The 115,343-nt window shown below is 51.7% G+C and carries 105 protein-coding genes and 2 tRNA genes (1 of these 107 running past the window's edge); 42 read left to right on the forward strand and 65 right to left on the reverse strand.

Translation table 11 applies throughout. The features are described 5' to 3' along the window. Nucleotides 1-189: 189 nt before the first annotated feature. Both R3196_RS03200 and R3196_RS03205 read right to left on the reverse strand, forming a co-directional pair. Nucleotides 190-981: a thioesterase family protein gene (locus R3196_RS03200; RefSeq protein ID WP_318935208.1), complete on the reverse strand. Its 792-nt coding sequence runs from the start codon at nt 979-981 to the stop codon at nt 190-192. 127 nt (nt 982-1,108) lie between these two features. Beyond that, a tRNA-Ser gene (locus R3196_RS03205) sits at nt 1,109-1,200 on the reverse strand. Between the two features lie 219 nt (nt 1,201-1,419). Between R3196_RS03205 and R3196_RS03210 the strand changes: the two genes are divergently transcribed. Genes R3196_RS03210 through R3196_RS03230 form a run of 5 tightly spaced genes read left to right on the forward strand, consistent with a single transcriptional unit; the run spans nt 1,420 to nt 3,452 of the window. Then, entirely contained in the window at nt 1,420-2,094 is a 675-nt protein-coding gene (locus tag R3196_RS03210; RefSeq protein ID WP_318935209.1) for a Bax inhibitor-1/YccA family protein, read from the forward strand. A gap of 12 nt (nt 2,095-2,106) precedes the next feature. Beyond that, nucleotides 2,107-2,463: a DsrE/DsrF/TusD sulfur relay family protein gene (locus R3196_RS03215; RefSeq protein WP_318935210.1), complete on the forward strand. Its 357-nt coding sequence runs from the start codon at nt 2,107-2,109 to the stop codon at nt 2,461-2,463. Next, nucleotides 2,463-2,810: a DsrE family protein gene (locus R3196_RS03220; protein WP_318935211.1), complete on the forward strand. Its 348-nt coding sequence runs from the start codon at nt 2,463-2,465 to the stop codon at nt 2,808-2,810. Before R3196_RS03215 ends, R3196_RS03220 begins: the two co-directional genes overlap by 1 nt. A gap of 5 nt (nt 2,811-2,815) precedes the next feature. Then, a complete protein-coding gene (locus R3196_RS03225; RefSeq protein WP_318935212.1) occupies nt 2,816-3,118 on the forward strand; it encodes a hypothetical protein in 303 nt (100 codons plus the stop codon). 4 nt (nt 3,119-3,122) lie between these two features. Beyond that, a complete protein-coding gene (locus R3196_RS03230) occupies nt 3,123-3,452 on the forward strand; it encodes a TusE/DsrC/DsvC family sulfur relay protein (protein ID WP_318935213.1) in 330 nt (109 codons plus the stop codon). Nucleotides 3,453-3,495: 43 nt separating this feature from the next. Here the strand turns inward: R3196_RS03230 and serS are convergent, their stop codons facing one another. From serS to lrp, 6 genes are all read right to left on the reverse strand, one after another. After that, complete coding sequence (gene serS, locus R3196_RS03235) at nt 3,496-4,797, reverse strand: serine--tRNA ligase (RefSeq protein WP_318935214.1); 1,302 nt, start codon at nt 4,795-4,797, stop codon at nt 3,496-3,498. 1 nt (nt 4,798) lies between these two features. Continuing rightward, entirely contained in the window at nt 4,799-5,185 is a 387-nt protein-coding gene (gene crcB / locus R3196_RS03240; RefSeq protein WP_318935315.1) for a fluoride efflux transporter CrcB, read from the reverse strand. Then, nucleotides 5,178-6,458: a replication-associated recombination protein A gene (locus R3196_RS03245; RefSeq protein ID WP_318935316.1), complete on the reverse strand. Its 1,281-nt coding sequence runs from the start codon at nt 6,456-6,458 to the stop codon at nt 5,178-5,180. The genes crcB and R3196_RS03245 overlap by 8 nt, the downstream gene beginning before the upstream one ends. 41 nt (nt 6,459-6,499) lie before the next feature. Further along, nucleotides 6,500-7,144: an outer membrane lipoprotein chaperone LolA gene (gene lolA / locus R3196_RS03250; protein ID WP_318935215.1), complete on the reverse strand. Its 645-nt coding sequence runs from the start codon at nt 7,142-7,144 to the stop codon at nt 6,500-6,502. Between the two features lie 15 nt (nt 7,145-7,159). After that, entirely contained in the window at nt 7,160-9,553 is a 2,394-nt protein-coding gene (locus R3196_RS03255; protein WP_318935216.1) for a DNA translocase FtsK, read from the reverse strand. A 90-nt stretch (nt 9,554-9,643) separates the two neighbouring features. Then, a complete protein-coding gene (gene lrp, locus R3196_RS03260) occupies nt 9,644-10,135 on the reverse strand; it encodes a leucine-responsive transcriptional regulator Lrp (protein ID WP_318935217.1) in 492 nt (163 codons plus the stop codon). Nucleotides 10,136-10,289: 154 nt separating this feature from the next. Between lrp and ald the strand changes: the two genes are divergently transcribed. The 4 genes from ald (at nt 10,290) to infA (ending at nt 13,494) form a co-directional block, all read left to right on the forward strand. After that, the gene (ald, locus tag R3196_RS03265) at nt 10,290-11,417 is read left to right on the forward strand and encodes an alanine dehydrogenase (RefSeq protein WP_318935218.1); all 1,128 of its coding nucleotides are present in this window, start codon (nt 10,290-10,292) and stop codon (nt 11,415-11,417) included. A gap of 54 nt (nt 11,418-11,471) precedes the next feature. After that, nucleotides 11,472-12,431 (forward strand): thioredoxin-disulfide reductase, encoded by a 960-nt coding sequence (gene trxB / locus R3196_RS03270; RefSeq protein WP_318935219.1) that lies wholly within the window; start codon nt 11,472-11,474, stop codon nt 12,429-12,431. Between the two features lie 28 nt (nt 12,432-12,459). Continuing rightward, nucleotides 12,460-13,167 carry a leucyl/phenylalanyl-tRNA--protein transferase gene (gene aat, locus R3196_RS03275; protein WP_318935220.1) on the forward strand — a complete coding sequence of 236 codons (708 nt, stop codon included), beginning with the start codon at nt 12,460-12,462 and terminating at the stop codon, nt 13,165-13,167. Between the two features lie 108 nt (nt 13,168-13,275). After that, nucleotides 13,276-13,494: a translation initiation factor IF-1 gene (infA, locus tag R3196_RS03280; RefSeq protein WP_008489926.1), complete on the forward strand. Its 219-nt coding sequence runs from the start codon at nt 13,276-13,278 to the stop codon at nt 13,492-13,494. A gap of 19 nt (nt 13,495-13,513) precedes the next feature. Here infA and clpA read toward each other — a convergent pair whose 3' ends face one another. Then, entirely contained in the window at nt 13,514-15,787 is a 2,274-nt protein-coding gene (gene clpA, locus R3196_RS03285) for an ATP-dependent Clp protease ATP-binding subunit ClpA (RefSeq protein ID WP_318935221.1), read from the reverse strand. A gap of 29 nt (nt 15,788-15,816) precedes the next feature. Continuing rightward, the gene (clpS, locus tag R3196_RS03290) at nt 15,817-16,134 is read right to left on the reverse strand and encodes an ATP-dependent Clp protease adapter ClpS (protein ID WP_318935222.1); all 318 of its coding nucleotides are present in this window, start codon (nt 16,132-16,134) and stop codon (nt 15,817-15,819) included. A gap of 227 nt (nt 16,135-16,361) precedes the next feature. On the opposite strand from clpS, the gene cspD reads away from it, so the two are divergent. Then, a complete protein-coding gene (gene cspD / locus R3196_RS03295) occupies nt 16,362-16,574 on the forward strand; it encodes a cold shock domain-containing protein CspD (RefSeq protein ID WP_318935223.1) in 213 nt (70 codons plus the stop codon). 64 nt (nt 16,575-16,638) lie between these two features. Here cspD and yejK read toward each other — a convergent pair whose 3' ends face one another. Further along, nucleotides 16,639-17,679, reverse strand: a complete 1,041-nt coding sequence (gene yejK / locus R3196_RS03300; protein WP_318935224.1) for a nucleoid-associated protein YejK — start codon at nt 17,677-17,679, stop codon at nt 16,639-16,641. A 54-nt stretch (nt 17,680-17,733) separates the two neighbouring features. Between yejK and R3196_RS03305 the strand changes: the two genes are divergently transcribed. The 3 genes from R3196_RS03305 (at nt 17,734) to R3196_RS03315 (ending at nt 19,754) form a co-directional block, all read left to right on the forward strand. After that, nucleotides 17,734-17,967, forward strand: coding sequence for a DUF1414 domain-containing protein (locus tag R3196_RS03305; RefSeq protein ID WP_318935225.1), 234 nt, complete (start codon nt 17,734-17,736; stop codon nt 17,965-17,967). 24 nt (nt 17,968-17,991) lie between these two features. Next, nucleotides 17,992-19,593: a DUF3413 domain-containing protein gene (locus R3196_RS03310; RefSeq protein WP_318935226.1), complete on the forward strand. Its 1,602-nt coding sequence runs from the start codon at nt 17,992-17,994 to the stop codon at nt 19,591-19,593. An 84-nt stretch (nt 19,594-19,677) separates the two neighbouring features. Then, a tRNA-Pro gene (locus tag R3196_RS03315) sits at nt 19,678-19,754 on the forward strand. Between the two features lie 67 nt (nt 19,755-19,821). Here R3196_RS03315 and R3196_RS03320 read toward each other — a convergent pair. Both R3196_RS03320 and R3196_RS03325 read right to left on the reverse strand, forming a co-directional pair. Beyond that, on the reverse strand, nt 19,822-21,894 hold the full coding sequence (locus R3196_RS03320) for a diguanylate cyclase (RefSeq protein WP_318935227.1): 2,073 nt from the start codon (nt 21,892-21,894) through the stop codon (nt 19,822-19,824). Beyond that, on the reverse strand, nt 21,894-22,490 hold the full coding sequence (locus R3196_RS03325) for a biliverdin-producing heme oxygenase (protein WP_318935228.1): 597 nt from the start codon (nt 22,488-22,490) through the stop codon (nt 21,894-21,896). The genes R3196_RS03320 and R3196_RS03325 overlap by 1 nt, the downstream gene beginning before the upstream one ends. Nucleotides 22,491-22,593: 103 nt before the next feature. On the opposite strand from R3196_RS03325, the gene R3196_RS03330 reads away from it, so the two are divergent. Then, nucleotides 22,594-23,931, forward strand: coding sequence for an MBL fold metallo-hydrolase (locus R3196_RS03330; protein ID WP_318935229.1), 1,338 nt, complete (start codon nt 22,594-22,596; stop codon nt 23,929-23,931). A gap of 21 nt (nt 23,932-23,952) precedes the next feature. Here the strand turns inward: R3196_RS03330 and R3196_RS03335 are convergent, their stop codons facing one another. Beyond that, nucleotides 23,953-24,462: a DUF1772 domain-containing protein gene (locus R3196_RS03335; RefSeq protein ID WP_318935230.1), complete on the reverse strand. Its 510-nt coding sequence runs from the start codon at nt 24,460-24,462 to the stop codon at nt 23,953-23,955. Nucleotides 24,463-24,637: 175 nt separating this feature from the next. On the opposite strand from R3196_RS03335, the gene dbpA reads away from it, so the two are divergent. Next, entirely contained in the window at nt 24,638-26,017 is a 1,380-nt protein-coding gene (gene dbpA / locus R3196_RS03340) for an ATP-dependent RNA helicase DbpA (protein WP_318935231.1), read from the forward strand. 29 nt (nt 26,018-26,046) lie between these two features. On the opposite strand, the gene R3196_RS03345 is transcribed toward dbpA, so the two are convergent. Beyond that, nucleotides 26,047-27,915 (reverse strand): DUF885 domain-containing protein, encoded by a 1,869-nt coding sequence (locus R3196_RS03345; protein WP_318935232.1) that lies wholly within the window; start codon nt 27,913-27,915, stop codon nt 26,047-26,049. A 104-nt stretch (nt 27,916-28,019) separates the two neighbouring features. On the opposite strand from R3196_RS03345, the gene R3196_RS03350 reads away from it, so the two are divergent. Continuing rightward, a complete protein-coding gene (locus R3196_RS03350; protein WP_318935233.1) occupies nt 28,020-28,568 on the forward strand; it encodes a YaeQ family protein in 549 nt (182 codons plus the stop codon). Here R3196_RS03350 and R3196_RS03355 read toward each other — a convergent pair. The 3 genes from R3196_RS03355 to R3196_RS03365 are packed head-to-tail and all read right to left on the reverse strand — an operon-like array spanning nt 28,559 to nt 33,216. Beyond that, complete coding sequence (locus R3196_RS03355; protein WP_318935234.1) at nt 28,559-29,971, reverse strand: DUF3482 domain-containing protein; 1,413 nt, start codon at nt 29,969-29,971, stop codon at nt 28,559-28,561. The two genes, R3196_RS03350 and R3196_RS03355, sit on opposite strands and share 10 nt — an antisense overlap. Next, complete coding sequence (locus tag R3196_RS03360; protein WP_318935235.1) at nt 29,968-31,368, reverse strand: DUF2868 domain-containing protein; 1,401 nt, start codon at nt 31,366-31,368, stop codon at nt 29,968-29,970. Before R3196_RS03360 ends, R3196_RS03355 begins: the two co-directional genes overlap by 4 nt. Before the next feature lie 21 nt (nt 31,369-31,389). Further along, the gene (locus R3196_RS03365; protein WP_318935236.1) at nt 31,390-33,216 is read right to left on the reverse strand and encodes an ABC transporter ATP-binding protein; all 1,827 of its coding nucleotides are present in this window, start codon (nt 33,214-33,216) and stop codon (nt 31,390-31,392) included. A 109-nt stretch (nt 33,217-33,325) separates the two neighbouring features. On the opposite strand from R3196_RS03365, the gene R3196_RS03370 reads away from it, so the two are divergent. The 3 genes from R3196_RS03370 to R3196_RS03380 are packed head-to-tail and all read left to right on the forward strand — an operon-like array spanning nt 33,326 to nt 36,298. Next, nucleotides 33,326-35,005, forward strand: coding sequence for a carbon starvation protein A (locus R3196_RS03370; RefSeq protein WP_318935237.1), 1,680 nt, complete (start codon nt 33,326-33,328; stop codon nt 35,003-35,005). Continuing rightward, entirely contained in the window at nt 35,002-35,274 is a 273-nt protein-coding gene (locus R3196_RS03375) for a cory-CC-star protein (RefSeq protein WP_318935238.1), read from the forward strand. The genes R3196_RS03370 and R3196_RS03375 overlap by 4 nt, the downstream gene beginning before the upstream one ends. A gap of 10 nt (nt 35,275-35,284) precedes the next feature. Further along, nucleotides 35,285-36,298, forward strand: a complete 1,014-nt coding sequence (locus tag R3196_RS03380) for an ArsA family ATPase (RefSeq protein WP_318935239.1) — start codon at nt 35,285-35,287, stop codon at nt 36,296-36,298. Here R3196_RS03380 and R3196_RS03385 read toward each other — a convergent pair. Both R3196_RS03385 and R3196_RS03390 read right to left on the reverse strand, forming a co-directional pair. Then, nucleotides 36,283-36,873, reverse strand: a complete 591-nt coding sequence (locus R3196_RS03385; RefSeq protein WP_318935240.1) for a YqaA family protein — start codon at nt 36,871-36,873, stop codon at nt 36,283-36,285. The genes R3196_RS03380 and R3196_RS03385 overlap by 16 nt on opposite strands. A gap of 24 nt (nt 36,874-36,897) precedes the next feature. Further along, nucleotides 36,898-38,256: a M28 family metallopeptidase gene (locus R3196_RS03390; protein WP_318935317.1), complete on the reverse strand. Its 1,359-nt coding sequence runs from the start codon at nt 38,254-38,256 to the stop codon at nt 36,898-36,900. Between the two features lie 116 nt (nt 38,257-38,372). On the opposite strand from R3196_RS03390, the gene R3196_RS03395 reads away from it, so the two are divergent. Next, nucleotides 38,373-39,389, forward strand: a complete 1,017-nt coding sequence (locus R3196_RS03395) for a zinc-binding alcohol dehydrogenase family protein (protein ID WP_318935241.1) — start codon at nt 38,373-38,375, stop codon at nt 39,387-39,389. A 14-nt stretch (nt 39,390-39,403) separates the two neighbouring features. Here R3196_RS03395 and R3196_RS03400 read toward each other — a convergent pair whose 3' ends face one another. Beyond that, nucleotides 39,404-39,847 (reverse strand): hypothetical protein, encoded by a 444-nt coding sequence (locus R3196_RS03400; RefSeq protein WP_318935242.1) that lies wholly within the window; start codon nt 39,845-39,847, stop codon nt 39,404-39,406. A 142-nt stretch (nt 39,848-39,989) separates the two neighbouring features. Between R3196_RS03400 and R3196_RS03405 the strand changes: the two genes are divergently transcribed. Genes R3196_RS03405 through R3196_RS03415 form a run of 3 tightly spaced genes read left to right on the forward strand, consistent with a single transcriptional unit; the run spans nt 39,990 to nt 44,822 of the window. Further along, entirely contained in the window at nt 39,990-41,135 is a 1,146-nt protein-coding gene (locus tag R3196_RS03405) for an efflux RND transporter periplasmic adaptor subunit (RefSeq protein WP_318935243.1), read from the forward strand. A 3-nt stretch (nt 41,136-41,138) separates the two neighbouring features. After that, entirely contained in the window at nt 41,139-44,246 is a 3,108-nt protein-coding gene (locus tag R3196_RS03410; RefSeq protein WP_318935244.1) for an efflux RND transporter permease subunit, read from the forward strand. 57 nt (nt 44,247-44,303) lie between these two features. Further along, on the forward strand, nt 44,304-44,822 hold the full coding sequence (locus R3196_RS03415; protein ID WP_318935245.1) for a DUF2937 family protein: 519 nt from the start codon (nt 44,304-44,306) through the stop codon (nt 44,820-44,822). On the opposite strand, the gene R3196_RS03420 is transcribed toward R3196_RS03415, so the two are convergent. From R3196_RS03420 to R3196_RS03445, 6 genes are all read right to left on the reverse strand, one after another. After that, nucleotides 44,819-45,157, reverse strand: coding sequence for a hypothetical protein (locus R3196_RS03420; RefSeq protein ID WP_318935246.1), 339 nt, complete (start codon nt 45,155-45,157; stop codon nt 44,819-44,821). The genes R3196_RS03415 and R3196_RS03420 overlap by 4 nt on opposite strands. A 55-nt stretch (nt 45,158-45,212) precedes the next feature. After that, nucleotides 45,213-45,773, reverse strand: a complete 561-nt coding sequence (locus tag R3196_RS03425; RefSeq protein WP_318935247.1) for a YgjV family protein — start codon at nt 45,771-45,773, stop codon at nt 45,213-45,215. An 83-nt stretch (nt 45,774-45,856) separates the two neighbouring features. Continuing rightward, complete coding sequence (locus R3196_RS03430; RefSeq protein ID WP_318935248.1) at nt 45,857-47,533, reverse strand: M28 family metallopeptidase; 1,677 nt, start codon at nt 47,531-47,533, stop codon at nt 45,857-45,859. Nucleotides 47,534-47,549: 16 nt separating this feature from the next. Further along, complete coding sequence (locus R3196_RS03435) at nt 47,550-48,110, reverse strand: DUF192 domain-containing protein (RefSeq protein WP_318935249.1); 561 nt, start codon at nt 48,108-48,110, stop codon at nt 47,550-47,552. Between the two features lie 52 nt (nt 48,111-48,162). Beyond that, the gene (locus R3196_RS03440) at nt 48,163-49,143 is read right to left on the reverse strand and encodes a DUF4382 domain-containing protein (RefSeq protein WP_318935250.1); all 981 of its coding nucleotides are present in this window, start codon (nt 49,141-49,143) and stop codon (nt 48,163-48,165) included. Between the two features lie 112 nt (nt 49,144-49,255). Continuing rightward, nucleotides 49,256-50,680, reverse strand: a complete 1,425-nt coding sequence (locus R3196_RS03445) for a protein adenylyltransferase SelO (RefSeq protein ID WP_318935251.1) — start codon at nt 50,678-50,680, stop codon at nt 49,256-49,258. 37 nt (nt 50,681-50,717) lie between these two features. On the opposite strand from R3196_RS03445, the gene yvcK reads away from it, so the two are divergent. Beyond that, entirely contained in the window at nt 50,718-51,695 is a 978-nt protein-coding gene (gene yvcK / locus R3196_RS03450; RefSeq protein ID WP_318935252.1) for a uridine diphosphate-N-acetylglucosamine-binding protein YvcK, read from the forward strand. A gap of 10 nt (nt 51,696-51,705) precedes the next feature. Further along, entirely contained in the window at nt 51,706-54,378 is a 2,673-nt protein-coding gene (locus R3196_RS03455) for a M14 family zinc carboxypeptidase (RefSeq protein ID WP_318935253.1), read from the forward strand. Nucleotides 54,379-54,401: 23 nt separating this feature from the next. Here the strand turns inward: R3196_RS03455 and dcd are convergent, their stop codons facing one another. Both dcd and apbC read right to left on the reverse strand, forming a co-directional pair. Beyond that, nucleotides 54,402-54,992 carry a dCTP deaminase gene (gene dcd / locus R3196_RS03460; protein ID WP_318935254.1) on the reverse strand — a complete coding sequence of 197 codons (591 nt, stop codon included), beginning with the start codon at nt 54,990-54,992 and terminating at the stop codon, nt 54,402-54,404. A gap of 24 nt (nt 54,993-55,016) precedes the next feature. Beyond that, the gene (apbC, locus tag R3196_RS03465; RefSeq protein WP_318935255.1) at nt 55,017-56,066 is read right to left on the reverse strand and encodes an iron-sulfur cluster carrier protein ApbC; all 1,050 of its coding nucleotides are present in this window, start codon (nt 56,064-56,066) and stop codon (nt 55,017-55,019) included. Nucleotides 56,067-56,186: 120 nt separating this feature from the next. Here apbC and metG point away from each other — a divergent pair, with 120 nt between their 5' ends. From metG to R3196_RS03485, 4 genes are all read left to right on the forward strand, one after another. After that, on the forward strand, nt 56,187-58,220 hold the full coding sequence (gene metG, locus R3196_RS03470; protein WP_318935256.1) for a methionine--tRNA ligase: 2,034 nt from the start codon (nt 56,187-56,189) through the stop codon (nt 58,218-58,220). Further along, entirely contained in the window at nt 58,221-59,411 is a 1,191-nt protein-coding gene (locus tag R3196_RS03475; RefSeq protein WP_318935257.1) for a class I SAM-dependent rRNA methyltransferase, read from the forward strand. A gap of 49 nt (nt 59,412-59,460) precedes the next feature. Next, a complete protein-coding gene (locus R3196_RS03480) occupies nt 59,461-59,832 on the forward strand; it encodes a histidine triad nucleotide-binding protein (RefSeq protein WP_318935258.1) in 372 nt (123 codons plus the stop codon). 66 nt (nt 59,833-59,898) lie between these two features. Next, nucleotides 59,899-60,645 carry a sterol desaturase family protein gene (locus tag R3196_RS03485; RefSeq protein WP_318935259.1) on the forward strand — a complete coding sequence of 249 codons (747 nt, stop codon included), beginning with the start codon at nt 59,899-59,901 and terminating at the stop codon, nt 60,643-60,645. Here the strand turns inward: R3196_RS03485 and R3196_RS03490 are convergent. The 6 genes from R3196_RS03490 to R3196_RS03515 are packed head-to-tail and all read right to left on the reverse strand — an operon-like array spanning nt 60,614 to nt 69,172. Continuing rightward, the gene (locus R3196_RS03490) at nt 60,614-61,249 is read right to left on the reverse strand and encodes a CDP-alcohol phosphatidyltransferase family protein (protein WP_318935260.1); all 636 of its coding nucleotides are present in this window, start codon (nt 61,247-61,249) and stop codon (nt 60,614-60,616) included. The two genes, R3196_RS03485 and R3196_RS03490, sit on opposite strands and share 32 nt — an antisense overlap. Next, nucleotides 61,242-61,898, reverse strand: a complete 657-nt coding sequence (locus R3196_RS03495; RefSeq protein WP_318935261.1) for an ATP-binding cassette domain-containing protein — start codon at nt 61,896-61,898, stop codon at nt 61,242-61,244. The genes R3196_RS03490 and R3196_RS03495 overlap by 8 nt, the downstream gene beginning before the upstream one ends. Beyond that, nucleotides 61,899-63,503 carry a hypothetical protein gene (locus R3196_RS03500; protein ID WP_318935262.1) on the reverse strand — a complete coding sequence of 535 codons (1,605 nt, stop codon included), beginning with the start codon at nt 63,501-63,503 and terminating at the stop codon, nt 61,899-61,901. After that, nucleotides 63,500-64,567 carry an ABC transporter substrate-binding protein gene (locus tag R3196_RS03505; RefSeq protein ID WP_318935263.1) on the reverse strand — a complete coding sequence of 356 codons (1,068 nt, stop codon included), beginning with the start codon at nt 64,565-64,567 and terminating at the stop codon, nt 63,500-63,502. The genes R3196_RS03500 and R3196_RS03505 overlap by 4 nt, the downstream gene beginning before the upstream one ends. 38 nt (nt 64,568-64,605) lie before the next feature. After that, nucleotides 64,606-66,771 carry an FAD-dependent oxidoreductase gene (locus R3196_RS03510; RefSeq protein ID WP_318935264.1) on the reverse strand — a complete coding sequence of 722 codons (2,166 nt, stop codon included), beginning with the start codon at nt 66,769-66,771 and terminating at the stop codon, nt 64,606-64,608. A 22-nt stretch (nt 66,772-66,793) separates the two neighbouring features. Continuing rightward, the gene (locus R3196_RS03515) at nt 66,794-69,172 is read right to left on the reverse strand and encodes a TonB-dependent receptor (protein ID WP_318935265.1); all 2,379 of its coding nucleotides are present in this window, start codon (nt 69,170-69,172) and stop codon (nt 66,794-66,796) included. A gap of 150 nt (nt 69,173-69,322) precedes the next feature. Between R3196_RS03515 and R3196_RS03520 the strand changes: the two genes are divergently transcribed. Together R3196_RS03520 and msrB are read left to right on the forward strand one after the other, a co-directional pair. Next, a complete protein-coding gene (locus R3196_RS03520) occupies nt 69,323-70,045 on the forward strand; it encodes a DUF1499 domain-containing protein (RefSeq protein WP_318935266.1) in 723 nt (240 codons plus the stop codon). Nucleotides 70,046-70,063: 18 nt separating this feature from the next. Then, the gene (gene msrB / locus R3196_RS03525) at nt 70,064-71,266 is read left to right on the forward strand and encodes a peptide-methionine (R)-S-oxide reductase MsrB (RefSeq protein WP_318935267.1); all 1,203 of its coding nucleotides are present in this window, start codon (nt 70,064-70,066) and stop codon (nt 71,264-71,266) included. A gap of 8 nt (nt 71,267-71,274) precedes the next feature. On the opposite strand, the gene ggt is transcribed toward msrB, so the two are convergent. Beyond that, nucleotides 71,275-73,020 (reverse strand): gamma-glutamyltransferase, encoded by a 1,746-nt coding sequence (gene ggt / locus R3196_RS03530; RefSeq protein WP_318935268.1) that lies wholly within the window; start codon nt 73,018-73,020, stop codon nt 71,275-71,277. 125 nt (nt 73,021-73,145) lie between these two features. Here ggt and rrtA point away from each other — a divergent pair, with 125 nt between their 5' ends. Continuing rightward, nucleotides 73,146-73,745 carry a rhombosortase gene (rrtA, locus tag R3196_RS03535; RefSeq protein WP_318935269.1) on the forward strand — a complete coding sequence of 200 codons (600 nt, stop codon included), beginning with the start codon at nt 73,146-73,148 and terminating at the stop codon, nt 73,743-73,745. A 42-nt stretch (nt 73,746-73,787) separates the two neighbouring features. On the opposite strand, the gene R3196_RS03540 is transcribed toward rrtA, so the two are convergent. The 11 genes from R3196_RS03540 to gyrA form a co-directional block, all read right to left on the reverse strand. After that, on the reverse strand, nt 73,788-74,090 hold the full coding sequence (locus R3196_RS03540; protein ID WP_318935270.1) for a ComEA family DNA-binding protein: 303 nt from the start codon (nt 74,088-74,090) through the stop codon (nt 73,788-73,790). 88 nt (nt 74,091-74,178) lie between these two features. Beyond that, nucleotides 74,179-74,874, reverse strand: a complete 696-nt coding sequence (gene pyrF, locus R3196_RS03545; RefSeq protein ID WP_318935271.1) for an orotidine-5'-phosphate decarboxylase — start codon at nt 74,872-74,874, stop codon at nt 74,179-74,181. Next, nucleotides 74,875-76,032 carry a lipopolysaccharide assembly protein LapB gene (gene lapB / locus R3196_RS03550; protein ID WP_318935272.1) on the reverse strand — a complete coding sequence of 386 codons (1,158 nt, stop codon included), beginning with the start codon at nt 76,030-76,032 and terminating at the stop codon, nt 74,875-74,877. It lies immediately after the preceding gene. Beyond that, nucleotides 76,032-76,289 carry a LapA family protein gene (locus R3196_RS03555; RefSeq protein ID WP_318935273.1) on the reverse strand — a complete coding sequence of 86 codons (258 nt, stop codon included), beginning with the start codon at nt 76,287-76,289 and terminating at the stop codon, nt 76,032-76,034. Before R3196_RS03555 ends, lapB begins: the two co-directional genes overlap by 1 nt. A gap of 72 nt (nt 76,290-76,361) precedes the next feature. After that, complete coding sequence (locus R3196_RS03560; protein ID WP_318935274.1) at nt 76,362-76,643, reverse strand: integration host factor subunit beta; 282 nt, start codon at nt 76,641-76,643, stop codon at nt 76,362-76,364. Nucleotides 76,644-76,710: 67 nt separating this feature from the next. Next, nucleotides 76,711-78,390: a 30S ribosomal protein S1 gene (rpsA, locus tag R3196_RS03565; RefSeq protein WP_318935275.1), complete on the reverse strand. Its 1,680-nt coding sequence runs from the start codon at nt 78,388-78,390 to the stop codon at nt 76,711-76,713. Nucleotides 78,391-78,498: 108 nt separating this feature from the next. Continuing rightward, the gene (cmk, locus tag R3196_RS03570; protein ID WP_318935276.1) at nt 78,499-79,203 is read right to left on the reverse strand and encodes a (d)CMP kinase; all 705 of its coding nucleotides are present in this window, start codon (nt 79,201-79,203) and stop codon (nt 78,499-78,501) included. A 115-nt stretch (nt 79,204-79,318) separates the two neighbouring features. Then, nucleotides 79,319-80,611, reverse strand: a complete 1,293-nt coding sequence (gene aroA, locus R3196_RS03575; protein ID WP_318935277.1) for a 3-phosphoshikimate 1-carboxyvinyltransferase — start codon at nt 80,609-80,611, stop codon at nt 79,319-79,321. 2 nt (nt 80,612-80,613) lie between these two features. Continuing rightward, complete coding sequence (gene hisC / locus R3196_RS03580; protein ID WP_318935278.1) at nt 80,614-81,729, reverse strand: histidinol-phosphate transaminase; 1,116 nt, start codon at nt 81,727-81,729, stop codon at nt 80,614-80,616. A gap of 53 nt (nt 81,730-81,782) precedes the next feature. Next, nucleotides 81,783-82,871, reverse strand: coding sequence for a 3-phosphoserine/phosphohydroxythreonine transaminase (serC, locus tag R3196_RS03585; RefSeq protein ID WP_318935279.1), 1,089 nt, complete (start codon nt 82,869-82,871; stop codon nt 81,783-81,785). 6 nt (nt 82,872-82,877) lie between these two features. Continuing rightward, nucleotides 82,878-85,508 carry a DNA topoisomerase (ATP-hydrolyzing) subunit A gene (gene gyrA / locus R3196_RS03590; protein WP_318935280.1) on the reverse strand — a complete coding sequence of 877 codons (2,631 nt, stop codon included), beginning with the start codon at nt 85,506-85,508 and terminating at the stop codon, nt 82,878-82,880. Nucleotides 85,509-85,662: 154 nt separating this feature from the next. On the opposite strand from gyrA, the gene ubiG reads away from it, so the two are divergent. From ubiG to R3196_RS03620, 6 genes are all read left to right on the forward strand, one after another. After that, the gene (gene ubiG / locus R3196_RS03595) at nt 85,663-86,376 is read left to right on the forward strand and encodes a bifunctional 2-polyprenyl-6-hydroxyphenol methylase/3-demethylubiquinol 3-O-methyltransferase UbiG (protein WP_318935281.1); all 714 of its coding nucleotides are present in this window, start codon (nt 85,663-85,665) and stop codon (nt 86,374-86,376) included. Next, nucleotides 86,370-87,035 (forward strand): HAD-IA family hydrolase, encoded by a 666-nt coding sequence (locus R3196_RS03600; RefSeq protein WP_318935282.1) that lies wholly within the window; start codon nt 86,370-86,372, stop codon nt 87,033-87,035. Before ubiG ends, R3196_RS03600 begins: the two co-directional genes overlap by 7 nt. Before the next feature lie 323 nt (nt 87,036-87,358). Beyond that, nucleotides 87,359-89,701 (forward strand): class 1a ribonucleoside-diphosphate reductase subunit alpha, encoded by a 2,343-nt coding sequence (gene nrdA / locus R3196_RS03605; RefSeq protein WP_318935283.1) that lies wholly within the window; start codon nt 87,359-87,361, stop codon nt 89,699-89,701. Between the two features lie 17 nt (nt 89,702-89,718). After that, nucleotides 89,719-90,849, forward strand: coding sequence for a class Ia ribonucleoside-diphosphate reductase subunit beta (gene nrdB / locus R3196_RS03610; RefSeq protein WP_318935284.1), 1,131 nt, complete (start codon nt 89,719-89,721; stop codon nt 90,847-90,849). Nucleotides 90,850-90,856: 7 nt separating this feature from the next. Next, complete coding sequence (yfaE, locus tag R3196_RS03615; RefSeq protein ID WP_318935285.1) at nt 90,857-91,117, forward strand: class I ribonucleotide reductase maintenance protein YfaE; 261 nt, start codon at nt 90,857-90,859, stop codon at nt 91,115-91,117. Nucleotides 91,118-91,223: 106 nt separating this feature from the next. Next, nucleotides 91,224-91,493, forward strand: coding sequence for a GrxA family glutaredoxin (locus tag R3196_RS03620; RefSeq protein ID WP_318935286.1), 270 nt, complete (start codon nt 91,224-91,226; stop codon nt 91,491-91,493). On the opposite strand, the gene hrpA is transcribed toward R3196_RS03620, so the two are convergent. The 3 genes from hrpA to R3196_RS03635 form a co-directional block, all read right to left on the reverse strand. Beyond that, nucleotides 91,483-95,205: an ATP-dependent RNA helicase HrpA gene (gene hrpA, locus R3196_RS03625; RefSeq protein WP_318935287.1), complete on the reverse strand. Its 3,723-nt coding sequence runs from the start codon at nt 95,203-95,205 to the stop codon at nt 91,483-91,485. The two genes, R3196_RS03620 and hrpA, sit on opposite strands and share 11 nt — an antisense overlap. Nucleotides 95,206-95,285: 80 nt before the next feature. Next, nucleotides 95,286-95,705, reverse strand: coding sequence for a CBS domain-containing protein (locus tag R3196_RS03630; protein WP_318935288.1), 420 nt, complete (start codon nt 95,703-95,705; stop codon nt 95,286-95,288). A gap of 54 nt (nt 95,706-95,759) precedes the next feature. Further along, the gene (locus R3196_RS03635) at nt 95,760-96,818 is read right to left on the reverse strand and encodes an isoaspartyl peptidase/L-asparaginase (RefSeq protein WP_318935289.1); all 1,059 of its coding nucleotides are present in this window, start codon (nt 96,816-96,818) and stop codon (nt 95,760-95,762) included. Nucleotides 96,819-96,985: 167 nt separating this feature from the next. On the opposite strand from R3196_RS03635, the gene sbcB reads away from it, so the two are divergent. Continuing rightward, complete coding sequence (sbcB, locus tag R3196_RS03640; protein WP_318935290.1) at nt 96,986-98,419, forward strand: exodeoxyribonuclease I; 1,434 nt, start codon at nt 96,986-96,988, stop codon at nt 98,417-98,419. A 2-nt stretch (nt 98,420-98,421) separates the two neighbouring features. Beyond that, complete coding sequence (locus tag R3196_RS03645; protein WP_318935291.1) at nt 98,422-100,032, forward strand: GMC family oxidoreductase; 1,611 nt, start codon at nt 98,422-98,424, stop codon at nt 100,030-100,032. An 11-nt stretch (nt 100,033-100,043) separates the two neighbouring features. On the opposite strand, the gene R3196_RS03650 is transcribed toward R3196_RS03645, so the two are convergent. Further along, nucleotides 100,044-102,380: an efflux RND transporter permease subunit gene (locus R3196_RS03650; RefSeq protein ID WP_318935292.1), complete on the reverse strand. Its 2,337-nt coding sequence runs from the start codon at nt 102,378-102,380 to the stop codon at nt 100,044-100,046. 19 nt (nt 102,381-102,399) lie between these two features. After that, nucleotides 102,400-103,530: a YCF48-related protein gene (locus R3196_RS03655; RefSeq protein WP_318935293.1), complete on the reverse strand. Its 1,131-nt coding sequence runs from the start codon at nt 103,528-103,530 to the stop codon at nt 102,400-102,402. Nucleotides 103,531-103,759: 229 nt separating this feature from the next. Here R3196_RS03655 and R3196_RS03660 point away from each other — a divergent pair, with 229 nt between their 5' ends. Then, on the forward strand, nt 103,760-105,115 hold the full coding sequence (locus R3196_RS03660; RefSeq protein WP_318935294.1) for a DUF1329 domain-containing protein: 1,356 nt from the start codon (nt 103,760-103,762) through the stop codon (nt 105,113-105,115). A gap of 86 nt (nt 105,116-105,201) precedes the next feature. Here the strand turns inward: R3196_RS03660 and R3196_RS03665 are convergent, their stop codons facing one another. The 4 genes from R3196_RS03665 to R3196_RS03680 are packed head-to-tail and all read right to left on the reverse strand — an operon-like array spanning nt 105,202 to nt 108,497. Beyond that, entirely contained in the window at nt 105,202-106,074 is an 873-nt protein-coding gene (locus tag R3196_RS03665) for an NAD(P)-dependent oxidoreductase (protein ID WP_318935295.1), read from the reverse strand. Nucleotides 106,075-106,109: 35 nt separating this feature from the next. Continuing rightward, nucleotides 106,110-106,976, reverse strand: coding sequence for a diacylglycerol/lipid kinase family protein (locus R3196_RS03670; RefSeq protein ID WP_318935296.1), 867 nt, complete (start codon nt 106,974-106,976; stop codon nt 106,110-106,112). Then, complete coding sequence (locus R3196_RS03675) at nt 106,969-107,745, reverse strand: methyltransferase domain-containing protein (RefSeq protein ID WP_318935297.1); 777 nt, start codon at nt 107,743-107,745, stop codon at nt 106,969-106,971. The genes R3196_RS03670 and R3196_RS03675 overlap by 8 nt, the downstream gene beginning before the upstream one ends. After that, nucleotides 107,742-108,497, reverse strand: a complete 756-nt coding sequence (locus tag R3196_RS03680) for a Nif3-like dinuclear metal center hexameric protein (RefSeq protein ID WP_318935298.1) — start codon at nt 108,495-108,497, stop codon at nt 107,742-107,744. Before R3196_RS03680 ends, R3196_RS03675 begins: the two co-directional genes overlap by 4 nt. Before the next feature lie 98 nt (nt 108,498-108,595). Here R3196_RS03680 and R3196_RS03685 point away from each other — a divergent pair, with 98 nt between their 5' ends. After that, complete coding sequence (locus R3196_RS03685) at nt 108,596-108,955, forward strand: hypothetical protein (protein WP_318935299.1); 360 nt, start codon at nt 108,596-108,598, stop codon at nt 108,953-108,955. A gap of 44 nt (nt 108,956-108,999) precedes the next feature. Here the strand turns inward: R3196_RS03685 and R3196_RS03690 are convergent, their stop codons facing one another. The 9 genes in view from R3196_RS03690 to R3196_RS03730 are tightly spaced (at most 28 nt apart) and all read right to left on the reverse strand, a layout consistent with a single transcriptional unit that may run on beyond the window. After that, complete coding sequence (locus tag R3196_RS03690; protein ID WP_318935300.1) at nt 109,000-109,521, reverse strand: DUF3833 domain-containing protein; 522 nt, start codon at nt 109,519-109,521, stop codon at nt 109,000-109,002. Continuing rightward, nucleotides 109,521-110,054: a chalcone isomerase family protein gene (locus R3196_RS03695; RefSeq protein WP_318935301.1), complete on the reverse strand. Its 534-nt coding sequence runs from the start codon at nt 110,052-110,054 to the stop codon at nt 109,521-109,523. Before R3196_RS03695 ends, R3196_RS03690 begins: the two co-directional genes overlap by 1 nt. Then, a complete protein-coding gene (locus tag R3196_RS03700) occupies nt 110,020-110,571 on the reverse strand; it encodes a DUF2878 domain-containing protein (protein WP_318935302.1) in 552 nt (183 codons plus the stop codon). Before R3196_RS03700 ends, R3196_RS03695 begins: the two co-directional genes overlap by 35 nt. Next, a complete protein-coding gene (locus R3196_RS03705) occupies nt 110,559-111,800 on the reverse strand; it encodes a cyclopropane-fatty-acyl-phospholipid synthase family protein (RefSeq protein ID WP_318935303.1) in 1,242 nt (413 codons plus the stop codon). Before R3196_RS03705 ends, R3196_RS03700 begins: the two co-directional genes overlap by 13 nt. Nucleotides 111,801-111,826: 26 nt before the next feature. Further along, nucleotides 111,827-112,576, reverse strand: a complete 750-nt coding sequence (locus R3196_RS03710; RefSeq protein WP_318935304.1) for a DUF1365 domain-containing protein — start codon at nt 112,574-112,576, stop codon at nt 111,827-111,829. Further along, entirely contained in the window at nt 112,566-113,846 is a 1,281-nt protein-coding gene (locus tag R3196_RS03715; RefSeq protein WP_318935305.1) for an NAD(P)/FAD-dependent oxidoreductase, read from the reverse strand. The genes R3196_RS03710 and R3196_RS03715 overlap by 11 nt, the downstream gene beginning before the upstream one ends. 12 nt (nt 113,847-113,858) lie before the next feature. Beyond that, the gene (locus R3196_RS03720) at nt 113,859-114,575 is read right to left on the reverse strand and encodes an SDR family NAD(P)-dependent oxidoreductase (RefSeq protein ID WP_318935306.1); all 717 of its coding nucleotides are present in this window, start codon (nt 114,573-114,575) and stop codon (nt 113,859-113,861) included. After that, nucleotides 114,572-115,057, reverse strand: coding sequence for a nuclear transport factor 2 family protein (locus R3196_RS03725; RefSeq protein WP_318935307.1), 486 nt, complete (start codon nt 115,055-115,057; stop codon nt 114,572-114,574). The genes R3196_RS03720 and R3196_RS03725 overlap by 4 nt, the downstream gene beginning before the upstream one ends. A 28-nt stretch (nt 115,058-115,085) precedes the next feature. Beyond that, nucleotides 115,086-115,343, reverse strand: partial view of a cryptochrome/photolyase family protein gene (locus tag R3196_RS03730; RefSeq protein ID WP_318935308.1) — the end only. 1,152 nt of this gene lie beyond the right edge of the window; only the last 258 of its 1,410 coding nucleotides appear in the window; its start codon lies beyond the right edge, outside the window; the stop codon is at nt 115,086-115,088.

Consider the following 115,343-nt stretch of genomic DNA (forward strand, 5'->3'; position numbering starts at 1 on the left):
AGCAACAATAAAGTCTGTCATATCCACGTATCCAATGTGAATTTCATGCTCTGAAACCATTTCAGAGAACAACAGATATCAATAATTTTTCGCCGTTTGGCAAGATCAAATTGATAAATTATGTTGAATTGGGATATGTCCACCCTCTTTTGTGTCATTTGACAGGTAAAAACTGTGCGTGTGACAGGGCTAGCCAAACACCGTGACCGTTTGTCGGCTGATAGCAACGAGTTGACCGCGGTCATCCCATATATAGGCATGCGTATGGCCGTATCCATTTGCGGCATGGTCAATGGTGGCCAGATATTGCCACCAATCACTGCTGCGTTTGTTCTGCGGCAGGTTATCGGGAAATTCGATGGTCCAGGTCAGCGAGCTGGCGGGGGCCGGGCTTGATAAATGGGGTAGCAGAGCCGGTGGCCAGGCATCGACCAGCCCTAGCAACAAGCCTATGTCGATGGGTTTGTCTTCGTCGCGATAACGCATCCAGCCACCAAGTTCCCGCAACTTATTACCGGTAAATGGCAGGTTTCCGACACAGATGCGGTAATCATAGTAGTGCGTAAACTCGGGCAGTATATCGACCGGCGGAAAGCTGATCCCCTGCTGCGGCCCGGGCATTCCCCGGGGAGCCTCTGCTGGGACCTCGATCGACGAGCTGCGGCTGCGACCATAGCTGGCAAGGGCTGATAATACGACCTGTTCATTCTGGATAATTTCCACCGCGATCTGGGTGACATTTTTCCCTTCCCGCAGGATGCGCCGTTTTAGCCTTGCAACACCGGGCTGTACCGGCCCCACGAAAGAAACGGTAAAGGCGCGCAGCTGTTGTTCGCTGCTAGCACCGTAATGAGCATGTTGCCATGCAATAGCAGCAGTGATTCCGCCAAACAAGGCGCGGCCCTGGCCCCAACCTTCCGGTAATTGTATCGCCTGTTCGGCAGGCGGGGTAATTTGCGCCAGAATTTCTGAAAACTGCATATTGGTCTCAGTGTTGTACTTTCCTGTGGGTCTGATATCGTCAATTATACACAGGTACGACCAGATGCACAGGCTGCCGGAAAGGCAAAAAAAAGCCCGCTGATTTGTCAGCGGGCTTTCTGGAATGTGGCGGAGAGAGAGGGATTCGAACCCCCGGTGGGCGCAAACCCACGCCTGATTTCAAGTCAGGTGCATTAAACCGAGCTCTGCCATCTCTCCGCGGTCATTAAGCTCAATGCCTTAAGACGATGCGAATGATAAAGAGCGGAAACCGGCTTGTAAAGGAAAAATTCACACTGCTGATACTGTTTGCTGTGATTTTAAGCAATTCGTCGTATATTTCGCTCTGAAGGCTCTTGAAATCATTGCCTGTTCCCCCCCATTTTAGGTTAGACTAGATGCAAGATAACTTTGCAGTACCACAATACGGAGATAGCGATGAGTAACCAAGCTCACATTTCGACTACACAGCGCAGCGAATCAGCTCTGCAGACCAATAAAGTTTTACGCAACACTTATATGTTGCTTGGTCTGACGCTGGCCTTCAGCGCGTTTACCGCATTTCTTTCGGCCAGTATGAATCTGCCCCATCCGGGCCTGATCGTTACCCTGGTTGGTTTTTATGGCCTGTTGTTTCTGGTACATAAAACGTCGAACAGCGCGACCGGCCTGCTGGCGGTATTCGCACTGACCGGATTTATGGGTTACACCCTGGGACCGATCCTCGGCATGGTGAATGCAATTGGTCCACGCGGTAGTGAAATCATTATGATGGCACTGGGTGGAACGGCGCTGATTTTCTTTGCCTTGTCCGCTTATGTGCTGACCACTAAGAAGGACATGTCGTTCTTAGGCGGTATGATGATGGCCGGCTTTGTCGCCATTATTGTTATGTTTGTCGCTAACCTGTTCCTGAATATTCCGGCATTGGGCCTGGCCCTGTCGGCAATGTTCATCCTGTTCTCAGCAGGTGCGATTCTGATGCAAACCAGCGCCATTATTAACGGCGGCGAGCGGAACTATATTCTGGCAACCGTTACTCTGTTTGTGTCACTGTACAATATCTTCCTGAGCCTGATTCACCTGCTCACGGCGTTTGGCGGCGACGAGTAACAGGCGCCGCAATTGGCTCAGCTTGTGTTAGCGCTGCATTCTTTCGATGACAGCGCTTCATCCCCTTCTTACCGCAGCCTGCTGGCTTATCATTACGCCCAGGCAGCTGTAGCCAGTGGACACCGGATTGATATGGTGTTTTTTTATCAGTCTGCGGTGCGTTTTGGCGCTGACGACTGCACCCATCCGTTAACCGATAAATGGCTCGAATTATCTGCCAGTCATAATATCCCGCTGGTGCTCTGTACCACAGTTGCCGAAACCGAATACGGTCTGAATGAGACGCGTATCTGCAGCGGTTTCCATCATGGTGGCCTGACCGAGTTCGCTCAGGCCACAGCGCTGGCCGACCAGGTGGTGCAGTTCTGATGGCGATCGCGATCATCCAGAGCACCCTGCCCGATGATCCCAGCTGCTGGCATGGTCAGGACATGCTGCTGGCACTGGCCAGCGTTGATCTGAATCCACAGCTTATTCTCTATGGCCATGGCCTCAGCCTCTGGCATAAAAACTTTGATGTCGAACGGAATAACCGCTCATTACATAAACGCTACCGCCTGCTGGAGTTATATGACTGTCCTGCGCCCTGGGTGCTGGATACCGATCTGGCAGAACGGGCCTGGCAGCGCGATGACTTCATTGCGCCGATTGAGGTGATTGACCGGGTCGAACTGCAGGAACGTCTGCAGAACCTGCAAAAAGTGCTGAGGTATTAACGGCTATGACTACCCCACTGCACTTACTCCGTGACTGGCCTTCAGCTGACTGGCTGGCAAACTGGCAACATGACGAATGCGCTTTTGTGATCAGCGAAAAGGCGTTGGAACTTTGTTTGGTTGAGCCTGATCTTGCTGACTTGTTACCAGGCAGAAGCTATGTGCTTATTACTGAGCTTGCGTTATTGGCTGAGCGCGGCGCTGTAACCGAAGATCTGCCCCTGTCGCTGATTCAGATCAGTGATGCTCGCTGGGTAGATCTGACGCTGCAATGCGCGCCGGTAATTACCTGGGACAAAGCGGAGTAAGGCCATGTTCATCGTCGCTGATCGTGAATACCAGACGGACCAACATGAATACCTGGCCAACTTTTCAGAATGGTCGCCGGAACTCGCCCGCCATATCGCAGAGCTTGAGCAGATTGAGTTAACCGATGCGCACTGGGAAGTTATTCATTTTGTCCGGGATTTTTACCAGGAGTATGACACCAGCCCGGCCATGCGGGTGCTGGTGAAAGCCATTGGCAAACGGCTTGGCCCGGATAAAGCCAATAGTCGTTACCTGTACCGGTTATTTCCAAAAGGCCCGGCTAAACAGGCGACCCGTATTGCTGGTCTGCCAAAGCCCGCCAAATGCATATAGAAAAGCCCGCTGATGCGGGCTTTTTTGTGCTTACCAGCAAGATTTACTCGTAGGGTGACAAACTTGCTTTACCGCCAAGATATGGCTGTAGCGCTGCCGGAATCGTTACTGACCCATCCTGCTGCTGGAAATTCTCGAGAATGGCCACCAGAGTCCGCCCTACTGCAAGTCCGGAACCGTTCAGTGTATGCAGCAGTTCCGGCTTCTTCGCGCCCTGGCGACGAAAACGCGCCTGCATCCGCCGCGCCTGAAAGTCCACCATGTTTGAGCAGGAGCTGATCTCACGGTACTTCTGCTGAGACGGCAGCCATACTTCCAAATCATAGGTTTTGGCAGCACCAAAGCCCATGTCACCGGTACAAAGCAACATCTTGCGGTATGGCAGCTCGAGTAACTGCAAAACTTTCTCAGCATGGCCTGTGAGTGCCTCCAGTGCATCCATCGATTCCTCAGGCCGGGCCAGCCAGACGAGCTCAACTTTGTCGAACTGATGCTGCCGGATCAAGCCTCGGGTATCACGCCCGTGCGAACCGGCTTCGCTGCGAAAGCACGGCGTATGGGCCGCGTATTTAAGGGGTAACTGGCTTTCTTCCGCGATTTCATCACGCCACAGGTTGGTCAGCGGCACTTCCGCGGTAGGGATAAGTGATAAGGCCACCTCAGTTTCCGTCGCCCCTTTTACATGAAAGAGATCTTCACCAAACTTTGGTAACTGGCCGGTACCAAACAACGTGTCATGATTCACCAGGTAAGGCACATAGGCTTCGGTATAACCATGCTCGCTGGTATGCAAATCCAGCATAAATTGCGCCAGGGCGCGATGCAGGCGTGCAATCTGCCCCTGCAATACTACAAAGCGGGCACCAGCTAATTTAGCGCCCTGATCGAAGTTCATCCCATTGGTAAACTTATTAGCGACGTCGACGTGGTCTTTTGGCTCGAAATCAAAGTTGCGGCAATCGCCCCAGCGGCTGATTTCCTGGTTATCATCTTCATCAGCGCCAACCGGCACGGTTTCGTCAGGCAAATTTGGTACGCCGGAGATAATCGCGTGTAATTCATCCTGCACCTCAGCCAGTTCGCGCTTCGCCACATCCAGCTGCACATTCAGTTCATCAACCTCAGCCACCAACGGCCCGATATCTTCGCCTTTGGCTTTGGCCTGGCCAATTACTTTTGAACGGGCGTTGCGGTCAGCCTGCAGGGTTTCGGTTCGTACCTGAATGTCTTTGCGTTGTTGCTCCAGCAGCTCGAGCCGTTCCACATCCAATTGATAATTGCGGGTGTGCTTAAGGCGAGCGGCGGTATCACCGAGTTCACTACGAAATAACTTAGCGTCTAACATGTTAGTCCCAAATCCATGAATAATAGGGTTTTAGCCACAGCGCGATACTCACCGCAGCCAGGCAACATACAAGGTTCAAACCGGCGTGCAAGGCGGCCTTCAGGTAGGCTTCGGCTTGTGCCAGCAGGACTACTTCCAGTGAGAAAGTAGAAAACGTGGTGAAGGCTCCGAGCAGTCCTACTCCCAGAAACAACCATGCTTGCTGATTTGGCAATTGTTGCTGTTGCCAGACAAATAACACGGCCAGTAAGAACGACCCTGTTATGTTAACGATTAAGGTGGCGAAAGGGAATGCCTTGCCAGCTTCAGTGACAAGCCACAGGCCGACTCCGTAGCGGGCCATAGCGCCCAGTGCACCACCTGCTGCAACCCATAACAGATTACTCATCATCGCTGCGCTGCCAGTCACTGGTTTCATCCTGCTGCCGTAGCCAGTTAATTTTATCTGCTAACTGCTTCTCAAGACCTCGGTCGCTGGGCTGATAAAGCTGTATATCTTTGATTTCAACAGGCACATAACGCTCACCTGGCACCACCGCCCCAGGGTAATTATGAGCATAGCGATAGTCAGCGCCGTAGCCTTCCGCCTTATGCAGTTTAGTGGGCGCATTGCGCAGGTGTTTAGGCACCGGTAAATCCGGGTATTCTGCGGCCAGCTGCTTGGCTTGGTTGAAAGCCTTATATACTGCGTTACTCTTCGGCGCGCAGGCACAAAATATCAAAGCCTGGGCGATGGCGCGCTCGCCCTCCGCCGGACCGACCCGCGTATAGGTGTCCCAGGCGTTTAATGCGAGTTGCATCGCGCGCGGATCTGCATTGCCGATGTCTTCTGACGCGATCGCCAACAGCCGCCGCGCCACAATCAGGGGATCGCCGCCGCCGTTTAAGATGCGCGCATACCAGTAAAGCGCGCCTTCGGCACTGGAGCCTCTTACTGACTTATGCAGTGCCGACAGCAAATCAAAATACACATCACCTTGTTTATCAAAAGACGCCTGGCGTCCGCCAACGGCATTTTTTATGAGCTCCAGCGACAGCAGCTTATCGTCAGTAGCATCAGCACTGATCTCCAGATAGTTCAGCGCCCGACGCGCATCTCCCGCGGCTGCGTGCAACAGGTAATCCATTGCTTCATCTGATAACTGCAAGTCGCGCTCACCCAGCCCCCTCTCGGCATCATTCAGCGCCTGAGTTATAACTTCGCGGATGTCGTCATCGGTTAACGATTGGAGGCGGTAAATACGGGTACGTGAGAGCAAGGCATTATTGAGTTCAAAGGCCGGGTTCTCGGTAGTGGCACCAACAAATATAACAGTGCCATCTTCAATATAGGGCAAGAACGCATCCTGCTGACTCTTATTGAAGCGATGCACTTCATCAACGAAAAGCACGGTGCGTTTCTGACTCTGTATGGCCTGGGATTTTGCCTCTTCAATAGCGGCCCGGATATCTTTTACACCGGCAGTTACCGCGCTGATACGCGATAGTTCAGCGGCACCGCTGCTGGCCAGCAGTTCGGCCAGCGTGGTTTTTCCGGTACCCGGCGGTCCCCACAGGATCATTGAATGCAAATGGCCGCGGCTGATGGCTTCGCGTAGGGGTTTGCCTGAGCCGAGAATGTGACTCTGGCCGATATATTCGTTCAGGTTGCGCGGGCGCATGCGCGCCGCCAGCGGGCGAAAGTCAGGACTAAAATCGAGCACTAGTTTCGCTGATCATCAAGATCAACGCCTTCAGGTAGAGTAAACTCAAATAAATCGCGCTCAACAGGTTGATTCAACCGTGGGTTTTCCAGCTCAATTGTGCTGATCTGACCCTGGCCGTCATCAAGAATAATGCGTTGTAGCGCTGCATTATTCTGATCCTCCGCGAAGATAAGTTGCAGGCTCTGCTGAGTATCCGCGGACGGGCTCGGTTGCAGTGCAAAACTGTTGCCTTCCTGCTTAACAGTATAATGGCTCCAGGCCTGCGCATTAGCATCGAGCAATAACAATAACGGGCTTTGCTCCATTGCTTCAGCCTGCTCGTACACTGTGACTTGTTCGACAAAGGGATTGTAATACCAGAGATTACCGCCATCAGCGACCATCAGGGTTTCATCCGGCGCATCGGTTTGCCAGTAGAGGTAGCTGGGGCGCGCCAACGCCAACCGGCCATGCAGCTGCTGAACCAGTTCACCCGCGGGATCGGTAACTTGTTGACTAAACTCTGCCTGCAACGTTGCCAGCCCGGCCAGACGTTCAATCAGCGCGTCCTTGTCAGCAGTTGCTGCGTGGGCCTGGCTCAGGCTACTAACCATCAAGGTAAGTGCCAGGGTAAAACCAGATATAACGGCTTTTTTCATCATGAATTTATCTCTTGGTTAATCTTTTGGTGGCTTAGGGGCTATAACTTCGCGTTGCCCGTTATGCCCGGCATTACTAACGACACCGCTCATCTCCATTTGTTCCACAATACGGGCGGCGCGATTGTAACCAATTCTGAATTTACGCTGCACACTGGATATAGATACCCGGCGGGTTTCAGTAACAAAAGCCACGGCTTCGTCATAAAGCGGGTCGCTTTCGTCATCGCCCAAATCCAGTTGCTCTCCCGGCAGCAGGCTATCTTCACCGGCATCACCTTTGAGTATCTCGTCCAGATAGTTAGGCCGGCCACGTTTTTTCCAGTCTGCAACCACCGCATGCACCTCATGGTCATCGACAAAAGCACCGTGAACCCGGGTCGGTACCCCGCTGCCTGGCGGCAAGTAGAGCATATCGCCCTGCCCCAGCAACTGATCGGCGCCGGCCTGATCGAGAATGGTCCGCGAATCAATTTTCGACTGCACCTGAAATGCAATCCGGGTCGGGATATTGGCTTTAATCAGGCCCGTTATGACGTCCACCGATGGCCGCTGGGTTGCGAGGATCAGGTGGATCCCGGCAGCCCGGGCTTTCTGAGCAATTCGGGCAATCAGTTCCTCAACTTTTTTGCCAACAATCATCATCATGTCGGCGAACTCGTCTACGACCACCACGATACTGGGTAACTTTTCCAATAAAGGCGGTAATTCGTCCATCGAATCACCTGGCTTCCAGAGCGGATCGCGCAGCGGCTCGCCAGCTTCTTTCGCCTCCAGCACCTTGGTGTTGTAACCCTTCAGGTTACGCACTCCAAGTGAGGACATCAGCTTATAACGCCGCTCCATCTCCCCCACACACCAGCGCAAGGCATTGGCGGCATCCTTCATATCGGTCACGACTTCCGTAAGCAAGTGCGGAATGCCTTCATAAACCGAAAGCTCGAGCATCTTAGGGTCGATCATGATTAACCGCACATCTTCCGGTGAACTCTTATACAGCAAGCTGAGGATCATCGCGTTCACCCCGACCGACTTACCCGAGCCGGTGGTACCGGCCACCAGCAAATGCGGCATTTTTGCAAGGTCGACCACCACCGGTTGCCCAGAAATACCTTTACCAAGCACCATCGTCAGTGGTGAACTACTTTGCTGGAATGCGTCGCAGCTTACCACTTCACGGAAAAAGACGGTTTCGCGGCTCTTATTGGGAAGTTCGAGCCCCACATAGGATTTGCCCGGAATAACCTCGACGACCCGCACTGAGATTGCGGATAGCGAGCGGGCAATATCTTTATCCAGATTCGAGATTTTAGAAACTTTGACGCCCGCCGCCAGGTCCAGTTCGAACCGGGTGATAACCGGCCCCGGCTGAACGTTGGCGACTTTAACGTCTACGCCGAAATCTTTCAGTACGGCTTCCACGGTATCGCTGATTTGCTGGAGTTCTGCCGGAGTAAGCGGGTTACCCGTTTTATTGGGTCGATCCAGTAATTCTATTGATGGCAACGGATCCAGAGGCGCCTGTGACGCGCTGTCGGACTCCTCGTCAACATTGTCATTATCCGCCGCTGGTGCTGCTTTCGCCTTACGCGCTTCGCGGCTAAACCGGTTCGGCTTACTCGCTGGCTCCTCATCGTCGTCCGCGCTCGCGTCGACCGACGGCAGGTCAAAGTCGTCAACATCATCTGCCGGCAAGGTCAGTGCTGGCTCCCGTCGCGGCTCAGTCGCTTCGGCGGTTTTACGGCTGCTTTTGAGTTTCGCCTTCAGACCACTGGCTACTGCCGGTTCATTGTCGTCATCCGCTTCACGACGACTGTCCATAGCCCAGGTAACGATTCGCCGACTAACACCGACCAGCCATTGGGTTGCCCGGATAGTAATGGCGCCCAGGGAGTCCGCCAACCACACCCAGGAAACGCCTGTTACCAGCGTCAGGCCGGTACAGAGAAACGTCAGCAGCAACAGCGTGGTGCCGATCAAGTTAAAGTAAGGTAACAGTGAAGAACTGATCATGTCCCCCACTACCCCGCCGGCAGAGAACGAATAAATATCATTAAAATTCAGTGACGCCAGCGCCGAAGCGCCAACCAGTGTCAGCAGTAAGCCAATCACCCGCAGGCCAACGGCAAGATAATCCAGTTCCAGTAAGCGCCGCGGCTGACGGAACATCAGGTAACCAAGGCCAGCAAAACCAAAAGGAATCAGGTAGGCAACGAAGCCGAAAGCAAACAACAGGGCGTCAGCAAACCAGGCACCGATAGCACCGGCAGCGTTCTCAATAGTCCCCTCGTAACCGGTCTGCGACCAGCTTGGATCTGCCGGGCTGAAGCTTGCCAACGCCAGAAACAAAAAGACTGCAAACGCGCCGCACAGGATCAGGCCCACTTCAAGCATACGTTGTATACCGCTCATAAGGCACTTGGCTCCCTGTTGTTGTTATAATAATTTTCGCCCATTGTAGCCTGACTAAGCGGGTTATTCAGCAGTTTTGCCATTCTTTTCTTAACCTTTAATCAGAACCTTATTCTCATTTTTCACTTCTTCCATAACCACATAGGTACGCGACTCATTTACTCCCGGCATAGTCAGGATGGTTTCGCCCAGCAACTTCCGGTAAGCGGGCATGTCCGGCACGCGCGCCTTGATCAGAAAATCAAAATCGCCGGCCACCAGGTGGCATTCAAGTATCTCCGGAGTGTTGCGCACCGCCTCACTAAAATCAGCAAAGGCGTCGGGCGATGTCCGACTGAGGGTGATCTCGACAAATACCATGAGGTTAGCGCCCAGCTTGGCCGGATTAAGCCGCGCCTGATAACGTTCAATCACGCCTTCCCGTTCCAATTTGCGTACGCGCTCGTTACACGCGGTCGGGCTCAGCCCCACTTTGCGGGCCAGATTCACATTACTTAAGCGGCCGTCATCCTGCAGAATCCGGAGGATCTTACGGTCAATCCGATCAATAGTTATTTTCACCGGTTCTTCGGCATTAAACATTGAATTATCCAGTTTTAAGTAGTTATAACCTCTTTATACGCTATTTAAATGGATAAAAAAAGTACGAAAATAATCAGCTGAATTCGCTATAATGCCCGCCATCCGATTATCGACCTGAACGCACAGTTACAGCTTACTTTAAGGGGCAAAGTCCATGTTAATAGGTGTACCTAAAGAGATTAAAAACCACGAATACCGTATCGGTCTGACTCCGGCGGCGGTACGTGAGTATGTTGCGCACGGCCACAGCGTTATCGTTGAACACGATGGCGGCGCCGCTATTGGCTTTACCAACGAAGATTATGAAGCAGCAGGCGCGTCAATTGTCGCTGACCCCAAAGATATCTTCGCCCGTGCAGATATGATCGTTAAGGTCAAGGAACCACAGCCAGCAGAGTGTAAGCAACTCCGTGAAGGCCAAATTCTGTATACCTATCTGCACCTGGCGCCGGACCCGCAGCAAACCAAGTTACTGGCCGAAGCTGGCGTTACTGCTATTGCCTATGAAACCGTAACAGATCGCGCCGGTGGCCTGCCCTTGCTGGCCCCGATGAGCGAAGTCGCTGGCCGGATGTCCATTCAGGCTGGTGCGCACAATCTTGAAAAAGCCAATGGCGGCAGCGGCACCCTGTTAGGTGGTGTGCCGGGCGTAGAGCCAGCTAAAGTACTGATCATTGGTGGCGGTGTTGTGGGTACCCAGGCAGCCAAAATGGCTGTTGGCATGGGCGCTGAAGTGACTATTCTTGATCGTTCGCTGCCGCGTCTGCGCCAGTTGGATGATATTTTTGGTAGCCGCATCAAAACCATTTACTCAACTGTAGACGCGATTGATAAATTCTCCCGTGAAGCTGATCTGGTTATTGGCGCGGTACTTATTCCAGGTGCTGCGGCGCCCAAGTTGCTGACCCGCACCCATCTGAAAAACATGAAGCCAGGTTCAGTAGTGGTTGACGTTGCTATTGATCAGGGCGGCTGTTTTGAGACCTCTAAAGCAACCACGCATCAGGATCCTACCTACGTGGTTGAAGATGTTATTCATTACTGTGTTGCTAACATGCCAGGTGGTGTCGCCCGGACCTCAACAATTGCTTTAAATAATGCTACCTTGCCTTTTGGTCTGGCGTTAGCCAACAAAGGGCTGAAAGCGCTGGCAGATGACCCGCACCTGTTGAACGGTCTGAATATGCATAAAGGCAAGATTACTTATAAAGCTGTGCATGACGATTTAGGTAAGCAGCTGGATCTGGACTACATGGATCCGCTGGAAGCCATTAAAAGCTAAGCCTATTGTCAGAAGCAAAATGCAACTTTTAATGAATGATGGAGTATCAAACTAATGGCTGAAGCCAAACACTGCCGTTTACTTATTCTGGGCTCAGGCCCGGCTGGATATACCGCCGCTGTGTATGCGGCGCGCGCAAATCTCAACCCGGTTATGATCACCGGCATGCAACAAGGTGGTCAGCTGACCACCACCACGGACGTGGAAAACTGGCCTGGCGATCCTGAAGGGCTGACCGGCCCGGATTTGATGGTGCGGATGCAGAAGCATGCTGAGAAATTTAATACCGAAATTATTTTTGACCATATAAACCGGGTCGATTTCAGCGCCCGCCCGCTGCGCCTGTTTGGCGATAACGGCGAGTACACTGCCGATGCCCTGGTCATATCGACCGGCGCCTCGGCAAAATACCTTGGGCTTGAATCAGAAGAAGCCTTTATGGGTAAAGGTGTATCGGCCTGCGCTACTTGCGACGGCTTCTTTTACCGTAACCAGAAGGTCTGTGTAGTTGGCGGTGGCAATACCGCGGTAGAAGAAGCGCTTTACCTGGCGAACATCGCCAGCGAAGTGCATGTCATTCACCGTCGCGATAGCTTCCGCGCCGAGAAGATTCTGGTCGATCGGCTGATCGATAAGGCAACTAACGGCAACGTGACACTGCATCTGAATAAAACCCTGGACGAAGTACTGGGCGATGACACCGGTGTAACCGGCGTGCGTATTAAAGACACCCAAAACGGCGCGCTCGAAGAATTAGAGGTGATGGGCTGCTTTATTGCTATCGGACATCAGCCGAATACCAGTATCTTCGCCGGTCAGCTGGATATGGCCGACGGCTATATTCTGGTCAGCTCAGGCTTGCAGGGCAACGCCACTGCCACCAGCGTACCCGGCGTCTTTGCTGCCGGCGACGTGATGGATCACATTTATCGTCAGGCGATCACTTCTGCAGGTACCGGCTGTATGGCAGCCCTTGACGCAGAACGTTATCTGGATGGTTTAACCAAAGCCTGATACGGCTTTATTTGCCGGGGTAGTCAGAGTGCTGTTTCAGCTTAGCGAAAATAACCTCTACTTCCCCAATCCGGCGCTTGCTCTGACGGAGCCGGACGGTTTGCTGGCGTTTGGTGGTGACTTAAGCCCCGAACGCCTGCAAGCTGCCTATCGACAAGGAATCTTCCCCTGGTACGGGGCAGACGACCCCATCCTCTGGTGGAGCCCCGACCCACGCACTGTATTCACGCCAGGATCGCTGCATTGCAGTCGGTCAATGCGTCGTTTCATACGACAAACCGAATTAAAGGTTACGTTGAATCGCGACTTCCCCGCGGTGATCCGACACTGTGCCGATGCTCATAAGACGGCCGGCACCTGGATCCACCCGGAAATGATTTCAGCTTATATAGAACTGCATACGCTCGGCCAGGCTCACTCAATCGAAATATGGCACCAGCATCAACTGGTTGGTGGCATGTATGGCGTGGCTGTTGGGGGAATATTCTGTGGTGAGAGCATGTTTCATTACCGCACCAACGCCTCAAAGCTCGCGTTACTGGTTTTTTGCCAGAACTTTTTTGCTGCCGGAGGAGAGTTGCTTGATGCACAGGTCGATAATCCACACTTGCAGAGCCTGGGAGCTTGGTCATTGCCAAGGATTCAGTATTTGGCTTTGTTAAACCAGCAGAATGCTTCCCATAAGCCTAATTTAGCTGCAGATTTCTGGCAAAAACGGACCCTAACGGGTATTTGAAGTGGCAATCATGTTCGAAAACAGCTAAAATTCTGACCACTTTAGCGGCGCTGCTAATATTTTTAAGGGCGCTGGATTAATTATAATCAGTATATTCCGAGGATTTGAATGGCAAAAGAAGACAGTATTGAAATGCAAGGCACAGTGCTAGACACACTGCCTAATACGATGTTTCGCGTTGAACTGGAAAACGGTCACGTGGTGACTGCGCATATTTCCGGAAAAATGCGGAAACACTATATCCGCATTTTAACCGGTGACACCGTTACTGTTCAGTTAACTCCGTACGACCTGACCAAAGGTCGCATCGTGTTCCGCGCCCGCTAATACCCCCTACCGGATTCCTTTAGCCCGTGGTGGAACCACGGGCTACCCGTTCCTTGATATCCAGCTTGAGTTCGCCGTTAACCACGTGAACCTGCACTGAGCCGCCCTGAGCCAGTTGGCCAAACAAGATTTCATTGGCCAGTGGTTTCTTCAGATGCTCCTGAATGACCCGAGACATCGGCCGCGCGCCCATGGTTCTGTCATAGCCTTTAGCCGCCAACCATTCCGTGGCCTCATGATCAAGTTCAAGCGAAACCTGTTTACGATCAAGTTGCGCCTGCAGTTCACAGATAAACTTATCAACCACCTGCTCAATGATTTCAGGGCTAAGATGATTAAACCAGACAATACTATCCAGCCGGTTTCTGAACTCGGGAGAGAAAGTCCGGTTAATTTCGGCCAAGGCATCCGGCGCATGATCCTGCTGCCGGAAGCCAATCGACTGACGTAAGGTTTCCTGAACGCCAGCGTTGGTCGTCATCACCAGAATGACGTTGCGGAAATCAACTTTTCGTCCGCTGTTATCCGTCAACGTACCGTGATCCATTACCTGCAGGAGGATGTTGTAGATATCTGAATGCGCTTTTTCAATTTCATCAAGTAAGACCACGCTATGGGGATGCTTACTGACCGCATCAGTCAACAAGCCTCCCTGATCAAACCCCACGTAGCCCGGGGGGGCTCCAATCAGGCGGCTCACCGCATGACGTTCCATGTACTCAGACATATCAAAGCGCAAAAACTCTATGCCGAGGGCTTTGGCCAGTTGTTGGGTAATTTCCGTTTTACCCACACCGGTAGGCCCTGCAAACAAGAATGAACCAATGGGTTTGGCTTCGCTACCCAAGCCCGAGCGAGATAAACGGATCGCAGCGGTGAGCTGATCAATGGCCTGATCCTGGCCAAATACCACCAGTTTAAGATTACGATCCAGTTGCTGTAGTATCTGCTGATCCGAACGGGAAACTGATTGCTCCGGAATGCGCGCTATTTTCGCGATGATAGCCTCGATATCGCTAACGCCAACTGTCTTTTTGCGGCGCGATGGCGGCAACAAGCGCTGACTGGCACCCGCTTCATCCAGGACATCAATGGCCTTATCGGGCAAGTGCCGCTCATTAATGTAACGCGCAGACAACTCTGCTGCAGCGCGGATCGCTGGTTGCGTGTAACGGATACCATGATGCTGTTCATAGCGCTCTTTCAGACCCTGCAATATACGGGTGGTGTCATCCACTGATGGTTCCACCACGTCAATTTTCTGGAACCGGCGCACCAGTGCGCGATCTTTCTCAAATATATTCTTAAATTCAGTATAGGTAGTTGAGCCGATACACTTAAGCTCGCCATTGCTAAGCATCGGCTTCAGCAGATTTGACGCGTCCAGAACGCCACCACTGGCCGCTCCCGCCCCCACGATGGTGTGGATTTCATCGATGAATAAGATCGCGTCCGGTTGCTCGTTAATTTCTTTTAGTAACTGTTTAAAGCGTTTTTCGAAATCGCCCCGGTATTTGGTTCCGGCCAGTAATCCGCCCATATCCAACGAGTAGATAACGGAATCCGCGATAACCTCTGGCACGTCCTTATTTACAATTCGATACGCCAGCCCTTCGGCAATCGCCGTTTTGCCTACTCCGGCCTCACCAACCAGTAGCGGGTTATTCTTACGCCGCCGGCACAAGATCTGCACACAGCGCTCCAGCTCAAGTTCGCGTCCGATCAGAGGATCAATCCGGCCTTCCCGCGCTCTGGCATTTAAATTGGTACAAAATCGCTTGAGAAAGCTCGGCTGTTCTTCCGACTGTCCCTCGACGTTTGCGCTGTCAGAGTCATCCGGTCGAATGGCATCGTCGTCAATTTTGGACAAACCGTGGGACAGAAAGTGAACTACGTCGAGCCGGGTAACATCATGCTTATTCAACAGATAGACCGCTTGCGATTCCTGCTCACTGAAAATGGCCACCAGCACGTTGGCTCCCGACACTTCGCTGTTGCCCGACGACTGCACATGAAATACGGCACGCTGCAATACCCGCTGAAAGCCAAGCGTTGGCTGGGTATCACTATCTACGGTTTCGGCATCGAAACTCGGCGTACTGCGATCGACATAACTGATGAGCTCATTCTTCAGCTGCTCGAAATCAAGCCCGCAAGCGCGCAGAGCTTGGGCCGCCTCGGGATTTTCCAGTAAAGCCAGGAGGAGATGCTCAACAGTCATGAGCTCATGCCGGCGATCACGTGCTAACCGGAATGCGTCATTTAAGGTAATTTCTAACGCTTTATTTAACATACAGGCACCCCTCTTAAGAACCAGACCCCTTATGCCTTTTCCATGGAACACAGCAACGGGTGCTGGTGTTCCCTGGCATACTGGTTAACTTGTACTACTTTGGTTTCCGCAACTTCCGCAGAAAAAACCCCACATATGGCGCGACCTTTATAATGGATAGTGAGCATCGTATCCGTTGCCCGCTCCTCATCCATCCGAAAAAACTTCACTAAAACTTCGACCACAAAATCCATTGGCGTATAGTCATCATTGTTTAAAATCACCTTATACATCGGCGGCGGCTGCAGCGCTTGCTTCTTCTCCTGCTGCTGCGTGGCCCCCTGCTGGTGTTGGTTGGCTGCGCTCATGACATCCCTTTATTTATATATAGTCGTTATTGATGAAAATAGCTTAAGAAATTTGCTTAACCTGATGTTGTGGTCACAATTTAAACAAAATAGGCTTGACTATCGGTAGATCTGCCCTAGAGTAAAACATGGCGTCGACAATGCAGTTTTTCAAGCTGCGCACATTTTTACTGTGGTGCGATGTCATTCTAACAATAATTAAATCATAGAATAAAGGAAGTAGAAGTATGGCTACCGGCAAAGTGAAGTGGTTCAATAACTCAAAAGGCTTCGGCTTTATTGAGGCGGAAGATCGCGAAGGCGATATCTTTGCGCATTATTCAACCATAGCGATGGAAGGATATCGTACCCTTAAAGCGGGTCAGGATGTCGAATTCCAGCTCGAGGAAGGTCCAAAGGGGCTGCACGCCACCAACATTACTCCGGTGCAGACGAAGTAAAGCCCGCTGCGATACTGGACTTAACAGAACGACTAAAACGCCAGCTTTGCTGGCGTTTTTTATGTTAGCTATCGATACCAAAATAGCGCCGCAGCTGGTCCCGTAAGTTCGGTGGGGTACCATGAATAGTCAGCTTATCAGTGTTCGCGTCGTATTCGACTCGTTCGCCCAGCAGCGTATGATCAAAACCGACACTGAGGCCACCCCCCTGGCCCTGAAACTTAACCAACTTACGCAACGTCGTCCGGTCGGTAGGAAACTCGTCAGCCAGCCCACTATTCTGTGTCGCACTGAAGTCCGCAAAGCTGCGCTTGCTGGGCACCTGTGCCTGAAGCTGGTCAGACAAATCGCGAATACGAACCGGTTCGCCCTGCTGCCACTGATTGTCACAAATCTCATACACAGACTTCCGCACTACGCTTGCTTGTTCTGGTGCCAGCTCTTGCTCTTTCACATACTGCTGCACCGAATCAACCAATTGCTGCGACTGTCGCTTCGAATTAACGCCTTCTGCACAACCCAGAAAATCCAGGAAGAAGTCTGAAACTTTGCGGCCAGCGCGGCCTTTGATAAAAGAAATATAAGCGTTCGAATCGGGCTGCTCTTCAAGTTCAGTCAGGTTAATCATGGCTGCCAGCTGAACTTTATTGATATCAAGCTGCGAAGATCGGTCGACTGATAAGTCAGGCGCTATGGTCACGCCTTCTTTACTCGGCAGAAAGGCTACCACCAGATAGTCTTGCCCCAACTGAGTGTAGCCAGCGAATAACAGAAAGCCCGGCTCAAGAATGCCGTAATGTTGCAGCTGCGCATGCAATAACTTGGCTCCCTGCTGAGTAAACTCGATAAAATCAATTGCAGACTTACGCCAGGCTTGCAGATGCTCAGGAAACTCGCTTAGCTGTTGCTCATCGACATCATCTTCGGCGGTGATAAAACGTGCATAGCCTTTAGTCGGTTTGGCATTATAAACATCGGTCAGCTCGGTCAGCAGTAAACCTACTTCGTCATTGATAGCGAGAGTGGCGGGCGCTACACGCAGCCCGATCTGGCCGTCACTGGTGTAAAACTGGTGAATAATACTGTGCTTAACATCAGCTTGCATGGTTGTCTCTGTGTCCTGTCCGTTTCCCTGTGATAAGATGACGCGCATTCTACCATGCTGAGAAAGAAAACCATGCCGATTGTCTCAAAATACGACGTAAACACCCAGCAACACCTGCTCGAGGAAGTTCTTTCCGTGGTGCAGTCAGAGGACGTGCCAGCAGATCTGGCGCTGATGACTCTGGGTAACGCTGTGACCCACGTGATCCAGACACGCTATAAGCCAGAAGTGGCTCAGAAGATAGCTGAACAATTTGGTAAAGTACTGCTACAATCGTTAACAAAATAGTCAGCCCTTAACCACGAGCAAGCTATGAAACAACGCAAGCAACGCCGCGATAAAATTGCCCGCCTCATCAGCTGGGGGCACTGGTTTACGTTTTTCAATATTTTGCTCGTCCTTGCCATCGGCACCTTGTATATAGAAGCCGCGGAGCCGCCAGGTTCTGCACTCGGTGTTATCTACATGCTGATCAGCTGGCTCGGGCACTTTGCATTTCTGCCGTTCGTCGTTTTTATTATCCTGATATTCCCGTTTTGCCTGATTGTCCCTTATTCCCGGGTACTAAGGGGTATCGCGACGCTGGTTGCGTCAATCGGGCTAATCGCGCTGGTTGCTGATGCGCTCTTCTTCCGGCAATACGGCTATCACCTGAATACTTACTCCCTGTCGCAACTGGCCATTGATGCCGAAACCGTATTTGCTGGCGCCAGCTTCCTCTTATTAATCGGCATGTTGCTGATTTTTGTGGTGTTACTGATATTTGAACTGGCGCTCGCTAATATTGCCTGGAAGCGTCTGGATAAACTGCAGGAGAAACACTGGGGAGCGGCTTTTAGTTCAGTATTCGTGTTGTGCTTTCTGGCCAGCCACAGCGTTCATGTATGGGCCGATGCCGTGGTCTATACCCCGATTACCAAGCAGGATGATCTGTTCCCGGTGTCCTATCCGACTACAGCTAAAACGCTGATGAGCAAGCACGGGCTGTTAGTTGATCAGCGCACGGAAGCCGCGGGGCGGCTGCTGCGAGAAACCACCCACGTTAATCTGAATTATCCGTCTGCACCGCTAATGTGCGCCAGGGTGCCGCAAGCACCGACAACGCTCATCGTCGCATTCTCGTCGCTTAATGCCGCTGAGCAGGATCAGTTAAATGCATTATTCCCTGCACTAGAACAGTTTCAGGGCCCAGTGCTTGGCCAGCTTGATACCCAGAGCGGTGTGTTTGAGCTGGTTTACGGGCTGCCCGATTTGTATATGACGGCCATCGCGGAGCAGAATAAGGAGCCCGCCTACTTCGCACCACTGCAGGATTATCAGATTGAACTGGTTGCAGAGATTGCCAGCACCGCTGCCGGTTTACCCGACGCAATCGCTGATTTTCAACGGTTTGATATCACTTCGCCATCAGCCTATATAGGTTTGAGCCTGCGCGATTCCGTCGATGTGACTGCAATGGCGCAAATCCGCCGCGCTCTGCAGGACGGATACCAGGTGGTGATAACAGCACTTTCGCCAGTACCATCGGCACACCCGGCCTATTCTGTTGAGGCCATGCAGGTGCCGCTATGGACCAGTGCCAATCTGACGATTCAGGAACAACCGCTGACGTTACTGACGGATATTATCCCCACAGTTCTCAGCCAGTATATTTCGTGCGCTGATGGCACAGCAAATTATTCCGTTGGTATCGATCTGACGAATAAACAGCGGCAACTGCCATTGATGACCAGTTATGGCCGCGATTTGGTTATCTATGAAGAAACACGCACCACAATCATAGATTCCAATGCGGCCATCCGGGTTTTTTCCAACGAAGATCATGCTGAGTTAACGGGAGCGGTACCAGCAACCCCGGTACTGGTAGACGGATTGCGCAAACTAAAACGCTTCAGCCAGGCTAATGGCGAATAAAGCATCAGTTGCATAAGTTTTTCCAACTGAAACGGGCTTTCGCCTTGCGAATTCAGGATATTTCAGTAATATAGCGGGCTCGGTCGGCGTGTAGCGCAGCTTGGTAGCGCACTGTCATGGGGTGTCAGGGGTCGGAGGTTCAAATCCTCTCACGCCGACCAACAAATCGAATCAAAAAAGGGGTTCAGGCTACTGAACCCCTTTTTCTTTGTACCCTAATACAATGAATCAAGTGTTGCTGATCACCCGGTCACGGCCACTGTTCTTGGCCTCATAAAGGGCCTCGTCAGCACGTTTCACTAAGCTGGTGCGGGAATCGCTTTCCCGAAGCTCGGCCACACCAAAACTTGCCGTGATCTTTTCTACTTTGGGGAATTCTATCGACAGGAGCTTTTCCCGCAATCGCTCAGCCAGCCTGGTGGCGTTTTTCAGATCGGATTCAATTGCCACGACCAGAAATTCTTCCCCTCCCCAACGGCCAAAGATATCGCCTTCGCGCACCACATCTTCCAGTCCGCGCGCCAGATTCTTTAGCACCGAATCTCCGACATCGTGACCATAGGTATCATTCACCCCTTTAAAGTCATCAATATCGAAAATAATCACTGCCAGATCGCGGTTATACCGCTTTGCTGCCGATATTTGTTCATCAATACTCTGTTCCATATGGTAGCGATTCCAAATTTGTGTCAGCGCATCAGTATGAACCAGATGTTGCAGCCGTTTGTTGGCTTTCTTCAACTTCTCATTAAGCTGTTCGATTTGATACGCTGAGGCACCAATAGCAAGATCCTCCGCCAAAAATCGGGCTGCCTGTTTTTGTTCCCGCAGCCATTCTGATGATTTTCCATTGATAATCTCCTGCCAACTGGCAAAAGACTCTCTTGGCGACAGCACATCTTTGCCTTTGTAGCGTTCAACCTGCTTTTTCTCGGGATGACCGGCCCAGTTTTTTACTTCCAGAATTTCTTTTCTTAAAAACAGCAACCAAGCATCCTTAGACCGATCATAGGGTAAGGCAACGCCTAATAGTCCGCAAAATCCAGTTTCCGCAAATGCCGATCTCAACTCAGTTGACGCTATTTCTGAGGTGCTGAATAATCCTGTTGTTGAGTGTTTTTCGACTAGCCATTGTGTGGCTTCAGTAAGGACCTTCCGATCACATTTGCCCCCGATTATGGTCGTTTGACGCCCGTGTACCAAAGCTACCGTTTCGACATGAAAGAGCTTTAACCAGGCATGCCCTTCGGCGCTGAGCAGTTCGTCCGGTGCCATGATCTCTTTTTTGGGATCCAGTAAGGCTTTACGACTTTTTTCTGTCGCCGCATAGAACCGTTCTGCAGCATATTGGCGTTGCAATAACATCCGCTCATTCGCAACAGCCACCAGAGCTTTAACAGCCTGGCGCTGATATGGGTGCACCTGACTCTGGTTAAGGCCATGGCATGACAACAGGCCCCATAACTTACTGTCTTCAAAAATTGCGACCGAAAGCGCCCTTTTCACCTCCATATTGGCAAGATATTTAAGGTGTATCGGCGAGACTCCTCGCAGTACCCCGGCGGTGAGGTCAATATCCGGCGCTTGCGGTTTATCAGGATTAGCAATGATTTTCTCCGGCTCCGCTGTCGCATCAGTAATTTCACGCATTACGTTTTTCTGATAAAGCGCCCGCACCTGCGCCGGTATATCACTGGCAGGAAAATTATGATCCAGATAACTGTGAATATCATCCGTATCACGATGTTCCGCAATGACCTGGCCGTTCCAGTCATTATCAAACCGATAGACCAGAACCCGCTCGTAACCGGTCAACACCGCCACTGATTTCGTCAATTGTTCAAGGGTCTGTTGGATCGAACTGGTTTCACGAATACGTTCGAGCTGATAGGTGATTTCAGCGACGTAATCATCGGCTGGCCGATGCAAGACGGGCTCTATTTCAACCACCAGTACTGAATCTGACAGATAACAGGTACAGAAACACTCATTCAGTTCAGTTTTGGCCAGGCTGCAATCAAAGCTCCAGTTAGGGACCCCCGCTTTAAGCCGTTTTACAGCATTATTCATCGCTTCAAATAACGCCGCTGGTAACAAATCGGGTGGCGCGCAGCGAAAGATATCTGTCGCAGCTAGGTTAAATAAGCGCTGAACGCCTTCACTAATAGCCAATATTGTTTTGAGATCTTTAGAAAATACCAGCAGATAGCCGTGCGGCTGAATTGTACCCGGTATATGTACGGGCTCATTGGCACAGTTACGCAAGGCTTCTGCAAGCTGTTCTGCGCTAATATCACTCATCAGTGAACCCCGCTTTGTTGTCTGTTGGCCAATTCTTCTGCTAAATAGTGAAAGGCAGACTGCGCTCCTTTTACTACCTCATGATGTTGCACCGGGCTAAGTTCAGCTTGTTCCAACCAGTTCTTAAATTTATCCCAGCTACCCCGCTGGTAAAAGTGAAAGTAGCTAATACCGCAGGTACTGGTTAACTTCAGAGACGGCCCCAGAACGTTTTCAATCCGGCGCGCCAGAATCCTGCCCCCCATAGTAGAGCCCTCAATAACATAAGCCGCCCCGGCCAGCTCCCAATCCGAGTATAAAGCTGTGGTGTCTTGCTCTGTTTCAATCGCGGGCTGAGCGCCACCGATAGCTCTGATATCTGCGTACACGATGGATAGACGCGGAATATACTGATACTGATGTTGTTGGTCAAAAACCCGCAAAAGCGCGCCTTCATAGCGCGCAATCAGCGCTGCCAGCACTTGCAGTGCAGCAAGATACTGCTCTGCTGTCAAATCAGCCTGCAACAACCCTGACATAACCGGGCTTGCTTCAACCTGCCGGTGCAGGTCTGCGGTATGTATTCTCAGTTTTTGCAAGATTATAGCGTCACTCATCGATGGTGCTTTCACCTAACTAACTGATGGAGCCGGTTTTTCTTTTCTCAGCAAAGATTTCGCATTATTCTCGATACTTTACTTTTGCATAGGGAACAACGCAATGGAAATTCTGCATCACGGCGGTCGGTTTAGTGTAACTGGGTCGTGTCACGAGCTCCGGCTCGACGGAGAGCTATCAGTACTTATCGACTGCGGTTTATTACAAGGAACTGACGCCCCTTCAGCGAACGAGCAACAGCTTGACTTTGATACCCAACAAATCAAAGCCCTGTTGATCACTCACTGCCACCTTGACCATGTCGGCCGGTTGCCCTGGTTACTAGCTGCCGGATTCCGGGGCCCCATTTACTGCACTCAAGCTACAGCTACCCTATTGCCGCTGGTTATGGAAGATGCTGTTAAAGTGGGAATAACCCGTCAGGAACACATTATCGACGGCCTATTGTCCATTCTCCGGCGCCTGTTGCGGCCAGTCCCCTATGATTCATGGCAGGACGTTTTTGAGGGGCTGTCAGTACGCTTTCGCCAGGCCGGACACATTATTGGTTCAGCTTATATTGAATGTCAGCTTGCCAGCCGGCGAGTCGTATTCTCCGGTGATATCGGCTGTAAAAATACGTCACTGCTGCCCGACCCGACGCCGTTGGAATATGCTGATTTGCTGCTATTAGAAAGCACCTATGGTGATCGTCTGCATGAAAATCGCAGTGAGCGACAGACTCAACTTCGAATGATTATCGAACGCTGTGTCAGCGACCGTGGTGCAGTGTTGATCCCTGCCTTTAGCATCGGCAGAACTCAGGAACTCCTTTACGAACTTGAAGCCATCATTTATGACCTCAAACAACGCAACAGCGCCGCGCAATTTCCCCTGGTGGTGCTGGACTCGCCGTTGGCGGCGCGATTCACGGAAAAGTACCGTGATCTGAAAGCCCTCTGGGACGCCGAAGCAAAACAGCGACTGAGTGACGGCAGACATCCGTTAGCTTTTGATGAACTGCATGTAATTGAGCATCATAGCCAGCATGAGCAGCTGGTTCACCGACTGCAGTCGACCGCAGAGCCGGTGATTATCATTGCGGCGGGAGGGATGTGTGCCGGTGGGCGGATCACAAATTACCTGAAGGCTTTATTGCCCGATCCGCGCACTGACATCCTTTTTGTTGGCTATCAGGCGGCCGGAACTCCGGGCCGGGCTATTCAGCAGTATGGCCCCAACGGCGGATATGTGGAAATCGACCAACAGCGCATTACCATAAAAGCGCAGATTCACACGTTAAGTGGTTATTCCGCCCATGCTGATCAGGCCGGACTACTGGACTTCATCGGCAGTGCGGGCGGAGCTGTGGCTGCGGTTCGCCTTACTCATGGCGAAGCTGCAGCGCAGCGGGAGCTTCGCCGGAAGATCCGGGAACGTTTCGACATTCCGGTCGATTAGAGCGGCTCCCGTAATCTTGTATTACGCTGCGGATATCTCATGACTGATAGTAGTCGAGCTCATAATAGGATCAACGACGTCAGACTTAGGCAAGGCAGATACCACCTGCCAGGTAAATATAATCGCTGCGACCAGGCTTAAAATCGTCCGCAACGTATGGCGATACCCCCACTGGCTAAGCAATTCGCGGGTACGATCAGAACTTTTGTCGCGATCCGGATCCGTCAGACGATAGTTGATCGGTAATATTAATATTAACGACACCGGTATAACCAGTAACATAATGATGGTTCCAGTCGCCCACCAGGTGCCACCTAGGAGTAACCAGGTGGCTACCCCACCAGCGCTCGCAAACGCGGCCAGGACCGCTTGCAAAATAGTAGCCCGACGGTAACTTGGAGCCCACTCTTGTGCAGCCGGCTTGGTTTTTAAATTCATCCGGGCGGGGTGTTCTACCAGGTTAATATAGATTGCCACCCCGGCATAAAGCGTAGCAGCGAACACCGTAATAAACTGAATATAAGCAAGCATATGCGCTCCTCTTGTTGCGTTTTTTGTTGTGCTTTTTTTAATCTTTACTTAAAGATAGACAGGAATTCCGGTTTTTTCCTCTCCAAAATCAAACCATTACCCACAGAGATCGATTTGCTATACTAACGGCCATTAAAACCACAAATGCCGGCACCGGCAGGATATACCCTTGACTATGCTCACCAACGAATTTAATCAGCTTAAGCTTCCTGAAGAATTGCTCGTCAGCCTGACTGATCTGAACTATCAAGAGATGACTCCGGTACAGGCTGAGAGCCTGCCAGCTATACTTGCGGGCCGTGATGTGATCGTTCAGGCCAGAACAGGGTCCGGGAAAACTGCGGCGTTTGCATTAGGTTTACTAGCCAAACTAAAGGTTGAGCGCTTTCGCATTCAAAGCCTGGTGATCTGCCCCACCCGCGAGCTGGCGGAACAGGTCGCAGAAGAAATCCGCAAGCTTTGCCGCACTATGCATAACGTTAAAGTATTGACCTTGTGCGGTGGAGTGCCGGTTAAAGCACAGATTATTTCACTTGAGCATGGTGCCCATATACTGGTCGGTACCCCTGGACGACTACTGGATCATCTGCAGCAACAACGGCTGGATTTTTCAGAGCTCAGTACCCTGGTGCTGGACGAAGCCGATCGCATGCTCGAGATGGGCTTTCAGGAGCCGCTGGCGGCCCTCATCAATGCGACTCCTGCTGAGCGGCAGACGCTGTTATTCAGTGCCACCTATCCGGCCGGTATTGAACGCCTGGCTGCCAGTTTGATGCGCCAGCCATTGCGTATCACAGTAACCGATGACAGTGGTCAATCAGCTACCCTTCAGCGCTTTTTTCAGCTTAATGGCATCCCCCGTGATGAAGCCGCCATGCGCTTGCTACAGCACTATCGCCCCGAAAGTTGTCTGGTGTTCTGCAACACCAAACGTGAAACTCAGGAGCTCGCAGACAGCCTGAAGTACAACCAGTTTAGTGTGCTCGCGCTGCATGGCGATCTGGAACAAAAAGATCGTGATCAGACCTTGATCCAGTTCACCAACCAGAGCGCTTGTGTTCTGGTCGCAACAGACGTCGCCGCCAGAGGTCTGGATATCAGCGGTCTGGACTTGGTCATCAACCTGCAACCGGCCCATGACACCGATACCCATATCCACCGTATCGGCCGCACGGGCCGCGCCGGTGAGGCGGGCCTGGCACTGACTTTGGTTGGCCCGTCAGACGACTATAAGTTTCGCCTGATCGAGGATCGCCTCAATGAGAAAGTTGTGCTTCAGCCTCTGCCCGGCGCCGAATTGCTACAAAACCGGCCACTGCAGGCACCCATGGTTACTATCCAGATTCAGGGTGGCAAAAAGCATAAGTTGCGGCCGGGAGATATTGTCGGCGCGCTAACCAGCGATAAACAGTTAAACGTGGATGATATTGGTAAGATTCAGCTGCAACCCATGTGGAGTTATGTAGCGATAAAACGTGAAAAATTCCGGCAGGCGCTCGATATACTTAATAATGGCAAGATTAAAGGCCGCAGCTTCCGGGTCCGGGCAATTTAATTGCCCGACCCCGTCGCACTGTGTTGCCCTCATAGCCGTTGATCGTGGTTTTCTATCCAGCGGTCAATGCGCCGCTCGAGAATATGCAAAGGTAAAGCTCCGCCGTTTAAGATCGTGTCGTGGAAACCTTTAATATCAAAGTGCTCACCAAGCTTCTCCTCAGCTTTAGCTCGCAGATCTTCGATACGTTGCATACCAACTTTATAAGCCGTAGCCTGACCCGGCATAACCAGATAACGCTGAACCTCAGCGCGAATAGCTTCCTCAGCAATGGGCGTATGCTGTTTGAAGTAATCAACCGCTTCCTGTTCAGTCCAGCCTTTAGCGTGCAGGCCAGTATCTACTACCAGCCGTACGGCGCGCCAGAGTTCCGTGGTTAAGCGGCCAAAGTCTGAATAGTCGTTTTGGTAAGCGCCCATCTCTTTAGCCAGCTTTTCAGCGTACAGCGCCCAACCTTCTGAATACACCGTAAAGCGGGCTTGGGTGCGGAACCGTGGCAGCATTTCCAGTTCCTGGGCAATGGAGACCTGCATATGATGGCCCGGATTACCTTCATGGTAGGCAATTGCTTCCATTTCATTCTTGGGCACCGCGTTCATGTCTGACAAATGGACATAGTAAACACCTGGGCGCTGGCCATCCGGGGTTCCCGCTGAGTAATGCGCTGGAGCGCCATCCTGCTCGCGGAACGACTCAACGCGCTTAACCACTAAGCCAGCGCGTGGTAATACACCAAAGTAATCGGGTAAGCGCTCATTGATAAAGTCGAGATAATCGCGGGTCTGTTCCAGATAAGCTTCACGACCTGCGTCGGTATCCGGGTAGAAAAAACGCTCATCGGTACGAATAAACTCAAAGAATTCCTGTAAATCGCCATCAAACTTAACGCGCTTACGGATTTCGTTCATTTCTTCAGTAATCCGAGCCACTTCATCAAGACCTAGCTGATGAATTTCTTCAGGAGTCAAATCCGTTGTCGTTGATGCTTCCAGCCGCGTCTGATAATAGACGTTACCGTTTCTGAAACTATGCACGCCAGTGGCGATTTCCGGGGTGTTTTCGATATCACTTTCAAGCCAGCTGATGACGTCCTCATAGGCAGGTTTAAAGTATTCAGTTAAAGCGTTACTGGTGGCCTGACGCAGTTCATCAGCACGGGTTTCATTAATGGTTCCCTGCGCAACCAGCTGATCAATTTTCATCGTTGCGTCAGCCATCAGGGTCGACGCTTCTTCACCCTCCGTGAACGGGCGGCCTTCCAGCAGTTTTCGGGAAACCTTAATCACTTTCTCATAAGCAAATCGCGGTGGTCGGATCCCTTCTTCGGTCTGCTGTTTCGCACGTGCAAGGAACTGGCCCATGGCCCGGGCGATTCCCTCAATTCTCGAGTTATAGGCCTCCATATCTGACTCAGTTTCAACTTTATGAAAATTGATTAAAAACTGCGGCAGATAGGCGTGAGGACCACGCATCTGATCAAATACATAATCCATGTGCTGAAATTCATCGGCCTGTTTCTGCAATTTGTACTGGTAGACCCATATGTCATACGATTCGCGCGCTTCGGGAGTGAGCTCATCGTAATTGAACTGCTGTTTAAGTTCGTTTACCGAGGCTTCCATCATACTGAGCTCGCGTTGCTGCGCTTCGCGGCTGAAATCATCGATTTCACCATACTGGTCTTTACCGCCAAGGCGGGTAATGGTCATGGGGCTTAACTGCAACTGCCGCTGATACTGAATATCGAACCAGGCATTCAGGCGCTCGGATTCACTTTTATCCGGGTGCTCTACCACTGCGGTGGCCTGGCCGTCTTGTCGCTGCTGATCCACACCCGGATTCGGGCCGCAGCCCGCTAACAGGCCTAATACTGCAAGCGTAACCAGTGAATAACGCATAACAACCATCCTCATCTAAATGTGAATTTTTTGATTCAGTTATAAATGATACTAAACCAGCTTGTGGTAATATCAAGTTCCTCCCCTTTTTCTGAGCTTAATACATGGCCTTAAAATCCACAGTAATTAAAGTTGTTATGCAAATTGCTGATATGGATCGCAACTACTACCAGGATCATCAACTAACAATCGCCCAGCATCCATCCGAAACCGATGAGCGACTCATGATTCGCTTATTCGCTTTTGCGCTAAATAGTTCTTCCACTTTAGCATTTACCAAAGGCCTGAGTTCGGACGGCGATGAGGCTGAGCTCTGGGATCGTGATTACAGTGGTGTGATTAATCGCTGGATTGAATTTGGTCAGGTGGATGAAAAGTGGCTCCGCAAAGCCAGCGGCCGGGCCCGGCAAGTGCAGTTAGTCTGTTACGGCGGGCGTAGCGTGCCGGTGTGGTGGCAACAGAATCAGCAAAATCTGGCCCGTTATGACAACCTGCAGATCATTGAAATACCCGAGCCGTCAGTCAAAGCTATGGGGCAATTAGTCCGTCGGGCTATGACCCTGCAGTACACCATCAATGAAGGGCAGGTCTGGGTCTCTGATGGTAACGAGAGCCTGCTAATTGAACCGGTAATCCTGAAAGATTACAGCTGATCGGACCCAGCCATGAGTGCATTCTGTAACCGTCGGACCTGTTTCTCACGCTCGGACGATGGTTCAAAGGCATCGGGTGCCATGGCCGACCAGTCTCGATGTTTTCGTGCTTCGCGCAAAGGCGCAGGCTCGTTACCCGGCTGCCAGCAAACCGCTTCACTGGGCTGTTGATCAGGGGCCGCACCAATTATTAGTTGTCCGGATGTCGCGTGACCGCGCCGGGTAAGCTGCTCAATAAGATAGCGCTGCCGGGTTGCCAGCAAGGCAAGGATCGCATTTTCTACTATAAGTTCCTGGCCCCCGCTAAAACGCGCTTTAAGCCTTGAACCATAGTTCTGCCAGCCTTGGTAAACACCACCCACTAAAGCACCAATGGCAGTGGCCGCGCCCAGACTCAGGCCGCCGACCATAAGATCCAGTCCTGCGCCGGCCGCTGCACCAGTGCCAACCCCCAGCCCAGCCTTCAACCCAAAGTCTTTTAAGGTATGCACAGCAAAAAGATCGTCCTGCCAGTAACCGGCGTCGATATTCAGCTCATCCAATACTGCCGTATCAAGGCGGAAAGCAAATAAGGCAATAATTTCTGCCAGACAGCTCTGCTCACGTAGCTTCACCTCTCGCTGCATAGTAGCGATTGCGGTACTCAGAATCTTAGCATCAGCACTGGGCACCAGCTTCCGGTAGGACGTAACATCAATAAGTAACTCGGCCAACTGAAAATAGGCTTCGCGCCGGCGCTGCTCCCGGCTCTGAGCCCGGTCAGCGGCAACCGCGTCCAGTTCAGCCCGCGCCGATGGCAGCACAGCCACCAGGCTGGTAAAGAGTTCCTGTTCAGCTCCAGCAGGTGGGCTGAAGGTATCAAATTCAACCAGGGTATGCAGATTGACCCGTGCCAGCGCTGTTTTCCATTCAGCCGTATAGGCTTTAGACGCAGCAGTGAAGTTCAGAACCGCGACTAAGGGCTTGCCGCAGCGCATCAGAATGGTCAGCTCATCCTGAAATTTAGCCAGCACCGGATCTCTGACATCAATAACATAGAAGGCAGCATCACTGCGCATCAACTGACGTAAAACCTTGGCTTCCTGTTCAAATTCATTGCTGGCATATGAGCTATCCAGAAACGCCTCTACCTGAGCCGGCCCGTCGTGGCGATGGTCTGGCAAAAATCGCTGCGCAAACAAGTCGTAAAGATCAGTTCCAGCTTCCAGCCCGGGCGTATCGAAAAATTCCAGCACAGCATCGCCGCCGACACCAATACTGGCACTGATCACCTCGCGGGTGCTGCTGGGGCTGGCAGCGACCACGCCAAACTCTGTTTGCTGCAGTAGCGTTCGTAGTAGCGATGTTTTACCTACATTTGTATGGCCGACCACGGCAATTCTTATTGGCTTTTTCGGGTTCATGCTGGGTCACTCTTATTTTGCCCGACCTTGACCAGCCAATCGCTGATCACATCCTCTGCATCGGTTAACGGCACCTCAATAGCGGCCAGCGCATCTTGCCAATGCAACTGATGGTGTGCCTTCGAGTCCTTATCTTTAACCAGCCAGGCAAGCAGTTGCTGAGCGCCAGGTTTCAACTGCTCAATAAAACGTATGCTGCCGCGATCCGGTGATAGATTCGCATCTATTCTGATGATCGCCAGCGCCACCGGGCCAGCCCGAAGCTGCTCGATCACCTTTTGTTTTTCAGCGCCAGCCCCTATTACCCCCATATAATTCAGATCAGGATACGCACGGGCAAATTGCTTAGCACTGTCTGGATCAGGCTCAAAATCGAGACTGAGTAATACCCTGCCCTTGCCTTTTACCAGCGCCAGGGTTCGTTTGCGTACGCTGGTCAGCCAGCTGTCAGAGTCGGTATTATCGGGGTCCACCAGTCTTGCTGCGTGATCAGGCTCGGTAAGATTACGCAAAGCATAAGCCATCCCCGGCTTATTCAAATCCAGTTGCATGTGAAACCAGCGCCAGCTGAATACCAAGACGGCAACCAGCAGCAACACCAGCCGTAAGCCGATACCGTAGATTGCCAGGCAAACCAATAGCCAATTACCGGCTTGCTGGTAGAGTTCAGGCGACGGTTTATTCAGCAGGGATTCAACTGATGGCGCAGTATAGTTAAAAAAGCCGGGAAGCCAGTTCAGTACCTGTGCGATAGCTTTTACACTTTGGGTGTCCAGAATAGTGGTTGCCCAGGTAAACGCGTAAGTATTAACCGTCAGTTTCGTCAGCAAAGCTATCCAGGCGGCAATCAGTAGCGCTGCCCAAAAGCTGTGTGTAATCATTGCCATCAATGGCTTTAAGAGGCCCTGCGATCGGGCCACCTGCACCGCGGTGCGCAGGGTATGAGCGTGCTGCGAGCGGCGCCCGAGGCGTTGCCAGATGTTCAGCGCCAGGCCGCCAACCCCGGCCTTGTCATTGCCAGCTAATAACGACAGTAACCAAACCAGCAGCATGATGATATGCAGTCCTAAAAGCGTAATCAGCGCCTGTAACATTGATAACGGCTGCTCGCCGTGCAATGCCGCGCTTGCAACACCATAGCCACCGGCCAGAGCGAAAATTAAGAGTAAGCCAGCCAGCCATCGCCTGGCGCTACGCCAGAGCAAAAAGTCAGGTTTAGCAAGCGCTTTCGGTGCATCTTCCGCAAGCAGCCGGGCGCGCTTCAGCACCCGGTCACGCAGGGCGGTCTCCCGACGAGCTGAAGCTAAAACCCGATTATCATCCAGTGCGCCATGGGTTAATTCATATTGCCGCACTAATTCGGCTACCCATAACTTCTGAAAGCGCGAATACGCCATTAACTTGTTCCCTTTTTGCTGCTAGTCCTGCAGAAAGCCACCGGACTGCCGTTGCCAGAGTTGCGCATAAAGCCCTTTTCTGGCAAGCAGTTCCTCATGACTACCCTGCTCAATAATGCGACCCTCGTCCATCACAATCAGCCGGTCCATAGCGGCGATCGTGGATAGCCGGTGGGCAATGGCAATAACCGTTTTACCTTCCATCAGCCGATACAGATTCTCCTGAATCGCGGCTTCCACTTCAGAATCGAGCGCTGAAGTGGCTTCATCTAATATTAAAATGGGCGCATCCTTGAGCATCACCCGGGCGATAGCAATACGCTGACGCTGGCCACCCGATAATTTGACACCCCGCTCGCCTACATGCGTATCGTAGCCTTTGCGTCCTGTAGCGTCACTTAAATCACTGATAAAAGTATCGGCTTCAGCCCGGTGCGCGGCTTCCTCAATCATCTTCTGGGTCGCGTCCTCGCGGCCGTAGGCGATGTTACCCCGAACTGAGCGGTGCAATAGCGAAGTATCCTGGGTAACCATACCAATTTGCTTGCGCAGGCTATCCTGGGTTACCTCGGCGATATTCTGACCGTCAATGCGAATCGTCCCGCCCGATACTTCGTAAAAACGCAGCAACACATTAACCAGGGTTGATTTACCAGCGCCCGAACGCCCTACCAGACCAATTTTTTCACCCGCAGCAATCCTTAAATCAAAATCCCTCAATACCGGTTTATCGGCGCTGTAATGAAAGTCGACGTGATCGAAGTGCACTTCGCCCTCAGTTACAATTAAGGGTTTTGCGTTGGGAAGATCTTGAATTTGCTGAGGAACTGAAACCGTTTTTATCCCATCCTGCACGGTGCCAATATTTTCAAACAATGAAGAAATTTCCCACATAATCCATTGGCTCATGCCCCATAGCCGCAGTACCAGACTTAACGCGACAGCAATGGCGCCAACGGTGATTGCCGCGTCGAGCCAGAGTTTTATCGCCAGAAAACCGACGCTAAACAGCAGCAATGAATTGATCAGATACAGGCAGGTATAGAGTTTAGTAACCAGGCGCATCTGGCGGTGCACGGTGCCAAGGAAATCCGACATACCCTCTTTGGCAAAACGGCTCTCGCGCTTGGCGTGGGAAAATAATTTAACAGTCTGAATGTTGGTGTAGCTGTCGACAACGCGACCGGTCATAACCGAACGCGCATCCGCCTGTTGTTCTGCCACCACCCCCATGCGGGGCACAAAATAGCGCAGCAACAACACATAAAACACCAGCCACACCAATAACGGAATAGCCAGACGCCAATCCGCGGCGCCAACGATAACCACAGTGCCGATAAAATATACGGTGACGTAATTGAGTACATCAAACAGCTTAATCACGCACTCGCGCACAGCCAATGCAGTTTGCATTACTTTGGTGGCTATCCGGCCCGCAAACTCGTCCTGATAGAAGGTCACCGACTGATTCAGTAAATATTGATGTACCAGCCAGCGGATCCGCATGGGGTAGTTACCCAGGAGTGACTGAAAAGTTACCAGAGAATGCAAAATGACCAGTAATGGCAAGCCAACTAATACTACTGCCGCCATTCCGGTTAATGACCAGAACTCTTCCTCAAGGAAGGTTTCACGGCTTTGCGCCGCCAGCCAGTCGACAATATTTCCGATGAAACTGAATAACCAGACTTCAGTAATGGCGATCAGCATCATCAGCCCGCCAGCAGCGAAAATATAAGGCCAGGCGCCACGGCTATAATGCACACAGAACCGTATCAGGCTTTCTGGTGGTTGCTCGGGCGGGTCCTCAGGAAAGGGATTCAGGCGATTTTCAAACCAGCGAAACATATTAGTCCTTGTCCGGTGAGCCTAGACTTTGGTCGCATGTCAGGCTTTACTATTGATGCGGTACGATAACCAGCTAGATTACCCCAATAATAAACTAAAAGGGCATTCCATGAACGCTATTCTATTGATGCTGATGGGTTTAGGAGCGATGTTTCTCGGTTATGTGTTTTATTCAAAATTCATAGCGGAGAAAATATTTAAACTTGATCCCAATTTCCGTACTCCCGCCCATGAGTTTGAAGACGGCGTTGATTTTGTTCCCACAAATAAATTTGTGCTCTGGGGCCATCATTTTACTTCAGTGGCCGGTGCCGCTCCCATTATCGGGCCGGCAATAGCCGTTATCTGGGGCTGGGTGCCAGCATTTTTATGGGTCATCTTTGGTACCATCTTTTTTGCTGGCGTTCATGATGCCGGTGCCATCTGGGCCAGTAACCGCAATAAAGCCCGTTCCATTGGCGCGTTAACCGGCGATGTGGTTGGTAAAAAATCCCAGAGCCTCTTTATGATCGTTATTTTTCTGGTGTTGCTGATGGTGAACGCGGTTTTCGCCACGGCTATTTCAGGGTTGCTGATTAGCTTCCCGAGTTCAGTACTACCGGTGTGGGGAGCAATTTTTGTCGCACTGATCATCGGTCAGGTTATTTTCCGCAAGTGGATGAACCTGGGTACTATTTCGATTCTGGGTGTCATTGCGCTGTACGCCCTGATCTGGAGCGGTCCATCGATGCCTCTGACACTGCCCGAGTCATTTATGGGCGTCAGTGATAACGCTCAGTGGATCCTGGTGTTATTCGGTTATGCCTCTATAGCATCACTGCTACCGGTGTGGATGCTGTTACAGCCCCGTGATTATATTAACGGCTTACAACTTTTTATCGGCCTTATTCTGGTTTATGCCGCGGTGCTTATCAGTGGGCCCGAACTGGTTGCGCCAGCCTTTAATACCAATACCCCGGTCGGCACTCCCTCCATGATTCCGCTACTCTTTGTCACTATTGCCTGCGGCGCAATTTCCGGCTTTCATGGGCTGGTCGCTTCGGGCACCACCTCCAAACAGCTCGATAAAGAGCCTGACGCACGCTTTGTTGGGTACTTCGGCGCCATTGGCGAAGGCTCGCTGGCACTGGCAACCATCATCGCAGCTACCGCCGGCTTTGCTACCCTCGCCGACTGGCAGGCTGTTTATCATTCGTTTGGGCAAGGTGGGGTATCGGCCTTCGTGCAAGGTGGTGCGAATATTCTGCAAAATGGTATTGGCCTCGATGTCTCAATTTCCCAGACCCTGCTCACTGTAATGGCAGTACTCTTTGCCGGTACCACCATGGATACCGGCCTGCGGTTACAGCGCTACATATTTCAGGAATGGGCACAGATTTATAATATTAAATGGATGAGCAAGGCCGCACCGGCAACTTTGCTGGCGGTTGGTTCCTGCCTGATACTGGCATTCGGCGCTGGCGGCGCTGACGGCACCGGTGGCTTACTGATCTGGCCATTATTCGGTACTACGAACCAATTGCTGGCAGGCCTCACCTTACTCGTTATCACCACAATGCTGGTGAAATTGGGGCGGCCTATGTATTTCACCCTGATACCTCTGGTATTCCTGCTGGTCATGACGATTTACGCCCTGCTCATCCAACTGATGAGTTTTTATCAGAAGTCCGACTGGTTCCTGTTCGGTCTTGATTTGGTGGTGCTGATTGCCGCTATCTGGATTGCGCTGGAAGCATCGAGCACCCTGACCCGCTTACGTCGCGAGAACAAAGAACGGCAAAGCGCATGAAAATTTCAGCGATTCGACAATGGCTGAAACAGGCCAACCAGTATGCTACCGAGGTCTACAATGCGCCTTATCGCTCGGCGATAGCCCGCGCTAAACGCGAAGAAGACGATCTCTTTATGTTACTGGTATTCTCTGAAGCTATGGGAGTCCCCAATCCAGCGGCCTACTACACGCTTGAGTTACAGCCGTTGATGCTGGAACGTTTTCATGCCTGGCATCAGCGCATGGGCATGGAGCACTCGCCGCTGGATGGCTTTCGCTGCTGCTGACGGAGTAAAAATGGACAGCTTGTTTGCTAAGAAAATCATTTTCGTCGGCGGTAAAGGGGGCGTCGGTAAAACGACCATCGCTTCGGCCACGGCGCTTCAGGCTGCCGCCGAGGGCAAGAAAACGTTACTGGTATCAACTGATCCGGCGCATAGCCTCGCCGATGCTTTTGCCCGTCCTATTGGCGACAATATTACGCGGGTCGCGGAAAATCTGGATGCCCTGGAAATTGATCCAGAACGCGAAGCAACAGCGCATATTGAGCGTGTTATGGCTTCGATGAAACGCTTTACGCAGCCTGATATGTACCCCGAAATCGAGCGACAAATGCGCCTGACACAACAATCGCCCGGCACTCAGGAAGCGGCATTGCTGGAGCGGATTGCCGGTTTAATTGATCAGCCGGCCTCAGACTACGACTTACTGATATTCGATACCGCACCGACCGGTCATACCTTACGTTTACTCACCTTACCTGAAGCTATGGCCGCCTGGACCCAGGGCATGCTCCGGCAGACCGCGCGTTCAGAGCAGCTCGCCGGCGTTCTTGATCATCTGAGCCCGAAGGCGGGTAAAGATATCAACAACCCTATGGCTGATCCTGCCGATAATGCAGTAGCTGATATGGATGACCGTACTGCCGCGATCACCCGCAGCTTGCAACATCGTCAGCGGCTATTCCAACGGGTCCGTCGCATCCTTATCGACGCGGATCAGACTGCTATGTTGTTTGTACTGACACCGGAAAAATTACCCATTCTGGAAACCCAGCGCGCCATCAAGGCGTTGCAAGCCGAACAGCTACCGGTGGCAGGTCTTGTTATCAACCGTAACCTGCCCGCTACTGCTGATGGTGAATTCCTGGCACAGCGCCGCCAGCAAGAGTTGCGCTATCGAGATGAAATCAACAGTGTCTTTGCCGGACTGGATAAACTGTACCTGCCGTTATTCGCTGCTGATTTGGAAGGTATCGGCGGCTTACGTGCAATGGCTGCCGAATTAAGATGGGATCAAAGCCAGAGGTAAATTCCGTAAAGGATTGCTGCAATAACGAGGATCAGCCAGGCAACCCGACGATCATAACGCTCGAACCAGCGCAGCGCATAATCCCCAAACCAATGCACCAGCAGTGCCAGGCCATAGTAGCGAACGCCGCGCGCTATAGCGGCGGCAATCAAAAATAAATAAATTGGATAGCCAGCGCTACCCGCAGCCAACATGGCGGTCTGAAAAGGTACGGCTGATATACCGATAAATAATACGGTGGCGAAGCCATGCTCTTCAAATTGCCGGTTAAACTCAGCAAATCCGTTGTCATAACCCAGCCAGTTAAGCAGCATCTGCCCGAGATCATCGAAGAACAAGAAGCCAATGCCGTAGCCGATCATGGCGCCAACCAGACAGCCGGCAAGTGCCATTGAGGAAATAGCCCATAGCCGGTCCCTCTGGCTTAACAGGATTGGGATCAGAATAAGCTCCAACGGAATGGGGACGATCAGCGCTTCCAGCAGCGATGCGAGAAATACTAATGTCAACAAGTAGTTGGAATTGAGAATGCGCGCTACCAGGCGGTTAGCGCGCGTATTCTTGGTCTTCTTCACTTAATGGCTTAACCGCTCAGTTATTTACTCACCGAAAGCGCCGGCTGGTCCCGGAAATACGACCGGACTTTCAAAGCCGTCTTTGCTGACACTCGCCACGCCGAAAAAGTAGTTATCAATAACGATATTCTCCAGGGTATATTCAGTGACATCACCCACATAGCGACTGAATTCCCAGTTTGGTGCATCCGTATGACGCCAGTAAACCCGGTAACCGGCAACCAGCTCTTCTTCTGCCGGGCTGGTCGCGCCCCATGTCAGTGTTGTATCAGGCGATACCGCACCACTGATGCTAACGTCGGTTGGTGGGGCTGGTGCCCACGCCATGCTTGCCAGGGATACCGCATTCAGGGCCGTTAACTTAGCCGCATAATCAAAGTTGACACCATCGATGGTATCGCCGTATGCAATACCGTCCTCGACCCGCAAATCCTGGTGCTGGCGGTTATAGTTTTCATTGGTTTCCATAATCCGCACGCCCGGATAGCCAAGGTCGTTGAACGGCCGGTGATGGCCTCCACGGGCAAAGCGATCAAGCCGGTAAATGACCATGGTGTCAAGGTTGGTGATATAACGATCAGCCATCCAGTCAATATAACGGGCCAGGTTGCGGGTCGGTGAATCTACCTCGCCACCGGTGAAGCGGCGACGACGGGCGTCTTCCGGGGTTTCATCCATCCGCGTACCTTCGGCAAAAATACGGGCAGTAGTATTATTGATAACACCGTTAACGCCTTCGATATTGCCAATCATGTCGTTATTTAACACGGCTTTTATCCGCCAGCCGTCTTCTTTCGCTTGTTCGGCCATGATCTTACCGCCGAATAAGCCCTGCTCTTCGCCAGCTAAGGCGGCATAGACGATAGAGCCTGCGAATTTATACTTAGTCAGCACCCGGGCCGCTTCAAGGGTACCGGCAACGCCAGAGGCATTATCATTGGCGCCTGGCGACTCTGAGGTGTAATCCATCACATCGGATACCCGCGAATCAATATCACCCGACATAATGACATAACGACCCGGGTCAACTTCGCCCCGCTGGATGGCGATCACGCTAACCACTTCGGTCGGGTTCGGAATACGAGGTTCACCGGAAATAACTTTCGACTGGTAGTAGACTTCCAGACAGCCGCCACAGGCTTCTGAAATGGCATCAAATTCAGCTTTAATCCAGCGCCGGGCAGCGCCAATGCCATGGGTGTCTGACTCGGTCTCGGATAAGGTATGGCGGGTACCAAAACTCACGAGTTTCGTAATGTCGTGCTCAATCCGATCCGCCGAAACCGCCGCTGCAATATCATGCAATTTTTGCTGATCTTCATATTCGATGGCCGCAAGCGCCGATCCGGTTGCCAACACGGCACTGATCGTAAAGGGAAGCATAAATAATTTCATGAGTTATCCTTAAGATGAAAAGCATGGCAACTACTATAAGGTTTCCTGAGCGGCCAGGTCAAAATAACACGCTCAAAAGCCTGATTTAAACGAGGAGTGAAGAAATGCGAGCTGTAGGTTACAAAAAGTCACTACCCGCCAGCGATAACGAAGCTTTACTGGATATCAGCTTACCCGAGCCCGACGTGGGCCCAAGCGATGTGCTCGTCGCGGTAAAAGCCGTTGGGGTGAATCCGGTTGATACCAAGATTCGCATGCGTAAAGAACCCGCGCCTGGCGAAACCGCCATCCTGGGTTGGGATGCGGCTGGCATAGTGACTGCAGTCGGCAGCGATGTTACTGCCTTTCAATCAGGTGATGAAGTCTGGTATGCCGGAGCCATCGACCGGCCGGGTTGCAACGCTGAGCGGCATGCGGTTGACGCCCGCATCATCAGTCATAAGCCTGAATCACTGAGCTTTGCTGAAGCCGCGGCTATGCCGCTGACATTTCTTACCGCCTGGGAGTTACTCTTTGACCGATTGAAGCTCAGCGCAGAAGATGAGGATGCCATCATTTTCATTACAGGCGCCGCCGGCGGGGTCGGCTCGGCGATTATCCAGCTCGCTCAAGCCTTAACCCGGGCTACAATTGTCGGAACCGCCTCACGCGATGAATCCAGAGCCTGGACGAAAAAAATGGGCGCCGACCATGTAATCGACCATAGCAAATCACTTACCAGCGCGTACCGGAAACTGGGCTTATCAGCAGTTACCCATGTAGCCAGCCTGACCCACAGTGATCAGCATTTTGACGACCTGGTCGAACTATTACGACCACAGGGAAAACTTGCATTAATTGACGACCCTGCCACGCCACTGGACATCATGAAAATGAAACAGAAGAGCCTGTCGTTGCACTGGGAGTTTATGTATACCCGATCCCTGTTCCAGACTCCGGACATGAATCGTCAGGGTGAGATCCTCAAAAAAGTTGCAGCCATGATTGACGCTGACAGGATTAAATCCACCATGACCACCAACCTCGGTCCAGTAAACGCAGCTAACTTACGCGCGGCCCACCTTCAGCTTGAGTCTCATCATACCGTCGGCAAAATTGTACTCGCCGGGTTTGATCGTTAGTTGTGCCTGCCCTGCTATTCAATACAATCGGCGGGGGTGAAACGAAGCGTGAACAAAGAAGCATCGTTCATATCGAGATAGCGAAACTCAACGAAATCGGCGTGATTGCGATAAAATGCTAAGCTTTCACTGTTACAGAAATGATGCTGCATAGGGCCTTCAACCTGCGCCTGGATTCCGGCAACATCATTGCGGTATTTATCGATGCCAATTAACGAATACACAAAGCGCATGCCGTAGTTAGCCACTTCGGCGCGTTCAAACCGCGTATGTTCGTCCAGCAACTTCGGCAAATCCCGGTTCAGTACACCGGAGCGCTCAAGGAGCTCCTGATACAACTGGTTACGATTTTTTACTGCCGATCCTTGTTGCCACAACTGGAAAAGCCAGATCAATAAAAGCCCAATAACCAAAGCAGTTACAGCAGTTATAAGGCGTTTTTTTGCTGATATTCTCATAGAAATTCCCTGCTCGAAGTAACTAAAATTTATGGCAATGTCCTTACAAACATTCACGCATGTATGTATAATTAAGGGCATTGTTCAGTTCATTGCGCTCAGGCAGAGCCCGGGCGATTTATAAAAAACATGAGGTATTTTAATGCAACAACGCGCTCGTATATCGTTGTTTCTTCCCCTGTTGGTCAGTTTCTCGCTCGTACTGGCTGGTTGCAGCGATAGCGACGACAGCGTGGGGCATCAACAACAGCAAGCTGTTACTGTCGGTGTTGTTACTCTGAAACCCGAAACCGTGAATGTTTCAACAGAACTACCCGGGCGGGTTACTGCGTTTAAAGTAGCAGAAGTTCGCCCCCAGGTCAGCGGCATCTTGCAAGCGCAGCTGTTCAAAGAGGGCTCCCTAGTCGAAGCGGGTCAACAGCTCTATCAGATTGAACCCAGCTTATATAAAGCTGAGGTCGCCAGTGCCGAAGCGGCAGTCGCCCGTGCAGAGGCTTTGATCAAGTCAACTGAGGCCCGTTTTAATCGGTTCCGGCAGCTACTGGACGAAAAAGCCATCAGTCAGCAGGACTATGATGAAGCTGAAGCCGCCTATCTGCAGGCTGAAGCTGAGCTTAAAGTAGCCCAAGCCGACTTAAACCGCGCTCAGCTTAACCTTAGTTACACCCGGGTTGAAGCGCCGATAACCGGCCGCATAAGCCGCTCTGTCCTCACCGAAGGAGCTTTGGTGACGACCGGCCAGGCACAGGCGCTTACTTATATCCATCAGCTTGATCCTGTATATGTCGATATCGCCCAAAGTAGTGAGGAATACGCCGAGCTGCAGCGCGATATCCGTGCTGGCCGGATAACCACCGATAACAATAACCAGGCCGCAGTGACGCTGACTGTAGGTAAAGGTTTCAACTTTGCCGAAACCGGTAAGTTGTTGTTTAACGAAGTGACCGTTGATCCCCAAACCAGCTCTATAACGTTGCGCGCACAATTTGCTAATCCTGATCATATTCTTATGCCAGGTATGTATGTACGCGCTGAAGTAGCCCGCGGCGAATTGCAGCAAGCACTGCTGGTACCCCAGCAAGGCGTAACCCGCGATCCTCGTGGCCGGGCGACCGCCATGGTGGTTAACCAGGATGGCGTTGTTGAACAACGTTATCTTACTGTGGATCGCACTATTGGTAGTGACTGGCTGGTAACTGAGGGTGTGGATGCCGGTGATCAGGTTATCGTTGAGGGCTTACAAAAAATTAGTGCCGGCGATTCTGTTAAAACCGAAGAAGTGAAATAAACGATGGCACGATTTTTCATTGACCGCCCTATCTTCGCCTGGGTTATCGCCATACTGATTATGTTAGGCGGTAGCCTGGCGATTACCGCCCTGCCCGTTGAGCAGTATCCGCAGATCGCGCCACCCTCAGTGCAGATAAATGCGCGCTACCCCGGCGCTAACGCGGAAACGCTGGAAGAATCTGTTACCCAGGTTATTGAGCAGAACCTTACTGGTATCGATAACCTGATGTACTTTTCATCAACCAGCTCTTCTGCCGGCAACGCCAGCATCACCTTGACATTTGAGGCCGGGACCGATCCCGACATCGCGCAAGTCCAGGTACAGAATAAGTTGCAACTGGCGCTGCCGCTGCTGCCACAGGAAGTGCAGCAGCAAGGGCTCTCTGTTGTTAAGTCCAATGACGCGTTTCTGATGGTATTAGCGCTAATTTCCAGCAACCCGGAGATCAATCAGATTGATCTGAGTGATTACGCGGCAAGTAATCTGCAGGATACTATTAGCCGGACGCCCGGCGTCGGTAATGTTCAGATCTTCGGCTCGCCGTATGCGATGCGAATCTGGCTGGATCCGGATCAACTGGTTGAATATCAGATGACGGCCCAAGACGTGGTACTGGCAGTCCGTTCACAGAATAATCAGATTGCAGCGGGTGAGCTTGGTGGCACGCCGGCGGTTGAAGGCCAGCGCCTGACGGCATCCATAATTGCTCAGACCCGACTGGAAAGTGCTGAGGAATTCCGGGATATTCTGTTGCGCGTAAACGCTGACGGATCAACGGTTCGTCTTGGTGACGTTGCGCGCGTCGAACTAGGCGGTCAGAATTACAGTACCATTGCCCGCTATAACCGTCAGGCTGCGGCCGGACTCGCGGTCAACCTGGCCACCGGTGCCAACGCGCTGGAAACAGCCGAAGCGATTAAAACTACGGTTGCCGAATTAGAGCAGTTTTTCCCTGATGGCGTTGAGTTGGTCGTGCCTTATGACACCACCCCCTTCGTTGAAATTTCCATTACTGAGGTGGTGAAGATCCTATTTGAAGCTGTGGTTCTGGTGTTCCTGCTGATGTTTATCTTCCTGCAGAACTTCCGGGCGACCTTAATCCCCGCTTTTGCTATCCCGATCGTGTTGTTAGGCACGTTCGGCATCATGGCGGCGTTTGGCTTCTCGATCAATACCCTGACCATGTTTGGTATAGTACTCGCTATTGGACTGCTGGTTGATGACGCGATCGTGGTCGTTGAGAACGTCGAACGGCTGATGAGCGAGGAAGGCTTATCGCCGCGTAAAGCGACCATAAAGTCGATGGAACAAATTACCGGTGCCCTGGTCGCTATTGGTCTGGTAATGGCCGCGGTATTCGTGCCAATGGCTTTCTTCGGCGGCTCGACGGGTGCGGTGTACCGACAATTCTCCATCACCATTATTTCGGCAATGGGATTATCGGTGCTGGTCGCTATTATCTTTTCGCCGGCTCTGTGTGCCACTATTCTCAAGCCGATCCCAGAAGATCATGAACCTAAAGGGCTGCTCGGCTGGTTTAACCGCACGCTGGAGCGTGCTACCCGTAAATATACCGAGTCGGTACGGGGTATTATCAAGCGCAGTGCACGTTTTGTAGTTATTTACCTGGCTCTGCTTGTGGTAATGGGTCTGTTGTTCGCCCGCATGCCAACCTCATTTATTCCGAATGAAGATCGCGGTGTGTTTCTGACTATGATGCAGCTTCCCGCTGGCTCCACCCAGCAACAGTCGCTGGATACTATGCAGAAAATTGAAAATTACTATCTGGATGAAGCCGAAGGGATACGCTCCGTGTTCTCGGTAGTAGGCTTTAGTTTCGCCGGTCAAGGGCAAAATGCCGGTCTTGCCTTCGTGCGCATGACGGACTGGGAAGAACGAACCACTCCCGAGTTACAAATTGACGCGATTATAGGCCGGGCAATGGGCTTTCTGAGTCAGTTACGTGAGGCCAATGCGTTTGCTTTCAATCTGCCATCGATTCCGGGCTTAGGTACCGCCAGTGGCTTTAGCCTCTATCTGCAGGATCGCGGCGGACTTGGCCATCAGGGGCTGCTGGATGCTCGTAACCAGCTGCTGGGCATGGCTGCGCAGGAACCTTCTCTGGTTGGTGTGCGCCCTAATACACTGGAAGATACCCCGCAGTTCCGAATCGATATTGACTTCAATAAAGCAAAAGCCATGGGGCTTAACATTGAGTCAATTAACAGCACACTTAGCGCCGCGTTCGGTACCGTTTACATCAACGACTTTATTGACAGAGGCCGGGTGAAACGGGTTTATATGCGCGGTGAAGCCGAAGCACGGATGGTGCCGGAAGACGTTGAGAAGTGGTACGTGCGTAATAATAATGGCCACATGGTGCCGTTCAGCGCCTTCTCTTCCACCAGTTGGGATTTTGGTCCGCAACGGTTGAGTCGCTACAATGGTGTGCCCGCTATGAATATTGAGGGTGAAGCGGCAGCGGGCTATTCGTCCGGTGAAGCCATGGATACCATGGAACAGCTTATCAGCCAGTTGCCAGCAGGCATCGGCTTTGAGTGGACCGGGATTTCTCTGGAGGAGAAAAAGTCCGGTGCCCAGGCACCGTTACTTTACGCTTTATCGCTACTTGTCGTTTTCCTGTGTCTGGCAGCACTTTATGAGAGCTGGTCGATACCTTTCGCGGTTATGCTGGTAGTGCCCCTGGGTGTTCTGGGTGCGGTAATTGCCGCCACGATGAGAGGCCTGGAAAATGATGTGTATTTTCAGGTTGGTCTGTTGACGACCGTCGGCGTATCCACCCGTAATGCCATTCTTATCGTTGAGTTTGCCAAAGATTTGCAGGCTCAGGGTAAGGAACTCTTCGAAGCGACTCTGGAAGCGGTAAGGCTGCGGTTACGTCCGATTCTGATGACCTCGCTTGCCTTTACCTTCGGCGTACTGCCGCTGGCATTATCAACCGGTGCCGGCGCCGTTAGCCGGCAGGCCATAGGTACAGCCGTTATCGGTGGTATGCTGGCAGGGATGATTCTGGCGATATTCTTCGTCCCACTGCTGTTTTATCTGGTACGCCGCCGGTTCCCGCCAAAAGTCCGCGAACAAGACTAACTTGTTCGCTCACAGACATGCTATGGTTGAGTAACCTGAACTTACTCAGTCATAGCCATGCTCTATCGTTATTTTGTCCTGATTATTGGTGCCAGCGCCCTGCTGATCGGCGTACAGATCCCTAACTTTGTGACTCAATACCAGCAACGTCTCGACGCCCAGCTCACCGAGGCGCTGGTCTACTATGTGCAGTTTGAAGAAATTGCGGAACGCTATTTTGAAGGCGATATGCAGGCGCTGATCCGTAAACATGAGACCAGCACTGAAGAAGTATTCCGGGCCGAAGCCCGTCCGTTGCGGGAATTAGTCGAACGGGTTGCCCGCTATCGGTATCAACAGGCCCAACTGGATAGCAGTAGTTTCCCCGAGCAAGTATGGTTTGTTGCCACTCAGGCCGATCCTGAGTTACGGGCCAGCACCTGGCGCACGTACAGTTTTAACGTGCCGCTAACGCAACAAGCGGTAATCACCGGGGCCGTCTTCGCATTGCTGCTCGTGCTGCTGCTTGACTGTTGCGGCGGGCTACTGAAAGCCTGCGCACGGCGGCTGCGGCGGCCACAACGGCAACGACGCTAGTCTTTGTCGTTGTCTTTTACCTGGTACTCGCCTTCGATGACGTTATCATCGCCACGGTTGGTACGTTGCTCGCGCTGCTGCTGATGCCGCTGACGGGCCTGTTGCTGGGCCGCGCGACTGGCTTTAGTAAATTGCCACATCTGGCGCATCTGCCGGCGACGACGCCACATCAGGGGCAGGAGTAAAATCCAGCCCACCAGCAGAAACAGTAAACCAAGCGTTAACGCCACTAGTAGAAAAACACCAAACAATAACCAGCCAAGCACCACTGCTAACGGGTTTGCACCCGGCTGAGGAGTGAGTTTTTCTTGCCACCGGCGAATATAAATCAACATAGTTACACGCGTTTTTTGAAAAGATATACCTACTATATTGGGATCATCAACCCGCTTACAAGGTTTGCGCGCGGCGATCCTGTAACAATTTGAGTAAAATACTGCTCAGGTTAACAATATTAAATATTGTTCCGGAAATACTTCCTACCAGCACCGCATAGATTAGTCCTAACAGTTCAGCAAGCAAAAACCAGCGCCGGATGGCGGCGGGATCATTCAGTTTGATAGAACCCACGGTAAAAATTAATGACGATGCATAGGCAACCAGAATGGACCAGTGAACCGGTGATTCTGACCAATTGACCACAACCCCTGCCCCGGTTAATTCAATACCGGCGATGGGACTAAACCATTCGATACCGAGAAACACAAAGTTCAGCAACACAAAGCCCCAAAGCACAATCGGGCCTTGCCAGCGCAAAGCGACAAAGTTACGTAACACAGCCATACCGGTAACGATACCGCCAGCCACTGCTCCGAGCATAAAAAAGTGTGTGGATAGTGCCGCCAGACCTAAGGCTGAGACAATCCGGTAGCGATCGCCGGTTTGCTGGCGATAAGCAATAAAGTTCGTAACCAGCGCAATGATGCCAAAAACTTCTGCAAGGTAATTCACGGGGGAATCATTCTCCAGCCAAAAAAAAGGCGACATCGAGTTAACCCGACATCGCCGTGGTATATCACCTAGTTTAACTTAATCTAGTCCTGACGTGCAGTCGCAGTTGCATCACGAATCGCACGGAACTCATTGCCTTCGTACCAGTTTGGCCAGTCCTCGCTATTCGCCAGTTCATTGCCAATCCAGTAATACAGCCAGAGGTCACTTTGGACTCCGCGCAGATCCCAGTCGGGATTATATTCATCGGCTGGCTTATGGTAGGCCTCCCGCAGATATTCAGCGCGCTTCTCCTCGCCATATTCTTTGCCAAACTCAACGTGATCGATGCCACCTTTCGCATACAGCATGGGCACGCCACGTTTGGCCAGGTTGAAATGATCAGAGCGGTAGAACGAGCCAACCTCAGGGTTTGGTTCAGGTGCTACATACCGGTTCTGCCGTTCAACGTATTTAGCCAGATATTCTTCCAGCTCTGAATTACCGTGGCCAACTACTACCATATCTTTCATCGGACCGTAGACGTTAAGAACGTCCATATTAATCCCGGCTACCGCATGGCTTAGTGGCAACATCGGATTATTGGCATACCAGCCCGATCCCAGCAGCCCCCGCTCCTCGGCAGCCACCAGCGCGAATACGATAGTTCGCTCGGGCTGCGGCTGGCTGGCAAAGAACTCAGCAAGAGCCATTACTCCGGCGGTTCCGGTTGCGTTATCCTGCGCACCGTTAAAGATACCGTCGTCGGGATCAATCGGGTTCACCCCTAAATGATCCCAGTGCGCCATATAAATGACATGCTCTTCAGTGTTAGTTTTGCCCTCGATATAGCCAATCAGATTTGGCGAATCGAGATACTCAAATTTGGTGTTCACCTTGATTGAAAGTGCCGTTTCCAGTGATACGGGTACAAAGTTACTGCTCAGTGCTGCAACTTGCATTTCTTCGTAGCTGCTATTGAGGCGAGCAAATAATTTATCCGCACTTTCTTTGGTCATCCAGCCTTCAATAGCGACCCGGTCCAGATTTTTATTGTCACGGGCTAGATCAAAACGTAGCGGTGATCCGCCAGCAATAACACCCCAGCCATAACCCGCAGGTCCGGTGTCATGAATCACGATAATGCCTTCAGCGCCCTGGCGCGCCGCTTCCTCAAACTTATAAGTCCAACGGCCGTAGTAGGTCATGGCGTTGCCTTTAAATAGCTCAGGATCTTTAGTGTAATAGCCTGGGTCATTTACCAGTACCACTACCGTCTTCCCTGCTACATCGAGGCCTTCATAGTCATTCCAGCCATATTCGGGAGCCACAATACCAAAGCCGGCAAATACCAGTTCACTGTCTGTGATTTCCACTTCTTCCTGAACCCGTGGCGTCCAGGCCATCATCTCAGTCCGATAGGCCAGGCTACTGACGTCGTCGTTGTCCAACTGCATATCGGTTACCTGGGTAGGTAGCATTTTTACCAGTGGCACCTGCTGGCGATAGTTATTTTCATCAGTGTTATAGGGCTGCAGACCCCATTCACGGAATTTGCTCTCAACAAACGCAACAGTCTTATCTTCGCCTTCACTGGCCGGGGCGCGGCCAAGAAACTCGTCAGAGCTTAAGGTTTTCAGGTACCCCCGGTAATTTTCATTAAAACTGTAGGGATCAACAGCAACCTCGGGAGCGGCGCGCGAGGCGTCCGACTCTGGCTCAGAGGCTGGCCCGCATGCTCCTAATAGCAAGCTCGCAGCCAACACCGATAGATATTTCATAGGGATGGTTCTCCTGTTATTCACATTGTTGTAATTGATCGCCAACTTCGATACCGAAATGGTCGAAATAGCCATAATTAACTTCTAGCGCATTATAATAAGTAACACCTGGATCATAAGCCGGGCAATTTTCACGAATAATGGTCTCGCAAGGTTTCATCTGCATGATCTTCACAATCCGCAAGTCTTCGTCTAAATAGGCTATATCCAGCGGAATCCATGTGGCAAACATCCAAAAACCTGCATCGCCTGGCCGCTCCTGGTCATATTTAAACCACATACCAGAATGTTCCGGCAAGGACTCACGCATCATCAATCCGCGCGCTTTCTGCGGTAATGTTTCAGCAACTTCGACTTGAATTTTATGAGGGTGGTCAGCCAGGCAAAGCGTAGCTGTCTTCATCTCTTCAGCAGCACTGCTAGCACTTGGAAGCAGCCCTACTGCAAGAGTTAATACTACCGACAAAAGTAAAGGTTTCATTATTGCATGCTCATTATAAGACGACGAGGAATGGCTTAGTATGTCTTGATTAGCCGGGGAAAAAAAGCCCCGGCGGAGCGCTACCGAGCCAGACATAAAAAAGGCTCCTTATACGGAGCCCTTTTTGCTTCAATTACAACTTCTGAGATTAGTCAGAGAAGGTAACAGTTGTTACTGCTTCCCCACCGTTTACGGTTATGGTTTGTGTGCCATTAAATGTAATCGCATCATCAGCTTCAGGATCATCGTTCAGCTCACAGGTCCATGCCAGAGTATAATCGCCGGCTGCGACAAACCCGACTTCAAAGCTATATTCAGTCGCACCGTCGAAGAACACGCCAGCACTGGTATAAGGCTCGTTTTCTTCAGCGCCGCCAATATCCGCCAGGGTGTCCATAGCAAGATCCGCACCACTGTAGAAATAGACTGACGCGACAGGGTCCGAAGTATCAGCAGGAGCAACGGTACAGCCTTCAGTATTGATCAGCAGTGATTCCGCAATAGTACCTTCTACATGGCCGACCGCTAAATCATTCACCAGGCGAACGCCGCGCGGCTTCAGGAAATAGCCAGCTTGGCCGACCGGATTGACCAACGCCTGACGTAAATCAAATTCGATGGTATAAGAAGAAGTACCGGCCACATCGATGGTTACACTGTCAAATTTCAGTTCATTGGAAGGTACACTGAGCGGAATGCTTTCAGTGCCGACCTGAACATAGGAACCGTTAGCCATTTCAAGGCGCAGCTGACCATAAGTGCCGGCAACAACCTGTACCCCCGATAGCAGATTCTCTGAAGCCGAACCGGTAAATTCAAGTAAGTTAATACCTCGGGTATTCGGAATGGTGTCGCCGTTCTCATCCTTACAAACATCGTTAGCGGCTATGGTGTTAGTATCTTCGCCAATGGTAAAAACCTGACTGCCCTGATCATTACCGACCAGTTCAATCGCGTTAAAACAGGCCCACACTTCATCAGCTTCATCCACTGGCGCATCACTAACCGCCAGAGTAAAAGTGCCCATTTGCACCTGTTGTTCATCCGAGTCAGATCCACCGCACGCGACTAAAAAAGTACTCGCAACAGCCACTGCTCCTAAAGGGAACAAAATACGTTTATTTAACATTTTCAAGCCTCCGCTACTATTATAGTCCGCATATATATATATAGCACAGCGAAAACTATACAGCCAAGCTTTTGCGCTCGCTTTATCGATACTTTACGAACAGCGATGGGCTTTAGCTGGAACAGGAAATCTGCAGGTGTCGGCCCCAGTCTGGTGGTTCAGCCACGTAGGCTTCGGCGTGATCCTGCTCGCTGAACGGCTTACGCAATACTTCAGCCAACCGTTGCAGCGGCTTGAAGTCATTATCTTCCGCAGCACTGATTGCCTGTTGCGCCAAATAATTGCGCAAAATATACAGCGGGTTAACCGATTCCATTTGCGCCAGTAATTGGGCTTTGTCGCTAGCTTCAGTCTCGAGCAAATTTAGATAGTCGCGCAACCACAACGAAAAATTAGCATTTGTCTTCAGATTGGCCGGTAAAGTTTCTGGTGAATCTCGCAGCGCTGTAATGAGCCTGCGGAAACTCAAATTATAATCCTGGCCTGACTCATCCAATAGCTTTAGCCAGCGCCGGACAATATCCCGGCCCATGACGCTATCCGACAAGCCCAGGCGCCCTGTCATCTTTTCCCAGTAATGTTCCTGCAAGACTTTTGTATAGGTATGTAGCGACGCAACCAGTTGCTCCGATTCGATTATCGGGCTCAGTGCCTGGGCCAGACAATTAAGATTCCACAAACCCACGGAGGGTTGTTCAGAAAAACGATAGCGCCCGGTGGTATCGCTATGATTGCAAATGAACTCAGGTTGATAACGATCCAGCATGGCATAGGGGCCAAAGTCAAAGGTCTCGCCAATAATGCTCATGTTATCCGTATTCATGACGCCATGATTAAAACCATACACCTGCCATAAGGCGATCATCTTTGCGGTCCGTTCTACCACCCGCTGGAAAAACTCCGCCAGTGGCAGATTCTTAAGATCCGGCCATTGCGTATCAATAACGTAGTTTACTAATTCTTTCAGATCACCGGCTTTTCCACGGTGATAGCAGTATTCGAAGTGACCAAAGCGGATATGAGTGCCTGCTACACGCAACAGCATCGCGCCCTGCTCTGGCTGTTCCCGGTATACGGTCAGGTCGCCTCGGGTAACCGCGAGCGCACGGGTGGTCGGGATTCCCAGGGCAAATAGCGCCTCACCGGCGAGATACTCGCGAATAGACGAGCGCAATACGGCACGGCCATCATGACCGCGGCTAAAGGGGGTCGGACCCGCGCCCTTTAAATGAAGATCAAAGCGGCCTGAACCGGTTTGCCACTCGCCCAGCAGCAACCCGCGGCCGTCGCCCAGATAGGGGTTGTAGTGACCAAACTGGTGCCCGGTATATTTCTGTGCCAGCGGAGCCATGGCAGGATCCAGTTGCTGCCCGGCAGCAATAGCTGTGAGCTGCTGATCCGTGTACGGCAAGCTAAGTTCATCCCGTAATCCGGTATTGAGTATTACCGCCTGCGCTTTGGTAAATCCGGCCGGGTGCTGCGTATGGGCAAGATCCGGAAAGCGCTGCAAGAATTGATTGTCAAAGCAGAACGTCATAAAGTACCTCTAATTCCGGCCACTCCCTAATGGTAGCATGACTGACACAACTGACTCTAAAATCTCTGGTGCCGCCGCAGGCGCACGGCCCCGGCTTCAGCTCGAAGATTTGCGTTGTGTCACAGCTATTGGCGGTGGGCATGGGCTTGGCCGTGTCCTCTCCACCTTGTCCTTCCTGCAGCGGCGGCTGGTCGGTATTGTCGCCACCACCGATAACGGCGGCGCCAGTGGTTTGCTCAGGCGAAGCCAACAAACCATCGCCTGGGGCGATATTCGCAACTGCATGTCACAACTGGCATTGCAGCCCTTAGCTGCAGATGTGCTTAACTACCGCTTTAGTGATGAGCACGAGCTCAATGGCCATAATTTTGGCAACCTACTGCTGCATACACTGGATCAGTTAAGCGCCAGGCCGCTTGACGGAATTCAGTTGTTAAGCCGCTTGCTGAATATCAGTATTCGTTTGCTACCTATGTCAGAAACCCCGGTAGACTTGGTTGCCAGCACCCATGAGGGCCTGGAGTGCTTTGGTGAGCTGGATGTCGATCAACTTCATCATATGCCGACCGCGCTTACGCTTGCCCCTGCAGTCGCTGCTACACCTGAGGCCTTGCGTCATATTCGCCGTAGCGATCTCATTATGCTTGGTCCCGGTAGCTTTCTGACCTCCGTCATGCCGCCGTTGCTGATGGCTGATTTAGCGCAATCCATCGCAGACAGCCATGCGCCAGTTATATTTATTGATAACCTTAGCCCGGAATACAGCCCGGCTGGCCGCTTAGACCTCTCAGAACGTATTAACTGGCTGGAGCAACAGCTTGGCCGAACAATGATTGATCTGGTCATTACTAATGCGCCAGATGAGAAACTGACAGTACCCTATGTCAGACATGTCGCCGCGGCGCGTGACGCACGCCATCGTCACGATCGGGATAGCCTGCTCAACGCAATTAAAGCGGCCGTCGAGCTATTACATACAAAAATCCCCTCACTAAAGGGCAACGATTCAGTTTAAGGAAAACCCAATGAAATCAAACCGACTTGCTTCTGTCATAAGCCTGATAATGGGATATACGTTATTATCCCCACTCAGCCACGCCGCGGATCAGATCGGTCTGGATGTGACCTATAACAGCCAGACGCCAACAATTGAATCGACTTTGGGTTATCCCGCTGCTAGCCGTATTACTGCACCTGACGCCATGCATAGCTATTTCCAGGCCCTGGCAAAAGCGCACCCCCAGCAAGTGAAGCTAAACTATTACGGCACCAGTTGGGAAGGTCGACCGCTTTACTATGTAGCAATTTCGAACGCGGCCAATATCAGTAAGCTGGACGACTTTAAAGAGGGCATGCAACAACTTGCAGACCCACGTAACACGTCAACAGCCGAAGCAGAAAAATTAATCAGCTCCCTGCCCGCAAGCGTTTGGCTTTCATACGGTGTGCATGGCAATGAGATTTCATCGCCGGAAGCAGGCATGGTAACTGCCTGGCATTTGTTAGCAGCCGAAGATGAGCAGACCCGTGAGTATCTGGATAATGCAATCGTGTTCATCGATCCGCTGCAGAATCCTGACGGTCGCGCGCGCTTCGTCAGCCGCTACTATATGACAGCCGGAATCGAACACAGCGCCGATCGTATTTCAGCTGAACATAATGAGCCCTGGCCAAGTGGACGCAGCAACCACTACCTGTTTGACCTGAATCGCGACTGGATAGCGCTCACTCAGCCAGAAATTGCTGGCCAGGTTGATGCCCTGCTTAATTATTATCCGCTGGTGTTTGTGGATCTGCATGAAATGGGCGGTGATACCAGCTACTATTTCACCCCCGAGGCAGAGCCATACAACCCACTGATTACTGAGGCTCAGCGCAAATCCTTATGGACTATAGGCGAGAACAACGGCGCTTGGTTTGACGAGCGCGGATACGATTATTTTACCCGTGAAATATTTGATGCATTCTTCCCTGGTTATGGTGCCAGCTGGCCGCTTTATCATGGCGCCCTGTCAATGACCTATGAAATGGCGTCAGCACGAGGCCATAAGTTTCGTACCAAAGATGGCGATATCCTGACCTACGGTGATGGTGTACAACGACATTTTGTCGCCTCGATGGCCACTATTGAAACCACAGCCCGGGAGCGCGAGAATCTGCTGCGTAACTTCTGGAATTATCGTCAACAGGCGATTGCCCAGGGTAAAGCCAGCAAAGAACGTTATACCATCATCCCCGGAAGTAAAGATCCTGCCGGTGCCCGTAAGCTAGCCGGACTGCTGGTCCAACACGGTATCGACGTGCAACAGGCAACCGATAACTTTAAGGTTTGTGGTACTGAGTTCCCCGCCGGTAGCTATGTGGTAGATAGCGCCCAGCCTGCTCACTTCATGGTCCGTACCTTGCTCGATGTTAATGTACCTATGGCGGATTACTTTATTGAGGAACAGGAGCGACGCCGGGCGCAGAACCTGCCTGATCAGATATACGATGTCACCGCCTGGTCTCTGCCGCTCATGTTCAACCTCGAGCGCAAAAGCTGTGCTACAGCGCCCAAAGTCAGCTTGAGCGCCGTTGATGAGCGGTTAATTGTGCCGGGTAAAGTGATTAACCCTGACGCTGGGGTTGCGTTTATAGCGCCCTGGGGCGATATGAACAGCGGCCGGCTACTCACAGCTGCATTGCGCCAGGGGTTGCAGGTAAAGCAATCTGACTTGCCTTTTACTCATGCTAACGGCAGCCGTTATCCTGCTGGCAGCCTGATCTTTACCCGCGCTGACAACGATGACAATCTGGCTGCCGGCTTAATGCAGCTTGCCGCCAGCACCGGCGCACACATTGAAGGTGTCGACAGCAGTTGGGTAACTGATGGCCCTAACTTTGGCTCCACTAATGTTCAACGTGTTCATGCACCCAATATTGCCATTGCCTGGGACGAACCGCTGTCCAGCCTGAACGCCGGCCATACCCGCTATGTCATTGAACAACAGTTTAACTATCCGACTACGGTCATTCGCCCTAACCGGCTGGCAAGCTCTGACTTAAGCCACTACCAGGTATTAATTATTCCGGCTACCGCCGGAAATCTTGGCGCGGTGCTCGGCGAGCATGGCATCGCTAATATCCAGCAGTGGGTGAACCGGGGCGGTGTATTGATTACTTTTGGTACGGCGACCAATTGGGCAGTTCAGCATGACTTACTGAGCAGCGCCCTGGAGCAGGTAGTGCAAACGAAGGAGCCAGGGCATGGTAAGGAAAATAAAGTACCCGGCATGCTGTTGGATAGTCCCGCTGAGTTATCCCACTACATCACGCCTGACAGCTCCGATCCATATTGGAGCTCAGGCGTTCTGACCCGCATGAACGTGGATCAGGAGCACTGGCTGAGTGCCGGCGTTAAACCTGAAGTCATCGCGTTAACTGTCGGAAATCAGATCTACCGGCCGCTGACAATTGATAACGGTCGTAACATTGTGACTTACGCCGGCGAAGACCAGTTACTGGCCAGCGGTTATTTGTGGTCGGAAAACCAGACCCAGCTCGCTTATAAGCCTTATCTGATGTGGGAACCGAAAGGCAAAGGTATGGTTATCAGCTTCGCCCAGGAGCCTACTTATCGGGCATACCTGGATGGGCTGAATATATTACTGATGAATGCGATTTTTGGTGGCGCTTCTCACGCCACCCCACTTCGCTAAATTAGTGCTGAAACAACAAGAACTCAGCTGTTATCGTCAGCTGCAATGCGGGAGGCTACCGCCCCCCGCTGGTTCTTGTATTTAGCATCATCGCGCTTGCTGTAAGGACGTGCACAAGGTTCATCCAGTTGTTCAAAGCTCAAGGCGCCGATTTTCATTAACGGCCGCAATGCCAGTGGCAGCTTGCCACTATTAAAGAACTCCAGCACCACCTGCCCTGACCAGCCGGGATCAATCCGATGCGCCGTAACGTGCACCATCAGACCCAGTCGCGCCAGCGACGAACGACCATCCAGCCAGCCCACCATATCATCAGGCAAAGTTACCGACTCATGCGTCACCGCCAGCGCAAACTCGCCAGGATGGATAAAAAACGCCTGCTCTTGCGTCAGCACTATAGGGTCACTCATGACCTGCTGAATGGCGCGGTTGATGTCTTCACGCTGTCCACTGATATCAATGAAGGCGGCGGCATGATCCTGCAGTACCCGAAATTCATTGCCAAGATGAATATCAACGGTTACACCGCTGATATCTTCGGATAACGGCGCCGGTTCAATGCCGATTTTGCCGGCAGCCAGATAAGCTTCGATTTGACGATCAGTTAAACGCATTTAGTAATCTCCCTGTTGTGCAGACTATACCTGATTCTGCGCTTGCTGGTATAGCTGCATAGCCAGTTGCGTGGCGCTATCGCGCATGATTTCACAAAGTGGATCGGCCGGGTTGCTGACTAGTAGTGGCTGTCCGTCGTCAAGTCCGGCCCGCAGCCGCGACGCTAACGGCCACTGCCCTAACAATGGCACCTGTTCTGCGGCCGCTACGCGAGCACCGCCCTCAGTACCAAAGATGGCTTCGCGATGACCACATTGGCCGCACTCATAAAAACTCATGTTCTCTATCAAGCCGGTAATAGGCACGCCAACTTTACGGAACATGCTGATACCTTTTTCAGCATCCGCCAGTGCCACAGTCTGCGGCGTGGTTACCACCACTGCGCCGGTGATAGGCAGCTTCTGCGCGAAAGTAAGCTGAATATCGCCAGTGCCCGGCGGTAGATCGACAATCAGATAATCCAGGGCCGGCCATTTGGTATCACGAAATAGTTGCTGCAAAGCAGCACTGGCCATAGGCCCGCGCCAGATGGCAGCGTCCTTTGCTTCAGTCAGGTAGCCAAGCGAGCTCACTGAGATACCATGGCGCTGATGGGGAATCATTTTCTGCTGTTCATTAAACTCCAGCTTTTCGTCCAGCCCGCCCAGCATGGTTGGTAGTGAGGGCCCGTAAATATCAGCATCCAGAATACCAACCCGCGCTCCAAAGCCGGACAATGCCAATGCCAGCTGTACGCTCACCGATGATTTACCTACGCCACCTTTGCCTGAGGACACCACAATCACGTTGCCATAAATCAACGGCAGTTCCGGCTGCGAGTTAGGCAGTTTCGCTATATTTAACCGGCGCTCCCAATGGAGCTTGCCTAACTCAGTATCTTCACGGAAGGGCCGCAGGATACTATCGCCGGCGGCAAAGGGTACGGTAAGGGTGGCCTGATCGCCGGCGATCTGTACCCATCCGGGCGGCACTGAACCTGACCAACCAGGTAGTCGCAACTGCTGGAGCGCCTTTACCTGTGCAGGGCTCAGGCCACTGCTGCCAGGCTTGCTTTTGCGGAATCGATCGAACATCAGAACGCCTCTGTGCAAATGCCATTGAAGCCCGCATGATACGGTGACTCTGGCTGGATTGCCAGTGATGATTAAGGTACACTTCAGCCTTTCAGAATCACCGAATCAACGGAAGCATTCATGACCCAAGCGACACGCAAAATTCTGGTTACTAACGCCTTACCTTACGCCAATGGTCCAATCCATATCGGCCATATGCTCGGCTATATTCAGGCTGATATCTGGGTACGTTTTCAAAAACTCCGTGGCAATGAATGCCATTATGTTTGCGCCGACGATGCCCATGGCACGCCTATCATGCTCAAAGCTAAACAGTTAGGTATGCAGCCTGAGCAGATGATTGAGCAGATGAACCAGGCCCACCAGGCAGATTTTGCGGACTTTAACGTTGCCTTTGATCATTATCACTCAACCCACAGCCCGGAGAACCGGGAACTGGCTGAGCTCATCTATACGCGGCTGCGCGAGAAAGGCCATATTAAGACCTCGGTTATCGAACAGCTCTATGATCCGCAGCAAAAGATGTTTCTGCCCGATCGCTTTGTTAAAGGTGAATGCCCGAAATGCGGCGCGGACGATCAGTACGGTGACAACTGTGACGTGTGCGGCGCCACTTATGCACCGACGGAACTGAAAAATCCGAAGTCAGCGGTTTCCGGTGCAACCCCGGAACTGCGTGAATCAGAGCATTATTTCTTTGATCTTCCTGCATTCAGCGACATGCTTAAAGCCTGGACACGCTCGGGCTCATTGCAGGATGAGATGGCTAACAAACTGAATGAGTGGTTTGAATCAGGCTTGCAGCAGTGGGACATTAGCCGTGACGCGCCCTACTTTGGGTTTGAGATCCCCGATGCGCCGGGCAAATATTTCTACGTGTGGCTGGATGCGCCTATTGGCTACATGAGCAGCTTTAAGAATTACTGTGCCGTCACCGGTAACGCTGATTTTGACAGCTACTGGAAGCAGAACAGCGACGCTGAGCTTTATCACTTTATCGGTAAAGATATTATCTATTTCCACAGCCTGTTCTGGCCGGCCATGTTAAAAGGTGCCGATTTCCGGCAGCCAACTAACGTCTGGGCGCATGGCTTCATTACCGTCAATGGCACCAAGATGTCGAAATCTAAAGGCACCTTCATTATGGCGCGCACCTATCTTGATCATCTGGATCCTGATTACCTGCGTTATTATTTTGCCGCGAAGCTCACTAGCCGTATTGATGATCTTGACCTGAATCTGACTGATTTCGCCCAGCGCGTCAACGCCGATTTGGTTGGCAAAGTTGTTAATATCGCCAGCCGTTGCGCCGGCTTTATCAGCAAGAAGTTTGACGGCAAACTATCCGCAGAAATCAGCGATACCAGCTTACTGGATGAGTTTCAGGCCGCCGGCGACACTATCGCCAATGCTTACGAGAAGCGTGAATTTTCGCGCGCTATGCGCGACATCATGGCATTAGCAGATAAAGCAAACTTTTACATTGCCGAAAAAGAACCCTGGCAGCTGATTAAAGATCCAGCCAAGGCCAGCGAAGTACAGGAAATCTGTTCTATCGGCATCAACCTGTTCCGTTTGCTGATGATTTATCTGACGCCTGTGGTTCCAGCCCTGGCCAGCCGCGTGCAGGAATTCCTGAATGACAGCTTCAGCTGGGACAGCCACAAAGTCGTATTAAAAGATCACGGCATTGCCCCCTTTAAAGCCCTGCTACAACGAATTGAAATGGATAAAGTGAACGCGATGATCGATGATTCTAAAGAACAGAACGCGGCGGCTACCGCGCCAGCCAGCGCTAATGATGAATTAAAGAAAGACCCACTCAGCACGGAAATCAGTTTTGACGATTTTGCTAAAGTTGACCTGCGGGTGGCGCAGATTGTGAATGCCGAGCATGTGGAAGGCGCGGATAAATTACTCAAGCTGACACTCGACCTGGGTGGCGAAACCCGACAGGTATTTGCCGGTATTAAGGCCGCTTATGATCCAGCCACGCTGATTGGACAACACACCGTAATGGTTGCGAACCTGGCACCACGCAAAATGCGCTTCGGCTTATCCGAAGGCATGGTACTGGCGGCCGGGCCTGGCGGTGACGAACTCTATATTCTGAATCCCCACGATGGTGCCCGCGCGGGCATGCGGGTCAAATAGATGCCTGCAACCATCCACCTGAGCCCCGGCAAAGAAAAATCATTACGCCGCCTGCATCCCTGGGTATTCAGCGGCGCCATTGCCCGGGTTAAAGGCAGCCCCGCTGATGGCGAAACTGTATCTGTACACAGTAGCACCGGTGACTGGCTCGGTTATGGTGCCTGGTCATCGCGTTCGCAGATCCGCGTGCGGATCTGGAGCTTCAATCAGTCTGATCAAATCAACGATCAATTTTTTGCTGATCGCATTGGTGCGGCGATTGAATTACGCAACAGCTTATCCATTAACAGTAACGCCTGGCGGGTAGTGGCCGCAGAGTCAGACGAATTGCCGGGTATCACCATAGATAAATATGATAACTGGCTGGTTTGTCAGTTACTCAGCACCGGCGCCGAGCGTTGGCGCGACAGCATCGTTACCGCACTGCGCAGCTACTTCCCCGACTGTAATATTTTCGAACGTTCCGATGTTGATGTCCGTAAAAAAGAAGGATTGGAGCCTGTCGTTCAGTTGCTTTATTCGGCCGATGGCGAACCGCCCCCGGCTACGGTCTGGATTAACGAGAATGGTCTGCAACTGGGTGTTGATATTCAGGGTGGTCATAAAACCGGCTACTATCTGGATCAGCGCGACAGCCGTCATGCCATTCAGGCCTATGCCAAAGGCAAGCGGGTACTCAATGCCTTTAGTTATACCGGTGGTTTTGGTATCTACGCAGCGGCAGCTGGTGCCAGTGAGGTGGTGAATCTGGACGTATCTGAGCCGGCACTCGAGCAGGCAGTCAGTAACCAGCAACAGAATAATCTGCCGGCTGAATGCTTTGAAAATATGAAAATTGATGTGTTCGAGGCACTACGTAAGTTTCATCATCAGGGCGAACGCTTCGATGTGATCGTGCTCGATCCGCCCAAGTTCGTCGACAGTAAGGCTAATCTGATAAATGCCTGCCGTGGCTATAAAGATATTAATCGCCTCGCCTGCATGATCTTAAAGCCAGGCGGCACCCTGATCACCTTCTCCTGTTCAGGGTTATTATCCGGCGAGCTGTTTCAGAAAGTGGTGGCTGATGCCGCACTGGATGCCAAACGCCCGTTACATATCATTGAACATCTCTACCAGTCAGCCGATCACCCGGTACGAACCAATTTCCCCGAATCGCTCTACCTGAAAGGGCTGGTGCTGCGCGGTTGAGTTGACTAGTATTACCAGGGTATACATTCAGTAACTTATTGAGGTGACTATGAGTTCAGAGACAATTTTCGATAAGATTATTAACGGCGAAGTACCGGCAGATATCGTCTATGAAGACGAAATAAGTATCGCCTTTAAAGATGTCAATCCGCAGGCACCTGTTCACATCTTAGTTATCCCGAAAAAACGGATCGCCACGATCAACGACATTACCGAAGATGACCGGGAGTTAGTCGGCCATCTGTATGTGGTGGCCGGCCGTATTGCCGTCCAGCATGGCTTTGCAAAAGACGGCTACCGGACTGTAATGAACTGCAATGACGATGGCGGGCAATCGGTTTACCATATTCATCTTCACCTGCTCGCCGGAACCACCATGGGCTGGCCCCCTTTTGCCAATAATAAACCCAAGGCGGGCTAAATGGGCGTAGGCGTCGCGGCTGAAGTATGGATCCGTATCGGATGTTTCCTCGGCGTCTTACTTTTAATGTGGCTGTGGGAATGGCGCCGGCCAAAACGCAGTAACAAAATTAAACGCAGCCAACGTTGGCGCAGTAATCTGAGTCTGGTCGTAATAAACACCCTCGCACTGCGCATTTTAATCCCCGCGGGTGCCGTTGGTGCCGCGATCTGGTCAACTGAGAATGATTTTGGCTTATTACAGTGGGCAGGTTGGCCAGCCTGGTTGATTGGTATTATCGGCCTGATTGTTCTTGATGTGGCAATTTACTGGCAGCATCGACTTTTCCATACCATCCCCCTGCTCTGGCGGATTCACCGGGTTCATCATGCTGATCCTGAGTTCGATACCACCACCGGGCTGCGTTTTCATCCAATTGAAATCCTGCTTAGCATGGGCATAAAAATAGGCGTCGTTTTGCTCTTTGGTATTCCCTTGTGGGCCGTTATTACTTTTGAGGTGATACTGAACGCGACTTCACTCTTTACCCACGGCAATGTTGCACTGCCGCGCCGGCTCGAAGCGCCTTTTCGGGCGCTTATCGTTACTCAGGAAATGCACCGCATCCATCATAGCCAGCGCAAAGAAGAAACCAACAGTAATTACTGTTTTAACCTGTCGGTCTGGGATCGCTTATTTCGCAGCTATACCCGCCAATCAAAAGATGGCTCCGACGGCATTCATATTGGTCTTAAACAGTATCAGGATGTTACCGAGACAACCGGGCTCAAAGGCATGCTGACTATTCCTTTCCGGGATCCAAAGTCAGATTAGTCTGCAACGTTCGATAACCAGCCCATAGCCTCGTCAGTGCGGTCAGCCAGCACAATCCCGCAAACAGTAAAGCAGTAAACCAGAACCACTGCGGCCACAAACAGAAAATCACAAAAGCAGCAATAGTTTCGAAACCTTCGGTTAATCCGCCCATGTAATGAAGCGACTTGTTCGGATAGTTCGGGTTGACGATACCGCGCTTATTGGCCAGCACGGCAAACGCCAGAAAGGTTGCACCGGTCCCCATAAAGGTAAGCATCAGAAAGCCGGCCGCAATAGCGTTCTGCTGAATATCAGCCAGCAGGAAACCAAAGGGAACTGCAGAATAGAAAATAAAGTCCAGACTGATATCCAGGTAGCCGCCGGCATCACTGGTCTGTGTCAGTCGGGCTACCGCGCCATCCAGACCATCACTGATACGATTGATTAGGATCAGCACCAACGCCAGTTCATATTGCCCGTAAGCCAGTGCCGGCACTGCCAGAATGCCAATAAGAAAACCGGTAATAGTAACCTGATCGGCAGTAATACCAGCTTTAACTAATGGCCCGGCAGTCGCTTTTACGATGGGCCGAATAGTGCGTGACAAAATAGGATCAAGCATCACGCGCCTCCGGCCAGTAGAGTTTATTAGCATTAGCGGGAATATCATCAGGGTCATGACTGACGACTATAGTCGCAACCTGCTGCTCTGCCAGCTGCCCGTACGTCCACTCCCTGATCCGGCAGCGTAAACGCGCATCCAGTGCCGCAAAGGGCTCGTCTAATAACATGACCCTGGGTTTGTTCAGTAACGCCCGTAGCAGGCCAATACGGGCTCGCTGCCCGCCACTGAGGCTCGACACTGCCGCCTGGGCGTACTTACTCATCTGAATCGCCCGCAATTGCTCCATAATCCGCTCGGTCTGCTCTGCTATCGACAATTGCCGCTGGGCAGCCGGCAAACCAAAGCGTAAATTATCGAAAACATTCAGGTGTGGAAACAGCAGGACATCCTGAAACAAAATACCTATTTTTCGTTGCTCAACAGGCACCCCTTGGACACTGACACCGTCGACAAAAATTGAGCCGACGGTACGTACAAACTGCTGTTGTTCGCCCACCAGCCAGCGCAGCAAGGTCGATTTACCGCTACCACTTGGGCCCATAATCCCCAGCACTTCGCCGGCGTTAACCTGAATGGGTGGCAGTTCAACCCGATGATCCGGCCAGCGCATACTGATGTCACTGGTACTTAATACGGTTTTGCCCATTTATTGCTCTCCTGCCGAACTGCCGCGCTGTCCGGCTAGCCCTGTTAGCCCGATCAGAATACCGGTAGCCAGTAGCCACTGCATCAAAGCGTAGATCGCCGCCAATTGTGTATTTATACCGCTGCTCGCGGCCATCAGGTCGGTGGTGACAGTAGCCACCCGACCGCCGCCCAGAATCAGCGTCGGCACATATTGGGTAACGCTGATAAACATAGCCAATGCCAGACTCAAGTATAGTGGCCCCGCCAGCAGGGGTCTCTTGATTCGCCACCAACTGCGCCAGAAACTGTAGCCTAACGCCCGTCCGACCAATACATAGCGCTGATCAAAAGCGTGCTCTTGCGGTGCCAGAACCAGATAAGCGTAAGCTACGGAAAATGGCATATGGGACCAAATCACCCAAAGCCAGTAGCCCGCTTCAGACCCGGAGTAGTTCGTCATCTGATGCCAGCTGAGTACCAGCAGAATCTGGGGTACCAGTAATGGCAACAGCACCCAGATAGCCAGATAGCGCCAATGATATGTGCGTTTCAGTTCAAGTAAGACAGTCACCAGTAGCACGCTTAACAGGCCCACGATCAACGCAATACCAAGGGCACTGATAACCCCCGGCCAGATATATGACCATTCTTGTAGCCAGCCCTGCAGCGTCCAGTCTGCCGGCAGAATCGCCGGATAAAACCAGCCTCTACTCACTGACTGTGCGAGCAGTGCCCCAAGCGCCAGGATGCCAAATACCCGGGTCAGGACCGGCAATGCTCCGAGCCCTTTTAATAGCTTAAGCGCCAGCCTTTCTACTCTGCTAACCTGACTGGAGAGTCGCTTGCGGCTCCATTGCCCGATCAGATATTCCTGACCGATAACGACTAAACATAAAAGACCGCTGAGAGCCAGCAGCACCAGCCCGCCAGTGTAAGCCAACCGCCGTGCATCCGGGGTGAAATTAAGTTGCCACTCAAACACCTGCACGGCCAGCGTTGACGGTAGCTGCGGGGCCGCCAGTAAAGCGATGTCGATTACACTGAAGCTATACACGGCGACCACCATCAGCGGCAAGCGCAGCCGTTTCAACAATGCCGGAATCACGATCAGCCACCACGTTTTGGCTTTGCTATGTCCCTGACTCTGACCAATAATCAGCCATTTCTGATGAGGAATTTGCTGCAGCGCCCGATGGCTCATGAATAACAGAAAGGGAATTTCCTTCAACAACAGGATAAGGATGAAGGTCAGCAAATACTGCCGATCAAATAGATCTACTTCGATACCGGGCAGCAGCCGCCATAACCAGCCAGTCGGCGTAATAAGCCAAAGGATGCCGACCGTAAAGGCGAGATTTGGAATCGCAATAATGCTACGCAGGCCGCTACTAGAGATAGCATAGCTGGACACCATTACCACCAGCGTCGCAATCACCGTGACCACAATTGCCACCAGCAGTCCCTGCCAGATCATGGTACATATGCCGGGATAACTCAGTAAGGCGACAAAATTAAGTTGCCGTAGGTTCAACAATAATCCCAGCACAGCGGCAATCAGCGGCAACCCCAAGGCCAACAGGGCCAGTGCGAGCCCGCCTTTAGTTTTTAACTGAGCGACTATCATCGTTGATAGCGTTCCAGCCACTGCTGCTCAATTAACCGCAGCCAGTCAAGATGGGGCTCTGATTGTGCCGGGAATAAATCAGGTGCGTGTTTACCTGCGTTTAACCTGATAACAGGCGGATCTCCCCAGCCCATGGGATCCATTTTCTTGCGTTGCGCGGGCTCACTGAGTAAGAAATTTATTACCGCCAGTGCCTGATCCTTATGCGGACTTGCCGCCGGCACGGCCAGATAATGACTGTTGGTTATGGCCGACTGCCCGATAGTTGTAGCAACGATTGACGGCGGCAGCCGCTGTTGTCGATGTGCTACCGTTAGTTCCTGAGGATTAAAACTTACCGCCATATCAAGCTGCCCATTAGCAAGCAGTTGCTGCTGCACCACCGCTGACCCAGGGAAGTCGCGGCCTTGTCGCCACAACAGCGGGTGCAGCTGGTCCAGGTAGCGCCATAACGGCGCCAGAAGTTCCTTTGCGGTTTGCGCATCAGGGCTGGAGTAAAGGCGTTCGTCCTGATTATTGAGGCTGATTAACAAGCTTTTCAGGAAGGTAGTACCGTGAAACTCAGGTGGCTTCGGATAACTTAACCGGCCTGGGTGTTGTTGGGCATAAGACAACAGCTGCGCCGGATCGGGCTGCACCGGTAAAGTATTCTCACGCACCAACAGATGAAACTGACCCACCCCCCATGGCAATTCATAACCATCCACCGGCACACCAAAATCGGTTTGCCAGTTAAGATCAGGGTTAATCTTACTGGCATTTTCAACGCGCTCAGGGAGCTTACCTAATAATTTTCCGGCGGCTTTCAGCGCATGAAAGTTTTCACCGTTAATCCAGAGCAAATCGATAGCACTGGCGTTCCTGTCTTCGTTAAGCAAACGGGCTACGGCTTCGCTGATGTCACCGACTTTTACGTGGATCAATTCGATATTATCACGCGCTTTCAGCTCTTCAGCGGCCCACCGGAGATAATTATTTACTTCACTGGAGCCGCCCCAGGCATAAAAGTATACCGGCGCGGTTTCCTCAAATCGCTCAGCCGCCGATTGCGCTGGTATGCTCATGCTGCTTAAGATCAGCAAGCAGGCTAACAGAACAGGCACTAACCGCGACGCCATCGGTGAAACCGCTCCAGCCATTTCAGCAGACGTTCCGGCTGATTTGCCCGCCGCCAGTTGCCGGCAACAGATTTATTAGCTTCTGACATGGTCGGATAAATATGTATAGTGCCCAATATTTTTTTCAGACCCAGGCCATGCTTCATTGCCAGAATAAACTCTGCCAGCATGTCGGCAGCGTGATGGCCAACCAGGGTGGCGCCTAATATTTTATCTGAACCCGGCTTGGTCAGTACTTTCACCAGCCCTCTGGCTTGCTGATCGGCAATGGCGCGGTCAAGATCGCCGATATCATAGGTGGTTAACTCATAATCGATATCCTGATTCTTCGCTTCCTGCTCCGTTAACCCCACCGTTGCGACTTCAGGATCCGTAAAGGTCGCCCAGGGAATCACGCGGTAATCTACTTTGAATTTTTTAAAGGGATCAAATAACGCATTTACCGCTGCATACCAGGCCTGATGACTGGCGGTATGAGTGAACTGATAAGGCCCGGCAACGTCGCCGACCGCATAAATAGACGGTGAGCTGGTTTGCAGAAATTCATTGGTGCGCACCGTATTATTAACCTCAACGCCTATTTCGCTCAGACCATAACCCTCAAGATTAGCTTTACGTCCGACCGCCACCAGCAACTGGTCATATTCGAGCAGTTGCTGCTGGTCATTTTTGTTCTCAATCCGTAAACAAGCAGTACCATCATCGCTGCGCTCTACCGCAACAGCCTTCCAACCCAACATCAGCTCAATACCGTCGGCTTCAAACTGCGACCGCACAAGATCAGCCACGTCAGCGTCTTCTTTTGGTAGCACCTGCGGCTGCGCTTCGACGATAGTTACCTGGGAACCTAACCGGGCAAACGCCTGTGCCAGCTCAGCACCAACCGGGCCACCGCCCATCACGACAAATTTTTTCGGTAATTCAGTGAGTGACCAGATGGTTTCGGTCGTTAAATAATTGGCATCATCGAGGCCTTCAATCGGCGGAATAAAAGGCTTCGCTCCAGTTGCCAGAATAATATTACGGGCGGTTCGGATGGTTTTTGAGCCGTCACCCGCCGTGATTTCAACCTTCCATGGTGATACCAGATGAGCGCGCCCGATTTCAACGTTAACACCAAGCGATTGGTAACGCTCCGGTGAATCATGGGGCGCAATGCTGTTAATAACCTGATGCACTGATTTCATCACTGCGCCAAAATCAACCGCATTGGCGGTAATGGGCACGCCTTGCGCATTTAACTGTTTTGCTTTGTGCCGGCCATGAGCAATATGCAACAGCGACTTAGACGGGACACAACCGTTATTGAGACAATCGCCCCCCATTTTATGTTGCTCAACCAAAGTAACTTTTGCCTTAATTGCCGCGGCTATGTAGGCACTGATAAGGCCCCCTGAACCAGCGCCGATAACCAGTAAGTTGTCATCGAATTTTTTTGGCTTCTGCCAGTGACTAACCAGTTTGCGTTTTTTAATTAAGGTAACTAACCATTTGGCAACTAAAGGGAATATCGCCAGTAAAGCAAAGCTTATCAGTAATTCCAGTGAAAAAATGTCGCTAATTTTGTCGACCTGGGCAAGCTGTGTACCGGCATTTACGTAAACTGCCGTGCCCAATAACATACCAACCTGACTAACCCAGTAATAAGTCCACAAGCGGATACGGGTTAGCCCCATGACCAGATTAATAATCCAGAATGGAAATACCGGCACCAGACGCAATGTCAGCAAATAATATTTACCGTCCCGATCAATACCTTTATTTATTGCTTTAAGCCGCTTACTGAAGCGCTCCTCAATCCAGTCACGCAGAACATACCGGGCACTGAGAAATGCCAGCGTAGCGCCGAAACTTGAGGCAAAAGACGCAAGCAGCAAGCCCCACCACAAGCCAAACAAAGCCCCAGCCCCTAAAGTCATAACGACCGCACCGGGAACAGACAGCGCGGTAACAATCACATAGGCTATAAAATAAGCCACAAACAAGGCCAGCCAGTGTTCATTTGCCCACTGTGCCAGGGTTTCCTGATGCGCTTTTAGGCGGTCAAGTTCCAGATACTGATGGAGATCAAACCCCACAATAACAGCAGCCAGCACGGCTATAACTGCGAGGATGATTAGTTTGGTGGTTGATCCAGTGGTTTTTTTCATAATTTAGTTTGTGATCCCTTCCCTAAAAACGGTGCGTCAGTGTCACTTCAAGGTGCCGGGGAAGCTCGGGGAATACCAGAGTCGATCCAAAGTAACCGCCCTCGAACACCGGTGACCAGTTCTCCTGATCAGTCACGTTAAAAATATCCAGACGGATCCGGGTCCGTTCGTTATTCAGCTTCAACTCGGCGAAAAGGTTCAGGGTATGCTGCTCGCGAATCCGCACTTTATTCAGATAATCAAGTTTGTAGTCGCCACTGTAACTCAACTGGCCACCAACTTCCCAGACCGGCGAAAGCCGGTAGCCCAACGCCATGGCGGCTGTGTGGTCGGGCTGACCCTGCACGCGTACTGAAGAGGCCGGGAAGAAAGCAAAGTTCGGTGCGCCAACACCGGTACCCTGTACGATATCCGGGCGAGAGTTATCAAAGGCATCGTAAACCTGACGGGAATCCTGAAAACTGGCGGATTCATCGTAACGGGCGTCAAGGTAGGTATACCCCATACTTAACCACAATGCATCCTGGGTATAAAATAACTGGCTTTCGAAACCCCGGTTTTTGATACCAGAATTACTCCCGTCACGGTTGCGCAGACTTCGCGTTTGCGCAAACAGTGCCGCATCCAGATACCAGGGAGAACCGGCCGGTGCAAATTTATAGCCCAGTTCAATGGCTTCATTTTCGGTGGCGAAATTCAGTGGGTTGATTTGCTGATCAGCACCAAGCACTGTACCACCAGCCATGCTATTCGAGGTTGATTCAGTATAATTTGCACTGAGGTAGAAGGTGCTGTCAGGATTCAGGCTATAACTCAGGCTGCTCTGGGCCCCGTATAACCATTCAGAGTGGCTGTCCCGAGCCGGGGTTACACCCGCTGGTGCAATCGGGTCCCGGGCGCTGACATCATACCAGTCGGCCCGGAGACCCACCTGTAACTCCCAGTCGGCGTTCAGGGCCTGTTCGTGCTGGGCAAAGATACCGAACTGATAGCTGGTTGAGTCGGTAGTATCCGAAACATTGAAGTCACCGGCGCCATCCCCATCACGATCATACTGGCTACCCGGTGACACCCATACACCCGGGCGCAACTGAACCAGGCGCGCTTTCTGGCTCGCAGTCAGCGGAATCCGGCGATTGCTTAACGGACCTGTCAGATCCACTGGCAAATCCGCCTCAGTGGTAAACTGGCTGAACCCAAGCACGTCATTGTAGCGCAGATTAGCTCCAAACCAACTTATTTGACCCGGCGTCCATTCGCGCTGCCAGGTGCTTCGCGTTTCGAAGGTTGTAGCACCATCAATAATTTCAACAAAACTGTTCTGAGCAATCTCTTCGCGCTGCAGGTGCTGGAAATAGGCGGTCTGGATGAACTCCCAGCCATCGCCTAATTCACGCTGATAATCACCAAACAGCAGATAAGTCTGCGCGTTATTAATATCGAGCGGATCGGTATAAACCTGGCTTCGTGGAATTTTCACCAGACCGGTAGGGCTAACCACAGCGAAAGCTCCTGGTACAGTCGAGCCATTGGGCTGAACCCCTTGTCCCTGCACATATAGTCCATGATCAATCAGATCCTGGGTTGGTCGGTTAAGCCCCGCGTTATCAGTCCAGTCTACATCGTAGAATTCAGCGTGCAGGTTAAGCTCTGAGGCGCTGTCGGGTAACCAGCGCCAGGTCAGGTACAGATTATCACTGTCATAGCCTGCGTAGTCGTAGAAACTATCCTCGCGCACCACCTCGACACTTGCCCGCAAGCCTTGTTTACCACTATCAAGCACCTGGTTCACATCCAGTTGGGCGCGGTACTGGTTCCAGCGCCCGGCAGCAAGTTGTACAGTATTGTCGGTAGCCTGCAACGGTGCCTGCTTTGGCTGCAAATTGACGAACCCACCCGTGCGTTGGGTACTACCGAAAATTACCGGCGCCACGCCTCGCACCACATCAACCTGTGCCACGCTGTTAAATGAAAGCGGAATACCAAGCCCGTTATTACCGCCCTGCCGGCGCATGCCAAGCTGAAATATTTCGCCAAGCTGCCCCCGGATAGTTGGCAGGCTTGGCGCACCAAAGCCGGCGGCAGAATAAGTGTTAGGGGCGACCTTGCTGATATCATGTAAATCATTTATCGCGGCAGCTTCGAGCAGTTGCGATGAAATAGGGGTCACCGAACGTGGAATATCAGCAAGTGTCTTGTCCCCGCCAAATGCGCCCTCAACCAGGGTGCTTTTTGGGGAAATCCCGGCTGCATCCGCGCGTTTACCGGTAACTTCTATTATTTCTATGTCCTTATCCGCCGGAGCGCCTGCCGTCCCCTGCTCTTGCGCTGAGACCATATTTGCCAGCGGCACGGTTAATAGGGAAACGGCGAATATCCGTGAAGAGCTTACCCGAAACATAGACTATCCTTTATAGTGTAATTTACCGGAATTCATAACAGGTAGTTTAGCCGATCTTGCTGAATTTTTTCGATATTTCATGACTTTATTCAATTTGATCCTGTACTGCCCAACCAGCGTAATAAAATAAAACAACAACAAGGAATACTCATGTACACGAAAATCAGTTCACTTCTTATCATCGCGGGCTTTATCGCCATTCTGATGCTGGCAGGCTCCGGCCCGCTTTATCGGCTGCACGTGCTGGATCTGGGCCAGGCCTTTATGTTGATGCGCTGGGCTGCCTATGTTGGTGCTGCAACCGTGGTGCTTACTATAATCTTTATGATCTGGAAACGGCCCCGCGGTCTTATGCTTGGTTTAATGACGCTGGCGACCGTAGCCGCATTCATCAGTTTTTACCTGCCCTATTCGCAGTTACAGACTGCCCGCAGCGTGCCGCCTATCCACGACATTACAACGGACACTAATAATCCGCCGGATTTTGTAGCTATTGCCCCGCTGCGCGCCGACGCGCCCAACCCAGTCGCTTATCCGGGTGAAGAGACTGCCGAGCAGCAACGTCAGGCTTATCCTGACATCGAAACCTATACCACCGCTGCCAATCCGAACGCAGTATTTGACGCTGCCCTGGCCGTTACCAGCGAGATGGGATGGGAGCTGGTAGCCAGCGACTCAGCCGCCGGCCGTATTGAAGCAACGGCGACAACCACCTGGTTTGGCTTTAAAGATGACGTCGTCATTCGTATTCAGCAGCCCGACGGACAAACTGAGGTCGATGTGCGCAGCAAATCACGTGTTGGCCGCAGCGATGTGGGCGCAAACGCCGAGCGCATCCGTACCTTTATCAACAAGTTGGATCAACGTCTGTAAACGTGTTAAGGAGTTTTAATGATTGGTAATCCGATAACGACACGAAAATATCTCAGTTTAGTCTGGGGCGCTTTAGTTTTTGGCCTCAGCTCGCCCGCCTGGACTGCTGAATCTGCCACCGCAACTTTTGCTGGTGGCTGTTTCTGGTGTGTCGAGAAGGCCTTCGAAGAAGTACCGGGGGTCAGCGAAGCGGTATCGGGCTACGCCGGCGGTGAGGAACCTGACCCAACCTACGAGCAGGTTTCCGCAGGCAATACCGGTCACACCGAGGCGGTACAAGTTCATTATGACCCCTCAGTGGTTACTTATACGGGGCTTATTCAGGCATTCTGGCGCATGATGGACCCAACGGATAGCCAGGGTCAGTTCGTTGATCGGGGTCAGCAATATCGGCCAGCAATTTTTTATCACAATGAAAAGCAGCGTAAGATCGCCGAACATGAGAAGCAGCAACTAGCGGCTTCGGGTCGCTATAACGAGCCTGTGGTGATTGAAATAACCAGGCTCGATACCTTTTACCGCGCCGAGGACTACCACCAGGATTACTATAAAAAGAATCCGGTGCGCTACAAGGTTTATACCTTCAACTCGGGTCGCTTTCAGTATACCGAGGAAGTCTGGGGCGATGACTATGAAGTTGACTACACAAAATTTGAAAATAGCGTGCCGGAAACAAGGGCAATGGAGGACACAATGAAGGAGAGCTCGCAGAATTCATCAAGTAAGCAACATAGTTCAGAAGAAACCTGGTCTGCCAAAAAGATGGAAAACTTTGAAAAGCCTTCGGACGAAAAACTGAAAGAACAGCTGACGGAAATTCAGTATAAAGTCACCCAGAAGGATAAAACGGAACGGGCTTTTGAAAACCCCTACTACGATGAAAAGCGTCCGGGTATCTATGTCGACGTAATCAGCGGCGAACCACTTTTCTCCTCAGCGGACAAATTTGAATCGGGCACTGGCTGGCCCAGCTTCACCCAACCAATTGATAATGAGTACGTTGTTACCCGCAAGGATCGCTCCTGGTTCATGACACGCACAGAAGTTCGCAGCAACTATGCAGACTCTCATTTGGGTCATGTCTTTGAAGATGGCCCCGAGCCAACAGGCTTGCGGTACTGCATGAATTCCGCTGCGATGGAATTCATTCCATTGGAAGAAATGGAAGCCCGGGGTTACGGTGACTATATTCCCAAAGTTAATAACAAAGGCGATTCCTGAGCGCCTTTTTAATGCCCTGCCGGGACGCCTTCCCGGCGAGGATCTGCCGCACCAAACAGCCGCCCGTCCGGCAACACGCTAATACCATGTAAACCACTGTTCAGATCGCCAATCCTCACCTGATGCCCGCGAGCCTTTAGCTCATCAGCCAGCGGCACAATCAGAGTCTCTGCCTCCAGTACAGTCAGCCGGTTGGTGTTGGTTACATGCGGCAGACTTATCGCCTCCTGCATATCCAGATTCCAGTCAAGTAAGCCGATAAGTGTCTGCGCCACATAAAGAATAATATTCTGCCCGCCAGGCGATCCCAGCACATGCATTAGCTGCCCACTATCCTCGTTAAATACCATCGTTGGCGCCATCGAACTGCGGGGCCGTTTGCCCGCTTCAACCCGGTTCGCAACGGGCACGCCGTTAGCTTCGGGTACCAGTGAGAAGTCGGTCAGTTGATTATTCAGTAAAAAGCCCCGCACCATAACCGCCGAGCCGAAGCCCATTTCAATACTGGTGGTCATGGCCACAGCATTGCCGTCAGCATCAACAACTGAAAGATGGCTGGTATTGGGAAATTCCGGTGACTGATCATCGCCCTGCTCATACAAGTGCAAATACCCAGCGCTGGCTTTTCCCATATCCTTGCCATTAATAAGCGCCGCCCTGCTTGCTAAATAATCCTTATCCAGCATCTTCTCTACCGGCACCGGCACATAATCGGTATCGGCGATATAGCGGTTACGATCAGCAAAAGCCAGTCGCGCAGCTTGGGTGAAATAGTGAATGGCGTCTGTGCTGGTGGGGCTCCAGTCAGCGACCGGAAAATTCTCGAGTAATCCCAGAATCTGTAATACCGTAATACCGCCGGAGCTGGGTGGACCCATACCGCAAATCCGGTAAACCCGGTAGCCCGAACAAACGGGTTCGCGCATTACCGCGCGATAGTTGTTGAGGTCAGCTTCGCTCAGCAGGCCTGGCGTACCGCCGCTATTTTGCACTGCATTAACTATATCCCGCGCGATTGCACCGGTATAAAAGGCACTCGCACCTTGCCGGGCGACTTGTGTCAGGGTGTCGGCAAGCTCAGGATTACGCTTGATTTGCCCTGCCTGCAGCGCTTCGCCGTTCGGGTAAAAATAGTCCCGGGCCGGCGCCAGTTTGCCTAATCCCGGGTTAATTTCTAACTCCAACAAGCGTTGCAATCTCGGCGATACCTCAAAGCCCTGCTCGGATTTGGTGATGGTCGCATCAAACAGGCCGCGCCAGGGCAATTTCCCCCACCGCTGATGCGCAAGCTCAAGCCCCCGCAGTACGCCGGGGGTGCCCACTGAGCGCCCGCCAATAACGGCATCCCAGAACTTTTCCGGCGGCCTTCCCTGCTCATCAAGAAATAAATCAGGGCCCGCAGCCTGTGGCGCCTGTTCGCGCGCATCTATGGTATACAGACGTTGCTCAGCGTTATCCCAGTAAAGGATAAATGCGCCACCACCGATCCCGGATGATTGCGGCTCAGTCAGAGTCAGCATCGCCTGCACCGCGATAGCCGCGTCGATGGCGCTGCCGCCGGCTGCTAACACGGACTTACCGGCTGCGCTGGCTGCAGGTGTCGCGGCAACAACCATATAGTCATCTGTGATCAGGCCCTGTTTTTCAGTGAAGCCGGTGGCAGCTTCGGGTTGCTGAGTTTGCGCAGGCGGGAGCTCGGGGCTGCAGGCAGCTAACTGAAAGCAGAGAAGCAGCAGCAATCCGTTTAATCGCATTCTGAATTCCTTTAGTTTCGGATGTTTTATTGTTTACGTTTTACTGTTTACATGAACGAACGAATATTCCTATGATAAAGACCTCAGCAACCACCGGCAATGAATGATTCAGGGAATCCTTTACCATGCCCCAGCAGCTTCAGGTTATTATTTGTTCGGTCCTGATTATTATCATCGCGACCTGGCTACATTTTTATCAGGCTCAGGTTCCAGCCTTATACGACGATTTCGATTTTCATCGGAATCTGATCTGGCAAGAACCCTGGCGTATTCTCACCGCCCATGTGCTACACCTGAATCTGCGGCATCTGGTACTCAACAGCATCGGGCTGATCATAGTCACTATACTGTTTTTGCGGCACTTTAATGTCCGTAGCTGGCTCAATGCCGTAACGATCATCGCTGTCGGCATAAGTTTGTGGGTTTGGTTAGTCGGCTTCCCCGAGCGCTTTGTCGGCTTGTCGGGCATTATCCACGGTCTGTTTTTATGCGGCATTCTGCTGGAATGGTCCGCCAGCCGCTACCGATGGGACTGGACCCTCGCGATCGGCGCCGTTTTTATTATCAGCAAAGTCGCCTTCGAGGCCATGGGCCTGATTGCCAGTACGACGCTGCTAAGCGCCGGTGAGGATGTCTGGGTAATGCATGCTGGCGGACTTCTAGCTGCTGTATTGGCCTGGTGGCTGCATCAGCGACGACTGGCTGCGTTAACTCGGGCTGATTAGCAGTGGTGAGCAAGCGCGGCAAACTGCCGCGCCTGAAAAAAGTCAGAACGTGATCCGCTCCTTGTTTAATTCAAGTACACGTGGACCTATCCCCTTGATTTGTAACAACTGATTGATGTCGCTAAAACTTCCCAACTTGGTGCGGAGATCAATGATGGCTTCGGCGCGCTTTAGCCCGATACCGGTCAGCTTCATCGCCAGCTGCTCTGCAGACGCAGTATTCAGGTTAACCTGAGCGACCTGCTGAACGGCGGGTTCCCAAAGCGGCATCGGCTCAGCGGCAGCAGGCTGTAGTAATACCAGCGGCGATAGCATAGAGGCAAAAAGAAGTGTCTTCCGTAACATAGCATTTCTCCTGATAGAAGCTGCGAAATGCAGCACTCAGGAGTCTAGCTGTTGTTACCGGTTAAGCGTTAACTGCAGCAGCGGACTATCATGTAAGACTATGATTAATTGCCTGTAAGGCAGCCAAAGGATCATCAGCCTTCGTGATCGGACGGCCAATAACCAGCACATGTATTCCAAGCGCCTGAGCCTGTTCCGGCGTCATTATCCGTCGTTGATCACCCTGATCACTGCCAACCGGCCGGATACCAGGCGTAACCAAAACGAAGTCACGGCCAAATTCAGCTTGCAGTTGCTCTGCTTCCCAGGCCGAACATACAACCCCGTCAAGGCCACTTACCGCCGCTAACCGGGCCAGTCGCTGCACCTGGTCCGCCGGCTCGACGGCTATACCAGTCTCAGCCAGGTCATCCGCGGTCATGCTGGTCAGCACGGTAACGCCGATAAGTAAAGGCGGTTCAGGAAAATCAGCCAAGGCGACGCGCGCTGCTTCCATCATCCGCCGGCCCCCGCTGGCATGCACGTTAACCATCCAGACGCCAAGTTCAGCCGAAGCGCGAACCGCTTTTGCGACAGTGTTGGGGATATCATGAAACTTCAGATCCAGAAAAACCCTGAAGCCTTCGTCCACCAGACGTTTGACAAACTCCGGGCCCGCACTGGTAAAGAGCTCCTTGCCTACTTTGAGGCCGCACATATCAGGGCTAAGCCGGCGCACCAAGGGCCAGGCTGAAACGGCGTCAGGAAAATCCAGGGCTACAAAAATCTGTGACTTAGGCTTCATCTACTCTCCATCTAAACCAATTATCGGCTTAATTTCTCCCCAGCTTCGACAAGACGGGCAATGCCAGTAAAGCGTGCTACCGGCGAATCCACAGTGACGACAACGGTACTTAGGCCGTTGCTGCAACTGCTGCTGCACCAGTTTTTGCAACATCCTTAAGCTATCACGCGCTTTACCAACATCAGCAGCCCGGATATGGAATGCCATCAGTTGATGGAAGCCTTTCATGGTAGGGTGTTTTATTAAGGTGGTCTGAACAAACTTCTCTGCGGCTTCGATGCCGTTTTCACGGGCGATTAATTCTGACAGTAACACTGCGGCGCTGGTGGACTGGCTTGTCTTCACACAATCATGCAGGAAATGAATCAGGCCAGCTTCATCATCAAGAGCCTCAAAACAAGCTTTAATCAGGGGTAATGCTTCAGCGATAAAAGCCGGATCGTCGTTCAGAATGCCAGCCAGAATATGCTGGGCTTTACGATAGTGCCCCTGATTAAACCACAGCCGACCTAAAGCCAGGGCTGCTCTGGCACAGCCCGGATCATGCTTGCGAGCTTTGCTGTAATATTTTCCGGCCAGTTCGGGGTTTTCCTGCTTTTCTGCTAGTTCGCAGTAGAGCTGTGCAACGACGCGCTCTGCTGAGCTATCGGTACGGGTCAGTTTTAGCGCAACCTTAATGGCTTTATCCCATTCATGGGTGGCTTCATAAAGTTCGAGTAAATGACGCTGACAGGCTTCTCTGAAGGCTTTGTCCTGTTGCAACGCCAGCAACATATCTTCGGCCCGGTCGTAGATGCCCGCGGCCAGATAATCGAGGCCGAGCTCGAACATCGCTTCGCGACGTTCCTGCTCGGAAATATTAGGCCGTGAGGTCAGATTTTGATGCACTTTGATCGCGCGATCAACTTCACCCCGGCGGCGGAACAGCTTGCCAAGGGCCCAGTGGGTTTCAAGGGTATCGGAGTCAACATCAAGGAGTTCGATAAACAGATCGACCGCTTTATCTGGCTGATCGGACAATAGTAAATTGAGCCCGGTGACATACTGCCGGGAGAACTGTTCCTGCTCGCGGCGCCCTTCATTACGCACACTGTTACGCCCCATGAACCAGCCATAAGCGGCAGCAACTGGTAGCAACAGAAACAAAAGTTCAAGCATTAGTTCTGGCTCGTGTTTATCACTTGTTTACGTAGTTTACGGTTCTCGCTGCGCAGCAGGACCTGCCGCCCGGCCATACTCAGCAAGCCAATAATAAAGCCGATCAATAAAAAGCCCGCGGCAATGGCAGCGACTGGCAAGCTGGCGTCAGCAACAAAAAGATCAATAATGACAACCTGCTTATTCAGTGCCCCGAAAAACACTGCAATAAGGAATAAAATTAATAACGGCAGACTGACAAAAACAAATCGGATCATAGTGTTTCCTGTCTGACACTCATAAAAAAACGGCATGCCATAATATAGCATGCCGTTTTCGTTTACTCGACGTTAAATCGTGTCGACCCGTTCCCGAAGCTCTTTGCCTGGTTTGAAATGGGGAACATATTTGCCCTCCAGTTCAACCTGCTCTCCGGTTTTCGGGTTGCGACCAACTCGTGGCGCCCGATAATGCAGTGAAAAGCTACCAAACCCACGGACTTCGATGCGCCCGCCCCCAGCTAACTGCTGGGCCATTTGTTCGATAATCTCTTTCACCGCATCTTCAACCTGTCGCGGAGAAAGCTCAGGATACAACGTTGCCAACTGTTGAATCAGTTCTGACTTTGTCATCTTAAGCTCCTCTAACGTGCTGTTGCACGCACGATCCATGTTATCAGGCAGCTAACGAATCAACTGATTAGTCGTCTTTATTCGCTGCCTTGAAAGCTTCGGCCATTGCGCTGGAGAACTTGTCGCCTTCGTCTTGCTGCTTGTTCACCGACTCAATCGCTTCTTTTTCCTGAACTTCGTCTTTAGCACGAATTGATAAGCTCAAAACGCGATTCTTACGATCAACGCCCATGAAGCGAGCTTCAATTTCATCGCCAACTTTCAGTTCAGTTGTCGCATCTTCAACCCGGTCCCGAGAAATGTCTGATGCGCGAACATAACCTTCAACGCTTTCAGCCAGTTCTACTTTCGCACCTTTAGCGTCAACTTCTGTGACCTTACCAGTAACGATAGCACCTTTTTTGTTGGCTGCCAGATAATTGTTAAACGGATCTTCTTCAAGTTGTTTAATACCTAAAGAGATACGCTCACGCTCGGCGTCAACTTGCAGGACGATAGCAGTAACTTCTTCGCCTTTCTTGAATTCACGTACAGCTTCATCACCGGTAGCTTCCCAGCTGATGTCTGACAAGTGAACCAGGCCGTCGATGCCGCCGTCCAGGCCGATGAAGATACCAAAGTCAGTGATTGACTTGATCTTACCGGAAACTTTATCGCCTTTATTGAAGTTCTTAGCAAACTCTTCCCAAGGGTTTGGTTTGCACTGTTTCAGGCCAAGCGAAATACGGCGACGTTCTTCGTCAATTTCCAGCACCATCACTTCAACTTCGTCATCCAGGTTCACGACTTTAGATGGGTGAACGTTTTTGTTCGTCCAGTCCATTTCAGAAACGTGTACCAGACCTTCAACGCCTTCTTCGATTTCTACGAAGCAGCCGTAATCAGTCAGGTTAGTAACCCGACCAGTCAGGCGATGACCTTCAGGATAACGGTTAGCGATATCTGACCATGGATCTTCGCCTAATTGCTTCAGACCCAGAGATACGCGAGTACGCTCGCGATCAAACTTCAGTACTTTAACAGTGATTTCGTCGCCAACATTCACGACTTCGCTTGGATGCTTAACGCGTTTCCAGGCCATGTCAGTGATGTGCAACAAGCCGTCAACGCCGCCTAAGTCTACGAATGCACCGTAGTCGGTCAGGTTCTTAACGATACCAAGAACTTCCTGGCCTTCTTGCAGGTTTTCCAGCAGCGCATCGCGCTCTGCACTGTTTTCAGTCTCGATCACAGCACGACGTGAAACAACCACGTTGTTGCGCTTCTGATCCAGCTTGATAACTTTGAATTCTAAATCTTTATTTTCCAGGTGCGCAGTTTCGCGAACCGGACGCACATCAACCAGAGAGCCTGGCAGGAACGCACGAACACCGCCCAAATCTACGGTGAAACCGCCTTTAACTTTACCGCTGATAACACCGATAACCGTTTCCTGGTCTTCGTAAGCTTTCTCGAGTTGCAGCCATGCTTCATGGCGCTTAGCTTTTTCACGCGACAAAATCGTTTCGCCGAAGCCGTCTTCCACAGCATCAAGCGCAACGTCAACCTGATCGCCCACCTGGATTTCCAGTGCGCCATCAGCGTTACGGAATTGATCAACAGGAATAGCACTTTCAGATTTCAGGCCAGCGTCAACTAATACAACATCACGGTTAATAGCAACGATTGTACCTTTAACGATTGAACCCGGGCGTGTTTCTACCTCTTTAAGGCTTTCTTCAAACAGTAGTGCAAAATTATCTGACATATGAGTTGGCTTTCTTCAGTTAAGTACGTCCACCAGACAATCCTGTGAGGCGGGGTTGTTATAAATAATCTGCTCGCATCCTTACTGCAGACCGCTAAGCCGGCGACCCTAAGAGCCTACCTTCTCAGTATTCGAGAGTTTGCCATGGGCAAACTCGAGTATTTGCTCGACCACTTCATTGATCGGTAAATCAGTTGAATCTACAAACAACGAACCCTCAGCAGCCTGCAAAGGGGCAACCGAGCGGTTGGTATCGCGTTCATCCCGTTCCTGGATTTCGGCGATTAATTGGTCAATTTTAGCAGTAAAACCCTTCTCTAGCAATTGTTCGTAGCGCCGCCGCGCGCGTTCTTCGGCGCTGGCGGTCAGATAAACTTTGGCAGCGGCATCTTTAAACACCACAGTACCCATGTCGCGGCCGTCCGCAACCAGCCCCGGAAGCTCTTTAAAAGCTCTTTGCCGACGCAGTAGCGCCTCACGAACCCGTGGCAGTGCAGCTATCTTAGACGCCATGTTGCCGACTGCTTCAGCCCGGATAGACATAGTTACGTCTTCGCCCTCGAGGATGATATGAGTCAGTGACTTTTCCTCTTCAACCTCAAACTTAACGTCAAGATTACTTGCCAGTGCCACCAGACTTTCTTCGTCGTCAGCATCAAAGTCATGATGCAACGCAGCTAATGCCAGGACCCGATAAATTGCCCCGCTATCAAGCAAGTGCCAGCCAAGTTTCTCAGCGAGAATACGACTTACGGTACCTTTGCCGGCCCCACTTGGGCCATCGATAGTTATAACGGGAATGTTTTCGGTCATGAGCGTCCTCTTCCGGATAAAAGCGCGGCAATTATACGGATTTTGCGGAAAATTGCACCTTTATTCGACTGACTGATTGTTGGCAAGGCACCCGCAGCCTGTTAGCGGAGTTGCTTTACCGGCACAGGCGGTTAAATTCGCGGAAAAAATCGGGGTAGGTTTTGGAACAACAGTCCGGGTCAATAATTCGCACCCCCGCCGGCGCAAATCCCAGCAGCGCAAAACACATAGCCATCCGATGATCATCATAAGTAGCGATGGCGGCGTGCTCGATAGCCACCGGCGGCGTGATACGAATACTGTCTGCAAACTCCTCTACTACAGCACCGGTTTTGCGAAGTTCGGTCGCCATTGCGTGCAGACGATCCGTTTCTTTGATCCGCCAGTTAGCGATATTGCGAATATGGGTTGTACCCTGAGCGAACAAAGCCAGGGTAGCAAAAGTCATTGCAGCATCGGGGATCGCGTTTAGGTCGGCATCAATCGCTTGCAACTGCCCGCCCTGGACATCGATAAAGCGTTCATCAACCTGCAGATTACCGCCCATCCCGGACAAGTACCCGGCAAAGGCTAAATCCCCCTGAATGCTGGCCTGGCCGATCCCATGTATGCGCAACGGACCACCACCCAGTACCCCCGCCGCGAGCCAGTATGAAGCCGCGCTGGCGTCGCCTTCGATCCAATACTCACCTGGTGAGCAATAAACCTGATTGCCCGGGATCATGAATTCCTGCCCGCCAATCTGATGAACCCGGATGCCAAATCGCTCCAGCATGGCCACCGTGAGCTCAATGTACGGCCAGGAGACAACCTTTCCTTCAAGTTGCAGGATGCTATCACCGGCAAGCAGCGGCAATGCCATCAGCAGCGCGCTAATGTACTGGCTGGAAGCGCTACCGTCGATGCTCAGGTGGCCGGCTTGCAAGCCACCGGCCAGCTGCACCGGTGGGTAACCTTCATTGCTCAGATAGTGGATGGTAGCGCCAGCCGCACTGAGGCAGTCTGTAAGCGCCGCTAACGGACGTTCCTGCATACGCTCGTTGCCGGTAAGCACACAGGTCTGATCGTTCAGGGTAGCGCTAAGTACTGCCGTTAAGGGACGGATAGCGGTACCGGCGTTGCCAAGCTGCAGTTCCGACGGAACCTGTTGCCAGTGCCCTCCGCACCCGGTAATGGTGACAGTCGTTCCTGCTTTAACGTCAATCCCGACGGCAATGCCGAGCGCGGTCAGCGCTTCGAGCATCCGCTCAGTGTCATCACTGCGCAGCACATTGGTGAGCCTTGTCTGCTGACCCTGCTGGCATAAAGCAGCCATCAGCAGCGCCCGGTTAGCAATACTTTTTGAACCAGGCAGAGTAACCTCGCCACGGCACTGCTGCAAACCAGCCAGTTCCAGTGCCGCAGTCATAACTAGCCGGCCTGCTCTGCCAGGATTGTGTCCATGGCACTGATAAATACTTCGTTTTCTTCCGGTAGCCCGATGCTTACCCGCAGATGGCGTGGTAGCTCATAGCCAGCCACTGGCCGAACAATTACACCAGCATGCAATAACTTCTGGTAAATCCCAGCCGCATCGTCACCGACTTCGATAGTCAGGAAATTACCCCGCGACGGAATATATTTCAGCCCGTTCTGCTCACAGAACAGTGTGAGCTGTGCCATTCCGGTGTCATTCACGATCACCGATTTTTCCAGATATTCAGTATCTTCAAGCGCGACTTCAGCGGCCCGCAGGCTCAGGCTGTTCATATTAAATGGCTGACGGACACGATTCAGCAGATCGGCAACTTCAGGCCGCGTCACCGCAAACCCAGCGCGCAAACCAGCCAAACCATAAGCCTTGGAAAATGTTCGGGTAACCAGCAAGTTAGGGAATTCAGCAACCCAGCTGAATGATGGCGCACGCTCATCTTCGGCCACGTATTCTGAGTAGGCTTCATCCAGCACTACCAACACCTGAGCTGGTACTTTTTGCAGGAATTCGTGAAGCGCTTCCGAGGTTAAGAACGTGCCGGTCGGGTTGTTCGGATTGGCAATAAAAATCATGCGGGTACGGTCAGTTATAGCTCCCAGCATGGCATTCAGGTCATGGCCGTAGTCGCGGGCAGGCACTGCTATGCCTTTAGCACCAATGGCCTGGGTAACCAGCGGATATACCACAAAGGCATGTTGCGAAAAAATCACTTCATTTTCATCGCTGACAAAAGTACGGGCGATAAGCTCAAGCACATCATTAGAGCCGTTCCCGAGGGTGATTTGGTTTGGTTTTAAATCAAACTTTTCAGCGATTTTGGTTTTCAGGTAATACCCGTTGGCATCAGGGTAACGAGCCAGCCCGGATAACTGATCCTGCAGGGCTTGCTTGACCTTAGCACTTAAGCCGAGCGGATTCTCATTGGACGCTAACTTGACGATATTAGAAATACCAAGCTCACGTTCCAGCTCTTCGATGGGCTTACCCGCCTGGTAGGGGCTCAGATTTCGGACGCCGGCATTGGCCAGGGCTTTTGCATCAAAAACAGTCATAATTACACTCTTATTTTGTACTATTTGGGCGTTTGAACGGCTATGCAGAACACTTACCCATTAGATTTTTGGAAATCTTTCATGAAATCGACTAAGGCTTCAACACCAGCTAACGGCATTGCATTATAAATACTTGCGCGCATTCCACCTACGTACCTATGACCTTTCAGGCCCACCATGCCGCGCTCAGCAGCCTGCTTGAGAAAAGCGCTATCAAGCCGCTCATCAGCCAGCATAAAAGGCACATTCATACGGGAGCGAAAATCAGGGTGGATCGGATTCGAATAAAAATCCGACTGGTCAATGTAGTTATACAGCAAAGCCGCTTTTTTGTGGTTAAGCTCACCCATGGCGTTAATACCGCCCTGGCGTTTCAACCACTCAAACACCAGCCCGGATAAATACCAGGCGAACGTATTCGGGGTGTTATACATGGAGCCGTCTTTAGCCTGAACGCTGTAGTCCATGATGGTTGAGGTATTGCGCTGTGCCTTGCCAAGCAAGTCATCGCGGACAATAGCTATAGCGAAACCTGAGGGGCCGATATTCTTCTGCGCGCCGGCATAAATAATGCCAAAGCGGCTGACATCGAGTGGCTCAGACAAAATCGTGGAGGACATATCCGCCACCAGCGGCGCGCGGATACCTTCAGGGATCTGATGCAGAGCCACGCCGTCGACCGTTTCATTGGGGCAATAGTGAAAGTAAGCCGCATTATCGGATAGCTGCCAGGTTTCGGGGGCTGATATTGCTTTGCCCTGGGGCGTGAGCTCGGTGCCACCGACAACATTAACCTTGCTGACGTATTTATCCGCTTCCCGGATAGCGAAATCAGACCAAATACCGCTATTCAGATAGTCGACTGTATCGCCAGGACCCGCGATATTCTGCGGCACGGCGCTAAATTGGCCGCGACCGCCGCCATGCATAAATAAAACCTGGTAATTCGCTGGTACCGACATGAGGTCGCGCAGGTCTTGTTCGGCCTGCGCTGCCATTTGCATAAAAGCAGGATCGCGGTGACTGATCTCCATCACTGAAATACCGCTATTACGCCAGCTCCGGAACTCAGCCTGCGCTTGCTCCATCACCTCTGCCGGCAACATTGCCGGCCCCGCAGAAAAGTTAAACGGGGCATTCATCGGTAGTTATTCCTTGTCGTCAGCGTCATCAGCGGCGGGTAAATCAGGCGCCAGTTCGTCATCAAGCAATTCGTCAACAGACTCGACTTCTTCCAGCTCATCAATCTCGTCAATGCGCTGCATGCCGACAACTTTCTCGTCGGAACCGGTGCGTATCAGCCGCACCCCCTGAGTGTTACGTCCGACTACAGATACTTCGCTAACGCGGGTGCGAACCAGGGTGCCTTTGTTACTAATCAGCATGATCTGGTTGGTATCGATCACTTCCATAGCTCCGACTACGCTACCATTACGCTCACTGACCTTGATCGATACCACGCCTTTGGTGGCACGGCTCTTGGCCGGGTAGTCAGTTATTGGCGTGCGTTTGCCGAAGCCGTTTTCAGTCACTGTCAGAATGGTCGGAATTTCATCTTCGATGGTGCGCGGCACTATCAGTGAAACAACGCTTTGATCATCAGCCAGACGAATACCTCGGACGCCGGTTGCGGTACGTCCCATCGAACGGACCTGATCTTCACTGAAGCGCACGACTTTACCGCCGTCAGAGAACAACATAATCTCGTCGCCGGCACTGGTCAGGTCAACACCGATCAGCTCATCGCCAGGTACCAGATTAAGGGCAATAATGCCGCCGTTACGTGGCCGTGAGTAGTCAACCAGTGGGGTTTTCTTAATAGTACCGTTGCGGGTTGCCATAACGACGAACTTATCTTCCGGGTAATCCCGGGTCGGCAGAATCGCGGTAATACGCTCATCGGCTTCAAGCGGCAGTAAGTTCACAATTGGGCGGCCACGAGAAGTTCGGGTTGCCAGTGGTAGCTGGTAAACCTTCATCCAGTAGATGCGGCCACGGGTTGAGAAGCACAGAATGGTATCGTGGGTATTTGCCACCCACAGTCGCTCAATGAAATCTTCTTCTTTCATGCGCGTGGCTGACTTACCTTTGCCACCGCGCCGCTGAGCTTCATATTCAGTCAGCGGCTGGTACTTCACGTAACCGTGATGTGACAGCGTAACCACAACGTCTTCTTCGTTAATCAGATCTTCCATGCTGATATCGTGGGCGGCCGCGGTGATCTCGGTGCGGCGCTCATCGCCATAATCAGCTTTAATTTTTTCCAGCTCTTCACGAATAACTTCCATCAGTCGCTCTGAGCTATTCAGAATATGCAATAACTCTTCAATTTGTTGCAGCAGGCTCTTGTATTCATCAAGAATTTTTTCATGTTCCAGCCCCGTCAGCTTGTGCAAACGCAAGTCCAGAATAGCCTGTGCCTGTTCTTCAGTCAGATAGTACTCGCCATCACGGATACCGTATTTTGGATCCAGATGATCAGGGCGTGCAGCATCAACACCAGCGCGCTCAAGCATAGCTGAAACATCGCCCAGCACCCATGAACGGGCGGTCAGGCCGGCTTTAGCGTCTGCCGCAGTCTGCGAACGACGGATCAGTTCAATAATTTCGTCGATATTGGCCAGTGCAATCGCCAGGCCTTCTAGTATGTGCGCACGCTCACGGGCCTTACGCAGCTCATATACTGAGCGCCGCGTCACCACTTCCCGGCGATGCAGGATAAAGCACTCAAGCATATACTGCAGATTAAACAGGCGCGGCTGATTTTTATCCAGCGCGACCATATTGATACCAAAGACAACCTGCATCTGGGTGTTGGCGTACAAGTGATTCAGCACCACCTCTGCAACTTCACCGCGCTTCAGTTCGATAACGATGCGCATGCCGTCTTTGTCTGACTCATCGCGCAGGCCGCTGATACCTTCCAGGCGTTTTTCTTTAACCAGCTCAGCGATTTTTTCAATTAGCCGGGCTTTATTAACCTGATACGGAATTTCATTAACGATAATGGCTTCACGCCCATTGCTATCGGTTTCAATCTCCGCTTTGGCACGCAGGTGAATGCGACCACGTCCGGTCTTGTAGGCTTCTACGATACCGGCCCGTCCAGAAATACTGGCCGCGGTCGGGAAGTCTGGTCCCGGGATGTGCTCCATCAGCTCTTCGACAGTAATATTCGGGTTGTCGATCATCGCTAAGCAGCCGTTGACAACTTCGGTCAGGTTATGTGGCGGAATGTTCGTCGCCATACCAACCGCGATGCCTGAAGAGCCGTTAACCAGCAGGTTCGGCACCCGCGTCGGCAGCACATCAGGAATTTGCTCGGTGCCATCATAGTTAGGCACAAAGTCGACCGTTTCTTTATCCAGATCGGACAACAGCTCGGCGGCGATTTTGGCCATACGGATTTCGGTGTAACGCATGGCTGCTGCCGAGTCCCCGTCAACAGAACCAAAGTTACCCTGGCCATCAACCAGCATATAACGCAGCGAGAACGGCTGCGCCATACGTACAATGGTGTCATATACAGCACTATCACCGTGAGGGTGATACTTACCGATAACGTCACCAACGATACGCGCTGATTTCTTATAAGGCTTGTTATAGTCGTTGCGCAGCTCATTCATCGCGAACAGCACGCGTCGATGAACCGGTTTGAGTCCATCACGAACGTCCGGTAGTGCCCGACCAACGATTACACTCATCGCGTAATCGAGATACGAACTCTTTAACTCATCTTCAATATTTACCGGACTGACTTCTCTGGCGAGATCACTCATAGCTATATCCCTAAACGAACTAACTTTCTTATAATTTTATAGATAGCAGCATTGTACCCGTAGCCATGCCCTACCGCATCCTTTTTTCCGGTGCTTTTTTTACACCGCCAGGTTGAGTACACTGTACCTAGTTTTCAGCCAGAGCAGAAGTCCTATGACCTTATCTTCCAATGTTGATCCTGCCGAAATAGAAAAATTTAGTGCCCTTGCCTCACGCTGGTGGGACCCTGAAGGTGAGTTCAAGCCGCTGCATAAAATTAATCCACTGCGGATAGGTTATATCCAGCAACACTGTGACGGCGTTTTTGATCTGAACGTACTCGACATTGGCTGCGGCGGTGGCTTATTAGCAGAAGCGCTGGCCCGCGCCGGTGCTAAAGTAACCGGTATCGATCTGGCCGATCAATCCCTGCAGGTAGCGCGTTTGCACGCCAGTGAAGAAAGCAAGCTCGACATTGACTATCAATGTATTGCCGCTGAAGAATTTGCCACCAGGCACCCGGAGCAATTTGATGTGGTGACTTGTCTGGAAATGCTTGAACATGTGCCGGATCCGGCCGCTATTGTTACCGCGGCCGCACAAGCGCTTAAACCCGGCGGTAAAATGTTCTTCTCAACCCTCAACCGCAATATGAAATCCTGGTTACTGGGGATCGTTGCCGCTGAATATGTATTGCGCTGGGTTCCCCAGGGCACTCACCAGCATAAAAAATTTATTCAGCCGGCCGAGTTGCTACGGATGACCGATGCAGCAGGCCTGAATCCCCTGCACATGACCGGCATGCACTATTCACCGCTGCGCGGCTTTTATCTGGACGACAGTAACGTTGATGTGAACTACATAGTGGTACTCGAAAAACCATGCTAAAACCCGCAGCCATATTGTTTGACCTGGATGGGACCTTACTGGATACCGCACCCGACCTTGGGGCAGCACTTAATTCCGTGCTGCGCAGTGAACACCGCGCTGAAGTCAGCCCTGAAGCGTACACGCCGCTTGCTTCCCACGGTTCGACCGGTTTGCTGCGACATGCTTATGGCGACGAATTTGATTCGCGCCGTGACGAATTGAGAGAGGCGTTTCTGAGCGCCTATGCCAGAAATATTGCCGTTAATACCCAAGTGTACGAGGGTATCGTTGAGTTGCTGGTGGCGCTTGCTGAACGCGACATCGCCGTAGGTATAGTGACCAATAAGCCACAGAATCTCACCAGGCAGCTGTTACCCGGTTTCCCCGACCTCGCAGCTGTAAAGGCAATCGTCTGCGGCGATACCTTGCAGGTGGCCAAACCGCACCCTGATCCCCTGTTCCACGCCGCGGATATATTGCAGGTTCAACCAACCGAGTGCTGGTATGTTGGTGACGCTCAACGCGATATAGAGGCCGGCCGGGCAGCGAAGATGTTTACTGTGCTGGCACGTTATGGCTACCTGACTGATGAGGATCGTGCCAGTGACTGGGGCGCGGATGCCCATATTGACAATCCGCAGGATTTACTCGCGTTGCTTGATGACAAAACCAGTTGATTCTATGCAGACCTTGATGGTTATGGCTTAGAGCATTGGGGTCTGATAACCGTGTGTTAAAGAGCAAAAAATAATAAGCAAAGTTCGATTTACCTAAAGCTCTATAAGGACAAGCGTTTTAGCTTAACGGCTCCGAAATGATCCGATATTTTTCACAAGACAGACCACTTTCCTTCTTGATCCCGTAGCAAATAGTGCCTAGGATACAGTTTCAACAACCAACCCAAGATATTGTGTAAAAATCACACTAAAAACCCACTAACTACACAACATCTTGTGGCGACATAAAACAAACATAACGATAATTTCTATGGGTGAGCCGCATGAATCAACAGCTTTTCGTGACTAAACGCAGTGGTGAACGTGAACCGCTGGATTTAGAGAAAATTCACCGTGTAATCAGCTGGGCCGCGGAAGGCCTGAACAACGTCTCGGTATCACAGGTTGAAATCAAATCACGAATTCAATTCTATGACGGTATCAAGACTGAAGATATTCACGAAACCATCATTAAGGCAGCGGCTGACCTGATTTCTGAAGAAGCACCTGATTATCAGTATCTGGCGGCCCGGCTGGCTGTGTTTCACCTGCGTAAGTTAGCCTATGGCAAGTTCGAACCGCCTCATTTATACGACCAGGTTCAGAAGATGGTTGAGTCAGGCCGCTATGATAAGCACCTGCTGACTGATTACAGCAAAGAAGAATTTGAAGAAATGAATGCGTTTATGGACCACGCGCGGGACCTGAACTTCTCTTATGCCGCCATCAAGCAGCTGGAAGGCAAATACCTGGTACAGAACCGGGTAACCGGTGAAATTTATGAAAGCGCGCAGTTCTTATACGTGTTAGTGGCAGCCTGCCTGTTCGCCAATTATCCCAAAGAAACCCGGATGAGCTATGTGCGACGCTTCTATGATGCTACTTCGCTGTTCAAGATTTCGCTGCCGACGCCCATTATGTCCGGTGTTCGCACACCGACCCGGCAGTTCAGTTCTTGCGTACTTATTGAAGCTGGCGACAGTCTGGATTCGATTAATGCGACCGCCAGCGCCATTGTTAAATATGTATCGCAGCGTGCCGGTATCGGCATTAATGCCGGCCGCATCCGCGCGCTGGGTAGCCCGATTCGCGGCGGTGAAGCGTTCCATACGGGCTGTATTCCGTTCTATAAATATTTCCAGACAGCTGTTAAAAGCTGTTCACAAGGCGGCGTTCGTGGCGGAGCGGCAACCCTGTTTTTCCCGCTCTGGCATTTGGAAGTTGAAAGCCTGCTGGTGCTGAAGAACAACCGCGGCGTTGAAGAGAACCGTGTACGCCATCTCGATTATGGCGTGCAGTTCAACCGGCTTATGTATCAGCGTCTGGTAAAAGACGACTTCATTACCTTGTTCAGTCCGTCTGACGTACCGGGCTTGTATGACGCTTTCTTCGCCGACCAGGCTGAGTTTGAGCGGCTCTATACCCAGTATGAACAGGACGATTCGATTCGGAAGAAACGCATCAAGGCTATCGAACTGTTTAGTTTATTTATGCAGGAGCGCGCCAGTACTGGTCGTATCTACCTGCAGAATATTGATCACTGCAATACCCACAGCCCGTTCGATCCTAAGGTCGCACCGATCCGCCAAAGCAATCTGTGCCTTGAAATCGCCCTGCCAACCAAGCCCTTGTCGCATGTAAATGATGACGAAGGCGAGATTGCCCTGTGTACGCTGTCGGCCTTTAACTTAGGCGCTATTAACTCACTTGACGATCTTGAAGAAATGGCTGACCTGGCGGTTCGCGCCCTTGATAGCCTGCTCGATTACCAGGAATACCCGGTACCTGCTGCCCGCAATGCCACCATGGGCCGCCGTACTTTGGGTATAGGCGTCATTAACTTTGCGTATTACCTGGCTAAAAACGGCGTTCGCTATTCTGATGGTTCCGCAAACGGCTTAGTGCATCGCACTTTTGAAGCTATTCAGTATTATCTGATGAAAGCCTCAGTGAACCTGGCAAAAGAAATGGGTGCCTGCCCTAAATTCAACGAAACAACCTATTCCCAAGGCATTATGCCTATCGATACCTACAAGAAAGATCTGGATGCGATCTGCAATGAGCCGCTGCAGCTGGACTGGGATCAGTTACGTAAAGACATCAAGCAATATGGCATGCGCAACTCAACCTTGTCGGCACTGATGCCGTCGGAAACTTCGTCACAGATTTCCAATGCGACCAATGGTATTGAACCACCGCGAGGCCATATCAGTATTAAAGCATCTAAGGATGGCGTGACCAAACAAGTAGTACCGGACTACGAAAACCTCAAAGATGCGTATGAATTGCTATGGACCATTCCCAATAACAAAGGTTATCTGGAGCTGGTTGGCATCATGCAGAAGTTTGTTGATCAGACGATCTCTGCCAATACCAACTATGACCCGAACAAGTTTGACGCCGGCAAAGTACCCATGAAGCAGTTATTACAAGACCTGCTTTACGCGTACAAGCTGGGCGTAAAAACTATGTATTACCATAATACCCGTGATGGTGCGGCGGATAATCAGGTCGATTTGCGCGATAAAATTGACGATAAACAGCGCCAGGCTGAACGCCAGGCAGCAACTGTCACTGTTGTTGAAGAAGAAGACGATGACTGCGCCGGCGGCGCCTGCAAAATATAATAAGGATCTGGTCGTTTATGAGTTATTCAACCTTTAATAAAACGCAGAGTAATCCGCTGACTGAGCCCATGTTCTTCGGAAACTCTGTGAATGTGGCGCGCTATGATCAGCAAAAGCACAGCATTTTTGAAAAATTAATCGAAAAACAAATCAGTTTTTTCTGGCGCCCGGAAGAAGTTGATGTAAGCCGCGATCGGGTCGACTTCGCAAATCTGACCGCTAGTGAAAAACATGTTTTCATTTCGAACCTGAAGTATCAGACGCTGCTCGATTCTGTCCAGGGCCGCAGCCCGAATATCGCGTTTTTGCCGATTGTATCAATTCCTGAGCTGGAAACCTGGGTTGAAACCTGGTCGTTCTTTGAAACGATTCACTCACGCTCATATACCCATATTTTGCGTAATCTCTTTACTGATCCGAGTGAAGTTTTTGAAGATATCGTTATTAATACTGAGATCCAAAAACGCGCAAGCGACATTTCTTCTTACTATGACGATTTAATTTTCTACACCCAGTTATGGCAGACTCACGGCGAAGGGGAGATCACGATAGACGGTGAAACGCACAATGTGACCATGCGTAATCTGAAAAAGAAGCTGTTCTTGTGTGTGAACTCAGTCAATGCACTTGAAGCGATCCGTTTTTATGTGAGTTTTGCCTGTACGTTCGCCTTTGCCGAACGGGATCTTATGGAAGGTAACTCTAAGATTATCCGCCTGATTGCCCGTGACGAAAACCTGCATCTGGTATCAACCCAGCAAATTATAAACTTATGGCAGTACGGTCATGATGACCCGGAAATGAAAGAAATTGCTGATGAGTTGCAGGACGAAGCCCTGGCCATCTTTATGAAAGCTGTAGAGCAAGAAAAAGAGTGGGCGCATTATCTGTTCCGCAACGGCTCCATGATTGGTCTCAACGAAGAGATTCTGTGCCAGTACGTGGAATACATTGCCAACATGCGGATGGAAGCCATAGGGTACGATTCACCTTTCAAGCAGCGCAGTAATCCCCTGCCCTGGATGAACAAATACCTGGTTTCCGATAACGTTCAGGTCGCACCGCAGGAAGCAGAAATCACGTCTTATCTGGTCGGTCAGATCGACAGCGAAGTGAGCGCCTCTGATTTAGGAGACTTTGAACTCTGAGCAGGCCATGAATAAAAGCTACAAGATAAAAATCAACGGTCAGCATACGCTGGCCGTTGACGCTTCCACAGGCACTTTGCTTGAAGCCATGGAGGCTGCCGAAATCGAGACTCACTATCATTGCCGTAATGGCTTCTGCGGCGCTTGCCGCACCCAATTGGTAAAAGGCGAAGTAACCTATATTAATGAGCCGTTAGCCTTTGTTCGTCCTGGTGAATGCCTTGCCTGTTGTTGTATAGCTGCCAGCGATCTCGAAATAAATCACTAATCGGTTCACCCGATACCCCCCATTTTTTAAAGTAATTAGCGAAATCGGCTAAACTATAAGAAAATAGACCGAATCAATTTCCGACTAATGAAAGCAAGGAGTGTTTATGTTTACTGTTATTTTTGGCCGTCCTGGCTGCCCATATTGTGTTCGGGCAAACCAAATTGCGGAAAAACTGAGTCGGGATCGCGATGACTTTGAGTTTCGCTATATTGATATGCACGAGGAAGGCATTACTAAAGCCGATCTGGAAAAAACAGTTGGCGCTCCGGTCCATACCGTGCCACAAATTTTTGTCGACGAAGAACATATCGGTGGTTGTACCGAGTTCGAAGCTTATGCGCATGCCAAATTAGGTTTGTACTCTAACGACTAATTTCACTAAGCGCCTGACGAACCCGCTTCTCCGATATCGGATAGCGGGTTCCTAATGTCTGGGCGAAGAAGCTCACCCGCAGCTCTTCCATCATCCAGCGTATTTCAACTACTTCCGACGACACCGCCTGCTGTTTCGGTAACTTCTTGAGTTGCTGCTCATAAGCCTGCTGCAGACTGTCAAGCGTCAGCATGTGTAACCGGTCTTTATTCGGATCAACGGGTAACTTATCCAAACGGCGCTCAATCGCCTTCAGGTAACGCTCAATATCCGGCAGGCGTGACGCTCCGGCAGCGCTGACAAAACCTGAGTAAATGAGGCCTTCCAACTGCTGCTTGATATCGCCATGAGCCTGAATTTGATCCAGGCTAACCTTGCCTTTCAGGCGTTTACGAATGTTATGGCTCAGGATCAGACAGGGTTCAACCTGCCGGGCAATATAAGTTACCCGCTCATTCAGGTGGGCCCGTGCTTGCTCAAAGAGCGCCTGAAAACTTGCTTCATCGCGCACCGGTTGCGCCATAATAAACTCATCCAGTGCTGCCACGATGCAGTCCTCGACTAAATCATTGATTTGGCCCCATGGATTGTAATACATCGCCAGCTTCGCCTTATTCGAAAGCGATTGCTGTAAATACCTCACCGGTGACGGCAGTTGCAGTAACAACAACGAGCGCACCCCACGATGATGAGCTAATGCAGCCTGTTCCGCGCTATCAAACAGCTCCTGGCGCACACCATCAGCAGCAGCCACCACGGCCGGATAGGCTTTAATGGTGAAACCTTGCTGCGGTTTTTCAAGGGTCTCGGGTAAGCGGCCAAAAGTCCATTCCCGGCTGACTACGGGTTCTTCATCAACGGTTTTCTCTACCGCGGTTTGTAGCGCGCGTTTTACCTTGCCCTGCAGCACTTGCTGCAGAGATTCCAGGTCGCGCCCACTGGCAAGGGGCTTGCCCTGATCATCAGTCACGGCAAAATTCATCCGTAAATGCCGGGGCAGCTGGCTTGCATCCCATGCATCGTCCGGCACAGTAACCCCGGTCATACGCCGCAATTTGGCACTCAACGCTTCTAACAGCGAATAGTTGGCGATCGTTTTCTCATCACAATCGGCTAAAAATGCCGAGGCATAATTCGGTGTCGGCACAAAATTACGGCGATAGGTTTTCGGCAGACTTTTTATCCAGGCCACCACCAGTTGCTCACGCAATGCCGGAATCAGCCAATCGAAGCCTTCTCTGTTTATCTGGTTCAGCAAGGCCACGGGAATCTGTACAGTTACACCGTCGTCTTCAGCAGTGGGCTCAAAACGATAGCTCAGTGGCAATTTTAAATTACCCTGGCGCCAGAACTCAGGGTAGTCTGCAGCCGTAACGTGGGCCGCACTTTGCGCCATCAGATCCTGACGTTCAAAATAGAGTAACCTTGGTTGCTCTTTTATCGCCTTATGCCACCAGCCAGCCAGCAGCTGCTCGTTATAAATCGCCGCAGGAATAACCTCATCGTACGCAGCAAACAAAGCTTCGTCATCAACCAGAATATCGCGCCGCCGGGATTTTTCTTCGAGTTCCTTAACCGACTCAATGAGCGCCAGATTATGCTGAATAAAGGGCAGCTTTCGCTTTAGCTGCCCTTGCACCAGGGCTTCGCGGATAAAGATTTCACGCGCAGCCACCGGCGCCACCGGGCCGTATTGCACGCGGCGCTGCGGCACGATAATCAGACCAAACAGAGTGACCTGCTCAGTAGCGACTACCGAGCCTGATTTCGCTGAAAAATGCGGCTCAAAATAACTGCGTTTTACCAGATGACCGGCCAGAGGTTCAATCCACTCGGGCTCAATCCGTGCGTTCACCCGGGCAAAGAGTCGTGAGGTCTCGACCAGTTCAGCGGACATTAGCCATTTAGGCGGCTTTTTGAATAGCCCTGAGCCGGGAAATACATAGAACTTGCGATTGCGCGCCCCCAGAAACTCATGGGTTTCCTGTTTCTGCCCCAGCTGCGACAACATGCCGGTCAGTAAGGCACGGTGAACGGCCTCATAACTAGCCGTCTCCTGATTGATTCTGTAACCCAGCCCGCGCACTGTTTGCCGCAGCTGCGTATAGACATCCTGCCACTCACGCACCCGCAAAAAGTGAATGAACTCGTCTTTGATCCGTTTGCGGAACTGGCTCTTGGAAAGTTCTTTCTGTAAATCTGAAAGATACTGCCAGAGCTTCAGGTAGCTGGCGAAATCCGAATCTTTGTCATGAAAGCGCTGATGTAATTCTGTCGCTTTTTGCTGAGCCTGCTGAGGCCGTTCGCGCGGATCCTGAATACTCAGGGCGGCGGTGATAATAAGGACTTCCTGCATGCAACCAAATTCGTTGGCAGCAAGCACCATCCGTGCCAGGCGCGGATCCACCGGCAACTGTGCCAGCTGGCGGCCAATTGGCGTTAACCGCGGTCCTTGCTGGCTCTTGCGCTTACCTTTGGCCGGAGCCAGTGCGTGTAATTCCTGCAGCAGGTTCAGGCCATCTTTAATGTAACGCTCATCCGGTCGTTCGATAAAGGGAAACCGCCGGATATCGCCCAACTTAGCGGAGGTCATCTGCAGGATAACCGCCGCGAGGTTGGTACGCAGTATTTCCGGTTCGGTATATTCCGGCCGGGCTAAAAAGTCTTCTTCATCATAGAGTCGGATGCAGATGCCCGGTGCAATCCGGCCGCAACGACCCATACGTTGATTGGCACTGGCCTGAGATATTTTCTCGATGGGCAGCCGCTGCACTTTGGTGCGATAACTGTAGCGGCTGATGCGGGCGGTACCCGGGTCCACTACATAACGAATACCAGGCACCGTCAGTGAGGTTTCCGCTACGTTGGTTGCGATAACCACCCGCCGTTCGCTATGGGGCTGGAATATGCGGTTTTGCTCCGCGGAGGATAACCGGGCGAACAAAGGCAGCACGTCGGTATCATGCAGCTTCAAATCATTGATGGCTTCGGCAAAATCGCGGATCTCGCGCTCGCCGCTGGCAAAAATCAAGATATCTCCCGGACCTTCGCGCTGCAGTTCGGTAACCGCGTCACAGACCCCCTGCACCACATCACCACCATCATCTTCGCCGCTCAGTGGCCGATAACGCAGTTCAACCGGATAAGTACGTCCGGTAACCGTAATAATGGGAGCATTATTAAAGTGTTTCGCAAAACGCTCGGTTTCGATAGTGGCAGAGGTAATAACCAGCTTCAGGTCGGGGCGCTTAACCAACAGGGTCGACAATACCCCCAGCAGAAAATCAATATTTAGACTGCGCTCATGAGCCTCGTCGATGATGATCACATCGTACTTGCTCAGCCGTGAATCCGTTTGCAGCTCGGCTAACAACATACCGTCGGTAAGCAGCTTAATGCGCGTGCCAGGCGCAGTCTGATCCTGAAAGCGGATCTTAAAGCCAACCAGTTGTCCGAGTTCGGTCTGGAGTTCCTGCGCGATACGCTGCGCTACACTGCGCGCCGCCAGCCGCCGTGGCTGAGTATGCCCAATCATCACGCCGCGCTCGGGATCACCGTAGCCGAGCTCCAGCAGCATTTTGGGAAGTTGCGTCGTTTTACCAGAGCCGGTTTCACCGGCGATAATGACCACCTGATGGCTGCTAATCGCCTGCTGAATTTCGGCCTTGGCCTGGACGACCGGCAGGTCACCCGGAAACTGAATCGACTGCACGTAAGTCCTATAAAAAGCGATTAAAAAAGCTGACGCCAGTTTACCAGCGCCAGCTTGCTATGTTAACGCTAAATCCACCGTTAGCTCTTGCTATAACTGTCGCGTAGCTGCTGATTGATGGCTTTTAAGACATCCGTTCGCGTGATGATGCCGATAAGTTTGCGATTCTCATCAAGTACCGGATAAATCTTCGGACGTTTACGGTCCATACGCTGGGCAAGATCAGTAATATTATCGTAACCGACCACCGTCAAAACATCACCGCCGTACATACAGTCACCAACGGTAGCACTTTGTTCTTTATGATAGGTATCCCGCAGCATGGCTTCGAGACAATCATGCTCTGAAATGAAGCCGATAACCCGGTTATCATCATCAACAACCGGACCACCGCGCTGACCACTAGTGAGCAGCTTTTCTACGGCGGTTTCAATCGACATTCTGGCCGTAAATATCAGCGGCCGGCGGTTCATATAGTCAGCGATTTTCAGTGATTGCATAGCGCCTTACTCCTACGATTTATGCGAGTGCGTCAATCATAGGAGTAAGTATAGTCAATCTTTGTAGATCGCAACCTCAGCTTCGCCATCGCCACGACGCGATGCACGATACATGCCTTCGGTGTTAAACGGCATATGCACATGACCTTGATGATCAACGATAATGACGCCACCCGTTCCGCCCGCAGGCAACAATACATCGTGAATAACCGTATCGCCGGCGGTTACTACATCAACCTGCTTGTACTTCATGCGTGAGCAGATATCGGCAGCGACGTGATAGCGGATAAAATATTCGCCATGACCCGTTGCGGATACCGCACAGCTGTCGTTGTCCGCCCAGGTACCGGCACCGATAATCGGCGAGTCACCAATACGACCATAACGTTTTGCTGTCATGCCGCCGGTAGAGGTTGCCGCAGCCAGGTTGCCATGTTTATCACGGGCAACCGCGCCGACAGTACCATATTTGTAGCGATCGTCGAGTTCCAGCCAGGCCTGCTTGTCCGCCTCACCAAGCTTCGCTTTGGCATCAAGCAATTGCTGATAACGACGCTCGGTATTGAAATAACTGTTATCAACCAGTTCCAGCCCCTGCTCTGCCGCAAATGCCTCAGCACCTGCGCCGCTAAGCATCACGTGCACTGACTCGTCCATAACAGTACGCGCCAGCGCGATTGGGCTTTTTACCGTCTTCACACCAGCTACGGCACCCGCCTCCAGCGTTGCACCATCCATGATCGAGGCATCGAGTTCATGCTCGCCGTCGAAGGTGTAGACCGCGCCAACTCCTGAATTAAATAATGGTGATGCTTCCATTATCTGCACCGCTTCAATTACCGCATCCAGACTGGTGCCGCCTTCCGCGAGAATGGCATGGCCAGCATTAACCGCCTCTGCCAGCTTGGCTTTGTACTCGGCTTCTTGTTCAGATGTCAGGCTCGCGCGGGTTATAGTGCCAGCGCCACCATGAATGGCAATGGCGAAGTCAGCTTCATCAGCGATATCAACCCGGGTCTCTTCCCCGGCGCACGCGGTCAGTAATAAAGCCGCGCCAATAACGGCAAGCTTGCCAGTCGCTTTGGTCAGATCTGAGTAGCTAGTCTGTTTCATTGTTATTCTCATTCGTTACAGTGACAGGAACTATCTATCCTGCCACTGTTCACCGGCTCACGCCACCCTAAAGCCGCGTTATCAAGCGTAATAATTGCGGCATATATCGCAATCGGTTAGGCTGAAGCAGTAACAACAAATCACTTTAAATGGATACCTTCAGGCGCATGACAGAACCCACTTTCTACTGGCACGATTATGAAACCTGGGGGGCCAATCCGCAGTTGGATCGGCCAGCGCAGTTTGCCGGATTGCGAACCACCCTTGACCTGGAACCCGTAGGCCGCCCGCAGACGTTCTTCGCCCAACCTACCCCTGATTTTCTACCTCATCCGGAAGCGGTACTGATCACCGGTATTACGCCACAGCACGCCCTGAATCAGGGCATGAATGAAACCAGTTTTGCCGCCCGCATCGCTACTGAGTTCGCGCAGCCGGAAACCACCATTGTCGGCTACAACAATATTGCTTTTGATGACGAGATAACCCGCAATCTGTTTTACCGTAATTTTATTGACCCCTATGAACACACCTGGCAAAACAATAACTCCAGGTGGGATTTAATCGACCTGATGCGGGCCTGCTATGCGCTGCGCCCTGAGGGTATTGAATGGCCCCGCCACGATGACGGTCGGGTTAGTATGAAGCTTGAAGATCTTACCCGGGCTAACGGGATCGATCATGGCCAGGCCCATGACGCCATGGCTGATGTGTATGCCACCATAGAAATTGCCCGTTTGGTTCGCAAAGCCCAACCAAAGTTATTTGAGTACGCTTACGGGCTGCGCCGCAAGCAAGCGGTAAAGTCACTCATTGACCTGGTTAAGTTTCAGCCCCTTGCCCACGTGTGCGGTTTTTACGGTGCGCAAACCGGCTATCTGAGTGTGATCGTGCCCCTCGCATTTCACCCGGAACAACCCAATAGCCTGATCTACTGGGACTTACGCTGCGACCCTGAGGACTTCCTTGAGTTAACACCGGAGCTGTTGGTAGAGCGCCGCTTTACCCGTCGCGCTGAGCTAGTGGAGCAACAACTGCCGTTTTTCGGTGGTCAGATACTGCAAATCAACCGTTGTCCCTTCGTTGCCAAAGCCAATGTTATAACGGCCGATGTCGCTGAGCGCTGGCAATTAGACCTTGAACTGATGGAGCGTCGCCGGCACCAGCTGACAGGGAATCCGGAGCTACGTGAACGCATTATTCAGGCTTGCCTGAGCAGCCATGATTACCCACCCGAATCGGATCCGGATCTGATGCTCTACAGCGGTGATTTCTTTTCCGATCAGGATAAATCCTCGATGCAAATCATCCGGGAAACTGCTCCGGAGCAGCTGGCGGGGCTGGATCTAAATTTCAGCGACCCGCGCCTGCCAGAGATGGTATTTCGCTACCGGGCCCGCAATTTCCCCGCTACCCTGAGTGATACTGAACTACAGAAATGGCAGCGCTTTTGCCAGCAACGGCTGACGCACCCGCCGGGCCGCGCACTATCAGCTGATCAGTTCATCCAGGCGCTACAGGATGCGTCCGAGCGGCACGCGGCCAACCCGGCAAAACTGCGCTTACTGAACGACCTTTACCGTTACGTGGAAAACCTCTGACTATGACGGACTATCGGTACGAATATGACTACATCATCGTTGGCGGTGGCAGTGCCGGTTGTGTACTTGCCGACCGTCTCAGCGCCGATGGCCGTTTTAACGTTGGCTTATTTGAGGCAGGCGGTAACGGTAAATCGCCGTTTATTGACATGCCAGGTGGCGTCGCCCGTTTCATTCACAGCCGCAAGTTCAATTGGCGCTACCGCAGCCAGGATAAAGCCCCGCTGCGCGATGGCAACGGGCTTTATACCCCAAGGGGGAAAGGCCTGGGCGGCAGCAGCGCAATCAACGCCATGATTTATACCCGGGGCGCTCCTTCGGACTACGATGAGTGGGCGCGCCTGAGCAGTGATGACTGGAACTGGGACAATATGCTCCAGCGTTTCCGTAAACTCGAAGCGAACCAACGTGGCGCTGATGCCTATCACGGCGATTCGGGCCCGCTGCACGTCAGTGACTGCCCACCCTATTTTGCCGTGGCGAAGCAATTCCTCAGCGCCGCTGAAACGGCCGGCATCCCGCTGAACCCTGACTTTAACGGTGCCGAGCTGTATGGTGCAGGCACCTATCAGTTCACCATCTATGATCGCCAGCGCTGGAGTGCCCGCAAAGCCTTTCTTGAGCCTGCGCTTAAGCGCTCTAATCTGCGTGTGCACACCACCTGTCTGGTTCGAAAAATAACGACCGCGGGGCTACAGGCTACCGGGATTGAAGTTCAGCAAGGTGGTCGACGGTTTAAGGTGCGGGTCAGGCGTGAGGTTATCCTCAGTGCCGGCGCCCTTAATTCGCCACATTTACTTAAATTGTCCGGCATAGGCCCCGCCGCAGAGCTGACCGCTTTTGACATTCCAGTGGTTGCCGATCGCCCGGAAGTCGGTGAAAATCTGCAGGAGCACGTCGACGTTCTGTTGCAATACCGCAATAAAAAACGCGACGGCATTAGCCTGAACCCCAGCGGGATACTCAAGCTAGCTATGGGCTGCTGGCAGTATATGCGTCGGCGCAGCGGGCCTATGGCACAGCCACCAGTCGAGGTTGGCGCCTTCCTGAAAAGTTCGCCGGCGGTAACCACTCCAGACATTCAGCTTCACCTAATCGCCGCCAGCTTTAATGACAGCGGCTATGATCTGACTCCAGCTTTGCGGCACCGTTTTGGTTGCCATGTTTGCGTACTCAGACCCAAAGCCCGTGGCAGGGTTTACCTGCAAAGCGCAGACCCGGCCCGGCCACCGGCTTTTACCTATGATTTTTTAACCCATCAGGATGATCGTGACGTGCTGCTGTCCGGCGTCAGGCAGGCGCAGGACATTATGCGCCAACAACCGCTGGCTGAGCATAACGGCGGCGAAGTATTCCCCGGCCCATGCGCTTCAGACGATGAGCTACTGGCTAAATTAAAACAGCAAATAGGCTTAATCTATCACCCGACCAGCACCTGCCGGATGGGTAAGGATTCAAATTCGGTGGTTGATCCACAATTGCGGGTTCGGGGTGTGAGCGGGCTGCGGGTAATCGATGCTTCGGTGATGCCGAAGGTTATTAGCGGCAATACCAATGCACCGACTATGGCTATTGCCGATCAGGGCGCCGACTTCATTCTCGCCGACGCCTGATCGGATGCAGACTACATAAGCTTCTTGGCGCCAGCTTTAACAAACAGCCGGGCCAGTGCAGGAATAAGGATTAACGCGCCAAGCATATTCCACAGGAACATAAAGGTTAACAAGATACCCATGTCGGCCTGGAATTTAATTGGCGAGAAGATCCAGGTAGCCACACCGATAGCCAGCGTCAAACCGGTGAATCCAACTGCTTTACCGGTATTAGCCAGGGCATATTTATAGCTGTCGTCCAGTGTCATACCCTGTTCCAGCGCCTCTTTGATCTTGCTGTAGATATAGATGCCATAGTCGACGCCGATACCTACGCCAAGTGCAATAACCGGCAAGGTCGCAACCTTGACGCCAATGCCCAGCACGGCCATGAGGCCCTGGCTCATGATTGTGGTCAGTGCCAGTGGCAGAATAATACAGATTACCGTCGGAATACTGCGGAACGCAATGAACACCAGCACAATCACTACGCCATATACCCACATTAGCATTTTGTACTGAGCGTCTTCGATGACCATATTGGTGGCCGCTTCAATACCCGAGTTGCCGGCGGCCATCAGCAATTTCAGCCCGTCTTCCTGATAGTTGCTGTTAAACTCACGTACCGAAGCGACTACCGTTTTCAGGGTTTCTGCTTTGTGGTCATTAAGGTAAATGATGATCGGCGCCATCGAACAGTCGGGGTTAATTAGCCCCGACGGTGTGCGGCTGGTATTGGCATTAAGCACATACTGGTTACGATTCAGGCTGAACCATTTGAGGTTACCTTCGTTCAGCCCAAAAGAGCCCATTTTGGCTACATAGACCACAGATTTCACATCCTGGACACCCGGGGTGTTCTGCATATGCCAGCTGAATCTGTCCATCAGTTCAAGATTATCGTATGCGATACACTGACTAGGCGCTGTTTCAGCCATTACTACAAAAATATCGGTACTTGAACTGTAGTTATCAACAATGAACTGGTTATCCAGGTTGTAACGGCTATCCGGGCGAAGCTCCGGCGCACCGGCATCCAAATCGCCAATCTTCATTTGCTGGCTGTAGACGAGACCCCAGGTTAGTCCCACCAGAGCGAGCAGTAGTGCCCCATAAGCCCATTTTGGTCGGGAGAAATTACTGAACCAGCTAAGTACGGGGTGCGATTCAGCCCGCGCCTGAGAGGTATATTTAGTACCTGCGGTAGATACGCCGATGTAGGACATCAGAATTGGTAACAAACCGAGGTTGGTCAGGATAACCACGGCGACACCAATACTGGCGGCGATAGCAAGTTCCTGAATAACCGCGATATCAATGACCATTAGTGTGGTAAAACCAATGGCATCAGAAATAAGTGCGGTCAGACCGGCAATATACAGGCCGCGGAACGCCAGTCGTGACGCATCAATTTTATCTTTTCCGTCAACGCAATTATTGGCGATGGCATTGATGATCTGAACCCCATGGCTGACCCCAATTGCGAACACCAGAAAGGGAACCAGCATCGAATACGGATTAATACCGCTGCCAATGAGCTCGATAATACCCAACTGCCAGACCACCGCAATAATCGAACAAGCGAGTACCGCAAAAGCACTTCGCCAGCACCGGCTATACCAGTAAAGCATCAGCAGGGTAATGACTATGGCTAGCAGGAAAAACAGCGATACCTGCTCGGCACCTTCAATCAAATCGCCAATCACCTTAGCAAAACCAGTGATATGAATCTTGATGGTTTCACTTTCGTACTTTTCGCGAATCAGGGTCTCGAGCTTCTCTGAGAAGTCCTGATAATTAAGAGCTTCGCCGGTATCGGGGTTGATCTCATTAAGCGGTACAAAGATCAGCGCCGACTTAAAGTTAGAGGCGACCAGGTTGCCCATTTCACCGGAACGCAGCACATTAGTGCGTAGCTGCTCTAACGATTCTTCAGAAGCATCCCAGGTATCCGGAATCACCGGTCCGCCGACAAAACCTTCCTCGGTCACTTCACTCCAGCGCACATTCGGCGTCCAGATACTACGCAAGCCACTGCGATCAACGCCGGGAATGAAGAATACTTCATCGGTTACGTCGCGCAGAGTCTGCTGGAAGTCAGCGGTAAAAATATTGCCTTCGGTGGTCTCAACTGCAATCCGAACCACGTTCCCCATGCCCGCCAGATCATTACGGTGATCAAAATAGTTCTGAATAAACTCGTGATTGGTGGGGATCATTTTGGTGAAGCTGGCTTCCGGGCGAACCTGACTGGCGTTCCAGGCAAGAAAGACCGTGATCAGCGCAAAAAGTACCAGCCAGATCGGGCGAAAATTAAATAGCAGGCGTTCAAGAAATACGCTTTTTGAATTTTTTAATTGGTCAGACATTGATCTGCAAATCCCCTGGTTACTGCGCGAAAGCTGGCAATGTTAAAACGCCAAGTTGACCTACGAGGGTCAGTGACTGGTCCTTATTAATCACCAGGTCAGTTAAGGCCGCGCCACTGGCATGACGGGTTTCAATGATCTCGCCGTCAGCGCTGGCCCAGGCCAGCGCGCCGGCATTACCGACCAGATAGACACCACCATCAGGAGCATCCGCGGCGGCATTGATATTGACCGGGTCTTCAAGCTTTATTTGTCTGAAGCTGTCACCCTGGTCGTCACTGACAAAAATATTGCCCCGCAGACCAAATACCCAAAGGCGGTCCTGCGCGTCGACGTGCAGACCAAAGTACGAACCGTAATAAGGCGATTCCAGGGTTTCCCAACTGGTGCCCTGATCGTTACTGCGGAACAACTGACCCGCTTCTCCGGCAAGGAAGATAAACTCAGCGCCACCTTCAAGTGCATTCAAATGGAAGTTATCGGGATTCTCGACAGCGGCATCAAGTAAGTTCCAGGTGGCTCCGCCATCGATACTACGTAACAGACTACCGTAGGCTCCACTGACTAAAATGACCTGCTCCGAAAGCACCAGCACGTCAAGAAACGGCTTAGTGGGCCCTTCCTGCACAGCAAACTCAGCATTCTCTAACTGGAATTCGGCTGTTTCCAGCTCCATTTCCAGCTCATAACGCTCGTCTTCAGACAATTCGTCGTTATCCAGCATTTCGGTCAGACGCTCAACCTGAGCGGCAAAATATAACTGCTGCAGTTCAATATACTGAAAGCCATCCAGTTGCCGTTGCCAGGTGCGACCGCCATCACTGGTATGCATAATCACGCCATGATGACCAACGGCCCAGCCTTGCAGTTCATTAGCAAAATCGACCGAGGTCAGAAACACACTGGTATCGACCAGTGCTTGCTGCCATTCGGCATCAGCGCTGTCTCGGGATATCACCAGGCCATAATCACCAACGGCTATCTGGCGATCGCCAGCCATGGTGACTTCAGTTAATACAGCGCTGGTTGCTTCCGGCGCAATCATTGCCGGAGCGGTGATTACTTCGTAGTCCTGCACTTGTGCTGTGGCTGGAACGGACGCTAATGACAGCGCCAACAAAGTACCAGCATAAGCAGTCGCTTTTATCATGGAACCCTCTTGCAAATTTGTAGTCTCAGAATTGTCACCGTAACTGTTGCAAAATTTCTGCAGGCAATACATGCTATGACTATTCCGTAGCAGGTCAAACCAGCTGATACCTTAACGCGAGATCGAATTTAACGCTAGTAGCAGTTGGTCATTTAACTTAGCCAGGTTTTGATGTAGCTTTAGCTAGTACAACGAAACAAGTACAAAGATCAAACAAGGAAAAGCAACCATGAATAAAATGATGCTGAAAGCTGGAGTGTTTGCGCTATCTGTAATTTCAGCCAGCGTGCTAGCGAAAGTAAGCCCGGAAGAAGCCGAACGTCTGGGCAACGATTTAACTCCGATTGGCGCTGAAATGGCAGGTAATGCCGACGGCTCAATCCCAGCCTGGACCGGTGGTTATAGTGTTGCCGCCACAGGTGAAGTTCCTGAGCGTCCGGCCGACCCGTTCACTGATGATGAAATCTTATTTACCATCACCAGCGCTAACCTTGCCGAGCACAAAGACATGCTCTCGCCTGGTCAGGTTGCGATGTTCGAGAAGTATCCTGAATATAAAATGCATATCTATCCGACTCGTCGCTCTGCAGCCTATCCGCAGGAAGTTTACGATGTGGTGAAAAAGAATGCCCTGAACGCCGAATTAGTAGCCGGCGGTAATGGTCTGGATAATTTTGACAAGCACGTGCCTTTCCCTATCCCTTCTTCTGGCATCGAAGTGATTTGGAACCACATCACCCGCTATCGCGGTGGTGCAGTAACGCGCCTGGTAAACCAATTCCCGGTATTGCAAAACGGTAACTTTGTTCCGGTACTGTTGCGTGAAAGTCTGGTATTCCCTGAGTACATGGCTAGCGGCCGCGAATCAGCCGATGACAATATCCTGTTCTACTTCCTGCAGGAGGTTTTAGCTCCGGCACGGATGACAGGTACTGTGCTGCTGGTTCACGAAACCATCAACCAGGTTAAAGAAGGCCGCCGCGCGTGGCTGTATAATGCCGGTCAGCGTCGTGTTCGCCGCGCCCCTAACGTTGCTTATGACGGTCCGGGTACAGCGTCAGATGGCCTGCGTACTTCCGATGGTCTTGATATGTACAACGGTGCCCCGGATAAATACAACTGGGAACTGATTGGTAAGCGCGAGATGTATATCGGCTACAACAACTATAAGCTGATGGATACCGATCTGAGTTATGACGACATTATTAATGCCGGCCATATGAATCAGGATTACATCCGTTACGAAAAACACCGTGTATGGGAAGTGAAAGCAACCCTGAAAGAAGGTGAGCGTCACCAGTACGCTGTTCGTCACATGTTCATCGACGAAGATACCTGGACGGCCTCAGTCATCGACCATTATGACGACCGTGGTTCACTGTGGCGCGTAGCAGAAGCTTACAACACGCAGTTCTACTATCACGACACGCCGTGGATGGCTGCTGAAGCCCTGTATGACCTGACTTCTGGCCGCTATATCGTATTAGGCCTGGCGAACGAAGAAAGTGAATATATGGACTTCGACATCGAACCACGTCGTAGCGACTTCACAACTTCAGCTCTGCGTCGTATGGGTATCCGTTAATTCGCAGTAACTGATTGTTGTTCATAAAAAAGCCAGCTGTTGCTGGCTTTTTTATTGGCTGGTTATTCACCCCGCTATCCTCGTAATTATTCACGTTCCAGCCGGGCCAGCAGGCTCGAGGTATCCCAACGGGAGCCGCCCATTTTCTGTACCTCGGCATAGAATTGGTCTACCAACGCCGTTAGCGGCATGCTCAGCCCCTGCCGGTCGCCCTCTGCTAAGGCGATTTTGAGATCCTTACGCATCCAGTCAACCGCAAAGCCATGCTCGTAGTGCTGCTCCCACATGGTCTTATAGCGATTCTGCATCTGCCAGGAACCGGCTGCGCCCTGACTTATCGCTTTGATCAGGGTATCGGCATCCAGGCCGACCTTGCGGGCCAGTTGCAGGCCTTCAGAAAGCCCCTGTACCACACCGGCGATGCATATCTGATTAACCATCTTCGCCAGTTGCCCATGGCCGGCTGGCCCCATGTATTCGCGGGTTTTGGCATAGGCGGCGAGTACCTGATCCGTATCTTTCAGCGCTGATTCATCGCCACCAATCATCGCAGTCAAAACGCCGTTTTCTGCGCCCTGCTGACCGCCTGATACCGGCGCATCAAGAAAGCGGCTGCCTTGTTTGGCCAGCGCTTCGGCCAGCTCCCGGGCCAGCTCCGCCGAGGCGGTCGTATGGTCAATGACGATAGCGCCCTGCTTCAGCCCCGCCAATACGCCTTCATCACCATAAACAACACTGCGGACATCGTCGTCATTGCCGACACAAATCAGCACAACGTCGGCGTCCTGCACTGCTTCACGTGGGGTGCTGGCCGCATTTCCCTGGTAAGCGTCGGCCCATTTGCAGGCCTTCTCGCTGGTGCGGTTGTATACCGTAGTTGGAAAGTTGTTCTGCTGCAGGTGCCGCGCCATCGGATAACCCATAACGCCCAAGCCAATAAATGCACAACGTAATGTCATTTTACCTGTCCTCTTTTGGTTCTGAATTGTAAAATCTAATCCGTAAGCGGCAAATTCACGCGCAATGCGGCCGGGCAACAGGAAACTTGCACCGGCCCGATTCCCAGAATATCCCCATCCAGTTCAAATGCGTTTTCGCTGTCACCAAGGGTGAATTCAGCAGCACGATCACGAACCAGCCAGCTACATTGCTCTGACTTACCCCGCATCACCAGCAACAGTGCTTTGGTCTGCTGCCAGCGCGAGCGTCGCGGTACCGCTAACCAGTACAGGTACTGCTGTGATCTTGAGCCATCCGGATTGACCGGGATGCCGCCGCCAATGTACTTACTGACAGCGACCACCTGAAAATCATCAATACCCTTATCACGGAGAATCGCTGAGCGACGCTCCATCGGGCCGGTGAGATAGCGAACAATCGCCAGCAGGTAACTCAGACTACCCGCAAAGCGTTTCAGCCAGCGTGGCTGAAGGCCTTTCAAGTCGGCGCTGAGTCCGGTACCTGCATGGTTAACAAAGAAGAGATCACCAGCCCGCCCTATGGTGATTGAGGTGGCTTTTATCGCCGCGTTCATTCGCCAGCAGCGGCCTTTAATACCGAGATCCAGAGCAAAGTCGTTGCCAGTTCCAAGCGGAATCACCGTTACCGCAATATCGGTAAAGGCCGCTACCTGCGCGACTATGTTCAAGGTGCCGTCACCGCCGATGGCGATAAACTCATCAGTATCGTTCTGCAGTTGCCGGAGCATCGCCAGATCTTTTTCCCGATCCGCCGTACTGGGGATAATCGCGATAACCCGGTGAATATTTTCTTTCAAAAAATACTCGCGATATCGCTCTGCCGTTTTACGGGCCCCCTTTAACAGGCTATTAAAATAAATAACGATTGAATTGCTAACCATGCTGGATCCGCCAGTGAAGATAGCGACCAATCTGGTTAAACGGACTTTGCTGGTTGTATTTAAGCTCCAGTGCCAGCAATTGATCAAAGCGCTGCTGATCCTCACGGTTACGCAGATAATCATGGAAACAACGGACCCCGGTACGACTGCAAACTTCAAGCCTGGATTCCTGCAACCAGCGCGCCACATCAACCGGCGACAGCGGGCTTTGCGGACTCAGGCGGACAGTTTTCTTCACTTCCAGCTCCGCATCGACATAATCAAAGTTCCCGAAAATCACGTTCGCCAGGATCTTTGCGTCACGGTTATAGAACATCAGCGAGAGTGTACCTTCCGGCTTTAGCAGGCCTTTCAGCAGCCTGATGGCGGCTTCAGGATCAGCCAGCCACTCCAGCACCGCATGGCAAAGCACCAGATCGTATTGCTGGTGCTGTAGCTGTTGCGGCAAATCCTGCAATGGCGCAACACAATACTGATAATGCTGCCCGAGCTGGCGCTCCTGATGCCGCGCACGTGCGGCCGCAACCATATCAGCGGCGATATCAGTATGAGTAACCTGGTGACCGGCAGCGGCGAAGCGCTCCGAGAACTGCCCCAACCCCGCGCCAACGTCCAGAATACTGAGCGGCTCCGTTCTATTAATCAGATCAGCTAAATCACGCTCCAACACCGCCAGGCGAATTTTACCCTTGCCGGTATCGTAAATATTGCGGCTGAATTTTTTGCCTATGCCGGCAAAGCTCTGATCGCCTTTCGGGGTTTTGCTCATGCCGGGTTATCGATATCAATAAAATGATGGGTTAAGTCAAAGCGTTCCGCCAGATGCTCCCCCAGCGCTTTAATACCGTATCGTTCAGTAGCGTGATGTCCGGCTGCGTAGAACGCGATACCCTGCTCGCGTGCGCTATGAACGGTCTGTTCTGATACTTCACCGGTGATAAAGGCATCGCAACCGGCGTCGGCAGCCGCGTCAATGTAGCCCTGCCCGCCACCCGTACACCAGGCCACCCGCTTAATTGGCTGTTCAGTAGGTACGAAACAGGTTAGAGCACGCTGCAGAATGGATTCAAGCTGTTCTGCCAGGCTCTCTGCTGACAGCTCACTATTAAGCTCGGAGGTCATTACCACGCCGGTTGGCTTGATACCGCTCAGCGGCCCAACATTATTCCAGCCCATTAAGCGGGCTAGCTGAGCGTTGTTACCCAGCTCCGGGTGTACATCTAACGGCAGATGGTAGCCAAACAGATTCAGATCCTGTTGCAACAGCGTCTGGATGCGGCGTTTTTTCATGCCGACGATAGCAGCAGGTTCGCCCTTCCAGAAATAACCATGATGCACCAGCAGCGCGTCGGCTTTAGCCTGCACTGCCGCATCAATCAGCGCCTGACTGGCGGTAACGCCGGTAACAATAGTACTGATGCTGTCGCGGCCTTCGATTTGCAGCCCGTTGGGACAGTAATCATTTATCTGATCAATCGCTAACAGCTCGTTCAGATAGTTTTCTAATTGTGTACGGCGCACGGTATACCTCGTTAATTAGCGGCAAAATTAGACAATATCGTGAAAAAACGGTATAAAAAAGCTAACCATTTAACAGCCCAAACTATAGGATACACTGCATGAGCAAACTTGATAAAGAACAGGTTCTTGCTGATTTCACTGAAGCTTATAAGCAAGCTTACGGTAAAAAACCAAAAATTGAAGCAAAAGGTGGCTGGTACAGCGTTGATGGTGGCAAAAATGTGCGCCTGGCTCAACTAGCGGAAGAGCTAAAAACGCTGAAGGGCAGCAGCAAAGATAAACCTACAGCACCAAAGCCTGGCAAAAAGCCTGCTGCGCAGTCGCCGGAAAAACCTAAAGTGAATAAAAAAGCCAAAGCTAAAAGTTCAGGAAGCGGCATGACCGCACGTGAATTGTGGCGCAAAAAGCTTGAAGAAGGGATGACCATCTCGCGCCTGCCCCGCGGGCAAAAAAGCTAAAATATAGCCGCCGGTTTTTTTAACCGGCGGTTTCCTTTCAGGTCTTATTTCTTGCCGATATAAAGCGTTATCTCACCCACCGGCAGACCGTATTTGTACATCTGGCTGCGGTTTATCATGTTGTTTTCATCAACCAGATACATCCAGTCATCCAGTTTGATCTTCATTGGCTCGCCGTCGACTTCTATATTTAACACATAGCTCCAGTGCAGCGCGTTGCCAGCCACCTGGCCGATCGCCACTCCGTCGACATCGCCCGCTCTGCCTTCATAGGTGTCACTGCCGGTTTTGGTCAGACGCCAGATGCGCTCCTGGGTTGAGCCATCGGCATAATAGAACTGCTCATCGAGGGTGCCTTCATTACCATCCCAGGTGCCGGTCAGATCGGCGCGAAAACGCTGAATCACCTTACCGCTGTAGTCCTGCACTGTGCCATAGGCGACCAGTTCGCCGTTAAAGAAGGTTTCCAGCTTCAACTTTGGTGATTCGCCGGCATAATCAGAAATACCCGCTGAGCAGCCCCACAGGCTGATCGAAGTCAGTAATACCGTGATTAATTTTTTCATTAGTTAACTCCTAACAGTTCGTCGCGTTCATCTTTGAAACGAGAGTCTTTATCAAGCCAGATCGCAAAAAACTGATCTGTAAAGGTCTGGTTCTCAATACTGCCAAGCTGACCCTGGTCGTTGTAGAAAACGCCGTGCCCTTCCTCATTTTCTACCAGCAACAGGCAGTCGCCTTCAGTAATATCCGGCCACATGCTGTTAAGCCGATCCAGCCACTGTTCGTGCTGCGCGGTAATCTCGATGTTTAAGCGTTGCCATTCCTCCCGGGTGGATTCGACCAGTTCCGAGCTCTCAATGTCGCGCAGATAGGTTAATCGCAGCGCCCGCTGCTCATAATTGTCGTACGAGCCGGTGTCGGTAAGCAGTTCGGCGTCGTAAACGTCCCAGAACAGCACTGACAGACGCGTACTGCCCACTTGCTGCATATCGGCCGTTACGGGTGGATTACAGGCAGCCATGACGCTGGCAGGAGCCAACAGCAGACTTGCCGCCAGCGCTTTAATCGACTGACTGATTGTCGCGATTTTTAACATCAGTACCTCCAAATCGTTTTATCGCCCACGCATAGAGCATCATATACAGTGCCCACAAAGTCCCGTATACCAACCACATTTGCCATTCGGGTCGGATTAACTCAGCGGCTCCCAGGCGTACACCCACGGCGTAGGTAACCGGCCCGGAGATGGCGCCGAGTAGTGCTGCAGCAACATAGCGCCCTGCCAGCCAGTCGAGTGTGGTAATAATCATCGCCGCAAAACCGCACCACAGCAGCACCAGCCATAGCGGCACCAGACCGCCGGTAAAGCTCAGCACATCCAGCGCCACAACCACCCATTCCAGCAGTATTCCGCAGCCTAATAAGCCAAGGTAGAGCGTCCAGTTAAAAACTTTGGTGCGGGCACTAACAACGATTTGGGTCAGCACCAGACCAAGCGTCACCAACAGCCATTCATGGCGCCCGGCGACAGCACTCAGCCACACCAGATCGAACCAGAGGATGCCGAACAGCCGACGCCCGAAAGGTCGGGCTAAGGATGTTAGTAGCGACACTGTGGCTTGCTCGCAACCAGCTGCACGGCTGACACAGTACGTTCCAGAAAGCCGCCCTCGCAGTACGCCAGATAGTAATTCCACAAGCGCCCGAAACGTTCATCGTAGCCATGCTCTTTCAGCTTCGGGTGACTGGCGTTGAAACGCTGGCGCCAGTGCCGCAGGGTCCGCGCATAGTCAAAACCGATATCATCAACCTGCCGTACCACCAGATCACTATGGTTGGTATACATTTCAGTCATCATGGTCAATGAGGGCAGAAAGCCACCGGGGAAGATATGCTTCTGAATGAAATCCACGGAATAGGCATAGGTTTTCATCCGCTGGTCGGCGATGGTAATGGCCTGCAAGGCCATCTTTCCGTCGGGCTTGAGCAATGCACTGCAGGTGCGGAAGAAAGTCGGCATGTATTTGCGCCCTACCGCTTCGATCATCTCCACGGACACGAGTTTGTCGTACTGGCCCGTTAGGTCGCGATAGTCTTTCTTTAGTAAAGTAATGCGATCGCTGAGCTGCTCACGCTCTACCCGCGCTTTAGCATATTTGTACTGCTCTTCCGAGATGGTGGTAGTGGTTACGCGACAGCCATAGTGTTTAGCGGCAAATACCGCCAGCCCACCCCAGCCGGTGCCGATTTCGAGCAAGTGGTCCTCAGGCTTCAGTTCAAGACTGTCGCATAAGCGTCGCAGTTTGTTTTGCTGGGCTTCTTCGAGGCTGGCAGTCGGGCTCGGATAAACGGCGCTGGAATACTGCATTTCAGGATCAAGGAAAGCCTGGTAAAGGTCATTGCCCAAATCATAATGCGAAGAGATGTTTTCTTTGGCTTGTTGCTTACTGTTACTACGACGCCAGTGCTGCAGGCGCTGCAGCGGCAATAGCAGCCAGCTGAACCTGGCTTCAAAAGCATCCAGGGCCGGCAGGTTGCGGGCAAAAATCTGAATAACCGAGGTCAGATCCTTGGCTTCCCAGGCCTTATCAATATAAAGCTCACCGGCCCCAATACTACCGCCAAATAGCATCTTCCGGTAAAAATCAGGCTTGAGTATATCTACTTCAGCCTGCAATTCATCGGATTTGTTACCAAAACCGGCTATACGATTGCCCTCTTCGCTGATCACCAGGTATCCCTCACGAATACCAGACAGCAGTTTAAGCACCGTCTTGCGGGCCAGGTTATCAAGCAGACTCAGGTCATCCCGAGTCATGGTAACGGAATTACCATTAAGCATTATAGCGAATCCTTCTGTTGCTCATTTTACTCCGGCGGGTGGCTGTAAACCGGTGTCTTCTTCAGCCAGAGCCGCAGTGCTTGCCAGTAGATAGCTCCCAGGGTTGTTATTGTATTTACCGGGAATCTCATTAATACGCGACGAATCGCGCGAGGGTTCAATTCGTGCCGCTTTAATTTCATGGTCGCACTGAAATGGCGACTTTCTCGGTGCGCTTCCAGATGAATAATAGTGCGGCTATCGGGCCTGTTCAGCGGTGGCTTCAGGCGCCATTGGTAGGTCATGTCAATAGGGTTAAAGGGCGATACATGGAAAGCCTTATCATGGCTGGCCTGATGGGGCATCTGTTCGCGTAAATCAAGCAAATAATAGTGTCGCTCATTCCACGGCGTATTACTGACTTCAGCCAGCATATGGGAGTAGCTCGTCTGGCCGGCCGGCTGAATGAAGTAACAGTTGATGGGGCTGAAATAGCAGCCCAAAGTGCGCAATCCGCCGAGGAAAAACACCCGGCCGTTTACCGCTGCGCCGGCTAATTCAGAGGCCTTAGCCCGCACCGCATTGGCCAGATCACCACTACTGCCCCGCAAATAATCTTTACGACGGAACCATAAGGGTGCGAAGCCGCGGGTCGAGAGCAAGCGACTCATGCCGCCAACCTGTTCTAACTCATCCAGCGCCAGCCACCACTGGGCAATCGGGTAAGAAAAGCCGTGCTCAGTGGGCTTATACCGCTGATGAAATAACTTGCCCCGCTGGATGGCACTATTCAACACGCCATTTCACTCCCAGGCGTTGGGCGACGTCTATGGCGCTGCACACACCATCCTCGTGAAAACCGTTATACCAGTAAGCGCCGGTAAAATGGGTATGCTGCTGACCACAGATTTCACCGCGCCGCCGGGTTGCCGCCAGTGATTCTACGCTATAGACAGGGTGCGCATACTGGTACTTACCGATGATTTTTTTAGTGTGAATGGCATTGGTATTATTTAGTGTGACGCAAAAAGTAACTGGGGCTTTGATGCCCTGCAGTATGTTCATGTTATAGGTGACTGAACTGGGCCGCGTCCGCGCTTCAGAATCGCTGTGCAGCAGATAGTTCCAGCTAGCCCAGGCCCGTCTGTTCCTGGGGAGCAAGCGTAAATCCGTGTGTAACACCACATCGTTCATCTGGTAAGGCATAGCGCTCAGTATTTCCCGCTCGGCATCGGTCGGATCCGCCAGCAAAGCAAGGGCTTCGTCGCTGTGGCAGGCAAAAACCACTTCGTCAAAGTCTTCCAGCCGGCCATCGGCAAACTCCAGCGTGACCGGTAGTTTTCGGTCCGGATGATTGCGATGCACTGAGCGCAGCTCGGTATTGAGTTGAATATGATCACGGAAGCCTGCGATCATCGGTTCGATATAAGCGGATGAGCCGCCAATGACCGTGTGCCACTGCGGACGATCGGCGATGTTAAGCAGGCCGTGGTTGTTGAAGAAACGCAGGAAGAATCCTAACGGGTAAGCTTCGGCTTCTGCCAGGCTCGCCGACCAGATTGCCGCCACCATCGGCAGCAAATACAAATCGGAGACGGATTGCGGTAAGTCCTGCTGGCGCAGAAAATCGCCCAGGGTCATCTCGTTGAGAGCATCACCTTTATCATAGGCGGCCTTAGCTGCTTTATTGAACTTGAGGATACCAGTGATCAGGCGATAAAAATCCGGACTAAACAGGTTGCGACGCTGCGCAAACAAGGTGTTGAGGTTGTGCCCGTTATACTCTAGTCCAGATTTCGGGTCGCGCACACTGAAGCTCATTTCTGTATCACGCCACTTCACATCCAGCTTACGTAACAGGGCCCGGAAGTTGGGGTAGGTTTTATCGTTAAAGACAATGAAGCCGGTATCGACATGATAGTCATGACCGTCTTGTCTGACTTTTACCGTGCGGGTATGTCCGCCAATATAATCGTTCTTTTCAAATACACTGATCTCGTGTTCAGGGTTTAACAGCCAGGCGCTTGTCAGGCCCGAAATCCCGCTACCAATTATCGCTATTTTCATATATCAGCCCTGTTACGCCAGTCGCTTTGAGATAGCAACCTGCAGCCGCTGGGGCAACAACGCCATAAACTTAAGAAAGAAACTAAAAATTCTGGGGAAGCTGATATCGGTTTTGTTTTTCTCAATACCACGGCGAATAGATTCCGAGGCAAATTCAACAGAAACACGCATCGGCATGTCAAAGTCATTTTTATCGGTCATGGGGGTTTTGACGAACCCGGGAGAAACCGTCAGTACTTTCACGCCCCGCTCATCCAGATCAACTTGCAGGCTACGGGCGATGTACTGCAGTGCTGCCTTTGATGAACCATAGGCCTGAGCGCGGGTAAACGGCAGCAACCGCGCGGTACTACCGACCAGGACCAGTTTACTACCACGCTTTAGATTTGGCAGCAGCGCCTCGATACAGCGCACCGTACCAAATACATTGACCGCATACACACGCTCGAACAAAGCGGTATTGAAGTCTTCGATATCGACATACTCAGCCACGCCCGCTGACAAGATCGCCAAATCGACATCGGTATAGCTACGCAAGGCCTGCAGTGTCGCATCCGCGTCTGTTACATCGAGTTTCTGGCCGGCTATGTTATTCGGATAGCGCTCCTGCAACTCATGCAGTGACTCTTCCGTACGGCCACATATAATGACGTTATGCCCTGCTTCTGCGTAATCGATGGCCAACTGCCGGCCAATCCCTGATGTCCCACCCGTTATAAGAATATTCATGAATCTGGCACCATCCGTTGTTTTACTTTGTTTACAAAATAGCTGAGCACCGGAATTTGCTCGTAGATCATAACCCCAAGGTCATAAAAGTCTTCCTGCTCGCAAACCTTGTCATCCTTAAGTTTAAAATGACTGACACCGGGAACCACAACTTCGCGCCCGGCGGAAACTTTTGGGTGCACAAAGCGCATCTGCCAACTGATAAAAAGTTGCTTATCATTGAGCATGTACTCGGTGAAGGCAAAATGGCACTGTTCCACATTGCTCATGCTGTGCTTTAGGTATTTCTTCAGATCGTCAAGGCCATGCACCTGGTGGATGGGATCCGAAAAGGTAATATCCTCATCGTATAAATCACCTAAGTTATCGAAATCACATTTACCGAATTCGTCATAGAATTTTGCCAAACGTTCCACGATCTGGGGACGATCTTCGCTTTTGACCTTTTCGTCTTTTTTTTCAGGACTGCTGTCGCTGCTCATATCGTTCTCCGTTGCTTAGTCTGATGCATTACAACTGTTTGAAAGCTGCCAGAAATTTCTCCCGCGCCTCGCTGTGATCCACCATAGGCGCCGGGTAGTCATTGTCTGGCTGAGTGCGTAACCAGGACTCCGGAGCATGAATACATTTGGTTGGGCAGTCTTTTAGCTCACTCACCCATTTACGGATATAGCTGCCGTCCGGATCAATTTTTTCGCTCTGCCGCGTCGGGTTAAATACCCTGAAATAAGGCACTGCGTCTGTTCCTGTCGAAGCACTCCACTGCCA

Origin of the sequence: Pseudidiomarina sp. (assembly GCF_033722695.1) — a bacterium.
Taxonomy (GTDB): Bacteria; Pseudomonadota; Gammaproteobacteria; order Enterobacterales; family Alteromonadaceae; genus Pseudidiomarina.

What these genes read in the sequence shown, in the direction of transcription:
- R3196_RS03200 (WP_318935208.1), bottom strand. Translation starts at nt 981, where the DNA reads ATGCAGTTTTCAGAAATTCTGGCGCAAATTACCCCGCCTGCCGAACAG.
- R3196_RS03210 (WP_318935209.1), top strand. Translation starts at nt 1,420, where the DNA reads ATGAGTAACCAAGCTCACATTTCGACTACACAGCGCAGCGAATCAGCT.
- R3196_RS03220 (WP_318935211.1), top strand. Translation starts at nt 2,463, where the DNA reads ATGGCGATCGCGATCATCCAGAGCACCCTGCCCGATGATCCCAGCTGC.
- R3196_RS03225 (WP_318935212.1), top strand. Translation starts at nt 2,816, where the DNA reads ATGACTACCCCACTGCACTTACTCCGTGACTGGCCTTCAGCTGACTGG.
- R3196_RS03230 (WP_318935213.1), top strand. Translation starts at nt 3,123, where the DNA reads ATGTTCATCGTCGCTGATCGTGAATACCAGACGGACCAACATGAATAC.
- serS (WP_318935214.1), bottom strand. Translation starts at nt 4,797, where the DNA reads ATGTTAGACGCTAAGTTATTTCGTAGTGAACTCGGTGATACCGCCGCT.
- crcB (WP_318935315.1), bottom strand. Translation starts at nt 5,185, where the DNA reads ATGAGTAATCTGTTATGGGTTGCAGCAGGTGGTGCACTGGGCGCTATG.
- R3196_RS03245 (WP_318935316.1), bottom strand. Translation starts at nt 6,458, where the DNA reads ATGCGCCCGCGCAACCTGAACGAATATATCGGCCAGAGTCACATTCTC.
- lolA (WP_318935215.1), bottom strand. Translation starts at nt 7,144, where the DNA reads ATGATGAAAAAAGCCGTTATATCTGGTTTTACCCTGGCACTTACCTTG.
- R3196_RS03255 (WP_318935216.1), bottom strand. Translation starts at nt 9,553, where the DNA reads ATGAGCGGTATACAACGTATGCTTGAAGTGGGCCTGATCCTGTGCGGC.
- lrp (WP_318935217.1), bottom strand. Translation starts at nt 10,135, where the DNA reads ATGTTTAATGCCGAAGAACCGGTGAAAATAACTATTGATCGGATTGAC.
- ald (WP_318935218.1), top strand. Translation starts at nt 10,290, where the DNA reads ATGTTAATAGGTGTACCTAAAGAGATTAAAAACCACGAATACCGTATC.
- trxB (WP_318935219.1), top strand. Translation starts at nt 11,472, where the DNA reads ATGGCTGAAGCCAAACACTGCCGTTTACTTATTCTGGGCTCAGGCCCG.
- infA (WP_008489926.1), top strand. Translation starts at nt 13,276, where the DNA reads ATGGCAAAAGAAGACAGTATTGAAATGCAAGGCACAGTGCTAGACACA.
- clpA (WP_318935221.1), bottom strand. Translation starts at nt 15,787, where the DNA reads ATGTTAAATAAAGCGTTAGAAATTACCTTAAATGACGCATTCCGGTTA.
- clpS (WP_318935222.1), bottom strand. Translation starts at nt 16,134, where the DNA reads ATGAGCGCAGCCAACCAACACCAGCAGGGGGCCACGCAGCAGCAGGAG.
- cspD (WP_318935223.1), top strand. Translation starts at nt 16,362, where the DNA reads ATGGCTACCGGCAAAGTGAAGTGGTTCAATAACTCAAAAGGCTTCGGC.
- yejK (WP_318935224.1), bottom strand. Translation starts at nt 17,679, where the DNA reads ATGCAAGCTGATGTTAAGCACAGTATTATTCACCAGTTTTACACCAGT.
- R3196_RS03305 (WP_318935225.1), top strand. Translation starts at nt 17,734, where the DNA reads ATGCTGAGAAAGAAAACCATGCCGATTGTCTCAAAATACGACGTAAAC.
- R3196_RS03310 (WP_318935226.1), top strand. Translation starts at nt 17,992, where the DNA reads ATGAAACAACGCAAGCAACGCCGCGATAAAATTGCCCGCCTCATCAGC.
- R3196_RS03320 (WP_318935227.1), bottom strand. Translation starts at nt 21,894, where the DNA reads ATGAGTGATATTAGCGCAGAACAGCTTGCAGAAGCCTTGCGTAACTGT.
- R3196_RS03325 (WP_318935228.1), bottom strand. Translation starts at nt 22,490, where the DNA reads ATGAGTGACGCTATAATCTTGCAAAAACTGAGAATACATACCGCAGAC.
- R3196_RS03330 (WP_318935229.1), top strand. Translation starts at nt 22,594, where the DNA reads ATGGAAATTCTGCATCACGGCGGTCGGTTTAGTGTAACTGGGTCGTGT.
- R3196_RS03335 (WP_318935230.1), bottom strand. Translation starts at nt 24,462, where the DNA reads ATGCTTGCTTATATTCAGTTTATTACGGTGTTCGCTGCTACGCTTTAT.
- dbpA (WP_318935231.1), top strand. Translation starts at nt 24,638, where the DNA reads ATGCTCACCAACGAATTTAATCAGCTTAAGCTTCCTGAAGAATTGCTC.
- R3196_RS03345 (WP_318935232.1), bottom strand. Translation starts at nt 27,915, where the DNA reads ATGCGTTATTCACTGGTTACGCTTGCAGTATTAGGCCTGTTAGCGGGC.
- R3196_RS03350 (WP_318935233.1), top strand. Translation starts at nt 28,020, where the DNA reads ATGGCCTTAAAATCCACAGTAATTAAAGTTGTTATGCAAATTGCTGAT.
- R3196_RS03355 (WP_318935234.1), bottom strand. Translation starts at nt 29,971, where the DNA reads ATGAACCCGAAAAAGCCAATAAGAATTGCCGTGGTCGGCCATACAAAT.
- R3196_RS03360 (WP_318935235.1), bottom strand. Translation starts at nt 31,368, where the DNA reads ATGGCGTATTCGCGCTTTCAGAAGTTATGGGTAGCCGAATTAGTGCGG.
- R3196_RS03365 (WP_318935236.1), bottom strand. Translation starts at nt 33,216, where the DNA reads ATGTTTCGCTGGTTTGAAAATCGCCTGAATCCCTTTCCTGAGGACCCG.
- R3196_RS03370 (WP_318935237.1), top strand. Translation starts at nt 33,326, where the DNA reads ATGAACGCTATTCTATTGATGCTGATGGGTTTAGGAGCGATGTTTCTC.
- R3196_RS03375 (WP_318935238.1), top strand. Translation starts at nt 35,002, where the DNA reads ATGAAAATTTCAGCGATTCGACAATGGCTGAAACAGGCCAACCAGTAT.
- R3196_RS03380 (WP_318935239.1), top strand. Translation starts at nt 35,285, where the DNA reads ATGGACAGCTTGTTTGCTAAGAAAATCATTTTCGTCGGCGGTAAAGGG.
- R3196_RS03390 (WP_318935317.1), bottom strand. Translation starts at nt 38,256, where the DNA reads ATGCTTCCCTTTACGATCAGTGCCGTGTTGGCAACCGGATCGGCGCTT.
- R3196_RS03395 (WP_318935241.1), top strand. Translation starts at nt 38,373, where the DNA reads ATGCGAGCTGTAGGTTACAAAAAGTCACTACCCGCCAGCGATAACGAA.
- R3196_RS03400 (WP_318935242.1), bottom strand. Translation starts at nt 39,847, where the DNA reads ATGAGAATATCAGCAAAAAAACGCCTTATAACTGCTGTAACTGCTTTG.
- R3196_RS03405 (WP_318935243.1), top strand. Translation starts at nt 39,990, where the DNA reads ATGCAACAACGCGCTCGTATATCGTTGTTTCTTCCCCTGTTGGTCAGT.
- R3196_RS03410 (WP_318935244.1), top strand. Translation starts at nt 41,139, where the DNA reads ATGGCACGATTTTTCATTGACCGCCCTATCTTCGCCTGGGTTATCGCC.
- R3196_RS03415 (WP_318935245.1), top strand. Translation starts at nt 44,304, where the DNA reads ATGCTCTATCGTTATTTTGTCCTGATTATTGGTGCCAGCGCCCTGCTG.
- R3196_RS03420 (WP_318935246.1), bottom strand. Translation starts at nt 45,157, where the DNA reads ATGTTGATTTATATTCGCCGGTGGCAAGAAAAACTCACTCCTCAGCCG.
- R3196_RS03430 (WP_318935248.1), bottom strand. Translation starts at nt 47,533, where the DNA reads ATGAAATATCTATCGGTGTTGGCTGCGAGCTTGCTATTAGGAGCATGC.
- R3196_RS03435 (WP_318935249.1), bottom strand. Translation starts at nt 48,110, where the DNA reads ATGTCTGGCTCGGTAGCGCTCCGCCGGGGCTTTTTTTCCCCGGCTAAT.
- R3196_RS03440 (WP_318935250.1), bottom strand. Translation starts at nt 49,143, where the DNA reads ATGTTAAATAAACGTATTTTGTTCCCTTTAGGAGCAGTGGCTGTTGCG.
- R3196_RS03445 (WP_318935251.1), bottom strand. Translation starts at nt 50,680, where the DNA reads ATGACGTTCTGCTTTGACAATCAATTCTTGCAGCGCTTTCCGGATCTT.
- yvcK (WP_318935252.1), top strand. Translation starts at nt 50,718, where the DNA reads ATGACTGACACAACTGACTCTAAAATCTCTGGTGCCGCCGCAGGCGCA.
- R3196_RS03455 (WP_318935253.1), top strand. Translation starts at nt 51,706, where the DNA reads ATGAAATCAAACCGACTTGCTTCTGTCATAAGCCTGATAATGGGATAT.
- dcd (WP_318935254.1), bottom strand. Translation starts at nt 54,992, where the DNA reads ATGCGTTTAACTGATCGTCAAATCGAAGCTTATCTGGCTGCCGGCAAA.
- apbC (WP_318935255.1), bottom strand. Translation starts at nt 56,066, where the DNA reads ATGTTCGATCGATTCCGCAAAAGCAAGCCTGGCAGCAGTGGCCTGAGC.
- metG (WP_318935256.1), top strand. Translation starts at nt 56,187, where the DNA reads ATGACCCAAGCGACACGCAAAATTCTGGTTACTAACGCCTTACCTTAC.
- R3196_RS03475 (WP_318935257.1), top strand. Translation starts at nt 58,221, where the DNA reads ATGCCTGCAACCATCCACCTGAGCCCCGGCAAAGAAAAATCATTACGC.
- R3196_RS03480 (WP_318935258.1), top strand. Translation starts at nt 59,461, where the DNA reads ATGAGTTCAGAGACAATTTTCGATAAGATTATTAACGGCGAAGTACCG.
- R3196_RS03485 (WP_318935259.1), top strand. Translation starts at nt 59,899, where the DNA reads ATGTGGCTGTGGGAATGGCGCCGGCCAAAACGCAGTAACAAAATTAAA.
- R3196_RS03490 (WP_318935260.1), bottom strand. Translation starts at nt 61,249, where the DNA reads ATGCTTGATCCTATTTTGTCACGCACTATTCGGCCCATCGTAAAAGCG.
- R3196_RS03495 (WP_318935261.1), bottom strand. Translation starts at nt 61,898, where the DNA reads ATGGGCAAAACCGTATTAAGTACCAGTGACATCAGTATGCGCTGGCCG.
- R3196_RS03500 (WP_318935262.1), bottom strand. Translation starts at nt 63,503, where the DNA reads ATGATAGTCGCTCAGTTAAAAACTAAAGGCGGGCTCGCACTGGCCCTG.
- R3196_RS03505 (WP_318935263.1), bottom strand. Translation starts at nt 64,567, where the DNA reads ATGAGCATACCAGCGCAATCGGCGGCTGAGCGATTTGAGGAAACCGCG.
- R3196_RS03510 (WP_318935264.1), bottom strand. Translation starts at nt 66,771, where the DNA reads ATGAAAAAAACCACTGGATCAACCACCAAACTAATCATCCTCGCAGTT.
- R3196_RS03515 (WP_318935265.1), bottom strand. Translation starts at nt 69,172, where the DNA reads ATGTTTCGGGTAAGCTCTTCACGGATATTCGCCGTTTCCCTATTAACC.
- R3196_RS03520 (WP_318935266.1), top strand. Translation starts at nt 69,323, where the DNA reads ATGTACACGAAAATCAGTTCACTTCTTATCATCGCGGGCTTTATCGCC.
- msrB (WP_318935267.1), top strand. Translation starts at nt 70,064, where the DNA reads ATGATTGGTAATCCGATAACGACACGAAAATATCTCAGTTTAGTCTGG.
- ggt (WP_318935268.1), bottom strand. Translation starts at nt 73,020, where the DNA reads ATGCGATTAAACGGATTGCTGCTGCTTCTCTGCTTTCAGTTAGCTGCC.
- rrtA (WP_318935269.1), top strand. Translation starts at nt 73,146, where the DNA reads ATGCCCCAGCAGCTTCAGGTTATTATTTGTTCGGTCCTGATTATTATC.
- R3196_RS03540 (WP_318935270.1), bottom strand. Translation starts at nt 74,090, where the DNA reads ATGTTACGGAAGACACTTCTTTTTGCCTCTATGCTATCGCCGCTGGTA.
- pyrF (WP_318935271.1), bottom strand. Translation starts at nt 74,874, where the DNA reads ATGAAGCCTAAGTCACAGATTTTTGTAGCCCTGGATTTTCCTGACGCC.
- lapB (WP_318935272.1), bottom strand. Translation starts at nt 76,032, where the DNA reads ATGCTTGAACTTTTGTTTCTGTTGCTACCAGTTGCTGCCGCTTATGGC.
- R3196_RS03555 (WP_318935273.1), bottom strand. Translation starts at nt 76,289, where the DNA reads ATGATCCGATTTGTTTTTGTCAGTCTGCCGTTATTAATTTTATTCCTT.
- R3196_RS03560 (WP_318935274.1), bottom strand. Translation starts at nt 76,643, where the DNA reads ATGACAAAGTCAGAACTGATTCAACAGTTGGCAACGTTGTATCCTGAG.
- rpsA (WP_318935275.1), bottom strand. Translation starts at nt 78,390, where the DNA reads ATGTCAGATAATTTTGCACTACTGTTTGAAGAAAGCCTTAAAGAGGTA.
- cmk (WP_318935276.1), bottom strand. Translation starts at nt 79,203, where the DNA reads ATGACCGAAAACATTCCCGTTATAACTATCGATGGCCCAAGTGGGGCC.
- aroA (WP_318935277.1), bottom strand. Translation starts at nt 80,611, where the DNA reads ATGACTGCGGCACTGGAACTGGCTGGTTTGCAGCAGTGCCGTGGCGAG.
- hisC (WP_318935278.1), bottom strand. Translation starts at nt 81,729, where the DNA reads ATGACTGTTTTTGATGCAAAAGCCCTGGCCAATGCCGGCGTCCGAAAT.
- serC (WP_318935279.1), bottom strand. Translation starts at nt 82,871, where the DNA reads ATGAATGCCCCGTTTAACTTTTCTGCGGGGCCGGCAATGTTGCCGGCA.
- gyrA (WP_318935280.1), bottom strand. Translation starts at nt 85,508, where the DNA reads ATGAGTGATCTCGCCAGAGAAGTCAGTCCGGTAAATATTGAAGATGAG.
- ubiG (WP_318935281.1), top strand. Translation starts at nt 85,663, where the DNA reads ATGACCTTATCTTCCAATGTTGATCCTGCCGAAATAGAAAAATTTAGT.
- R3196_RS03600 (WP_318935282.1), top strand. Translation starts at nt 86,370, where the DNA reads ATGCTAAAACCCGCAGCCATATTGTTTGACCTGGATGGGACCTTACTG.
- nrdA (WP_318935283.1), top strand. Translation starts at nt 87,359, where the DNA reads ATGAATCAACAGCTTTTCGTGACTAAACGCAGTGGTGAACGTGAACCG.
- nrdB (WP_318935284.1), top strand. Translation starts at nt 89,719, where the DNA reads ATGAGTTATTCAACCTTTAATAAAACGCAGAGTAATCCGCTGACTGAG.
- yfaE (WP_318935285.1), top strand. Translation starts at nt 90,857, where the DNA reads ATGAATAAAAGCTACAAGATAAAAATCAACGGTCAGCATACGCTGGCC.
- R3196_RS03620 (WP_318935286.1), top strand. Translation starts at nt 91,224, where the DNA reads ATGTTTACTGTTATTTTTGGCCGTCCTGGCTGCCCATATTGTGTTCGG.
- R3196_RS03630 (WP_318935288.1), bottom strand. Translation starts at nt 95,705, where the DNA reads ATGCAATCACTGAAAATCGCTGACTATATGAACCGCCGGCCGCTGATA.
- R3196_RS03635 (WP_318935289.1), bottom strand. Translation starts at nt 96,818, where the DNA reads ATGAAACAGACTAGCTACTCAGATCTGACCAAAGCGACTGGCAAGCTT.
- sbcB (WP_318935290.1), top strand. Translation starts at nt 96,986, where the DNA reads ATGACAGAACCCACTTTCTACTGGCACGATTATGAAACCTGGGGGGCC.
- R3196_RS03645 (WP_318935291.1), top strand. Translation starts at nt 98,422, where the DNA reads ATGACGGACTATCGGTACGAATATGACTACATCATCGTTGGCGGTGGC.
- R3196_RS03650 (WP_318935292.1), bottom strand. Translation starts at nt 102,380, where the DNA reads ATGTCTGACCAATTAAAAAATTCAAAAAGCGTATTTCTTGAACGCCTG.
- R3196_RS03655 (WP_318935293.1), bottom strand. Translation starts at nt 103,530, where the DNA reads ATGATAAAAGCGACTGCTTATGCTGGTACTTTGTTGGCGCTGTCATTA.
- R3196_RS03660 (WP_318935294.1), top strand. Translation starts at nt 103,760, where the DNA reads ATGAATAAAATGATGCTGAAAGCTGGAGTGTTTGCGCTATCTGTAATT.
- R3196_RS03665 (WP_318935295.1), bottom strand. Translation starts at nt 106,074, where the DNA reads ATGACATTACGTTGTGCATTTATTGGCTTGGGCGTTATGGGTTATCCG.
- R3196_RS03670 (WP_318935296.1), bottom strand. Translation starts at nt 106,976, where the DNA reads ATGGTTAGCAATTCAATCGTTATTTATTTTAATAGCCTGTTAAAGGGG.
- R3196_RS03675 (WP_318935297.1), bottom strand. Translation starts at nt 107,745, where the DNA reads ATGAGCAAAACCCCGAAAGGCGATCAGAGCTTTGCCGGCATAGGCAAA.
- R3196_RS03685 (WP_318935299.1), top strand. Translation starts at nt 108,596, where the DNA reads ATGAGCAAACTTGATAAAGAACAGGTTCTTGCTGATTTCACTGAAGCT.
- R3196_RS03690 (WP_318935300.1), bottom strand. Translation starts at nt 109,521, where the DNA reads ATGAAAAAATTAATCACGGTATTACTGACTTCGATCAGCCTGTGGGGC.
- R3196_RS03695 (WP_318935301.1), bottom strand. Translation starts at nt 110,054, where the DNA reads ATGTTAAAAATCGCGACAATCAGTCAGTCGATTAAAGCGCTGGCGGCA.
- R3196_RS03705 (WP_318935303.1), bottom strand. Translation starts at nt 111,800, where the DNA reads ATGCTTAATGGTAATTCCGTTACCATGACTCGGGATGACCTGAGTCTG.
- R3196_RS03715 (WP_318935305.1), bottom strand. Translation starts at nt 113,846, where the DNA reads ATGAAAATAGCGATAATTGGTAGCGGGATTTCGGGCCTGACAAGCGCC.
- R3196_RS03720 (WP_318935306.1), bottom strand. Translation starts at nt 114,575, where the DNA reads ATGAATATTCTTATAACGGGTGGGACATCAGGGATTGGCCGGCAGTTG.
- R3196_RS03725 (WP_318935307.1), bottom strand. Translation starts at nt 115,057, where the DNA reads ATGAGCAGCGACAGCAGTCCTGAAAAAAAAGACGAAAAGGTCAAAAGC.